This window comes from Azoarcus sp. KH32C (genome assembly GCF_000349945.1).
GTDB lineage: Bacteria > Pseudomonadota > Gammaproteobacteria > Burkholderiales > Rhodocyclaceae > Aromatoleum.
On the sequence record NC_020516.1, the window covers coordinates 2631962 to 2745866 of the forward strand.

Consider the following 113905-nt stretch of genomic DNA (forward strand, 5'->3'; position numbering starts at 1 on the left):
GTTCATCGATTTGATCGCCTGCGTTATCAACATAGAAGGTGTCCTCGCCCCCCTGTCCTTGCATGTAATCAGCGCCGGCTCCACCATCAAGTGTGTCGTTTCCCGAGCTCCCGTCGAGCTGGTTGTCCAAGGCATTTCCGACTAAATAATCGTTCCCGTCTGATCTTCCATCAAGTCTCACAGCCCTCCCGATTAAGACTCCTTTCTCGACATTTTGTGGCATCCAATAGTGATCGATCGAGACAAATACCGTGTCGTAGCCTTCGCCGTCGTATTCGACCACGTTTTCAGGGAAAGGACCGATCCAGGTGCTCGTGGGGGCGTCGCTAACGAAGTAGGTATCGTCTCCGGAACCACCAATCATGGTGTCGTACCCGGCGCCTCCATCGATGACGTTGTTTCCGGCATTGCCCCTAATAACGTTGTTCCCGGAGTTCCCGGTGCCGTTAATCACCGCCGTGCCAAGCAAGGTCAGGTTTTCCAGGCTGGAGCCCAGCGTATACGTGACGTAGCTTTGAACTTCATCGGCCCCATCGCCCGACGTTTCGTTGATCACATCGGCTAAGGTGTCGATCACATAAACGTCGTCGCCCACGCCGCCGGTCAGGGTGTCGATACCGCTGCCCCCGTCCAGCGTATCGTTGCCTGCCCCACCGGTGAGCGAATCGTTCCCCCCCTGACCGCGCAGCCCGTTGCCCACAGCATTGGCCACTATGATGTTGGAAAAATCATTGCCCGTCCCGGTGATCATTTGAGTCCCGATCAAGGTCAGGTTTTCGAGATCGGCGCCGAGCGTATAGTCGACGCAGGATTGCACCATATCCGTCCCCTCGCCGGGATTCTCGATCACGACGTCGCCGCTCCGGTCGACGACGTAGGTGTCGTTGCCCTGGCCGCCAGTCAAGGTATCCGCTTCCGCGCCGCCGTCGAGGGTATCGTTGCCGACGAATCCGGTCAGCGTATTGGCGAGGGCGTTGCCGATCATGAGGTTGTCCGCCGCATTGCCGGTGCCGGTGGTAGCGGCGGTGCCGACGAGCGTCAGATTTTCGAAGACGCTATTCAATGTGTAATCGAACGCGGCAACGACCGTGTCGGTGCCTTCGTTGGCGTTTTCGGTGATGACATCAGCGGAAGTATCGAGCCAATAGACATCGTTTCCGGTACCGCCGATCAGGGTGTCAACGCCGACTCCGCCGTCGAGGACATCGTTGCCGCCGCCGCCCGTCAGAAGATTGTTGCCGGCGGTGCCAGTAAGATTGTTGTTGAGCGCGTTGCCCGTGCCAGTGAAATTGCCCGTGCCCGTCAATACCAAGTTTTCGACATTGGCGCCAAGCGTATAGCTGAACCCGGCGACGACCGTATCGGTGCCGCCGCCCGATCTTTCCGTGACGGTTTCGCTGAGGCTGTCAATCAGGAAGGTGTCGTCGCCAGCGCCTCCGATCAAGGTGTCGATCCCCGGGCCGCCGTCGAGGGTATCGTCGCCAACGCCACCGTCCAGGGTGTTGTTGGCTGAATTGCCGACCATCACGTTGTTGTCGACGCTGCCCGTGCCGCTGATCCCTGCGGTACCGAGCAGGGTCAGCTTTTCGACGTTGGCACTTAGCGTATAACTGACCGAGGCACGTACCTCGTCGTAGCCTTCGCTCGAGTTTTCCACCACCGCTTCGCTGGCGACATCCACCAGGTACAGGTCGTCGCCAGCGCCGCCCTTGAGCGTATCGGTGCCGGCAGCGCCATCCAGCACGTTGGCCGCGGCGTTGCCTGTTATGACGTTGGCGAGACTGTTGCCGGTGCCGTTGATCGCTTCATCGCCAACGAGGGTGAGGTTCTCAAGATTGGCCGCCAGCGTATAAGTCATGAAAGACTGGACGGTGTCGGTCCCCTGAGAAGCGGATTCGCTGATGACATCGCTTAGGGAGTCGATCACATAGGTGTCGTTACCCAAGCCGCCCACCAAGGTGTCGATGCCCGCGCCCCCGTCGAGAGTATCATTGCCGTCCAGTCCTTTTAGCAAATTGTCGCCGGCATTGCCGGTGATGGCGTTATTGAGCGCGTTGCCGCTGCCCGAAATACCGGCGGAGCCCAGCAGGATCAGATTTTCCAGATTACCGGCCAAGGTATAGGTCTGATCAAACTTGACCGTGTCGATTCCACCCTTGGAGGTCTCGGTGATGAGTTCTTGGCCGCCACGGAGAATAAACACGTCATCACCGTTGCCGCCGATCAAGGTATCCGTCCCGCCGCCGCCGTCCAAGGTATCGTTGCCGTCGCCACCGGACAGGGAATTGGCGTACGCGCTGCCGATCAACTCGTTGTTCGCGGCATCGCCGGTCGCGGTCTGCGGGCCGGTGCCGTTAAGGATTACCCGCTCGATATTGGCTAGGGTGGTATAGGTGCTCAGCGAGGTGGCGACCGTGTCGAATCCCTCGTCGGCCTGTTCAGTGATCGTAACCGCGTTGCTGCCAATATCGTAATAGTCGTCACCCACGCCGCCGATCAGAGTGTCGGCACCGCTTTGGCCGATCAAGGCGTCATTGCCCGCTTCGCCCTGAAGGAGATCGCTACCGTCTCCCCCGTCTAGGGTATCGTTGCCGTCGCCACCGTAGAGGCTGTCGACACCGCTGCCGCCAACCAGACGGTCACCGCCGTCGCGGCCATAGAGGATATCGTTGCCGGCACCGCCGTCCAGAACATCGGCCGCGCGCGGATCGGCGGCCGTGCCCCCGGTTCCCCCGTCCAAAGAGTCATTGTCATTGCCCCCGTACAGGGTGTCGTTGCCGGCGCCGCCCTGCAGCGTGTCGTTGCCATCCTGGCCGTTGAGCGCATCGTTGCCGCCATCGCCATAGAGGGCATCATTGCCGAGGCCCCCGTCAAGACTGTCGTCGCCCTGCCATTGATCGCCAAGGCTGCCGTCGGAGGCGTCGCCGAAAAGTAAGTCGTCCCCGTCGCCCCCCGCGAGGGTGTCGGCCAAGCCGCCGCCGATGAGGGTGTCCTGGCCGCTGCCCCCATCCAGCGAGTCCTTGCCGTGGCGGGACAAGGACAGGCTCGGATACCAGTCGTCGCCGACCAGCAGATCGTTGCGTAGGCCGCCCACAAGCGTGTCGCCGCCGCCCTCTCCGAGCAGGAAGTCATCGCCGTCGCCGCCATCGAGGTAGTCGTTGCCGTGCCATTGCGAGTCCAGTTCGCGCAGATCGCCAAACAAGATGTCGGCACCGATGCCCCCGTAGACCTGGTCGTCACCACCCTGCCCCAGCAGGGTGTCACTGCCAGTGCCGCCGTCGATCTGGTCGTTTCCGAACTCCGAGGGCGGAACGTATTGGGGCACGCCGGCAGTGATGACGCCGTCACCATAGATGAAGTCGTCGTCGTCCCCACCGCGCACCACGTCGTTGCCGCGGCTGCCCCAGATTTGGTCGGCCCCGCTGCCGCCATCGATGATGTCATTGCCGTAATCGCCATCTATAACGTCATCGCCCGCCCCGCCGTCTATGACGTCGTCGCCGTCGGCGGCGGTGGCGGGGCTACCGATGTAGTAGGCCAGTAGCACCTGGTCGGCGGTCCACCCCGCCCACCAGGTGCGGCCGCTCCAGGAGGGGAAGGTGCCGGCGGGGGGTGGCCAGGAGACGTTCGGGTCGGTGGTCAGGTTACCCCGGTAGTCGCCGCCGCCGAAGATGAGATCGGTGCCGCCGCCGCCCTCGATGGTGTCCGCCCCGGCCCCTCCGGAGATGAGGTCGGCATCTGCTCCGCCGAGCAGGTGGTCGTTGCCCCCTTGGCCGCTCAAACTGTTGTTGCCGTCCTTGCCGTCGATCTGATCGTCACCAGCGCCGCCGATCAGGAGGTCGGCGAAGCCGGGCAGGGCCTGGCCGTCAGTGACCAGATTGGGGCTGCCGGTGATCGCGGTGTCGAGGAGGTAGCGGCCGTCAATGATCACCGGGTTAAGGTCGCCGACCAGAATGCCGGGGGGCGGGGGCGGGCCCTCGGCCAGGGTAATCCCCAGTCCGCCGGGCTGCCAGTCGCGCACGGTCAGGGTGTCGGTCGAGTCCGCGACCCGGATCAGCAGGTCGGTGCCGGTGGCGCCGGCGACCTCGCTGAAGACGTACTTCTGGTCGGCGCTGCGCCAGAGACTGAGGCTCCCGAGCTGCTCGCCGCCGCTTAGGACGTCGCCGTTGATGCGGATGCAGCCCTGGCCGTCGGAGTCGATGACGATGTCTTGGCCGTCGCCTCCCGCAAAGCTATAGGTATCGCTGCCGGCACCGCCCACGAGGAGATCGTTCTCTGAGCCGCCAGCAAGGCTGTCATTGCCTTCGCCACCCAAGAGCGTGTCGCCGCCCCTTCCGCCGGACAGGCTGTCGGCGCCCACCTCTCCGAGCAGAATATCGTTGCCTTGGGCCCCCACAAGCACGTCGTCTCCGGCGTTTCCGATCAGCAAGTCGGCTTCGTTGCCGCCGGTCAACATATCGTTGCCGTTACCGCCGAGCATGAAGGCTCCCCGGCTAAAGGTGTCGGTGGCATTCATGCCTATCGCGCCGGCCTGCACGTACCAGTCTCGAAGCCGCGGTAGAACAGAATTGATCAAAGCGCGTTCTTCGTCAGTGAAGGCATCGGTGGCGAGGTAGTACTTCAAGTACAGGCTGAAACCCTTAGCCTGTGCAAGATCGATTGCCTCGTGCGCATCGAAACTCACTTGGAATTCCTTCGCGACATCGGCCATATCGAAGCGAACACCACCGGCAACCGTATTGAAGAACTCTCGTTTGTAGCCGGTACTGTCCGCTTGCTCGTCGTAGTACTTTTGCATCGCGAGCGCGATCAGCGCATTGCTGACCTGGTGCTCGTTGGGTGTGCTCTGGTTGCCATCATTCACCGTGAGGCCGCCGTCCTGGGCGAGCTTCCACAAGTCAGACGTGAAACGCTCGACCATGCTGTCGGGCGGGAGTGCTCCTTCAATCCCGGCTTGATGCTTGACAAGGCGTTCGAGGAAGTTTTCGTACTTGTTATTCGCCGTGCCGGTATCGAACGCGAACAAATTCTTGTCGAAGATCATCTTCAACAAATCATTGAGCTGATAGGTGACCCGGTTCAAGGATTGAACTTGCCCGTTAGAATCAATGGCGGCAGTTTGATTGCTTTGCAGGAAGGCGTTCAGCAGGGCTTGGGAATGCAGGTCAATACCCGATACGCCCTCGTGAAAGTTTTCGATGTTGATCTGCGTGCCGATCCGGTTTGATGTCGGCACGACAGGCCAATCAGTCAGAAACTCGCCTGAAGTATTGATATTGACGACTTTCTCACCACGGGCGGCCAAGGTGTCCGCGGCGATCGGGTTGAGATTGAACGGATCCATCGCAGCGACGTAGGCGTTCAGCTTTGCCAGTTCCTAAGGGACTTCCCGTCAACCCAGTTCCTTGCAGACCGGCCACAGGCCGATCCTGACGTCGATCACGTACTCATTTTCAGCCCTCCGCGATCACGCATACGCGTGACCGGCCTTTTCGACTGCCGACATCGCCATGGACAAAGACAGAGCAGACTGCCTTTCCCTAATCGGCCTTGTTCGGCACGGTCGTGCCGGGGCCCTGCGATTAACCGCACCGGCTGGCCTCGATCGTTCATCGGCGCGACCGGGGCGCGGGGATCAGCCGCGACACCCCGTGTGGTCGGCCCTCAGGTTAGCCAGGCTCTCAGCCGGTCGGTCTGACCTGTTTGTCTATCGCGTGCGTGCAGTCATGCGAACACCTTCGGGTGATACGTTGGTTTCAGCGCGCCGGTTCCGTGGCCGAGTCGGGCCGCTGACGCCACGCCTCGGGATTGTAGGTTTCGCCCTTGGCAAGCACCGCCCACAACTGGCGAGCGTGCTTGTTGGCGATGGCGACGAGCGTCTTGTGGTAACCGACGCGTGCGTGCAGCGTCACGATCCATTGCTGCAGTCGCGTGAGCGCTTCGCGGGTGTTGCGAGCCTTGCGCAGGGCGGCGGCGAGCACGCTGCGCGCCCCCTGCACGAGCAGCGTTCGCAGGTAATCGTCGCCGCGTCGGGTGATGCGCCCGAGTTTCGGCTTTCCGCCGCTGGAATACTGGCTCGGCGTGAGACCGAGCCACGCGGCGAACTGACGGCCGTTGTGGAACATGGTCGCGTCGCCGACGCTGGCGACCACCGCATCCGCAGTGAGGAGCCCCACGCCGGGCAAATCGCGCACCCGCCGGGCGGCGGCGTCATCCGCTTGTTGGGTGGCAATCTGCCGGTCGCACTCGGCAATACGGGCATCGAGCGCGTCGAGTTGGTCGCGCACGCCTTGAATCAGTTGGCGGATCGGCGCCGGCTGCGCGGTGTCGAATTCATGCTCGGCAAGCTTACGCCGCAGCCGCATCGCGCCGGTGTCGACGACCATCCCGAATTCGGCGAGCAGGCCACGGATGCGGTTCAAGAGCGCCGTGCGCTCCTCGATCCAGCCGAGCCTCAAGCTGTGCCAGGCGAGCCGTTGTTGCTGGGCCTCGGTCTTCACCGGGATGAAGCGCATTCCCGGCGCGAGCAGTGCCGCGACAATTGCCACCGCATCCGCCCGGTCGTTCTTGACCGCCTGGCGCTTGCGGTACGGGCGCACGAATTCCGGTGCCATCAGCCGCGGCTCGAGCCCCAGCGACTGCATCGTTCGTCCCCAGCAATGCGCACCGCCGCAGGCTTCCATGCCGACGAGCGTGCCACGAGGCAAGGTCGACAACCACGCGAGGAATCCGCTCCGGTTGAACTCGCGCGTCTCGATCACCCGGCCCGCGCCGTCCGCCACGCAGGTGACGAACACGTTCTTTGCCAGATCCACACCGACCGTCGTAGTATTCATTTGGACTTCCCCTTTCGCGACCTCAGATTGAACTTCAGCAATTCAATCTTGGCACTTCGATGCCGGGCGGCCAATGCCGCGGGCGGAAGTGGGAAGTCCCTTTGTAGTCGTTCGGGATCATATCCACGGCCATCGAGATAGGTCAGCAAGTCCTGGGCGACCGAACGAGTAATCGTTTTCTCATCAACGAAGGCAGTGCGCGTCAGGGCTGATCTAAGGAATGGCGCCTGGTCGAAGGTATAGGCGCCTTCGCCGAAAAAGACCGCCATGAGGGAAGCGAGTCCGCCACCGAGCGAGTGGCCTGTGAAAGTGATGGTGGCATCGGGGTTCAGAGCCCTGATTTGGAGATAATAGTCGGCCGCTTGCTGAAGTTGACTGGATAGGCCGCCGGCAGCAAGTACCAAGTCAGCTATGATGTCACCGGAAATATCGCTCGACTCGGTACCAGCGAAGGAGATGACGATTTGCTTTGGGTCTGAGATATTTTGAAATGCAGACATCTCAAAGCCGCCGTTCGTTGCCTGGCTATTATTGGGAAGATGTAAAAACTCCACCCAACCCTGTGGAACAGGAAACCAGTTAATGCCATTTGAAGCGCGGTTTGTTTGATAAGACCGTCCAGCCATCAATGCGTAAGCAACTTCCAGTTCCCAATCCATGCTTTCATTCTTCCTTTGGGCGCGCTCTTGATTTGGTGTTTCTGCCTGATTGATTACCTATCCTTGCTCGACTTATCGTGCGGTGGGATCGGTATGGGTGCTTTGAAGCTAGTCGGCTGCCGACACCACTCGCTCCTCAATGGTTCACGAATAATCGAATTATATTCATTTTGTTTGTACCCTGAATTTATATTCCTTATTGCTTCTGCATCTACAAAGCGCTTTCCTAAGTTTTCAACCTCAGTATCCGGTGACGAAAAGATCAAATTCAGCGCTTTGGTTTCTGGTGGAAGCTCCTGCAGCGGAACACGTTTCCATGTCTTGTTTTGGTGGCTGAATACGACGTACGGAGGATTGGGTCTTCCCCACTTGTTGTACGCGAGACAGCCCATGGGGCTGGCGACCAGATACACCTTGTCCTGGTAGATATCGAGGGCCATAGGCAAGAAATTGCTGTTCCTCAGATCGGGCGTAGCCTTGTCTTCCCAGACAATCTGTTCGCCGGTGGTTGGATGCGTGAAGGACACCGTTTCTTTTATGTAGGAAGGGCGCTGTCCGACTTCATGAGGACCTCCCCGCTCTACGCTTCGCTCCACGATCACCCTGCTGCCGTCGTGCAACAAGACTTCCTCCTGCCAGTTCATATTGGCCGAGCCGAAAATCCCGGCGCAGGCTGTCAAATTCAAAAGCAGGCCGAGGATCAATCCGAGGCCGCGTGTCGCTCTGACTAACGAATTGCAATATTCCATCCTTACCTTCCTTTCAAACTAATCCGCTTATTGGTCAATGGCAGCTGTCTCGCGTGCCGTCATTTCGACCTGCGATGCCACTAGCGATTCGATGATTTTTTGATATCGGGAAAGCCCAATTTCAAGTTGATAACTCTCAATGACGGTCTGCCGAGCCGCTCGCCTGACAAGTTGCACGCGACTCTCATGGGAAAAAGCTTCTTCTATCGCGTCCGCAATGTGCTTTGGAGAGAAGAAATCCACCAGTAGGCCATTCTTGCCATGCTCCAACACTTCTCGGACGGGCGTGGTGTCGGACCCGATCACTAGGCAGCCGGCCGACATCGCTTCCAGCATCGACCAGGAGAGTACGAAGGGAACGGTCAGATAGACATGCGCCGAGGAGACTTGCAGGAGCGCAAGGTAGCGCTCGTAGGGAATCCTGCCGAGAAAGTGCAGTCGCTTGGGGTCGATGCGGACTTCCTGCAGCAGTTTCTCGCGGTAGGTCTGCCCATCAGACGGTCTTTGTCCGTAGCTCACGTCGTCGCCGCCAACGATCACGAACTCAGTTTTTGACCGCCGTCGGCAGATTTCCTCGGCTGCACGCATGAACTGATGGAAGCCGCGATATGGCTCGAGGTTGCGCGCCACATAGGTTACGACTTCATCTTGGAACGTCAGAATCTTGCCGTTCGGCAAAGTGAAAGTCTGTCGCGGGTTGGGTGCGACCGCCCGCGTGTCGATTCCTTCGTGGATCACCGAGATCTTGGAATGGAACTCCGCTGGATGCAGACTCTTCTGCCAGTGAGTCGGACTGATGCCGGCATCACAAGCCGTCAGGTTGAGGAGGTGCAGCGCGTTACGGGTGCGGATGCGGGCGCGGCCGTCGAAGCTCAGCGGGTATTCCGGATCGAAATTGGCGTCAGCGCCGTCGGAGTGGTAGAAGAACTCGAAGAAGCTCAACAGTCGGGTGGCCGGGAATACGTCCTTGACGTACAGGGCTTCACCCCAGCCGGGATGGGCGATCACGATATCCGGAGCGAACCCTTGTTTCTTTAGCTTGAGCAAGACCCGTGCGACAGCTTGGCCATTGAGGACGCCGTCCTCCATACCGTGAAGGTAATGGTGAGTACCGGGACGGGGCTTGCGGGCCGGCTGGTAGACGAAGGTGTTGGGGACCTTGGGGTGGCGCGGTGCGTGCGGTTGGCAAATCGCGACCACGCGATGCTTGGGATCGGCCGCCAAGTGAGCTGCCAAGTGGCGGAATTGCCCCGGAAAGTTCTGGTGAATGAAAAGGACATCCATTGGCCTGAGCTTGCTTTTATTAGTCTGCGGCGGGTGCCATTCGGTTGGCGAGGGCTAAAACTTTGGCATTGATATATGGAAAATGCGTAGCATCTCCAGACATGGACTCCGTCGCTCGTATGCAGAGGCCGGCACGCCTGCGAGGTGCATCCGTCGATCAAGGGATGCCGAGGTCCCGTTGCAGAGGACGGCGGACGCGGTTCTTTCAATTCATCGTTCCCGCAGGCTCTCATCCTTGTACTGCAGCAAGGGGCTCAAGAAGTATTCAATCACTCGCCTCTGAGCCGTCTTGACCTCGACCGTCACGGCCATACCGGGAGAAAGGTTCACGGTCTTGCTCTCCACCTGGATCGTCCCCCGTTCCAGATTCACCCGAGCCGGGAAAATCAGGCCGCGTTTCTCATCATTGACGGCGTCGCGCGAAAGGTGGGTTACGTGGGCATGGATCGTCCCGTACTTCGTGAATGGGAACGTCTCGATCTTGACCTCGGCCTCCTGCCCGGGATTGACGAAGCCGATATCCCTGTTATCGACATAAGCTTCGACCTCCACCGGGCTATCCTGGGGCACCAGCACCATGAGTTGCTGGGCGGGCGTCACGACGCCACCGACGGTGTGCACCGCCAACTGCTGCACGGTTCCGTCTAGCGGCGCGGTCAGGGTCATCAGCTTGCCGCGCGATTGGGCTTTGACCAATTCCTGTTCGTAGGTGGCCGCTTTCTGGTCTCCCTCATGAAAGCTGTCTAGCGCGAGCCGGCGGGTTTCCGCTACTAAGGCACTGCGGTCCCCCCGTCCTTCCTGCAACGCAGCCATCAACTCCTTCAGTCGGCCGCGTTGGGTCGCAAGGTCCGCCTCCTGTTCGATGCGGGCCTGTTCCTTTTCCAAATAGCCGTGCTTGGAGATGAAATTCTTCTCGACCAGGTCCTTGAAATCCTGGGCGCGCTGGCGAGCGATCGGAGCCGTCTGTTCCAATTTGCGGATGATTTCCTGCGTCGATCGGATCTCCGCTTCGCGCTTGGCAATATCGGCGTCGATGCGCGCGAGCTTAGCCTGATATTCGCTGTATTGGCCTTTCAGCAGGCGCTGTTCCTGCGCAAGCTGCACCGCCCCAACGTCGTGCACACTGCCCAGCACAGGCGCCGCTCCAGTGTCGATGGCTCCTAGCAGCGCCTGGGCCCGCGCAGCCTGCAACCGAGCGATCACAAGATCATTGGTGAGGCGAGCAATGTCGGCGGCCGCATTTGTCGCGTCCAGTTCAATTAGCACGTCGCCCGCCTTGACGGTTTGCCCGTCCGTCACATGGATCGCTTTCACTGTCGCCGTTTCAATTGGTTGAATGACCTTCGTGCGGTCGCCAGGCACGATCTTGCCGTGGGCGGAAGCGACCACGTCGATGCGTCCGAAGACGGCCCACGAGATCGCAATGAGGGCGAAGGCGACCAGTAACCACATGGCGACTCGCGGCGCCGGGGACACCGGTGTTTCCTGTAGCTCCAAGGCAGCGGGGAGGAATTGCGCTTCATGCGGCAGACGAGGTCGGAGGTCAAGGTTTGCACGCTCGCGCCAAGCGTGTTGAATGACCCCACCGTAGCGCTTCACGAGGTCATGAAGGGCTTGCAGTCGCAAAGGCAGGGCTCGATTCATCCGTCAATCACCCCTGCTGCAGCCGATGAAGGCGCGAATAATGCCCGGCCTCGTGGGCTAACAATTCGGTGTGCGTACCCTGTTCGACAATTTGGCCTCGATCCAGAACGATGATCCGATTGGCGTTCCGGACGGCGCTCAGCCGATGCGCGATGATGAGAACCGTGCGTCCTTCGCAGATGGCTCTCATGTTGTTCTGGATGACGCGTTCAGACTCGTAGTCCAGCGCGCTGGTTGCTTCGTCGAAGATGAGGATGCGGGGATCGGTGATGAGCGCCCGCGCGATAGCGATGCGCTGACGCTGTCCGCCGGACAAGGTGGAGCCATGCTCTCCGACCACCGTGTCGTAGCCTTCGGGCAACTCAAGGATGAAGTCGTGGGCACCCGCGGATTTGGCTGCCCGGATCACGGCTTCCATCGGCCGGCCAGGGTCGGCTAGCGCGATGTTCTCGCGAATGGTCCGATTGAAGAGCATGTTCTCCTGCAGCACCACACCGATCTGCCGGCGCAAGCTCGGCGTATCGGCCATTGCGAGGTCGACGCCGTCGATCAGCACCCGTCCGCGCTCTGGAACGTAGAGGCGTTGCACCAGCTTGGTCAGCGTACTCTTGCCAGAGCCGGAGCGGCCGACAATGCCGATTACTTGGCCCGGCTGGATGGTCAAATCGATGCCCCGCAGGACTTCTGGAGCATCGGGCCGGTAGCGGAACACGACCTGGTCGAGTTCGATCCGGCCTTTGATGGGCGGCAAGGTGCTGCGGTTGTTGCGGACTACTTCAGTCCGAGCGTTGAGAATGTCGCCCAGGCGCTGGACCGAAATGCCGGTCTGCTGGAAGTCCGTCCACAGCTGAGCGACGCGCATCACCGGCGTCGCTACTCGCCCGGCCAGCATGTTGAAGGCGATGAGCTGCCCGACCGTCAGGTCACCATCGATGACGAGACGGGCGCCGACCCACATAGTGGCGACGGTCACCAGCTTACCAATCAGCGAGACCCCTTCATGCGCAATCGTGCCCAGCGCCGCGGTACGGAAGCTTGCCGCGATGTAGGCGGCAAGCTGGTTGTCCCAGCGGCGTGTCATCTGTGGCTCGACCGCCATCGCCTTCAAGGTGTCGATGCCGTTGACTGCCTCGACCAGAAAAGCTTGGTTCTCGGCGCCGCGGTTGAACTTCTCGTGCAATCGTCGTCGGAGGATCGGAGTGATGCTGACCGAGAGCATGCTGTAGCACGGCAGCGAGAGGACGACGATCAGCGTCAGCCAACCGCTGTAACACAGCATGACGGCGATGAAGACGATCGAAAAGAACAGATCGAGCACGAGCGTGATCGCGTTGCCGGTAAGAAATTGCCGGATATTCTCGAGTTCGCGCACGCGAGCGACCGTGTCACCGACCCGGCGGGCCTGGAAATAGGCCAAGGGCAGGGTCAAGAGGTGGCGGAAGAGCCGAGAGCCCAACTCGACGTCGATCCGGCTGGTAGTGTGCGCAAAAACATAGCTGCGCAGGCCGGAAAGCACGACTTCGAAGATCGACACGACCAGCAACCCAACGGCGATGACATCGAGTGTCGATAAGCCGCGATGGACCAGTACCTTGTCCATCACCACCTGAAAGAACAGCGGGGTGACGAGCGCAAAAAGCTGCAGGGCGAAGGATACCGCCAAGACCTCACCGAGCAGTTTCCGGTATTTGACGACCGCGGGGATGAACCACGTGAAGTCGAACTTGGCGAGTTCGCCGGTAAGCGACGCCCGGGAGGCGAACAGGATCAACTCGCCGGACCAGCGGGCCGAAAAGTCGGCTACCGACAGCACTTGCGGGCGTTCGACGCGGGGGTCCTGAATGAGTACCCGGTCGCCGTCGACTCTGGCCAGAACGAAGAAACGGCCGTCGACACCGAGGACCAGGGCAGGCAGCGGCGTCCGCTCAAGCCGCGAGACATCGCTCCGAATCCGCTTCGCCTTGAGGCCTAGGTGCTTGGCAGCCAACAGAATTTGCGTCGCCCCAAAGGGGCTGCCTGGTTCCTTAAAGCCGTGCGTAATCTGGTCGGGATCCGCAGTCACACAATGAAAGCGCGCCAGCATGACTAGGCAGGCCAAACCCGTATCGGGTTCTGGAGGAGGGCTCTGTCCTGAATCTGGCGACGCTTCGCCAGTAATGACCGTCAATAGCGGAGTGGGTTCAGTCATGACAAGCAGTACTCGCCCACGGAATCTCCTAAAAATCGTTGAGTAACAACACTCACATCAATTCATAGACAACGCTTCAACGTTGTCATAGAACCGTGATGTCCTGAAGTGCCACCCAGGCATCCCGGCGGCCTTGGAAAGACCGAGACAAGCTGGGTTTGACTACCCTAGTTGAGGGCTGGACTCTATTCATATGCCAATATTGTGTCAATATGACAATGGTAATATAGAGGTTCTTGAATCGATAGACTCGATGTCCGAGTTCGAGTAAAGCGAGCATTGCTTGCCCCAGACTCGGTCCCTGGATTCCCGGGGAGCAATGACGGCTTGAGAGCAACCCGCCACACGCCCTGATCAGCCTAGCGTCACGAACGGCGGCTATTGTTTTGCTTACTATTCTGCTGAGTGACTGCTTCCGAAACACATGACTGGCGAGTAAGGGTCGTCAGTCCTCGTTCACAGGGTAGCGAAGCTGCCGCTCGCCGCAGCTTGGTGGTCGAGCGGCAGGTAACCGTCGTATTGCGGCTGCACTTCGGGCGGGAGACGAATGACGGCTGAGGCCGATTATGCAAAGTCGTCGATTATGGAAACCTGACTGCACGAAATGTGCTGCCAAGGCCGAGCAGGCGAAGGGCGGGCGCATATCATACTTGCCATAATTCCGTAGCTACATGGGGAGCCACCAACGCTTACCGCTGCCGATATCGTTGTGTTCCGGATCGACCGGGCTGTGCCCGCCACTGGGAGAACCAGGCAAATCGAGGTTGAGCGTTGTCTGGCAAACCGGAAAGCGGTTTGCGACTGTCACCTGCGCGACGCGTGTCGGCTCGGTTGGCGCTCGAAATTATGTTGAGCTTTTGCCCCGTCAGCAATCAACAGAGCCGCACTGACCAACGCTTCACATAAAGTTGCTCTCACGACTTGCCATAATCGACGACTTTGCATAATCGGCCTTATGGAAAGCTTTGCATAAGGCCGAGTAGTTGTCCGTCGGCCCTGCGACAAGAATGACCCCCGCCCCAAAACGAAACAGGCCCCGCTAAACGGGGCCTCTAGGTCACTTGGCGTTCAATCCGCCGAGCAGAATGCCGCACAGCGATTTCGCCATTTTTTCCGGCGGGATCTCGTCGGCCATGCGGGGATACCATTTGTAGGCCCAGTTGCACATGCCGAGGAAGGTGAGGGTGGCCAGGTCGGGGTCGACATCGCGGAACTGCCCCGATTTGATTCCCGCACGAATGATCTCGGTTACGCGCGTGAAATAATCCTTTCTGCGTTGCCGCATTTCCGCGCGCTGTTCGTCCTGGAGTTCCGCGTAGTGGTCCATGAAGGCGCGGACGTAGCCGGGATGGAGTGCGATCTGGCGCAGGGTCGACGCGCACGCACGTTCCAGGAGTTCCGCGGGTTGGATGTCGGGAGTATTCGCGTCCGCTTCAAGGCCGCCGATCAACGCGTCGATATGCAACTGGTGCATCTCGTGGAGGATGTCGTCCTTGCTGGAGAAATAGTGGTACAGCGTCGGCTTGCCAAGGCCAACGTCATCCGCCAGCATCTGCATCGAAGTGCCGTGGTAGCCGACGCGGTCGAACAGCGCGGCGCAGTGTTCGATGATCTCGAAGCGTTTTTCGTCGTGCGCCGCGGTTGTCGCGCGGGCCCTCTTTTTCGTTACCGGCTCGGTCCGCTTGACTGAAGTTTTCATAAGGCTCTCATACTCCCGTTTGAATTGCCGACGCGGGCGGCGCGCTGCAGCGTGCCGACCCGCGTTTCCCCTGCGCGCACCAAAGTCCCTAGCCCAATTGCAGCTCCGAAACGACCAATCGGGACAGACGCTTCTTGTCGACCTTACCGGTCGTCGTGTACGCGAGGTCTTCGACGACGATCAGATGTTCCGGCCATTTTTTCTTGGATAGGCCGATGGTGGCAAGGTGACTCTTCACGTCTTCCAGGGTCGGGGCACGATGTCCGTCCCGGATCTTGCATACCGCACAGGCCTGCTCCCCGAGCCGAGCTTCCGGCACGGCGACCACCGAAGCCATCGCGATTGCGGGGTGGCTCAGCAGCGCGGCTTCGACTTCGGCTGGGTCGATATTATAGCCACCGCGGATGATCTGATCCTTGATCCGTCCCACCACTTTCAGGGAGCCGTCGGGGTCGCAAATGATCTCGTCACCGGTGAGGAAGTAGCCGTCCGGGGTCAGGTTGTACTCCTGATCGCCCAATCCGCGGCAGTAACCGATGAAGAGCGACGGCCCTTTCACGCCGGCCTGTCCGCGCTCGCCGCGGGGGAGCATGCGGCGTTCTGTGTCGAAGGCCTCGTCGCGGGTTCCCGGGAAGGACTTGCCGTCGGAATGGCATAGCCGATCAAGCGCGTCGCCGGGATGCGTCGAGGCATGCCCCATGCATTCCGACATGCCGAACATCCGCAGTGCCGGGATGCCCAGTAGCTCCCTGGCGGCACGGATCAGCTCGGGGGTCATCGTGCCGCCGCCGACCCCAAGTGCCTTAAGCGGACTCGGCTTGGACCACTTACCGCTGCGCGCGACCTCCACCATCGAGACAAGGTTGGTCGGCACGCAGATGCCCCAGCGGCACCCGTGTGCGTCGATGATTTTGAGGGTTTCGAGTGGATCCCATCGATCGACGATGACCAACGGATGACCGAGGGCGAGAGAGAAGTGGGCCGTGAAGGTGAACCCCGGCGCGCTGCCCCAGGGCATCAGACCCAGAATGGGATCGCCTGGCGTAAGGCCGGCAACCCACTCACACGCTCTCACCGCGTAGTTCATCGCCGTCGGCGAGTGCATCACGCCTTTCGGCACGCCGGTGGTGCCGGAGGTGAAACCGATCAGCGCGGTCCGTGCGTTGCGTTCGTCGACCTCGCCGGCGAGATTGCGCTCGCGCGTGCTCAGGTGCAGACCGGGAAGCCCCGGCACCGGTTCGCCCACGCTGTCGTCGAAGACCGCGACATGGCCGAGGCGTTCGTCGAGTACACGGCGCTCGGCGGCGCCGAGGTCCGGCGTGTAGGGGCAGATCACTGCGCCGACAGCCGAGATGCCGAGGGCCGCGGCGAGGACGGAGGTGTTCTTGCATCCCTGCAGCATGACGCGATCGTGCGGCTGCACGCCAGCGGCGAGCAGGGCGTTCTGGGCCGCTTCGGCCATGGCGCGCATCTCGCCGCGGCTCCAGTGGCGCCCGTCGGCGGCGACCACGGCCAGGGCCTGTGGGTCCGCGTCGGCCAGGGCGGCGAACTGCTGCCACAGGGACGCGTCGGTCCAGGTCAGGCCGTCGGCGGAGAAGGTGTTGGGGGTATGTTCAGGCAATCGACTGACCTCCATCGACGAGGAAGGTTTGGCCGGTGATGAAGCTGCCGGCCTCCGAAACGAGTAGGGCAACCGTGGGCGCGACTTCGGAGGGTTTGCCGAAACGATGCAGCAGGATGCCGTCGAGCAGCTTCTGCTGGATGCCCTCGGTCAGGGTTTCCGTCATGCCGGTCTCGACCGAGCCCGGCGCGACGGCGTTGACGCGGATACCGTGATGCGCCCACTGCGCGGCGAGGTCGCTCGTGAGGTGCACCATTGCGGCCTTGGTCGTCGTGTAGGGCACGACCTGGCCGGCGTCGGGGGTGTAGGAGAGGAAGGCTCCCACCGACGCGATATTGACCATGCTGCCGCCGCCGTTGCGGATCATGTGGCGCGCCGCGTGCCGGCAGGCGAGGAAGGTGCCGGTCAGGTTGACGTCGACGACCTTGCGCCAGCCCGACAGCGGGATCTCTTCCGGTAGGCCCCACCAGGAGGCGCCGGCGTTGTTGATCAGGATGTCGAGGCCGCCCAGCTGCTCGACGGTCGCGGCCACCGCTGCTTCGACCTCTTCCTCGCTGGCGATGTCGCAGCGCAGGCCGATGGCCTTGGTCGAGAAGTGCGCTGCGATGCTCGCCGCCATTTCGGCACATTCCTGCTCGTGCCGCGAGGCCAGCGCGACGCTGCAGCCGAGGTCGGCCAAGGTTGCGGCGATGGCCTCGGCGAGCGCGCCGCGGCCTCCCGTGATGAGGGCGACCTTGCCGTCGAGGCGGAACTGGCGGGCTGTGAAGCCCGGGGAGTAGTTTTCGCTCACCTTGTTGTCCTCGCGAGGAGATCGACTTCGTCGGTGATCAGGGCGATCCGCTTGCCCTTCATCTTGCCGACGTGGGCCACGGCGGCGGCCCACTCGGGGGAACGAAGTGCCGCGTCGAGCACTTCGCGCGAGGCGAAGGTCAGCACGGCATGGCCATCCCAGGCGGGTCCTTCCGGGTGATCGTAGTCGAACGTCACCTCTCCGTGGCGGTAGGCGGCGAGTCCGGGGAGCTTCTTCGCGTAGTCCGCGTGCTCGCTGCGCCACCAGGTGGTGAATTGCTCGCGCGACCACTCGGGAGGACGGGTCGCCAGGATGACCAAGCTTGCTGACATGGGTCTATTCGCCTCCGCTGCTTAGCGACCGGTCCACTTCGGAGTGCGCTTCTCGAGGAAGGCACGCACGCCTTCCTTGGCGTCTTCGGAGTGGTGGACCACGTTGCAGGTCATGGTTTCGAGGGTGATCAGCGAATTCGTGTCGGCGTCGAGGCCGCGGTTGACCGCCATCTTGGTCATCCACATGCAGAACGGGCTCTTGTCGATCAGCGGGGCGCAGAAGTCCTGGATCAGCTTGTCGAACTCGGCCTGCGGCGCCGCGGCGTTGATCAGGCCCCATTCGGCGCACTGTACGCCGGTCAGCAGCTTGCCGGTGAGCATCAGCTCCTTCGAGCGGCGCATGCCGATCATGCGCGGCAGACGGTAGATCGGGCCTGCACCGCCGAACAGCGCGCGGCGGATGTGGAAGTCGCCGATCTTGGCTTCGTTGGCGGCGAGCGCGAAGTCGCAGGAGATCATCAGCTCGAAGCCGCCGGCCACCGCGTAGCCTTCGACGGCGGCGATGGTGGGCTTCTTCATGTTGAAGATCTTGTCATAGGTGCGGGCGGAGTCGATCGCCAGTTGCAGGGAGGTGGCGGTCTCCTGCAGCACCGGGCCGACCAGCTGGTCGAGGTCGGCGCCCGAGCAGAAGGTGTTGGCGCGGCCGCGGAACACCACGGCGAGGGCTTCCTTGTCCTCGGCGGCACGGTCGACCGCCTTTTCGAGTTCCTTCAGCAGCTGCGGGCTCACGCAGTTGCGCTTGTGCGGCCGGTTGAGCCAGATCGTGGCGATGCCGTTGGGGGCAACTTCGTACTGAATGACGTCTTTTTCCAATTCCATGGCTAACTCCGCTCCAGAGAGATTTTTGATTCAAGCCCGGGGCATCCCCGCACTCGATTTACGCACCCGACCGGTCGGTCGGTTAAGTGAAACCATACCACGGCAGTGATATTTGTCAACGCCGCTTTTTCAGAAAATTTCGAACAGTCCGGCGGCGCCGATGCCACCGCCGACGCACATCGTCACGACGCCGTATTTGGCCTTGCGGCGCCGGCCTTCGAGCAGGATGTGGCCGGTCATGCGCGCGCCGGACATGCCATAAGGGTGACCCACGGCGATGGCGCCGCCGGACACGTTGAGGCGCTCGTCGGGGATGCCGAGCGTGTCGCGGCAATACAGCACTTGAGATGCGAAGGCCTCGTTGAGTTCCCACAGGTCGATGTCCTCGACCTTGAGGCCCGCCTGCGCGAGCAGCTTGGGTACGGCGAGCACGGGGCCGATGCCCATCTCCTCGGGGCTGCAGCCGGCCACCGCCATGCCGCGATAGCGCCCGAGCGGGGTGAGGCCGCGTCGCGCCGCTTCGCCCGCTTCCATCAGCACCAGCGCCGCGGCGCCGTCGGAGAGCTGGGAGGCGTTGCCGGCGGTGACGTAGCGGCCTTCCTTGAGGATCTGCCCGCCCTTGAAGACGGGCTCCAGTTTGGTGAGGTCTTCCAACGTCGTCTGCGGTCGGTTGCCTTCGTCACGGTCGAGGGTGACCGCCTCGAACACGGTGCTGCCGCTCGCCTTGTCGAAGCGCGCCATGACGGATTCCATCGGCACGATCTCGCCGTCGAAGCGCCCCTCGGCCTGGGCCTGGGCGGTGCGCTGCTGCGAGCGCAGGGCGTATTCGTCCTGGCGGTCGCGGCTGATGCCATAGCGCTGCGAGACGATCTCGGCCGTTTCGAGCATCGACATGTAGAGCGCCGGGACGCGCTCGTCGAGCACCGGGTCCTGGATGCGGAACATGTTGTAATGCTCGTTCTGCACGAGCGACACCGATTCCACGCCGCCGGCGACCGCGACGTTCATGCCGTCGACGATGATCTGCTTGGCGGCGGTGGCAATCGCCATCAGGCCGGAGCCGCATTGACGGTCGACGGTCATGCCGGGGACGCTGACCGGCAGACCGGCGCGCAGGGCGGCCTGGCGGGCGACGTTGAAGCTCGTGGTGCCCTGCTGGATCGCGCAGCCCATTACGACGTCGTCGACGGCGTCGGATTCGACCCCGGCTCGGTCGAGGGCAGCGCGCACGACGTGGCCTGCGAGGGCCTGGCCCTGGGTGTTGTTGAAGGCACCGCGATAGGCTTTGCCGATCGGGGTGCGGGCAACGGAAACGATTACCGCGTCACGCATCTTGTGCGCTCCCTGTAGTGGTTGGTGGGTGAGAAAAACTGTGGGCGTCGGGTCCAACCTCGCGCGCCCACCACATCGGGCCGCCGCGCGTGGCGGGGAAGCCGTAGCCGTTCACATAGACAACGTCGATATCGCCGGCGCGCAGCGCGACGCCTTCTTCGAGGATGTGGGCGCCTTCGTTCGCCATCGCGGACAGCAGGCGCTGGAGGATTTCGGCGTCGGGGATATCCCGGCGCGCAATGCCCAGTTCGGCCGACACGCCGACAATGAGGTTTTCGATCTCGGGGTCGGGGATGGGGGTGCGTCCGTCGTAGAGGTAGTAGCCGCGGCCGGTCTTCTGGCCAAAGCGGCCCATCTCGCAGATGCGGTCGGCGATCGGGGAATAGCGCTCGTCGGCGGGCCGCGTCAGGTTTTCCTGTTGGCGGATGCGCCAGATCACGTCGAGGCCCGCCATGTCGCGCATCGCGAACAGGCCCATCGGGAAGCCGAACTCGGTGAGCACGCGGTCGATCTGCCAGGGCGTGGCGCCTTCTTCGAGCAGGAAGTCGGCTTCGCGGCCGTAGGCGGCGAGGATGCGGTTGCCGATGAAGCCGTAGGCGTTGCCGGACACGACTGCGATCTTGCGCAACTTGCGGGCGACCGCCATCGCGGTGGCGAGGGTCGCGGCGCCGGTGCGCGGGCCGCGTACGACTTCGAGCAGGCGCATGACGTTGGCCGGGCTGAAGAAGTGCAGGCCCAGCACGCTTTCCGGGCGCGAGGTGACGGCGGCGATGGCGTCGACGTCGAGCGTCGAGGTGTTGGTCGCGAGGATCGCGCCGGGCTTGGCGACTGCGTCGAGGCGGCGGAATACCGACTGCTTGATCGCCATGTCCTCGAAGACGGCCTCGACGATGAGGTCCGCCTCGGCGAGTGCAGCGTCGTCGGTCGTCGCAGTGATCCGCGCGAGCGCGGCGTCGGCGCGTGCCTGGGGCATGCTGCCGCGGCTCACAGAGGTCGCGTAGTTGCCAGTGATTGTCTTCATGCCGCGCGCGAGCCCTTCCTCCGAAGTGTCGAGGAGGGTCACCGGTAGGCCGGCGTTGGCGAAGCTCATCGCGATGCCGGCGCCCATCGTGCCGGCGCCGACGACGCCAATCGAGGCCACTGGCATGGGTGCCGCCGTGACGTCAGACAGCTTGCCGGCAGCGCGTTCGGCGAAGAAGAGGTGGATCAGCGCGCGGCTCTGGTGGCTGTGCTCGCATTCGCGGAAGGCGTCCTTTTCCATCCGGAAGCCTTCATCGAAGCTCAGGCGGCAGGCGGCCTCGACGCAATCGACGATCTTCCACGGTGCGAGCTGGCCCTTCCACTTGCGCGCGTTCTTCTTGCGGAATTCGTCGAAGAGCGCCGGATCGACGTCGCGGATCTTGTCGGTCGATTCGGAGAGCCTGCGCGCGGGGAGGGCGCCGCTGACGACGTCCTGCGCCATCGCGAGCGCGTCTTCGAGCAGCTTGCCGTCGGCGATGCGGTCGATGACACCCCATTCGTGCGCCTGGCGGGCGGCGACCGGATTGCCGCTGGTCGCGACTTCTAGCGCGACTGCAGGGCCGGCCAGCCGCGGCCACCATTGAGTGCCGCCGCCGCCGGGCATCAGGCCGAGCTTGACCTCGGGTTGGCCGATCTGTGCGTCGGGGCTCGCGATGCGCCACTGGCACGCGAGCGCGAGTTCCAGCCCGCCGCCGAAGGCGGTCCCGTGAATCGCGGCGATCACGGGCTTGGGGCTCGCCATCAGAGCGTCGATGATCGCGTAGAGGCTCGGCTCCTCGTAGGGCTTGCCGAAGTCGTTGATGTCCGCGCCGGCGACGAAGGTGCTTCCGCCGCCGATGATGACCAGCGCACGCACGCTGTCATCGGCGTGGCTCGCGTCGATCGCCTGCATCAGCCCCTGGCGCACGCCGAGGCTCAGGGCATTGACGGGCGGGTTGTTGACGGTGGCGACGGCGATGTCGCCGTGGCGGGTGTAGCTGAGCTGACTCATGACGCGCGGTCCTGATCGATCTGCACGACCAGCCGCCCCGTGTGGGCGCCGGTGAACAGGCAGTTGAAGATGTCGGGGACGTTTTCGAAGCCGGTGCGCACGTCCAGGTCGTAGCGAAGGCGGCCGGTGCGGATCCAGGAGTCGATCTCGGTCAGCGCCGTGTCGACGCGCGCGGCGTCGCGGAGGATGTCGCTGACGAGGAAGCCCTGGATGCGGGCGGTGTTGACGACGAGGTTCCACAAGTTTCGCGGGCCAGGCACCGGTTCCGTCGCGCCGTATCGGGCGATCATGCCGCACAGCGCGACGCGGGCGTTCTTGCGCAGGTGGTTCAGCGCCGCCTCCAGGATCGCACCGCCGACGTTCTCGAAGACGACGTCGATGCCGTTCGGAAAGGCCTCGCCGAGCGCCGCGTCGAGTGCCGTGTCGCCCTTGTAGTCGATGCACACGTCGTAGCCGTAGCGTTCGGTCGCACGCCGGCATTTGTCGCTGCCGCCCGCGATGCCGATGACGCGCGAGGCGCCGGCGATACGCGCCATCTGCCCGACAAGAGAGCCGACCGCGCCGGCCGCGCCGCTCACCAGCACCGTGTCGCCGGGGCGGACGCGCGCCACGTCATGCAGACCGTAATGGGCGGTGAGGCCGATGGTGCCGAGCGCGTGCGTGTAGGTCGGCAGCGGGTGCCCGAAGTGGGTGGGCAGCGCGAAGAACTGCGCGGCGGGACCGGCGACGTAGTCGCTCCATTCGCCGAAGCCCCAGACCAGTTCGCCGACGCTGCGCGCGGGATCGCGCGATTCGACGACTTCGCCGACGACCATGCCCCGGATGACGCCGCCGACTGCCACCGGCGCCTTGTAACCGGGATCCGCATCCATGAAGTTGCGGATCGTCGGGTCCATGCACAGCAGCTTGATGCGGACCAGAAGTTCGCCGTCTGCGGGCGTCGGGATCCGCGATCTGGCGAGTTCGAGATCGACGCGGCCGACCGGACCCTGCGGACGCCGGCGCAAGAGCCACTGCCGATTGGCGGACGCGGTCATTGCTGCGCTTCAATCAGCACGCCAGCCGCCATCCATGCGGCGATGCCGGCCGATGGAACGGCGCACAGGATGGCCTCGGCCATTTCCTCGTCCGTCGCGCCGACTGCGCGGGCGGCACGAATGTGGGTGGCCGCCTGGGGGCTGTAGTCGGAGGCGAGCACCGCGATCAACATCAATTCGGCGGCCTTGCGGTCGAGCTGGTTGCAGTCGATCGTGCCCTTGCGCATCAGGAAGTAGCCGTCGGCGCCCTTCGGGGCGAGGCGCAGCAGCGTCGCCAGCGCGGGCGGGACCGTGCCGAAGTAGGCCTTGAAGTTGGCTTCGGCCTCGCCCGGCGCGGCGCGGACCAATTCGGGCTTCTTCGGTGCCGGATGCTGCGCGGCAGGATAGACCTCGCGGATCGTCGCGTCGAAGGCCAGTGCCGCGCCTTCGCCGCGCAGGCTGCTGAGGAGGATCAGTGCGCTAGCGGCCTCGTTGCGGGTCAGGCCGAGGCGTGCCGCGCGTTCGAGTTCCTTGCGCGCGAGTGCCGGGTAGCGGCGGTTGCACGCGGCGGCGGCGGCAAAGAGTCCTTTCAGCTTCGCCGGGACGGCGCCATCGGTCTCGATCACTTCGCGGAAGAGGTCGTAGCCCGAAATCGTGAAGGGGGCGAGCTCCGTCAGCAGTTCCGAGTTGAACAAAGCGTTCCTGTCTCTCACCTTTGGTCTCCAAGAGAATTGTCTTGCGTCATCAAGTGTGCGCCCGGCGGCATCCGTCTGCGCGGTTCGCGACCATCTCGGATTAAGCCTACCGACCGGGCGGTCGAGTGTCAATGGGGAAGACGTAACCGGCTGCGCGTCGGGGATTCGGACCATTTTGTCCGTTGACAGCCGACCGGTCGGTCGAGTATCGTGAATCCAACGGTCGATTACGAACGCATTACGGCTGAATGTTGCCCTGCAAATCGACCGCATGGACGGACGGGAGTGCGGCGCGGAAACCGGACGATGCCGGGTTCCACGGAATCCAGCAGAGATGGACGTGACGGCGCCGACGGCGCGCGCACGACACAACAATCGGACAAATGAATGCCATGGGTGAAATGACGAGCAGCTTGACGAGGGAGACGGCGGCGGCCGATAGAGCAGAGACCGCCGACGAACCCAAGGCCTACATCGGCGAAGTGGGGGAGATTCGCCAGGTCGCTCAGATCGACGAGGAGCGGCTGTGCGAATACCTCCGCGAGCACCTGCCGGGGTTTCGCGGTCCGCTGACCGTCCGGCAGTTCCAGGGTGGGCAGTCGAACCTGACCTACCTGCTCGAAACGCCGTCGCAAAACTTCGTGCTGCGCCGTCAGCCCCCCGGAGTCCTGCTGAAGTCCGCCCATGCGGTCGACCGCGAATTCCGTGTGATCCAGGCGCTGTCGCGCGTGCCGGGCTTCCCGGTGCCGGAGCCGTACGTGCTGTGCGAGGACCGCGACGTGCTGGGCAGCATGTTCTACGTGATGCGCCACGTGCCGGGGCGCATCTTCTGGAATTGCCGGATGCCCGACCTCGATCCGGCCCACCGCGCCGCGGTGTTCGATTCGGCCAACGAGACCCTCGCGCGGCTCCACACGGTGGATTACGCCGCGCTCGGATTGTCCGACTTCGGTAGGCCGGGCAATTACTTTGCGCGCCAGATCTCGCGCTGGTCGAAGCAATACGACCAGTCCCGCACGCAGGACATCCCGGAGATGGACAAGCTGATCGCCTGGCTGCCGGAGGCGCTGCCTGCCGATGACGGTCTGTCGTCGATCATCCATGGTGATTATTCCTTCCACAACCTGCTGATCCATCCGACCGAACCGCGCGTGGTCGGGGTCGTGGATTGGGAGCTGTCGACGCTGGGGCACCCGCTGGGGGACCTGATGTACCACGCGATGGAGTGGTACCGCCCGCCCGGGGTGGATGCGCGCGGCACGCTCGCGGACGCCGACCTCGCCGCGCTCGGCATCCCCACGCTGGAGCGCTACATCGCGCGTTACTGCGAGCGAACAGGCTTCGCGGTCGATGCGAACCATCCCTTCTACCGCGCCTTCAACCTGTTCCGCACGGCGGCAATCCTGCAGGGCATTGCGTCACGCCTGGCTTCGGGCAACGCGGCATCGGCAAATGCAGCAGAAATCGCAGCCAACATTCGACCCCTTGCCAGTGCGGCATGGCGTTTCGCCTGCGAGGGCGGGGCGAGCTGAGGAAAAGGAACCCAAAAGGAACCCCTATGACCGATCCGCTAAGCGACGCCCGCGACAAGGCCCGACGGCTGAGGGCAGACATCCGCCGGTTTTACGCCCACGTGATGCCCGATGGGCTGAAGAGGAAGTCGCGCCTGCATCAGGTGCTGGACAAGGACGACTACGTGCGCTGGATGCGCCTGCTCAACGACCAGGGCTGGGCGATCGGCCACTGGCCGAAGGAGCATGGAGGGCAGGGCTGGTCGCTGCTCGAGCGCTTCACCTTCGAGGACGAACTCGCGCGCCTGGGTTGCCCGTGGGTGATCCCCTTCGGCGTGAAATACGTCGGGCCGGTGATCTACGCCTTCGGTAGCGAGGAGCAGAAGCGCCGTTTCCTGCCGCGCATCGCGACGACCGAGGACTTCTGGGCACAGGGCTATTCCGAACCGGGCGCCGGCTCCGATCTGGCGGCGCTGCGCACCGAGGCGATCCGGGAGGGCGACCACTACGTCGTCAACGGCCAGAAGGTGTGGACGACCTACGCGCAGTGGGCGGACTGGCTGTTCTGCCTCGTCAAGACCGCGCGCGGCGAACAGGCGCAAAAGTCGATCTCCTTCCTGCTGATCGACATGAAGAGTCCCGGCGTGACCGTGAAGCCGATCCCGACGATGGACGGCTACGTGCATGTGAACGAGGTGTGGCTGGAAAACGTCCGCGTGCCCGCCGAAAACCTCGTCGGCGCGGAAGGCGAGGGCTGGACCTACGCGAAGTACCTGCTCAAGAACGAGCGCACGGCCGGCGCGCTGCTCGGCATGGCCTGCCATGCGCTGGAACGGCTGAAGGCGCTGGCGCAGGAGAACCCGTCCGCCTCGCCCGAGCGCACCGCGGCCCGCATCGGCGAGCTGGAGCTGCGCCTGCTGGCGCTGGAAGTGGCGTCCTATCAGGCCGTCGAGTCGATGCTGCGGGGCACCGATCACGGCGGCGAGGCCTCGCTCATCAAGCTGCGCGGCACCGAGCTCTACCAGGACATCGCCGAGGCCGCGATCGACCTGCTGGGGCTCGCCGGCGTCGCGTGGGACCCGGCCGCCTTGCACGCCGCAAGCGCGCCGCCGCTGGGGCCCGAGGACGCGGGCGGTATCGTCAAGGACCACTTCTACAACCGTGCGGCGACCATCTTCGGCGGAGCGTCCGAGATCCAGCGAAACATCGTTGCCAAGGGAGTACTGGGGCTATGAACATGGACCTGGAAACGGCCGGGATGCTGCGCGACAGCGCGTCGCGCTATGCGGCCGACAACTACAGCTTCCTGCAGCGCCACACGGTGCTCACGGACCCGGCGGGATACAGCGAGAAGGCCTGGCGCGACTATGCCGAACTGGGCTGGCTCGCATTGCGCCTACCCGAGTCGCATGGCGGCCTGGAGGCCGACCCGCTCGCGGTCGGCGCGCTGATGGAGGTGGTGGGCAGCCGCCTGCTGATGGAGCCGGTTCTCGCGAGCGCGCTCGTCTGCACCGGGCTCCTGCGCAGCCAGGGTAGCGCCGCGCAGCAGGACGCACTGCTGCCGCTGCTCGCCGACGGCTCGGTGAAGCTCGCGTTCGCGGATGCGGAAGCGGCAGGGAGCTCGAACTGCGAGGTACGGGCCGGGCGCATCAGCGGCCGCAAGATCGCGGTGCTGCACGGTGACGTCGCCGACCGGCTGATCGTCTCAGCGGTGGATGCCGATCACGGCGGGGAGCGGCGCCTGTTCCTCGTCGATGCGCGCTCGGACGAGATTGACGCGCTGCGCTACCGCCTCGTCGACGGCCGTGGCGCGGCGAACCTGCGCTTCGCCGGCGTGCCCGCGGAGCGCCTGGTCCCGGATGACGGCATGTCCGCACAGGCAGCGGTCGCCGAGGTGCTCGACCACGCGACCGTCGCCTCCTGCGCCGAGGCGCTGGGGATCGTGCGTGCACTCGTCGCGACGACCTGCGAATACCTGAAGATACGCAAGCAGTTCGGCCGACCGATCGGCACTAACCAGGCCTTGCAGCATCGCGCGGTCGACATGTTCCTGCTGCAGGAGGAAATTGCCGCGCTCACGCGTGCGGCGCAGGAGGCACTGTCGCTGCCGGCGGCCGAACGCGCGCGCATCGTCTGCGGCGCCAAGGCCTATGTCTGCACCGCCGCGCGCCATGTCGCGAACGAGGCGGTGCAGATGCACGGCGGCCTCGGCATCACCGAGGAGCTCGACGTGAGCCACTATTTCCGGCGGCTGATGGTCAACGCCGCCCTGTTCGGCAGCCGCGACGAACACTTCGCGCGCTTCCTCGCCGCGACCGCAAACCCCAACCCGCACCCCACGCCGGAGGGCATCCCAGCATGACCGACAGCATCGCAGCGGCCCCGACCGCGTTGTTCGACATCTCGGGCAGGATTGCCCTCGTGACCGGAGCCTTCGGCGGGCTCGGCCGCGATTTCGCGCACGACCTCGGCCGCGCCGGCGCCACCGTCGTGCTCGCCGGGCGCCGCATCGAGCAGGGGCGCGAGGTCGCCGCACGCTTTGCCGAAGAGGGCATCGTCGCGCATGCAGTCGCGATGGACGTCACGCGGCCGGAGAGTGTCGAGGATGCGCTCGCGAGCATCGTCGCGAGCGTCGGCGTGCCCGACATCCTGGTGAACAACGCCGGTGTTACCCAGACCAAGCCGCTACTGGACGTGGAGGAGCAGGACTGGAACGGCGTCATCGACGTTAACCTCAACGGTTCGTGGCGTGTCGCCCAGCACGTCGCGCGCGCGATGAAGGATGCCGGCAAGGCGGGCAGCATCATCAACATCTCGTCGATCCTCGGCCTGCGCGTCGCTCAGCAGCTGCCCGCGTATTCGGCGTCGAAGGCCGCGCTGATTCAGCTTACGAAGGCGATGGCGCTCGAGCTCGCGCGCTACGGCATCCGCGTCAATGCGCTGGCGCCCGGCTACGTCGAGACGCCACTGAATGCGGACTTCTTCGGAAGTGACGCGGGCAAGGCGCTGATCAAGCGCATTCCGCTGCGGCGCCTCGGCCGCGGCGGCGAACTCACCGGCCCGCTGCTGCTGCTCGCGTCCGACGCGTCGTCGTACATGACCGGCGCGGTGCTGGTCGTCGATGGCGGGCATATGGTCAATACGCTATGACGGCGAAGGTGTTGGTCGAACGGCACGGCGCGGTCGCGCGCATCGTGCTCAACATGCCCGAAGCGCTGAACGCGATCGGTCCGGAAATGGCGCGTGAGTTCTCGCAGGTCGCCGCGGAAGTGGCCGAGGATCCGGCGTTGCGCTGCGTGGTCGTCACCGGCGCCGGGCCGCACTTCATGGCCGGCGGCGACATCCGATGCTTCGCCGAGTGGCTGGAGTTGCCCGCGGCGCAACGGGATGCCCACCTCGGCGCGCTGATCTCGGACGTCAGCGACGCGGTGAGCAGCCTGCGCACGATGGCCAAGCCGGTGATCGGTGCTGTGCGCGGCGCCGTCGCCGGCTTCGGCTTTTCGCTGATGTGCGCGTGCGACCTCGTCATTGCGAGCGAGACGACGAACTGCAAGCTCGCATACTGCCAGCTCGCGGCGTCGCCCGATGGCGGCGGCAGCCACACGCTGCCGCGTCTCGTGGGTGTGCGCAAGGCGATGGAGATCGCGCTGCTCGACGAGCGCATCGATGCCGCGCGGGCGCTCGAACTCGGCCTCGTAAGCCGCGTCGTTGCCGACACGGCGCTCGACGATGAGACGATGACGCTCGCGCAACGCCTCGCCGGCCAGGCGACCGGAGCCTTCGGGCGCACGAAGCGGCTTTTCAATGCGTCGCTCGACAACGATCTGCCAACCCAACTCGAAGCCGAGCGGCAGGCTTTCGTCGCGGGGGCCGCATCGCAGGATTTCGCCGAGGCGGTCGCGGCCTTCCTCGGCCGGCGTAAGCCAGAATTTCATGGCCGATAGGACGGCCGCCGAAGTAGTCAATAGCGCACGCGGGACAGATGCCGTCGGGCCCGTAGCGCCGGTCATGGGGGCAGGGGAATTCGTCGCCTTCATCGCTGCCGGACTGGTGGTCGGCGCTGTCGCGGTCGACCTGATGCTGCCGGCACTGCACGCCATCGGCGACGAGTTCGGCTTGGCCCGTTCGAACCTCAGCCAGGCGGTCATCGCCGTCCTTCTTATCGGCATCGGGCCGGCCCAGCTGCTGTTCGGCCCGCTTAGCGATCGTTATGGCAGGCGGCCGATGTTCCTCGCGGGGCTATTGATCTTCGTGGGCGGCAGTGTCATCGCCGCGTTGGCGCCGACCTTCGAAATGCTGCTCGCCGGCCGCTTGCTGCAAGGTTTCGGCGTCGGCGCGGTGCGCGTGGTGACTTTGTCGATCGCCCGCGATCGCCATGGCGGCATGCAGCTCGCGCGTGTGATGTCGCTTGCGATGACCGGCCTGCTGTTGGAGCCGGTGCTCGCCCCGATGTTGGGGCAACTGCTGCTGAACCTCGCGTCCTGGCGCTGGCTGCTTGCGACCGTGGCTGGGGTCGGGGTCGCGACGCTGGCGTGGGCGTGGTTGCGGCTCGGCGAGTCGCTGGCGCACGGGCGGCGGCGGACGATTTCGCCGGCCTCGCTCGTCGCCGCCTACCGTACTGTCGCCAGGACGCCGGCGGCCGTGGTCGGCATCCTGATATTCGGCCTCATATTAGGCGCCCAGCTGGGCTTCCTGTCGTCGGCGCAAGGTATCTTCCAGGTCACCTACGCCGCCGGCGTGCGCTTCACGCCGCTGTTGGCGCTCGTGTCGTCGGCGACAGTGATCGCGTCATTCGCGAATGCCCGCTTGGTGCGCCGGCACGGCAGCCGGCGATTGATCCAATGCGCCTTGTGCGCGCTCGTCGTCGTCAATGCTGCAACGTTGGCGCTTGCCGCGGTCGGTGGAGCATCGCTGCCGGTATTCATGTTGCTGCAGGCCTGCGGCATGTTTGCGTTCGGACTGCTCCTGCCGAACCTGACCGCGATGGTGATGAATCCGCTGGGGAGCATTGCGGGAACCGCCGCATCGGTGTTCGGCTTCATCTCGACGACGATCGCCGCGCCGATCAGCTTCCTTGTCGGCTTTCTCTTCGACGGCACGATCCGTCCGGTTGCGGGCGCCTACGTGACGATCGGCCTGCTGTCCCTGTTGATCCTGACCCGATACCGGCAGGAGGGGTAGGCGGCGGGCTGAGCGGTTCGTGTCGCGCCGCCGGATTCCGGATCAGGATCGTTACAGCGTCCCGCCGTCGAGCTGAATGATCGCGCCGGTGGTGTAGCTGGAGCGCGGGCTCGCCAGATAGAGCGCGCTCGACACGATTTCTTCCGGCCGACCGATGCGCTTGACTGCCGACGGGGCATTGCGGTCGTAATCATCGCGCCAGCTGCGGGAGATGTCGGTCCAGAAGGGACCGGCCATGATCGCGTTGACGCGCACCGCGGGCCCGAACTCCATCGCCTGCGAGCGCGTCACGATGTTGAGCGCGCCCTTCGCCGCGGCGTAGACGGGGTACACCGGTTCAGGACGGATCGCCGCCGTGCTCGTGATGTTGATGATCGAACCACCGCCGGCCGCGCGCATGTGCTCGGCGACCAGCGCGGACAGGCGGAACGGCCCCTTCAGATTGACCGCCATGATCTTGTCGAAAAGCTCTTCGCTGACCGCGGCGGAGGATTCGGCAACGGGCGCGATGCCGGCGTTGTTCACCAGCACATCGATGCGGCCGAAGGCCTCCAGGGCGCCCTCGACGAGCCGCGGCAGCTCATCCCATTTGCCGACGTGACAGCCGATGGCGACGGCACGGCGCCCCAGGTGCTCGATTTCGGCAACCGCCCCTGCGCAGCTTTCCGCGGAACGGCTCGTTGCGACGATATTTGCGCCGCATTCGGCGAAGCCGAGGGCCATCGCGCGACCCAGCCCGCGACTCGCGCCCGTCACGAGGACGACCTTGTCGGTGAAATCGGTGTAGTTATTCTGCATGGCAGGCAATCTCCTTGAGTCAGGGAAAACGTCGTTCCGCGAGCATCTCGTCGGGTTTCGTGTCGTAGCGTCGCCGCGAGTTCGGGATCGGGATCGCGTGCTCACGCTGTGCCGGCTGGAAGGAATAGCACACTGGCGCCTGGCCGAGCTCGGCGGCCGAGCCGAGATGCTCGATCTTGATCCGCCGCCCGTTCGAGACGAAGGCGACGCGGCGCAGGACCAGCGCCTGCTCCGCCTCCTCTGCGTCGAGGGTCTCGGTCCAGTCGCGGAAGCCGTGGTAGATCGTGCGGCCGGCGTGGCGCGCCGGGGCCATGATGCGGTCCTCGTGGAGATCCCACTGCAGCACGACCGCACCGTCGCGGCATAGCGTCGCGCGCAGCCAACCGGCCGGGGCATCCGGGCGCAGCGTCGCGAGCGGTTCGACCGTGCCGTGATAGCGGCGGTGGCTCCGGCCGGCATGCGCGTGGGCGACCATCAGGCTCGCGAGGTCGAAGAGGTGCGTGCATTGCAGGCGCACATCGGCGAGCGTGCCGAGCTGCGATGCCCGGGGCAGAAGCGGCTTGCCGATCAGTGCTTGCAGCGGGCGACCCGCCTCGGCGCAGGTCGACCACGGGTAGCGGGCGGCCTCCATCCGCAATTCCCGGATGTGCGTACCGTCATGGACGAGGGTCAGCCCGAAATGGTGGGACTCGTCCTCCAGCCACCCGACGACGGTCTGTGCGTCGGGGGCATCGAGGTCGATCTGGCGTCGGTAGATCCCCTCGAAGGGGACGTCCGACATCTGATTGCGCCACAACATGGCGTGTGCCTACCGTTGCAGGATCGTCACGCCGCTGACGCCCGGCGCGCCATACACGTGGGTGTAGCCGAGACGCGGGTTGCCGGGCACCTGCCGGGCGCCCGCTTCCTGGCGCAGCTGCGTGCAGATCTCGATCACCTGGCGCAGGCCCGAGGCTCCGATCGGCTCGCCGTTGGCGAGGCAGCCGCCATCGGTGTTGATCGGGAGCCGTCCGCCGATCTCGGTTTCACCGTCGCGCAGCAGCCGTTCCTGCTCGCCGTGCTCGCAGAAGCCGTTTTCCGCCATGTGGATGATCTCGCTGCCGGAGTCGGTGTCCTGCAGCTGCAGGACGTCGATGTCGCGCGGGCCGACGCCGGCCTGCTCGAAGGCCGCGCGCGACGCGGTCACCGTCGGGGCCGGCGCCTGCTTCGCGGCCAGCGCGGGGCTGAAGACTTCGAAGGAGCCGTGGTGGCGCGTGCGCACGACGGCCGCCTTCACGATGATGGGCTTGGGGTGATAGCGCTTCGCGACGTCGGCAGGGCATAGCACGAGCGCGGCGCCGCCTTCGGCCGGATTGCAGAACATGTACTGGCGCAGCGGCAGGTTCACCGGCATCGATTCGGCGATTTCCTCGTAGCTCATCTCGCGCCGCCGCCACGCGGTCGGATTGAGCGCGCCATTGCGGAAGGCGCGCTGCGCGACGCGCACCAGGGACTCCTCGCTGATACCGTGCTCGTGCATGTAGCGCCGCGTCTTGAGCGCGAAGAACTGGGTGGTCAGCATCAGGCCCGTCTCGCCATACCAGTCGGGCAGGCCCCAGTCGCGCGGATGCGGGTTGAAGGCGCCACGCGGATGCTTGTCGAAGCCGACGGCCACCGCGAACTCGGCCGTGCCGGAACGGATCGCCGCGACCGCGCTCGCGAGCGCACTGCCGCCGGTGGCGCAGCCGTTGGCGACATTCACGAAGGGCAGGCCGGTGAGGCCGAGGTCGTTGCACAGCGCGTCGGCGTTGCCGGCGTCGTGGCTGCCGCCGTAGGCGATGCCGATCGAATCCCAGCCGATGCCCGCGTCCTTGAGGGCGGCGCGCAGCGCGATCGCGCCCTGGGCGCGGCCGGTGAGCGTGTCGTGGCGGCCGAAGGGGTGCAGGCCGATGCCGATGATGGCGACGTCTTGAGCCATGAAGTGGTCCTCGTCAGGCGGATGTGGCCGGGCGGAAGGCGAAGGTGTGGATCTCGCCGTCGTCGGTCGTGCGATAGGGGATCAGGGTCAGCTCGAGCGGCATACCGATCGTGAGCTGCGATTCGTCGGCAATGGTCAGGCGCGATTCCACCTTGATGCCGCTGGCCATCTCGACGTAGCCGACGCCATACGGCCGGAAGCTCTCGGGCGTCTCGCCGCTGTTGTAGGGGGCCTTGGGCATGAAGCCCTGGATCGTCCACGACCACAGGGTCCCACGAGATCCGAGATCCTGCGGGCTCATGCGCGTCGCGGTGCAGCGGGTGCAGCTATCGGCGGCGGGGAAATACACCTCGCCGCATTCGTCGCAGCGGCTGCCGACGAGATGAGGGGTGTCGCCTTCGAACCGGACCAGGTCCGGGCCAGCCAGAACGGGATGAGGCATGTTGGTTCCCTTGTGTTGAATGGAGGGGAGGGACGCGGATGCGGCAGGACTTGTCATCCGGATTCGAGTCACCTATGATTCGAATCGATCCTACCGACCGGACGGTCGAGTGTCAACGCGATACCGGTCGGGTCCCAAGGTGTCTCACTTCGAAGGCTGCGCCCCCTCTCCTACGCAATATGCCTCGAAGCTTCGCCGTCCGGCGACATGGGTCCGCCGGACGGCTTTTTTTTGCGCACGTGGATTGGCGTCGACACCTGCTGCGTGAGTTGGGTGGGGGCAATTCGGAGATGCAAAAAAACTGCTTGTTGTCTGCATTTCGATGCATTAGTATTTGACTCGACCGACCGGTCGGGTCATCACAGGATGACCAGCTCGGAAGAACGGTATGTGGGCTTCATGAATAACTCTTACGAGAGGCGTTGAAAGCGATGTCACAGCGTGAAGTAGTCGTGTTGGGAGCCGCACGGACTCCCATCGGAACGTATGGCGGGACCCTGAAGGATGTCCCGCTCACGGAACTGGCCACCGTCGCCGTGAAGGCGGCCCTGCAGCGTTCGGGCGCGGCGCCGGACGCGATCGGGCACGTCGTGATGGGCAACGTCATTCCGACGGAGCCGCGCGACGCGTATCTGAGCCGGGTCGCCGCGATCGATTCGGGCATTCCCGAAACCGTCCCGGCCTTCAACGTCAATCGACTGTGCGGATCGGGGCTGCAGGCCATCGTCTCCGCGGCGCAGGCGATCCGCCTCGGCGACTGCGATCTCGCGATCGGTGCCGGTGCGGAGTCGATGACGCGCGGTCCCTACACCGTGCCGAACCTGCGCTGGGGCGCGCGAATGCTCGATGCGCGCCTCGTCGACTACATGAACGGCATCCTGCACGACCCGTGGAAGACGGTGCACATGGGGGTCACGGCGGAGAACGTCGCGGAGCGCTACGGCATCACCCGTGAGATGCAGGACGAGCTGGCGGCCGAGAGCCAGCGCCGTGCGGCGGTGGCGATCGTGGAGGGCTACTTCAAGGAGCAGATCGTCCCGGTCGACGTGAAGACGAAGAACGGAATCGTCCATTTCGATACCGATGAGCACGTGCGCTCCGGCGTGACCGTCGATGCCCTGGCAGCGATGAAGCCGATCTTCCGCAAGGAGGGCGGCACGGTCACGGCAGGCAACGCCTCCGGCCTCAATGACGGCGCCGGCGCGGTGGTGCTTGCGGAGGCAGGCCGTGCAGCGGCGCTCGGACTCAAACCCCTCGCGCGGCTGGTCGGATACGCCCACGCCGGCGTCGACCCGCTGTACATGGGCATCGGTCCGGTGCCTGCAACGCGACTGGTGCTCGAACGCACCGGCCTCAAGGTCGACGACCTTGACGTCATCGAATCGAACGAAGCCTTCGCGGCGCAGGCCTGCGCGGTGACGCGCGAGCTGGGGCTGGATCCGCGCAAGGTCAATCCGAACGGTTCGGGCATCTCCCTCGGCCATCCGGTCGGCGCGACCGGCGCAATCATCACCACCAAGGCGATCTACGAGCTGCACCGCACCGGCGGGCGCTACGCGCTGGTGACGATGTGCATCGGCGGCGGGCAGGGCATCGCCGCGATCTTCGAGCGGCTGTAACAGCGCGCGCGGCCGGACATTTTCAGCATTCAGAGCGGGGAGCGAAGTATGGGCATCAGCACGGTGGGCGTCCTTGGGGCGGGAACGATGGGCAACGGGATTGCCCAGGTGTGCGCGGTGGCGGGCCTGTCCGTCGTCATGGTCGACATCTCGGCCGACGCGGTGGGGAAGGGAGTCGCGACGATTTCCGGCAGCCTCGACCGCCTGATCAAGAAGGGGCAGCTCACGGCGGCGCAGAAGGGCGAATACCTCGACCGGATCCGCGGCACCACCGATTACGCTGACCTCGCTCGCACCGACCTCGTGATCGAGGCGGCGACCGAGAACGAGGCGCTCAAGCTGAAGATCCTCGCCCAGGTCGACGCGATCGTCGGGCCGGACGCCGTGATCGCAACCAACACCTCGTCGCTGTCGGTCACCCGCCTCGCGGCCGCGACCAAACGCCCCGAGCGCTTCGTCGGCATGCATTTCTTCAACCCCGTGCCGCTGATGGCGTTGGTCGAAGTGGTGCCGGGGCTACGTACCGCGCCGGAAACCGTGAAGGCCGTGGAGGGCTTCGTCGGCGCGATCGGCAAGACCTCGATCGTCGCGAAGAACAGCCCGGGTTTCGCGGTGAACCGCATCCTGTGCCCGATGATCAACGAGGCGGTCTTCGCGCTTCAGGAAGGGCTCGCCTCCGCCGAGGAGATCGACGCCGGCATGAAGCTCGGCTGCAACCAGCCAATCGGCCCGCTGGCGCTGGCCGACCTCATCGGGCTCGACACCATGCTGTCGGTGATGGAGATGTTCCACGCCGGCTTCAACGATCCGAAGTACCGGCCCGCGCCGCTCCTGAAGGAAATGGTCGATGCCGGCTTCCTTGGGCGCAAGAGCGGTCGCGGCTTCTTCGACTACGCCTGACCATCGGTCAACCATCTCGCGGGAGTCAGTCCAAGCATGAACTTTGATCTGTCGGAAGAGCTGTCGGCACTGCAGCAGAAGGTGCGCCGCTTCATCGCGGAGGAAATCATTCCCTACGAGCGCGACCCGCGCCAGACCGCGCACGGGCCGTCCGAGGAGCTGCGCGCGGAGCTGATCGCGAAGGCGCGCGCCGCGGAACTGCTGTCGGCGCACGTGTCGCAGGAATTCGGCGGCCTGGGCCTCGATCATCGCGCCAAGGCGGTGTTCTTCGAGGAGGCCGGATACTCGCTGCTGGGGCCGGTCGCGCTGAACATCGCGGCGCCGGACGAGGGCAACATGCACCTGATGGAGGTCGTCGCGCGTCCCGAACACAAGGAACGCTGGCTGCGCCCCCTCGCCGCGGGCAAGGTGCGCTCGTGCTTCTGCATGACGGAACCGACCCCCGGCGCCGGCTCCGACCCGTCGATGCTGCAGACGACCGCCGTGCGCGACGGCGACGACTACGTCATCAACGGGCGCAAGTGGTTCACGACGGGCGCCGACGGCGCCGCCTTCGCGATCATCATGGCCAAGCTCGAGGACGGGCGCGCCACGATGTTCCTGTCGGACACCGATGTGCCGGGCTTCGTCGTCGAACGCTCGATGGACACCCTCGACACCTGCTTCCCCGGCGGGCACGGTGTCGTGCGCCTGGACAACGTCCGGGTGCCCGCCGCGAACATCCTCGGCGAGCTCGGCGAGGGCTTCAAATATGCGCAGGTCCGCCTGTCGCCGGCGCGCCTCACGCACTGCATGCGCTGGCTTGGCGCCGCGCGCCGCGCTCATGACATCGCCACCGACTACGCCCGCCGGCGCCATGCTTTTGGGAAACCGCTGGGCAGTCACGAGGGCGTGGGCTTCATGCTCGCCGACAACGAGATGGACATCCACTCGGCGCGGCTCGCCATCTGGCACACCGCGTGGGTGCTCGACAAGGGCCATCTCGCGATCCACGACTCCAGCATGTCCAAGGTACTCGTCTCGGAAGCCTGCTGGCGCGTCGTCGACCGTTGCGTGCAGATCCTCGGCGGGCAGGGCGTCACGCGCGAAACCGTCGTCGCGCGCATCTTCGCCGACATGCGTGCGTTCCGGATCTACGACGGCCCGTCCGAAGTGCACCGCTGGAGCATCGCCAAGCGGGTCATCAAGGGCATCCAGCGCGAAGTGTGACACGGCTGGCGATTACCGAACCACGGACGAGTGTGCAGACGATGAACGAACAAATGCGCAACGCGCTGGAAGCATTCCTTCGGCGGGAGGCCGGGGCCGACCGCGTGTCGATTACGGACGCAAAGCTCCTTTCGGGGGGCTCGATCCAGGAGAACTGGTTCATCCAGGCCGCGGTCGCCGGCGGCGCCTTCGCCCTTGAACTGAAGCTGGTCGTGCGTACCGACGCGCCGTCCGGTGTGGCCGGTAGTCACTGCCGCGCCGAAGAGTTCGCGCTCCTCAAGGCGGCCCACGCCGCTGGCGTCACCGTGCCGGAGCCCCTGTGGCTGTGCCGCGACGCGAGCCTCATCGGCAAGCAATTCTTCGTGATGCGCTTCGTCGGCGGCGTCGCCGCCTCCCACGTCGTCGTGCGCGATGCGAAGCTTGGTGGCGATCGTCGTGTGCTGCTGGAACGGCTCGGTGCGGAACTCGGGCGCATCCATTCGATCCGTCCGCCCCGCGACGACCTCGCGTTCCTGCCGTCCCCGGGCTCGTCGCCTGCGCTGCACAACGTCGCGCGCATGCGCCGCTTCCTCGACGCCCATCACACCGCGCACCCTGCGCTGGAGTGGGGTCTGCGCTGGCTCGAAACCAACGCGCCGGAACGCGGCGAGATCGCCCTGTGCCATCGCGATTTCCGCACCGGCAATTACATGATCGACGAGAACGGACTCACCGCCGTCCTCGACTGGGAGTTCGCCGGCTGGGGCGATCCGCTCGAGGACGTCGGCTGGTTTTGCGCCAAGTGCTGGCGCTTCGGGCAGTCCGGCGAGGCGGGTGGCGTCGGCGCGCGGGAGGATTTCTATCGCGGCTATGCGCAGGCCACCGGCCGTCGCCTCGAAGACGAGAACATCCACTACTGGGAAGTGATGGCGCACTTGAACTGGGCGTTGATCGCCCTCCAGCAGGCCGAGCGCCACCTCTCGGGCGAGGAGACTTCGCTGCTGCTCGCGCTGACCGGCCACATTGTGCCTGAGCTCGAATACGAAATTCTGACCATGACGGAGGCCCACTGATGCGCGACGAACCGACCGGCGAGCAACTGCTCGAAACCGCGCGGAACCTGCTGCGGGAAGACGTCTTGCCCGCCCTGCCTCCCGAGCGGAAGCACGCGGCACTGATGATCGCCAACGCCATGGCCATCGCGATGCGCCAGTTGAAGCATGGCGAGGACGGCGAGCGCAGCGAGTTCAAGGCGCTGGGGGCGCTGCTGGGCCGCAGCGGGCAGGACGAGCCGGCCGGAGGCGCGGACCTGCGTCGCCGACTCAAGGAGCTGAACCGCGAGTTCGCGCACGCGATTCGCGCGGGGCGGGCCGACGAAGGCGTCTGGCGCGATGCGGCCCGGCAGCATCTGCTGGATAGTGCCCGTCTCAAACTCATCGAAAGCAACCCCAAGTATCTCGGAGGGCAGGGCTGATGGGCCGCCTGGCCGGCACGGATCGTCGCCGACGGGTCTATCTGATGCGTCACGGCGAGGTGGAATATTTCGATGCCGCCGGACGCCCCGTCGATCCGCGCCATGTGACCCTCACCGAGCGCGGGTGCGAGCAGGCGCGTGCGGCGGGCATGCTGCTGCGGGACGTTCCGTTCGACGACGCGATCATCTCCGGCATGCCGCGCACCGCGCACACAGCGAGCCTCGTACTCGACGGGCGCGCGCTGGCGGTGCGCGAGGAGCCGCGCCTGAAGGAGATCCGCGCCGGCCGCCTGGCCGCCGTGCCTCCCGAACGGCGCGAGGAAATCATCACCCGCGCCTACGACCGGGCCGCCGACCCGGACGCAAGCTTCATCGGGGGCGAATCCTGGGCGGACTTCCAGCTCCGCGTGCTCGACGTCTGGCACGACGTGATTCAGGCCGACGGCTGGGCGAACCTCCTGGTTGTCGCACACGACGCCGTCAATCGCATCATCCTGAGCCACGTCGTCGGGGCTGCGCTGCAGGGCCTGAGAGCCTTCGAGCAGGAACCCGCCTGCATCAACATCATCGACGTCGATGTCGACGCCGGAAAGGTCGAGCGCGCCTTCATCCGCGCCGCAAACCTGACGGCCTACAACCTTGCCGCACATGCGAACCATCACACGGTGATGGAGCGCATCTCGGCGCAGTTCAAGGCGGGGTGACCCCCTCGGAACTTTCTCGTTCTGTCTTCCTTCGACGACTGTTGCACCACTCCTCCCCACGGTCGCCGGAGTCTTGTCGGGCTCGTGGAACCCTGTGTTCCGCGAGCCCTTTTTTCTTCGGCAGGCGCAAGGTCGCGCGTGAGAGTATGGCCCTACTAATGGGGCGGCTATACTGAAGGCGACACGTCGTGTCGACGGGAGGTCCATGATGTCACCTGCGGCAAGCGCGGATCTGCCCTCGAGGAGCGGGCACGCCACGGATGCGGCGTTGCGAGCGTATCGGACGGTGCTGCACGCTAGCGACGAACGGACCATGCTGCGGGAAATCTGCGACGTGTTGGTCGACGCGGGCGTTTGCAAGGGCGCCTGGATCGATTTGGTGAGCGATGGCCCAACCCCGCAGCGGGCGGCGGACTGGGTGATCGCGAAGGCGCTGCCCTTGATGGCGCCCGACGGTAAAACGCTCGGCACGCTGACGCTGGCCGACAGCGATCCGTCCGCCTTCGATCCGGCCGAAATGGCGATCCTGGTTCAGCTTGCCGAGGACGTGGCGTCCGGTATCGACGCATTGCACCAGAAGGCGGTCCGGCAGAGCCACGAGCAGCGCCTGCTCCTCGTCGATCGGGCCCTGCGCACGCTCAGCGCCGGCAATCGCACACTCGTGCGCTGCACTGAAGAAGCGCAACTGCTTGCGCAGATGTGCCGCGTCATCGTCGAAATCGGGGGCTACCGCGTCGCCTGGGTCGGTTACGCGCAGCATGACACGAACCGTTCGATCTTCCCGATGGCGCAGGCCGGCGTCGTCGAGGGGTCGATCGAGCGGATGAACTTTACATGGGCCGATACGCCGGCCGGGCAGACGCCGCCGGGAATGGCAATCCGCAACGGCAAGCCTTACGTACGCCTCGACATTGCCACCGACCCGATGCTCGCACCTTTCCGGGAAAAATCGCTCGAGATGGGCTTTGCCGCGGTGAGCGCCTTTCCGCTGATCGTCGACGACGAGGTCATCGGCAACCTCGACATCGTCGCGCGCGAGCGCGACGCCTTCGGCGACCAGGAACTCGCCGTGCTCACGGAACTCGCCGAGGATCTCTCGTTCGGCATTTCCAGCCTGCGGGTACGGGCTCGCCACCGTAACGCGGAGAAGATGCTCGAGCGGATGGCTTTCGTCGATCAGCTGACCGGCCTACCGAACCGCATCCGGCTGCGCGAACGGCTGGAGCGGGCAATCGAGCACGCCCGGCGGGAGCATCGCCCCCTGGCCTTGCTGACGCTCAATGTCGACCGCTTCCGCGACATCAACGAGGTTCTCGGTTATCGCAGCGGCGACCGGCTGCTAGCACAGCTGGCTGGGCGCTTGACCGGTCTGCCCGTGGCGCCGGCCCTCATCGCGCGGATCGGCGTCGATGTCTTCGCGGTGCTCTTACCCGGCGCAGACGCTGAGCAGGCCGAGGTCACCGCGCGTGCTTTTGCGCGCGCGCTCGACGATCCCTTCGAAGTCGAGGGCGCGCGCGTAGAGGTGCAGGCGAGCATCGGCATCGCGCTGTTTCCCGGCCACGGTGTGGATGCCGACGCGCTGATCATGCGTTCGGATGCGGCGGCCTTCCAGGCCAAACGCGATCACCTCGGCATCGCCATCTTCCGGCTCGATTCGGAACGCGAGAACCGCGAACGCCTCACGCTGATGGCCGACTTGCGTCGCGGGATCGCAGAGAACCAGCTGCGACTCTATTGCCAGCCCAAGGCCAACATGATGAGCGGCCGGGTCTGCGGTGTCGAGGCACTTGTCCGCTGGGCACATCCCACGCACGGCCTGATCCTTCCGGACCGGTTCATTCCATTTGCCGAGCGCACCGGGCTCATCAACGCGCTGACGCACTGGGTCATCAATGCCAGCCTCGCGCAATGCTACAGCTGGCGCGAGCGGGGAATCGACATGCCGCTGGCGGTCAATCTATCCGCTCGTAACCTGCTCGAACCGCACCTAGTCGAACGGCTGGCGGGCTTGCTCGACACCTGGGGCGCAACGCCGAGCTGGTTGCAGTTCGAACTTACGGAGAGCGCATTGATGGAAGATCCTGCCGGAGCACTGGATGTGCTGCGGCGCATGCAGCAGATGGGTTTCCGCCTCTACGTGGACGATTTCGGTACTGGGTATTCGTCCTTGAGCTATCTGCAGAAGTTGCCGATCGATGCAGTCAAGATCGACAAGTCATTTGTCCTGGGCATGCAGGCCGATCCGGATGCATGGACCATCGTGAAATCGACGATCGACATGGTCCATAACATCGGCCTGGAGGTCGTCGCCGAAGGCACGGAAACGCAGCTCATCTGGGACAGTCTGGCAACACTGCATACCGACGTTGCGCAAGGCTCCTACGTCGCAGATCCCATGCCGGCCGATGAGTTCGCCGAATGGAATGCGCAACGCCATGGCAGTGCGCTGGGTCTCCATTAGTTTAGGAGACCTTGCCGATTCTTCCCTGAGCACGGCATTCCTCATAACGGAACGGGCGTAACGGGTGCGGCGGCTCGACGAAGAGCACGGAACTGAACGCAGAACTGGGGCCGGCCCCCCTTAAGGCCAAAAGGATGCTACATATTTGACGCTAAACGGCGGTGCAATCCCAGGCCCGCCACGGGTTTTCGGGAGATCGCCAGCAGAGGCGATCTGACGGTAAACCAGACCGGTGATCAACGACGAATCGTGATGGTCCTGAATGATCCGCCGATCGGTCGACTCGTCGGGCATGTGCTGGAGGCGCTTGAGCTCCTTGAGGGCCTGCCGATCGACCTCCTCGGGCATCTGCGCCGCCTCGATGGATTTGCGCAGCTCCTCGATCTCGGCGGCATTGCCCGCTTCGCCCTCGCCGAGCGCCTGCTGGATCGCCTTCAGTTGCTCGCGCAGGAAGTACTCGCGCTGGCGCTCATCCATCGTCGCCTTGGTCCGCGCGCCGATTTCGCGCGATAGCCGCAGGACCTCGTGGCGCCCGACGAGCCTTCGGGCGAAATACCTGCTATACAGATAGCATCGGGGAAGTGCGCGTCGAAGGAGGAAAACCATGCAGCTACCAACCCAAATCGTATTTCGTGACATGCCGCCCTCCGACGCGATAGAGGCGGCCCTTCGCGCCAAGGCCGCGAAGCTCGACCGCTTCTACGACCGCATCATGAGCTGCCGGGTCACAGTGGGGACAATCCGGAAGCACAAGCATCAGGGCAAACTCTACAACATCCGCGTCGATGTCACGGTGCCGGGCTCCGAGATCGTGGTCAATCGCGACAATGCGGAGGACATCTATGTGGCCATCCGCGACGCCTTCGATCACGCCGACCGCCGGCTCGAAGAATATGCCCGCCGCCAGCGGGGCGACGTGAAGACCCACGAGCCGGAGTCGCGCGGGCGCATCGTGCGGCTGTTCGGGGAGGACGGCTACGGCTTCATCGAGAAGGCGGACGGCACCGAGTTCTACTTCCACCGTTACAACGTCGTACATCCGGAATTCGACGCCCTCGAGGTGGGGGACGAGGTTGCGTTCATCGAGGAAGCCGGCGGGGAGGGATTGCAGGCCAACCGGGTCAGCGCACATCTGCGCCCGTCTCGCTGAGCGTCCGCTACCACTGTCAGCCGGGCGCCGCCTTCGAGCTGACCATCTGGGCCCCTGCGTGCATGAGTCTTATGGCATTCTCGAATGCAGACTGCGGAATGGCGTAGGTGCCAAACGAACAAAACGTGCGGCCGATTACGGACTTCCTCTACGCCGTGCCGGCGAGCTGGCTGTCAACGCCGTTCCCCAGCTGCGGCTGTCCATACCGGTCGAGCGCAGCAGCAAGGGATACAGCGTGTTCGCGAACGGCGAAGTGCACGAAGGCTCGTCATCCGAATCCTAAGCCGGAAACTCGAACAGCCAGTTTTCTCCCGACAGTTCCCGTTGCCACACGACGCGGTGCGGCGGTTTGATCAGAAGCATCCAGCTCTGCTGGGTGTTGCGATACGGCTCCGCAACGGCCTTGAAGACCTCGGGGACAAGCAGCGCAAGGCAGTAGCCGCCGGGACGGCGCACCGATTCGTAGCGGATGGCCTCGATGTAGGCCTTGCGGGCCGCATCGGCCAGTTCCTGAGTCGCGGAATAGTCGGAAGGGTGCGTCCAGGCGGCGCGATCTTCAATCAGTGGAGACGTGGATAGGTCCAGGGCTCGTGGAGTAGCCGCGAAGAACTCGAAGAGCGTGATCGGCACGGATTTCGACTGGCTCTTGAGAAACTCGCTGTCTGTCCAGAAGCGGAGCCGCCAATAGCTGCTTTCGGCGCACGCCGTCTCCCGTTCCTCCGCGCCATAGAAGACGCCGGGATCATGTCGACGGCGGAAACGCGAGCCCCCCGGCAGCGGCCAGTAGCGGAAAGGGGTCGCGAGAAGCCAGTGCAGTCCCCAGGTCGCTTCCGGAAGTCGCGGCTTGGCTTCTTCGAGGATGTCTTCGAGCAAGGCCTGGTGGGCGAGATCCCCGCCGACGAGGGCCATCGTCGCGACTTTGTGCTGAGCTTCGACGGCACGCCAGCCCGAGCCGGACCAATTCAGGACTTCAGACGCGAGCGCGGTAGGCGTCCAGGTATTCACAGACATGGATCAGACCGTCTACACGCTTGATCAAATCAATCGGGCGTTGCCCTGGAAAAGCCTGGTTCGGAGAATGCAGCCAGCCGCGCGCGAGATTGTCATCGCCGCCGACCAGGGAAAAAAGCGATCGGTAGAGTCGCACGACGAAGGTGGACAGTTCCCACTCCTTGGTCGATGCGCGCAGATGACTCTCGCCCTTCAGCAAACGCGAGGCGGTCGGCTGACTGACGCCGATGATCTGACCGAGGTCGGTCGGACCAATGTGCAGCCTTCTGGCGACTTCGCTCACGGCCTGTCCCAGCACGCTCGCGCGATCGGCTGGGGACGGGGCGGATTGCTTTTGCATTTCATTCTCTTGAATGATTTTACGTAATTCGATTCTAGTGAATGAAATGTCCGAGGTCCACCTAAATTGTGATCGTCATCTGCGCTCGAAGTGGAAGACGAGATCCTCGGCGGGGGCATGGATTGATTTCGCGACGCGGGGGATTATTTCCTCGTTGCGACGTCTAACGCAGACACCGAGTACGGCAAATCCAAGAACCACGGAGATCAGATCATGTTTGCCTACAATAAAGACCTCGCCGCCTGGGCGGCCGAGCAGGCGCAGTTGCTGCGAAACGGCCAGGTTGCGCAGCTCGACACCGACCACATCGCCGAAGAGCTCGAGTCCTTGGCCCGCAGCGAACGACGCACATTGGCGACCTGCATGTCCGGCCTGCTTGCGCAACTCCTCGCCGGCCAATATCAGCCCGAGCGCAAGACTGCCGTCTGGCATGCGACCATCCGGTCCGAGCGGAGGGAGATTCGGCAATTGCTGGAAGAGTCGCCGAGTCTGGCGGCAAACCTATCGCAGTCACGCTGGCGAGACATGGTCTGGAGCAGCGCGTACGCCGAAGTGGTCACGGAGACCGGTCTCGATGCCCTTCCGGCGACATGCCCGTGGTCACTTGAGGATCAGGTGCTTGCGGACGAGTGGCTGCCAGTCTGACAGGATCGATCAGCCAGGCCTGCGGAAGTCATCCTCGAGCCACGCGTGCGCGCTGGCCGTTGTCAGTTTGAATCCCGCGTCCACGCGCAGCCGGGCCAGTTCTTCGCCCGCCGCGTCGTAGGCCCCCAGCAGGGCATGGGGATCGAATTCGTCGGCAACGATATCGAGTGTGACGCTGACCGGGCCGAATTCCGTGTTCACGGTGAGCTTCTTGTGAAGCGTCGCATGCAGCTGTTGCTCATGGCGGCGCAGGACCTCCGAGGCGGTCTTGACCAGGGTGTTGAAGGCAGAGGAATCGAGGGGCTTCGGGTTCTTCTTGTCGCGCCCCATCGTCCAGGGGCCGACCAGGGCGGGCTCGGGCTCGCCATCCTTGATCATTTCGACCGCCCATCCGTCGTCGTCCATGTTCTTGATGACGCGGGCGGTCCAGCCGTCGTCGCACCATAGGCGCGGCTCTTTCACCGGGGCGGCTGGGTCGTCCGCTGCGGCTTCGTTCATTGGATTCGAGGTCATGAGCGGATTTTACGTCCTGCCACGGCCATGATGCGAATCGCGGTTCGGAGGGGTAAGGGTGTAAGCTGCTTGGTTTCGCCCAATTCCACCCAGTTCACCAGGAAAGCATGAAAACGCCTAGCAGAATCGAGCCGCTGGTGACCGACGGCCTCGTCGACCGCGTCACGCGTCAGTTGATGAGCGGCAAGGAGGCGATGGTCTTCGTCGTCGAGTGCGGCGACGAAGTGCGTTGTGCCAAGGTCTACAAGGAAGCGAACAAGCGCGCCTTCCGTCAGGCGGTCGATTACACCGAAGGCCGCAAGGTCAAGAACAGCCGGCAGGCGCGCGCGATGGCAAAGGGTTCGCGCTACGGGCGGCAGGAGCAGGAGGCCGCCTGGCAAAGCGCCGAGGTCGATGCGCTGTATCGCCTGGCCGCGGCCGGCGTTCGTGTGCCGACGCCGTACAACTTCCACGAAGGCGTGCTGCTGATGGAGCTGGTGGCCGACGCGGACGGCGAACCGGCGCCGCGGCTCAACGACATCGTGATGAGCGAAGACGATGCGCGGCGGCACCATGCTTTTCTGGTCCGGCAGGTGGTGCGCATGCTGTGTGCGGGCATCGTCCACGGCGATTTGTCCGAATACAACATCCTGGTCGATGCCGATGGGCCAGTGATCATCGATCTGCCGCAGGCGATCGACGCGGCGGCCAACAACAACGCCAGCCGCATGCTGGAGCGGGACGTCGACAACCTCGCCGCCTACTTTGGCCAGTTCGCGCCGGAGCTTCTGACGACCGATTACGGCAAGGAAATCTGGTCGCTCTACGAGTCGGGCAGCTTGCACCCGGACATCGAATTGACCGGGCATTTCAAGCGTGACGAGAAGCTCGCCGACCTGGACGAAATCATGCAGGTCATCGAGGCGGCGCGTGCCGAAGATGCCGCGCGCCGGGCGCGCATGGCGGGCGTCGATATCGCTGAATAGCCGCTTCGCGGCGTCAGCCCTGTTCTGCCGCTTCGATCTCCTCGGAAAGCTGCAGCCAGCTGTCCTCGTGGGCATTCAGGGTTTCGTCGATCTGCTGCAACTCCTTTCCCAGTTCGGCGAGTTGCTGCACCGAGGGCGAGCTGGCCAGGCGGGCTTCGGCGGCGTGCTTGCGCGCTTGTACTTCCAGGATCGTCTGCTCCAGCTTGCCGAGGTCGCGCTTTAGGCTCTTGAGCTTCTCGGGGCTGATCCGGTTGGCGGGAGCCGGTGCCGGCGCGGGTTCGTGCTTCGGGCTCTTGAGCGAGGCCTTGAGCTCTTCGCGGGCACGACGGGCTTCGTCGAGCAGGTATTGCTGGTAGTCGTCCAGATCGCCGTCGAAGGGTTCGACGCCGCCGCGGGAGACCAGCCAGAACTCGTCGCACACCGAGCGCAGCAAGGCCCGGTCGTGCGAAACCAGCATCACCGTGCCCTCGAATTCGTTGAGGGCCATCGCCAGCGCTTCGCGGGTCGCGAGGTCGAGGTGGTTGGTCGGTTCGTCCAGCAAGAGCAGATTGGGGCGTTGCCAGACGAGCATGCACAGCACGAGGCGGGCCTTTTCGCCGCCGCTCATGGTGCCCACCGGCTGCTGGACCATGTCGCCACTGAAGTTGAAGGTGCCGAGGAAGGTGCGCAGATCCTGCTCGCGACCGCTCTGGCCGGCGGGTAGGCCTTCGCGGGCCATGCGCACCATATGCTCGAGCGGATTGTCCTGGGGACGGAGCACATCGAGTTCCTGCTGCGCGAAATAGCCGATGCGCAGCCCCTTGCCCTCGGTGACGACGCCGCTGGTGGGGGCGAGGTCGCGGGCGATGGTTTTCACCAGCGTGGACTTGCCGCGGCCGTTGGCGCCAAGGATGCCGATGCGCTCGCCGGCCATCACCGACTTGTTCACGCCGCGCACGATCACCGTCGGCGGCGTGTCGGCAGGGGCGCCTTCCGGCGGCGGATAGCCGAAGCAGGCGTTTTCCATCGCCAGCATCGGGTTGGGCAGGTTGAGCGGTTCCTTGAACTCGAAGGTGAAGTCGGCGCTGGCGAGCACCGGCGCCAGCTTGTCCATGCGGTCCAGCGCCTTGACGCGGCTCTGGGCCTGCTTGGCCTTGCTGGCCTTGGCCTTGAAGCGGGCGATGAACTTCTGCAGGTGGGCGATCTTGTCCTGCTGCTTCGCGTAAGCGTTCTGCTGCAGCTCGAGCTGCAGGGCGCGGGTGTCCTCGAACGTCGAGTAGTTGCCGCCGTAGCGGGTCAGCTTGTGGTTGTCGATGTGCACCGTGACGTCGGTGATCGCGTCGAGGAATTCGCGGTCGTGGCTGATGACCACCAGCGTGCCGGTGTAACGCTTGAGCCAGGCTTCGAGCCAGACGAGGGCGTCGAGGTCGAGGTGGTTGGTCGGTTCGTCGAGGAGCAGCAGGTCGGACGGGCACATCAGCGCTCGGGCGAGTTGCAGGCGCATGCGCCAGCCGCCGGAGAAGCTGTTCACCGGGTTGCACAGTTCGGTGGTCTTGAAGCCGAGCCCGAGGATCAGCGCCTGGGAACGCGCCTGGGCGTCGTGGGCGCCCGCGTCGTGCAGGGCCATGTAGGCGTAGGCCATGCGCTCGCCGTCGTCGCTGGCTTCGGCCGCCGCGACTTCCTGCTGTGCGGCGAGCAGGGCGGTGTCGCCCTCGATCACGAAGTCGGTGGCCGACTGGCTGGTCTCCGGCATGTCTTGCGCCACCTGCGCCATGCGCCAGGCCGCCGGGATGTGGAAGTCGCCGGAATCCTCATGCAGCGTGCCGTTGAGCAGGCCGAACAGCGACGACTTGCCGGCACCGTTGCGCCCGACCAGGCCGACCTTTTCGCCGGGGTTGAGGATGACGGAGGTGCTGTCGAGCAGCACCTTGGCGCCACGGCGAAGGGTGACGTCCTTGAGGGTGATCATGAAATTAAGGCTCTGATATGGGCGCTGCGGTTGCGGGCGGATAGGGAAAAGAACGCGCGCGGGGACCGCACTGCGGAGCTCGACCGAATCGGGATGGACGCAAGGATACGTTCTTTGGGGACGCGTCGCTCAGCCGAATGCCTCTGAGGGGCTCCGCCCGAAAAATATGGCGCCGAATGCAGTATCGCGCCATTTTATGTGGCGCGCAAATAACCAGACGTGCCACTCCATGGCCGCGGCAGCTATGCGCAGCGTGTAGTCATGGCCACGAACGCCTGCGGTGCTGCACGTCGGCGTACCGACCAGTACTACGACCAGCACCGGCAGCAGGCTCGATGCGCGGAAGCGCAGATGCTGCGGCGATAACCAAGCACCCGTTCGTTGCACCAAAGAAATCTGGCTCCTTGAGCGGCAGGTTTGAGGTTAGACCGGCGGTGTATGCAGCATGGCGCGAGTCGGGGGCGGCAACTCCGGTCTGTCATCACCCCGACTGCACGCTCTGTGCGCCAACAATGTGCACGATTTACCGAGGCAGCAGATCAATCGCACAGACGCTTTCCAGGAACGTCAACCGACAGGGGCAGCGTTCGCTGGCGCACAGAGGCCCACGCTGATTCGGAGTAGTTTGAACTGAACTCATCGATTGCGGACCCGGTTCTTGGTGCCCGAGCGGCAGTCCAGACGATCCTGGCCCACGGAGGAAGATATGAAAGCTTTGATGACCATGGGGCTTGCCACCTTGCCCTTGGCAGCTGCCGGCCAAGCTTCGGCACAGAACGCAGGCATGATGACCGGCGCCGACGGGGGCATGTGGAGCGGCGGTTGGATGGCCGGATACGGCGGGTTCTGGGTGCCGATCCTGCTGGTTGCGGTGGTCGCGCTTGTCGTCTGGATCGTCATGCAAAAGCGCAAATAAATGGAGTTCGAAGATTGGCATGGTGCGCTCTCATTAGCCGACCGCTGGGGCCCCGGTCGGACGATACGCGCGATTCAGGCCAATGAAATGGTTCGCCTATGGAGTTCGAGAGCTTCACGCGGTATCAGTGGTCGCACGCCTAGGGCATAACTGCACAAATCAGGTCGGGAGATTGAAATGAATTCAGCAACCACCACGCCGCCGTCCACTGCGGGCTACGGCTTCCACTGCGGGCTGAAGGCCACGGACTTTGCGCAGGCCGTGACGCTTGTCACCGAGTCGCTCAAGGCCGAGGGCTTCGGGGTGCTGACCGACATCGACGTGCAGGCCACGATGAAAGCCAAGCTGGGGATCGACGGGCGCCCCTATCGAATCCTCGGCGCCTGCAATCCTCCTCTGGCCCATCAGGCGCTGACCGCGGAACCCGACATCGGACTGCTGCTGCCGTGCAACGTCGTCGTTCGCGAGGAGATCGATGGCCACATTGTCGTCGGTTTCATGGATCCTGTGGCCGTGCTGCAGTTGACCCGCGACCCTGAGATCGGCCGCATCGCACATGAAGTTCGCGAGCGGCTGGAGCGCGTGCGCTCGGCGCTGATCGCTCGATCCGATGGTTCAACATAGCGCTGACTGTACACATCCTGCCGATTGCCCATGTTGTCGAACTGACGGGTCTGCACTGGCACGCCATCAAGCGCATCGACCATCGACGTCTGCAGGCCCAATACGGGCACTTCGAGGCACGGGGCGTGCGTCGGCCGGTGATGGACGAATTCGCGCTGCACAAGGGGCACCTCTACGCGACGGTGATCATGGATGCCGAGCGGATGCGGGTACTTTGGGTTGGAGAAGGCAACAGCCGCGAGGCGATTCGGCCGTTCTTCCAACTGCTTGGCGAAGGAACACCAGCGTCCTTGAGGGCGTCAATAACCGCATCAAGGTCATCAAGCGCATGGCCTACGGCTTCAGGGCCTCAGCCTATTTCTTTCTGAAAATCAAGGCCGCCTTTCCCGGAAAGGCGCGATAAACCGAAAATTTCCACCAATTGCAGGAGCAATCAATGACCTACGAAGTCCTCGAGTGTGACTTGCTGGTGGTGGGCGCCGTTGAATCCTCCGAGGTCCGAATCGTGTCTGCCGATGGACCGCGCTCCGTACTACGCATTGATCGTCTATCCCGCCATCACCTTCACCTTCGGCGGCCTGACGATCGACACCGGCGCGCAGGTCCTCGACAACCAGGGCAGGGCCGTTCCGGGACTGTTGGCGGCGGGCAGTGATGCCTGCCCGAGCCGAGTGCTCCAGCCACGCTGGCGTTGGCCGACATGTGATGAAGCGGTACGCGTAAGGCCGCGGGGGCGCAAGCCGGGATCACCGCGTCAGCGGTTCGATATACGGCTGGTAGCCGTGACTTCAGTTCTCCCGGCGCCGACGCAATGATCATCTCAAGGAATTGAGACCCAGCCCTCAAGCGCCTGGTGGGCCGCCGCGTCCAGGGTCGTGGGGTGGAAAGGATCGCCGTAATTGTGATCCTGTTGGTCCTCCAACATCTGACCGAGCAAGCCGAGTCGGTTGGAGTAGTCCCATATGCCGCCGCGCACGGCGCTCATCGCCTTGGTGTCGAGGGTTTCGGTGGCGGGCAGGTCGTGGATGGTGAGGTGGGTCATGACGGTTCTCCTGAAGGGCGTACCGCGTTTCTGTTGGTGGCGAGCCGGTTATTGCGCTCGCCACTCCTGTTGCAGAAAGCGCGCCAGGGTCGCAGCCAGTACCTCATGAAGCCCGTAAGACGTTGAAAATATGAATAATTCTAGACAAACGGATCGTGGCGATGGCGATGATGGTGCCCCTGGTGGCGGTCAAACGGTGGGCAATCCCCAACAGATTGAGGAGAGGTGTTGGGGGCAATCCGTTGCCCGCCAGCCCGGGAGAACGCAAATGCACAAGAAGATCATCGTTGCATCGCTCGCTGCACTTTTGCTCAACGCATGCGTCGTGGCGCCTGCGGGCCGTGGCCCCACCGTCGTCGTCGCTCCGCCTCTGCCGACGATCGTGGAACTGGACGTCGAGCCGTATTACTACTACGGCGGCTTCTACTATTACTACGACAACTCCCGTTGGCGCTACGCGAATTCGCGGTCGGGACCGTGGGTGGACCTTCCCAGGAGCCATTACCCGAGGGAGACCCGGTTCAGGGGCCGCGGCGAAGGATGGCGCGGCGGCGACGATCGCGACCGGCGTTACGACCGCGACGACGACCGCCGCTGGGATCGTGACAGGGAACGCGATCGAGACAAAGACCGCGAACGCCGCCGCAAACGGGATGACGATGACGACCGTCGCCCGGATCGGAATGACGAACGAGGTTGAACCGCGACGCCAGCGACTAGCTAGATCCGCGAGTCCTTGTCGGCCCGCGGATTGAGCACGAAGGCGTTCTCCGCCGTCTCGTGATACGTTGTCCCGAAGCCGGCGAGGATCTCCTTCGAGCGCCCATTCGGGTTTCCCCAGCACTGGCAGGTGATCTTCTCGCACGCCTCGATCACCGTTGCCAGCGGCGCCTTGCCCTTCTCGTTGGCAAGATGCGCCTCGAACGCCTCGTCGGTCGCGTAGATCTCCGTCCACTGGCTCACGCGCGGCGAAGGGTAATCGGCGTGGTAGCAGATCACCCCCGGATGCTCGAGCATCACCTCGCACAGCGCCGCCTGATTGGCGCGGAAGACGCCCTCCTGTCCGGCCTTGATGTCCCACTGAATCTTGAGCATGAACGGCATGGACTCCTCCTTGGCAGTAGCCCGGGGCACGGCGCGCTCGCGCCGAGATTGTGATTCGTCAAATGCATGCGATCGGAAATACGGATTCCGCAATGCATAGTAGGCGACGAATGTGGCGTGCGAAACTGCAGTTGCAGGGGAGGGGCAGCCCCGTCAGCGATACCAGGCCGTATCGCGCCAGACTTGTCGCCTTCGACTTTGTCCGCCGAACCCTTTCGCCCCTGACCTGCCCGATGATGTTTTCATGGGCAATGGCGGTTTACGGATGAACCGATTAGGCTTACGCTGCTTTTGCAGCTCGAAGGCTTGATGACGGTGGAGGTGCATCCCGCGCCGAGGAATTCGACAGGCCGGCAGTCTTCTTTTTATCTTTTTGGGAGATGGCAAATGTTTTCGATAGCTAAGACCGTTGCTCTCGCAGCACTCATCCTCGGCTCCAGTACTGTCATGGCCGACGCAAAGCTTGACAAGGAAATGAACGCCCTGGCCCTCAATAGCGGTTGTTTCATCTGCCATCACGTCGAGTCTGGTGCAAAGGGTCCGAACGGCATGCCGCCGATCGGCCCCAACTGGGAAGATGTGGCCGCTCGTTACAAGGACCAGAAGGGCGCTCTTGAAACCCTGACCAAGGCCGTGATGCAGGGTACTAACCCCTACGCCAGCCACTGGAAGGACAAGGTTACCGGCCTGGCCATGCCCCCGAACGCCGTGGCGATCAAGGAAGCCGACGCCAAGAAATTGGTGAGCTGGATTCTGGCATTGAAGAAGTAAGTCTTCTTGTTAATGACGAGGTCGAGTCGGCTGACATTCTGGCACCGCACAGGTGCAGACCCAGCCGCGTATGCGGTGGTGCTGTGCTTGCAGGGCACCACCGAACTCGACTTCAATGGGCAACGGATCGCCGAACGATACTCCAATGGCCGGTCCCTCCACCCGCGCGCGAAAATTGACATCTCCAAGCGAATGGCTGCTTGCCGGAGCGCCCCCCCCCCCCCGACGTCCGGCCTGAGACTCGCGATGCTGTCCATTCTGCGACGATCAAGCAACCGATCTAGGCGACCACTGTAGGTACACGCCATTTGATCATCGCAATCTTCAAGGCGCCGTTCACGACAAGGCACGACACCATCGCATAAGCGAAAATCGCGAGCGTCTGCCACCCGGGCAATGGCATGAGTCCTGGGATGCCCACGAATGTCAAAACGGTTCCCGTCAGCGCCATGCGGACCGGGTGGCCCTTGCGTTCAGCGACCTCGTTGTTCCTGTTTCTGGGGTTACGTTAAGCCCTGCGAGAGCGCTGGGAACAGACAAGGATGCTATGCCGGACGTCTTGACAGTTGCTGACCTCACTGGAGAGGGACTACGTGATCTACCGGGATACCGCGGTAGTCGCTAAGCGCCGGCGCATGTGGAAAAACTGCGAGCGCAAGCTTTACGCCAGCCTGCAATAGATCCATCTCGCATTCCTCGCACTTTGCTCAGAAGATCGTTAACGGGCTGTAACAAACGATTCACGTTAAAGCCATCGGAATATTGACAAATATCCATATTATCAAATTCAAATATACTAATTTCAACCTAGGACCGCGGCCCCCGCGGGGCGGCCGCAGTTCGGATCAACGTGGCTCTCGATGGGGGAATCATGAAAATGATCAAGCAAATACTGGCCGCGACCGCCGCGTTGGCGTTCATGGCACCGGCCATCGCCAACAATGCGCCGGGCACGCCGCAGCCCAATCCGAAGCTACTCAAATCGACCGCCGACCACGCCAAGTTCAAGGAACTCCAGCAGCAATTCGCGTCCAGCCCGGAAGTCACCAAGGCCTGCCTGGTCTGCCACGACCAGACCGGCAAGTACAAGAAGCCGTCGGGCTTCGCCGGCAACCCGGTGACCAAGGATACCGAGTTCCCGCCCGGTTCCGGCAAGATCGTGCGCGGCATCAACCTCTCCGACATCGCGCAGAAGGTCGGCAAGACCAAACGCTCGGCCTGCGGCGCCTGCCACTTCTACAGCGGCGGCGGCGACGGCGTTAAGCACGGCGACCTCGACAGCTCGCTGGACGCGCCGGAAAAGGCGCTTGATGTGCACATGGCGGCCGACGGGCTGAATTTCACCTGTGCTACCTGCCATCAGACCGAAGGTCATCAGGTGCCGGGCAGCCGCTACGCACCAACGGCCATGGACAGGGGCGGCGCCCACCTGCGCGGCAAGGCCGACCGTGCCAATCCGGCGACCTGCCAGTCCTATGGCCAGACGCCGCACAAGAAGGAAGCGAAGCTGAACGACCACTCCGACAAGCTGGCCTGCCAGACTTGCCACATCCCGGCTTTCTCCCGCGGCGACGTGCCGACCAAGATGTCCTGGGACTGGTCGACCGCCGGCAAGCGCGACAAGGACGGCAAGCCGTTGGTCGTCAAGAACGACGAGGGCCACGACGTCTACCTCGGCATCAAGGGCGATTTCGTCTATGAAGACAACGTCAAACCGGAGTACGTCTGGTTCAACGGCACAGTCACATACACCCTTGCCGACGACAGGATCGACAAGGCCAACCAGCCGATCTATATCAACCGCTTTGAAGGCAGCGCCGACGACGGCAAGTCGATGATCTGGCCGATCAAGCTGTTCCGCGGCAAGCAACCCTTCGATGCCGAGAACCGGACGCTGACCATCAACCACCTGGCCGGCCAGGACGACTCGGCCTACTGGACCAACCTGAACTGGGACAAGGCCATTGCCGCCGGCATGGCCGCCGCCGGCCAACCATACTCGGGCAAGTACGACTTCATCGAGACCATCGGCATGTGGCCGATCACCCACATGGTCGCCCCCAAGGACAAGGCGGTGGCCTGCGCCGAATGCCACGCCAGCAACGGCCGGCTCGAAAAGGGTCGATGGCCTCTACATCCCGGGCCGCAGCCGCGACCACCTGGCAATGCTCGACACCGCCGGCTGGACGCTCGCCGCGCTGACGCTGCTCGGCGTCATCGGCCATGGCTTGGGCCGCATCGCCACTGCCAAACGCAAGCATTAAGGGGAAGATCATGGCACGCGTTTATGTATTCAAGCGTTTCGAACGCTTCTGGCACTGGGCACAGGCCCTGTTGATCATCACCATGCTGCTCAGCGGCTTCGAAGTGCATGGCACCTATCAACTGCTCGGCTGGGATAAGGCCGTCGACCTGCACAGCACGGCCGCCTGGGCGCTGATGGGCCTGTGGGTGCTGGCCATCTTCTGGCATTTCACGACCGGCGAATGGCGGCAGTACATCCCGACGGCCCACAAGATGCTCGATGTGGCGCTGTTCTACGCCTTCGGCATGTTCAGGGGTGAGCATCACCCGTATCTGAAGACCAGGGACCGCAAGCACAACCCGCTGCAGCGGGTGGCCTACCTCGGCGTCAAGCTGTTCATCAACCCGCTGATCTGGTGCTCCGGGCTGTTCTACCTGTTCTACAACCAGCTCGCCGCCGCCGGCTTCAGCGGCTTGGCGCTGGGCACCGTCGCGCTGGTGCACACCTTCGCCGCCTTCCTGATGCTGCTCTTCCTGATCGCCCATGTCTATCTGGGCACCGCCGGCCACACGCCGACCGCTCACTTCAAGGCCATGCTCACCGGTTGGGACGACGACGTATACGAGGAATCGCAAGCCGCTCAGGCGAAATGAATTATTGATTCCAAGGGGGAAATCATGCGCAACCCAAACATCCGTCGCAACCTGCTGGCCAGCCTGATGGCGGGCCTGTTCATCCCGCTCGGCGCCCAGGCGGCCGACGCCGAACTGCTCAGGAAGATCGAGGCGCTGAGCCAGCAACTCGAACAACTGAAGGCGCAGGTCGAAGCCAGCCAGGAGGCCAGCAAGCAGGCCGTCGTCGCGGTCGGCGAGGTGAAGGAAAAGGTCCAGAGGAACGAAGACCGCTCGCTCGACAAATGGCTCACCGTGGGCGGCGATTACCAATTCCGCGTCGATAACCTGAGCGGGGAAACCAAGGCATTTACCGACGTCAATGCGACATTTGCCAACGCCCAACAAGCGTTGCAGGCCGACTTCTTCGGCAACCCGACCGGCGTGTCGGCCTTCTATGGCGGCATGGGCCTGACCACTTCCCAGGCGCTCACCGCGCTGATGCAGTTCTCGCAGGGGATGGCCGGCGTGCAAAACCACAATCAGGCAGCGGCGTTCGTCGGCAACTCGGCGAACGCCGGGCTGATTCAGGGAATTGGCGGCTTTGCCGCCGGCATTCCCGCCTACAAGCCCAAGAACGATACCCTTTACACGAACCGCTTCGGCCTCGACTTCAACATGAAGGCGACGCCGGATGTGTCGGTCACTGCCCGCCTGCTGATGTACAAGACGTTCGGCGCCGATGACGACGATGCCGTGACCAACGGCGGGGCCGCCCCGTTCTTTGCCGACCGCGTCGGCGTCTTCGATGGCACGCTCGGCCACATTCCGTCGAGCAACTTCCTCAACGTCGACCGCGCCTACGCCACCTGGAGCAACATCGCCGACCAGGACATCTGGTTCTCGGTCGGCCGTCGCCCGTCCACGCACGGCGCCCCGAGCCACCTGCGCAACAATACAGCCCGCCCCGGTTCCGGCGGCACGCCGGCCCTGCTCGTTGACTACGCCTTCGACGGCATGACGATCGGCTGGGCGCCGGACATCGAAGCGCTACCCGGTGCCTACGGCAAGATCTGCTACGGCCGCGGCTTCGAAGCCGGTTTCAGCCGGGCGCTGACCAACTCGCTGCAGGATACCGACATGATCGGCGTCTCGGTCGTGCCGATCGATACCGATCCGCTGCGCGTCTGGCTGGAGTGGAATCGCGGCATCAACATCTTCGATGCGCCCAAGATGTCCAACACCTACTTCGGCAACACCATGCCGAAGACCAATCTGGGCGACATCGACTGGTACGGCCTCGGTGCCATGGGCACCATCAAGCACGTCGGCCCCGGCGAACTCAACTGGTTCGCCGACGCCGGTGTCAGCATCACCCACCCGAACGACAACGTTTCGTCCCAGTTCGGCTTCCAGGGCCTGATGACCGGTGCCTTCTTCAGCCCCGAAGCGCCAACCAGCAAGACCGGCAGCGCCATCTACCTCGGTCTGCGCTATGACCTGCCGTCGCGTACCAAGCTCGGCCTGGAATACAACCACGGCTCCAAGAACTGGATCACTTTCGCCCCGCTTCCGGCGATTCCTGGACATCATGCGCAAAAACCTGAGTCAACTGCTTGTTTCGATCGCCCTCGCCATCGTCATGCTGGGCACCGCCCCGATCGCTGCCGCCGACGACGTGAAGATGGTCGGCGTGATTACCAAGATCAAGCTGGCCGCCGACGGCAAGTCCGCCCAGACCATCCTCAAGGACATCAAGAGCGGCGAATCCGTCACCATCAATATCACCGACGACCTGACGCTGGACAAATTCAAGGACAAGCGCATCGTTGAAGGCGGATGAAATCCGGGCCAAATTCGACAACGCCGGCGGCAAGAACGAAAGCAAGTCATTCAAGAAAACGGCTGGCTGTTAGCCCGTCCGCCGCACATTTCAAATGTCAAATGGACACGGCGAGGACTGCTGTCCCGATTTGGTCATTGAAACGTGGTCGCCAGTGAGCATGGTTGGCGGTGCACACTCGTCGCAGGCGGTGCGCACCGGCGAGCGCTCTGAGCATGCCGCGACGGGGACGCCGCCTCGCGCGAAGCCGGCGCCACGTTGCGGCTGAGTCCCGGCGGTTTGTCCCCATCTTAAGATCGACTTTCATGTAGAGCGAAGTCGCGTCCAGCGACTGGATGTTGTCCGGCGGACGGTCCGGCGCTATTCTCCTTGCGGACTGTTAAATGTCGGCTCCGTGGTGGAGCTCGGCGTTTCGAAAACGCACGCGCGGCCGACGGATTGCATGTCGCAATTCGATGGCCTGCAGTCCGTGTGCCAAATGGATGGCAACTCATGTCGGACGCTTCTGGCGCTATTGATCTCGACCACATCAGGGAATTGCTGCGGCAGGTTATTGACCCGGAGGTCGGCATCAATATCGTCGACCTAGGCTTGATATACGGCCTTGAATTCGCTGACGACGAACTCCTCATCCGTCTGACAATGACATCCCCGGCCTGCCCCCTCGGCGACGTGATCATCTCGGATATCGATTCAGTGCTAGACCCCGCAGTACCTCAGGACATTCGAATCAGGGTGATGCTGGTTTGGGAGCCGCCCTGGAGTCCGGAGTTGATGACGCCGGAAGCGCGCAAGCATTTTGGATGGTGAGCCGGTTCGCGAACTGGTATATGCATAGCCGACTGATACTTCTTGTGCCTGCCGTGATGATCCTGATTGCGGCGGTCATGGCTGGAATTGCCCGTCTCGGCATTCCAGTGCCGCTCCAGGCGTCCGTTCTCGCCGGGGTACACGGGCCGCTGATGGTGTGTGCCTTCTTTGGCACCGTTATCAGCCTTGAGCGTGCCGTTGCCTTGGGCCGCCTCTGGGTTTACCTGGCTCCTGCGGTCTGTGCCGCGGGAGGCGTCGTGTTGCTGGCCGGTTTTCCCACGGAGTGGGCTGCCTCCTTGTTTGTCTGCGGTAGTGCAGTCCTGGTAGCGGCAAGCATCGAGGTGATACGGCGCCAGCTCGCCGCTCATACGGTGACTTTGCTGCTGGCTGCAGCGTGTTGGCTCGCCGGGAATGTTGCGTGGGCATACGGTGCGGGCAGCGCGCTTCCGGTGGCCGCGTGGTTGGGCTTCCTGGTGATCACGATTGCCGGCGAGCGTCTCGAATTGACGCGTTTGTTGCCACGGAAGCGTGCGGCGCTGCCGATGTTTGTTCTGGCTGTCAGCGTCGTCTCGGCCGGGTGTCTGATGTCCTTTTATGTGCCGGACGTCGGAAATCGGGTCTTCGGCCTTGGCCTGCTGTTTCTTGCCTTGTGGCTGGTGCAGTACGACATTGCTCGTCACAACGTCAGGCAGAGCGGGCTGACGCGCTTCATCGCGGTGTGCCTGCTGTCAGGCTATGGCTGGCTGGCGCTAGGCGGGGTTCTCGCGGCGTTGGGCGGCTTGCAGGCGGGCGTGCCGTGGCGGGACGCGGCGCTGCATGCGGTAGGGCTTGGTTTCGTGGTCGCGATGGTGTTCGGCCATGCACCCATCATCCTGCCGGCCGTTGCGGGCGTGCGCATCGCCTATCACCCCGCGATGTATCTCCCGCTGGCACTCCTGCACCTGTCGCTGGCTGTGCGCGTCGCATCATTCCCGCCCGCGCTGAACGGGCTTCATGCCGCATCCGGCGTCGCGAATGCGATCGCTCTCGCTGTTTTCGGCGTAGTGATCGGTAGCCGCGTGTCCCGTGGAGGGGCGCGTCCGGCGCGGTCGCCCGATCGACGGCAAGGTGCGGCAGTCAGCCGATCGAAATGACTGCCTGGTGATGCAGGACGAATTTTCTCCGCCCCGGCAGGAGGCGCCGTGCAACGATTACGCTGGTAAAATGCCGGCCCCCAACGCATTTCGGCTAAATAATGAAACGTATTGAATCCGCCTTCGAACATACGCTGTTTGCCAGTCGATGGCTGATGGCCCCCGTCTATATGGGGCTTGTCCTGGCGCTTGTTGTGCTTCTCGTGAAGTTCGGCAAGGAGATCTATCACCTGTTCGCCAACATCATGGAGGCGAGCGGCGGGGAAATGATCATCGGAGTGTTGTCGCTGGTCGATATCGCGCTGATCATGAGTCTCTTGGTGATCATCATGTTCAGCGGCTACGAGAACTTCGTGTCGAAGATGGAGGATCTGCATTCGCATGCAGACCGTCCGGAATGGATGGGCCATATCGGCTTCTCCGACCTGAAGATCAAGCTTATCGGCTCGATCGTGGCGATCTCCGGTATCGAATTGCTGAAGGCCTTCATGAACGTCGGAAATCTGCCTGACCGCCACCTCGCGTGGATGGTCGGCATTCATTTGACGTTCGTGGTTTCCGGCCTGCTCTATGCGTTGATGGACCGCCTTCACGGCAAAGGGCATTGAACGCTACAGCTGGAGTCGCTCGAGGAGCTCACGCTCGATCTGCAGGACGCGTGAATCGATCGACAGGGCTTGTCCGCTGACCAGGAAGGTATCTTCGACCCGCTCGCCGAGGGTCGCGATCTTCGCGGTGTAAAGCCGGATTTCATGCTGGGCGAGCACCTCGGCCACGGCAAACAGCAGGCCGGGGCGGTCCGCCGCGACCAGCGACAGGATATGGTGCTTGCCTGAATCGTCGGGCTGGATGCTGATCTGCGGGGTGATCGGAAAGTGCTTCACCTGGCGCGAGAGGCGGCCGGTGGCGGGTCGGTCGGGCGCTGCGGGTTTCCTCAGGCGCTCGGTGAGGTCATGCTCGATGAGCGTGATCATGTCCCGGTAATGCAGGTCGTTACCGGGATCCTGCAGGATGAAGCTGTCGAGCGCATAGCCGTGACGGGTCGTATGCACCTTCGCATCCAGGATCGAGAACCCCAGGCGTCCGAAGAAGCCGGTCAGCCGCACGAACAGATCCTTCTGGTCGCGCGTAAAGACCATGACCTGGACACCCTGATTTTCTTCAGGGACGCGCGCCTTGACGACGGGGTCGTCCGTGTCGGGGCGGAAATAGAGCATCCGCGAATGCCAGGCGATTTCCTCGGCCGAGTGCCGCATGAAATAGACGGCATCGAGTTGCTTCCAGAACGCATCCTCCATCCCCGGGCGCAGTCCATAATAACGAAGCAGGGCGCGGGCATTTTCCTGTCGGTCGTCCAATCCGAGAGCTTGCTGCGGGGTGGCACCCCGTAGCAGTTTCTGTGTGGCGAAGAACAGGTCCTCAAGCAGTTTTCCCTTCCAGCCATTCCAGACTTTCGGGCTAGTTCCACGGATGTCCGCATGGGTCAGGAGGTATAGCGCAACCAGTCGACGCTCCTCGCCGACCGTGTCGGCAAACCGGCGAATCACCTCGGGGTCGGACGTGTCCTCCTTTTGAGCGACATGCGACATCGTAAGGTGATGTTCGACCAGCCATACGACAAGGTCGGCATCTTTCTGCGGAAGGTTGTGCGTTTCGCAGAATTCCCGTGCCTCGACCATTCCGAGCTTCGAATGATCGCCCCCTCGTCCCTTCGCGACATCGTGGTATAGCGCCGCGATGTAGAGCAGCCACTGTCGCTCGAAGCCGAGAATCAGCCGGGTCATCAACGGGTATTCGTGCGCATGCTCGCCCATCGTGAACCGTCGAACGTTGCGCAGCACCATCATGATGTGCTGATCCACCGTGTAGACGTGGAACAGGTCGTGCTGCATTTGGCCGACGATCCGGCGCCACGGCGGAAGGTAGCCGCTCAGGATGCCGTACTGGTTCATGCGCCGGAACTCGTGCACGATGCCCCGGCGTTGCTGCAGCATTTCGAGGAAGAGCGCCTGGTTCTTCGGGTCGGCTCGGAAGTTCGCATTGATGCGTTTGCGATTCAGCCATAGGGCACGCAAGGTGCGCGCCGTCATGCCTTTCAGTTCCGAGCGCTGCTGCAGCAGGAGAAAACACTCCAGCAACGCCGAAGGGTGGCGCTCGAAAGTGTCCTCCGTGCGCATGTCCAGCAGCTCGCGCACCGCCTGGAAGCGTTCGTTGATGACGATTGCCGGGCCGCCGCGGTTCGGGAAGATTTCTGCGCCGTAGTTTTGCAGCAGGATCGTGTTCGTCTGCGTGATCTTCTTCGCGTTGACGTAGTAGCGCTGCATGAACACCTCGGAGGCGCGCTTGCCGGCCGTGGCCTCTATCCCGAAGGCGCGCGCGAGCTTCTCCTGATGGTCGAACAAAAGCCGATCCTCTGCGCGACCCGTCAGGTAGTGCAGTCGGATGCGGACGTGCTGCAGGAAGCGTTCGATGCTGCGCAGGTCCGTCGCCTCCGCGCCGGTGATGAGGCGACGGCGGGCAAGATCGCGCCAATTGCGTCCAAGACCGGCGGCACGGGCGATCCATCCGAGCATCTGCAGATCCCGCATTCCGCCCGGACTTTCCTTGCAATTCGGCTCGAGCGCGTATGGCGTGTCATTGAAGCGCGCGTAGCGGTTTTCCTGTTCGAGTTGTTTGGCCTTGAAGAAGGCGCGCACGTCGAGTCGCTCGCGGTATTCGCTTGCGAACCGATCGAACAGCGTTCGATTGCCGGCGAGGAGGCGGGCTTCGAGCAGGTTTGTCTGGACGGTGATGTCTTCGTCTGCAGCAGCGAGGCATTCCTCGATCGTACGCACGCTGTGCCCGATTTCGAGACCAACGTCCCACAGGGCGCCGACCAGGGTGGAAAGGCTGGCCTGGAGCGCACTGTCGGGTTCGGATGGAAGGAGCACCAGCAGGTCCACATCCGAATGCGGGAAAAGCTCACCGCGCCCGTAACCGCCCACGGCGACGAGCGCGGCGTCGGACGGTATCCCGCAAATGCGCCAAAGGTGCAGGACGGCTTCGTCGACGAGGTGCGCTCTGCCGCGCAAGACAGCCGTGGTTCCCGGATGTGCTTCATAGGCGGCACGAATCCGCGCTCCGCCGGCGGCCAGCGATGCGCGTGCATTCGCAATGGCCGCCTGGATCGCGTCGATCGATATCACGTTCATTGCGTCCTTGGCTTCCGCTCAGGATAGAAGTGGGGTAACGAGTGCCGGGGGAGGAGGGCAGTCGGGCGAAACGGTGAGGACCTCGAAGCCCGTCGGAGTCACCAGGATGGTATGTTCCCATTGGGCGGACAGGCTGCGATCCTTGGTGACGATGGTCCAGCCGTCCGGCAGTTCAGAGATCGCGGCCTTGCCGGCATTGATCATCGGTTCAATGGTAAAGGTCATGCCCGGAAGCAGTTCGGGCCCCGTTCCGGCCTTGCCGTAGTGCAGGACTTGGGGTTCCTCGTGGAATTTCAGGCCGATGCCGTGGCCGCAGAACTCTCTTACAACCGAAAATCCGTTGCCTTCGGCGTGCTTCTGAATGATCTGGCCGATATCGCCGAGCCGTGCGCCGGGCTTGACTACGGAAATCCCGAGCCACAGACACTCGAGGGTCACCTGGCAGAGGCGCTTCGCGAGGATGCTTCCATCCCCGACGATGAACATGCGGCTGGTATCGCCGTGGTATCCGTCCTTGATGACGGTAATGTCGAGGTTGACAATGTCGCCCTTCTTCAGTGCCTTCGGGCCCGGAACGCCGTGGCACACCTGATGGTTGATCGACGTGCAGATCGACTTGGGATACGGAGAATAGCCCGGGGGGGCATAGTTCAGCGGAGCAGGGATGGTCTGTTGAACATTGACCATATAGTCATGACACAACTGATCCAGCTCGCCCGTCGTGATGCCCGGTTTGACGAAGGGGGTGATGTAGTCGAGAACTTCGGCGCCGAGTCGGCCGGCAACGCGCATTTTCTCGATTTCGTCGGGTGTTTTTATCGTGATGCTCATTTCTGGGGGATCCGAAGCTGATTCGCTAAAGAAAGAAGGCTAGCGCATGGAGCGGGTAGCGGCAAATCGCTCGCATCGGGGCCAGGAGCCTCACTTGTATGCTTGCCTTGAGTGGGTGGGGTTGAAGCTGTTATCATCTTGGGCTTGTCCGCCTTTGCGTGCGGGCAAAATCCCCACGCCCGGCAGTGCGCCGAAAGGGTCCGCTGTCCGATTCAATGTCTGATGGCGGTGGTGACGGTTAATGCCGTCGTGCCGGGCGGAGGTTCAACCCTTTGATTTGGAGTAATACATGTCCGTTACGATGCGCCAGATGCTGGAAGCCGGCATCCACTTTGGTCACCAAACCCGCTTCTGGAACCCGCGCATGGCCCCGTACATCTTCGGCCAGCGCAACAAGATCCACATCGTCAACCTCGAGAAGACGCTTGCCAAGTACAACGAGGCAATGGATTACATCCGCAAGCTGTCCGCCAATCGCGGCAACGTCCTGATGGTTGGCACGAAGCGCCAGTCGCGCGAAATCGTCGCCGAAGAAGCGCGCCGCGCCGGTGTCCCCTTCGTTGACGAGCGCTGGCTCGGCGGCATGCTGACCAACTTCAAGACGGTCAAGCAGTCGATCAAGCGCCTGAAGGAAATGGAAGCCATGGTCGAAGACGGTTCGATCGAGCGCCTTTCGAAGAAGGAAGCGCTGATGGCGTCGCGCGAAATGGACAAGCTGCAGAAGAGTATCGGCGGCATCAAGGATATGGGCGGCCTGCCCGATGCGCTGTTCGTGATCGACGTCGGCTATCACAAGATCGCCGTCACCGAAGCCAAGAAGCTCGGTATTCCGGTCATCGCCGTGGTCGATACCAACCACTCGCCCGAAGGCGTGGATTACATCATCCCGGGTAACGACGATTCGTCGCGCGCGATCCGTCTCTACGCTCGTGGCGTTGCTGACGCCGTGCTGGAAGGCCGTGCGCTGGCGCTGCAGGACATCGTTGCTGGCGGCTCCGACGAGTTCGTCGAGGTTGAAGAAGAAGGCGCTGACGATCAGGCCTGAGCCTTCCCGGTTGTCGATGACAACGTATTGAATTCGTAATTCAGGAGTTAGCATGGCGGAAATTACCGCAAGCATGGTCAAGGAACTGCGCGAGAAGACCGACGCGCCCATGATGGAATGCAAGAAGGCGCTGACCGAAGCTGCCGGCGATCTTACGAAAGCTGAAGAGATCCTCCGCGTGAAGCTGGGCAACAAGGCCAGCAAGGCTGCATCGCGAGTGACCGCTGAAGGCATCGTTTCGACCTACCTGTCCGCGGATCGCACGCTCGCCGCGATGGTGGAAGTGAACTGCGAAACCGACTTCGTCGCCAAGAACGACGACTTCATCGCGTTCGCCGCCTCTGTCGCCGAACTCGTCGCGAACAAGAACCCGGCCGACGTGGCCGCGGTCTCCGCGCTCGAGCTGAACGGCCAGTCGGTTGAAGCCGTTCGTACGGCGCTGGTCGGCAAGATCGGCGAGAACATCACCATTCGTCGTTTCACGCGCGTCGAAGCCAAGGGTGCCGTGGCCAACTACATCCACGGCGGCGCCAAGATCGGCGTGCTGGTGGATCTGGTCGGTGGCGACGAAGCGCTGGGCAAGGACATCGCGATGCACGTCGCCGCTGCCAAGCCCAAGGCACTGACCGCCGCAGAGGTTTCGACCGACCTGATCGACACCGAGCGCCGGATTGCGATCGAGAAGGCGCGCGAAGCGGGCAAGCCGGAAGCGATGCTCGAGAAGATCGCGGAAGGCAGCGTGCAGAAGTTCCTGAAGGAAGTCACGCTGCTGAGCCAGCCGTTCGTCAAGGACGACAAGCTCACCATCGAAGCGCTGGCCAAGTCGCGCAACGCTTCGGTCGCCGGCTTCACCCTCTACCTCGTTGGCGAAGGCATCGAGAAGAAGGTGAACGACTTCGCCGCGGAAGTTGCAGCGCAGGCTGCAGCAGCCAAGAAGTAAGAGGTAAGCGATGAGTGTTGCCGCCTATAAGCGCATTATGTTGAAGCTGTCCGGCGAAGCCCTGATGGGTGACGACGCGTACGGAATCAACGAGGACGTCGTCGGTCGCATCGTCGCCGAAATCGCCGAGGTTAAGAGTCTCGGGGTGCAGGTGGGGGTCGTGATCGGGGGCGGCAACATTTTTCGCGGCATGAAAGGCGCCGCATCCGGCATGGATCGTGCAACTGCCGATTACATGGGGATGCTGGCGACCGTCATGAACGCCATGGCGCTCGCCGATGCGTTGCGCCGTGCCGGAGTCGAAGCGCGGGTGCAGTCCGCTCTGCGTATCGATCAGGTGGTGGAGCCCTATATTCGTGGCCGCGCAATACGACATCTTGAAGAGGGCCGTGTTGTAATTTTCGCAGCGGGTACCGGTAACCCGTTCTTTACGACCGACACAGCGGCTGCGCTGCGCGGTTCGGAAATGGCTGCACAAATTGTCCTGAAGGCAACCAAGGTCGACGGCGTTTATACGGCCGACCCAAAGAAGGACCCGGACGCAAAGCGGTACCACCGAATCAGTTTCGACGAGGCAATCGGGCGCAACCTGGAGGTCATGGATACGACCGCGTTCGCCCTGTGTCGGGATCAGAAACTGCCGATCAACGTGTTCTCGATCTTCAAGTCGGGGGCACTCAAGCGTGTCGTGCTTGGCCAGGACGAAGGCACGCTGGTTCATTCCTGAGGACTCGATGATGATTGCCGAACTCAAGAAAGCGACCGAGCAGAAGATGCAGAAGTCGATCGATGTGCTCAAGGCAGACTTGGCCAAGGTCCGTACCGGACGAGCCCACACCGGTCTGCTCGATCATGTGATGGTCGAATACTATGGCAGCATGGTGCCGATCAACCAGGTGGCGAACGTGACGCTGGCGGATTCCCGCACGATCGGCGTTCAGGCGTGGGAGAAGCCCATGCTGGCGAAGATCGAGAAGGCGATTCGCGAAAGCGATCTGGGTCTCAATCCGTCGAACATGGGCGAAATGCTTCGCGTGCCGATGCCGGCGCTGACCGAGGAGCGTCGCCGCGACCTGACGAAGGTTGTCCGCCACGAAGGCGAGACCGCGAAGGTTGCCGTACGGAACCTGCGTCGCGATGCAAACCAGCAGCTCAAGGATGCCGTGAAGGACAAGGCGATCTCCGAAGACGATGAGCGCCGTGCGCAAGACGACATTCAAAAGCTGACCGACAAGTACATCGGTGAGGTCGACAAGCTGCTCGCCCAGAAAGAGCAGGAACTGATGCAGATCTAGATCCCGTCGGGATCGATTTGCATTACCGGACGGCACGCGGGGAGCGCGGAATGGCGAGGTCACCTTTTACCAGTTCTACGCGTGACGTGCCGATCGTTTCGGCAGTGCCGCGCCATATCGCCATCATCATGGATGGCAACGGCCGCTGGGCGCGCAAACGCTTCCTGCCTCGGGTCGCAGGACACGGTCGGGGCGTGGAGGCTCTGCGCACCACGATCCGCGGCTGCATCGAACGCGGAGTGTCCTATCTGACCCTCTTCGCATTCAGTTCCGAGAACTGGCGGCGCCCGGCGGACGAAGTGTCGTTCCTGATGCAGCTATTTATGCGTTCGCTGCAGAAGGAGGTCGATCGACTGCACGAAAACGGAATCCGTTTTCGCGTCATTGGCGACCTTTCCCGCTTCGATCCTGCCTTGGTCGAATTGATCCGCAGGGCGGAAGCGCTGACCGCGGGCAACGAAAGGCTGACGCTGACTGTCGCCGCCAATTACGGCGGTCGCTGGGACATCATGCAGGCGATCAATGGCTTGCTCGCGAAGTTCCCCGATCGCAGGGGCGATTTTACCGAGGACGAATTGAGCGCGGAGCTCGCGTTGAATTATGGTCCCGAACCCGATCTGTTCATTCGTACGGGTGGAGAGCAGCGCATCAGCAACTTCCTTCTCTGGCAGCTGGCCTATTCCGAACTCTATTTCACGGACACCTTGTGGCCGGATTTCGACGATGCGGCGTTGGGCCATGCGATCCAGTCGTACCAGTCGCGCGAGCGCCGTTTCGGAAGAACCAGTGAGCAATTGCGGGAAACGGAAAAGCGCGTGAGCGCTTCGTCGGCTGACGGCGTACCGGAGAATCATGCTTAGAACCCGGGTAATCACCGCTTTTGTCCTGCTGGCCGGTCTGCTGTCCGCCGTTTTCTTTCTGCCGCCGGCGGGCTGGCTCATCCTGGTCGCATTGATTTGCGCGGGAGCCAGCTGGGAATGGGGTGGACTCGCACGGTTTTCGCGTCCTCAGCGGATCACGTTCACCGTCTTGATGGCAGGTGCATGTCTGCTTGTCGGGGGCGCAAGCGGCCTTGCGGATGATCTGCACGAGGCACCGCTTCCGGTTGCGGGCTTCTATCTTGCGGGCGCAGTGTTTTGGCTTTGCGCAGTGCCGTTCTGGCTCAAGCGAAAGTGGCATCTCGGCAGCGTTCCTGGCGCGGCTTCGGTGGGTGCGGTCGTGCTACTGCCCCCCGCGTTGGCGATGGCGCATCTGCGGCTCGTGGACCCGTGGCTTCTCCTCGGTGCGATTGCGGCAGTGTCGGTCGCCGACATCGCCGCCTATTTCACCGGCCGTGCCTTGGGGCGGCACAAGCTGGCGCCGAACATCAGTCCCGGGAAGACATGGGAAGGGGCTGCCGGTGCCGTTGCGGGAGTATGCGTGTTCGGTCTGATCATTGCGCTGACCACCAAGGTCGAGGCCATTCGAGCCATCTCCTTGCCGTTGTTGCTTCCGCTTCTGATTACCTATACCGCGGTCAGCATCCAGGGAGATCTGTTCGAGTCGCTGCTCAAGCGTCAGGCGGGCTTGAAGGACAGCGGGACGATTCTTCCCGGGCACGGCGGGATTCTCGACCGGATCGACAGCCTCACTTCCACGCTTCCGCTGGTCGGCCTCGCGGCTCTCTGGCTCGCATAGTCACAGATGACCGAAACAAGAATTCAACGCGTAGCGGTGCTCGGCGCCACTGGCTCGATCGGGATAAGCACGCTGGATGTCATCGCGCGCCATCCGGACCGGTTTGAGGCGGTGGCACTCACCGCCCATGTCCAAGCCGAACGAATGGCCGAGCTGTGTGCCAAGTTCCGGCCCCGTTTTGCCGTGATGGGCGACGCGATGCGGGCTGCTCAGCTTCGCGAAATGCTGGCCGGCAGCGACGTACGCGCGGAAGTCCTGTTTGGTTCCGATGCACTCGCTGACGTGGCCGCGCACGAGGACGTGGATACGGTAATGGCGGCGATCGTCGGGGCGGCCGGACTGCCGTCCGCCCTGGCGGCAGCACGTGCGGGAAAGCGCGTTCTCCTTGCGAACAAGGAGGCGCTCGTGTTGTCCGGGCGGCTCTTCATGGACGCGGTGTCGGAAAGCGGCGCCGAACTGCTTCCCATCGACAGCGAGCACAACGCTGTCTTCCAGGCGATGCCTGCAAGCTATGTCCGCAACCCGGACAAGTGCGGGATCCGGCGAATTCTGCTGACTGCGTCGGGCGGTCCGTTTCGTGAGCGTTCACTCGAAAGTCTCCGAGATGTCACGCCCGAAGAAGCTTGCGCCCATCCGAACTGGGTGATGGGGCGGAAGATTTCGGTCGATTCCGCGACCATGATGAACAAGGGGCTCGAGGTCATCGAAGCCCATTGGCTGTTCGGAGTGCCGCCGGAGCGGATCGACGTCGTGGTGCATCCGCAGAGCGTCATCCATTCAATGGTGGAGTACGCAGACGGCTCCGTGCTGGCGCAATTGGGAAATCCGGATATGCGTACGCCCATTGCGCATGCCATGGCTTACCCCGATCGCATCGAAGCAGGAGTGCGTTCGCTGGACTTGTTCGAGATCGCGCGTCTGACCTTCGAGCGTCCCGATGTTCGTCGTTTCCCATGTCTCGACCTCGCCTATCAGGCCTTGCGAGCGGGGGGCGCTGCACCGGCCGTCCTGAATGCCGCAAACGAGATCGCGGTCGCGGCGTTTCTTGAGCGACAGCTGCCGTTTCAAGCCATCGCCGATGTCATCGCGGCGACCATGGAACGCGCGCAAGGATTGTCGGTCGATTCGCTGGAGTCGATTCTCGAAACCGATGCACGAGCGAGGCAGCTCGCTCGTGCCGAACTCGCGGCACGCCAAGTTCGCTGATGAACCTGTTTGATTACCTGATCCCCTTCCTTCTGGCCTTAGGGCTGCTCATCCTCGTTCACGAGCTTGGGCACTATCTGATCGCCAGATTGTGCGGTGTGAAGGTCCTGCGGTTTTCGATCGGCTTCGGCCGTCCGCTCATCCGCTGGACGGCCGGCGCAGACCGTACCGAGTGGGTGCTTGCGGCATTTCCGCTGGGCGGCTACGTCAAGATGCTCGACGAGCGGGAGGGGGCGGTGGCTCCAGGCGAGCTTCACCGTGCCTTTAATCGCCAGCACGTGCTGCGCCGCTTCGCGATCGTTGCAGCTGGACCGCTGGCCAACCTCCTGCTCGCGATCGTTCTGTACTGGGGATTGTTCATCGGCGGAACTCAGGAACTCAAACCGCGGCTCGGCGGGGCAGAAGCGTCCAGCATTGCCGCGCAGGCTGGCGTGCGTGAGGGCGATCTCGTGCTCGATGTGGATGATGAGCCGGTCCGTAGCTGGCCCGAGTTGCGCTGGGCCCTGTTGCGACATGCACTCGACGCGCGGGAGGTGAAGCTGCACGTGCGGACCCTGGAGGACGTCGAAGCCTATCGACGCATTGACCTGTCGGGGGTGCAAATCGAAGACGGCGAGCGCGATCTCATTGCGAATCTCGGCTTGAAACTGTGGCGACCGCCGATCGATCCGGTCATCGGAAAGGTGATCGACGGAGCTGCTGGCTCGCGTGCGGGTTTGCTTCCCGGGGACCGGTTCGTGATGCTCGACGGCAAGCCCGTCACCTCATGGGTGGAGGTGGTCGAGCGGGTGCGCGAACATGCCGGCACGTCGCTTCCGGCGGAGATCTCCCGATCAGGGAAAGATTTTTCGGTGACTTTGGTTCCCGATATCACTGAAGAGCAGGGGCGCCGTGTCGGAAAGATCGGGGTTGCGGTGGCGGAACCTCCCGCTGGCGACGACTCGGCCTTCGTGATCGTGCACTATGGTCCGGCAGAAGCCTTCGGCAAGGCGCTGAAACAGACGTGGGAAACGAGCACCTTGAGCCTCAAGATGATCGGCCGCATGCTGACGGGCGAAGTTTCGTGGCGAAATCTTTCGGGGCCCGTCACGATCGCCGATTATGCGGGACAGTCCGCCAAGCTCGGCCTGAGCCATTATCTGAAGTTTGTTGCGCTGATCAGCATCAGCCTCGGCGTGCTGAACCTCCTGCCCATCCCGGTGCTGGATGGCGGGCATTTACTGTATTATGTGATAGAGATTATCAAGGGCGGCCCAATTCCGGAGCGGATCATGGAGGTCGGTCAACAGATCGGCCTGATCTTGCTCGCGATGCTCATGGCGTTCGCCTTCTACAACGACATAAATCGTCTCATTTCCGGCTAAATCCCTGATGAAACAGAAGCTCCTCTCCGGGCTTGTTATGGCCCTGTTTGCCGCCGCCCCGGCTTTCGCGTTCGAGCCGTTCAAGGTCAAGGATATTCGCGTCGAAGGCCTTCAGCGCACCGAGGCCGGCACCGTGTTCAACTATCTTCCGATTCGCGTGGGCGAGACGTTCACGGAAACCCAGGCAGCGGATGCGATTCGCGGCTTGTTCGCCACCGGGTTTTTCAAGGACGTGCGGATCGAGGTCGAAAACGATGTTCTCGTCGTGATCGTCGACGAGCGCCCGGCGATCGCACAGATCGATTTCGTCGGCGTGAAGGAATTCGACAAGGACGCGCTGAAGAAGGGCCTGAAAGAGGTCGGCCTGGCCGAGTCGCGCATCTTCGATCGGGCCTTGCTCGATCGCGCGGAACAGGAACTCAAGCGCCAGTACCTGAGCCGTGGCAAATATGCAGCGGTGATTGAAACGACCGTTACGCCGTTGGAGCGAAACCGTGTCGGGATCAATTTCAAGGTCGATGAAGGCGAAGTCGCCAAGATTCGGCAGATCAGCATCGTTGGGAACAAGACGTTCAAGGAAAAGGAGCTTCTCGACCTGTTCCAGTTGACGACTCCCGGCTGGTTGACCTGGTACACGAAGAACGACCAGTACTCGAGGCAGAAGCTGTCGGCGGACCTCGAGAATCTGCGCTCGTACTACCTGAATCGCGGGTACCTGGATTTCAATATCGATTCCACACAGGTATCGATTACGCCCGACAAGAAGGACATCTACATCACCCTCAGTATCACCGAGGGTGAGCGTTACACGGTTTCGGCGGTGCGCTTTGCCGGTGATCTGGTGCTTCCCGAAGAGGAGTATCGCAAGCTGGTCACGATCCGGCCCGGTGAAATCTTCTCGCGCGAGCGGCTCACCGAGACCACGAAGGCGGTTGCCGATCGCCTCGGCAATGAAGGCTATGCCTTTGCGAACGTCAACGCCTCGCCGGAGGTGGACAAGGACAAGCGCGAAGTCGCTTTTACGATTTTCGTTGATCCGGGCCGTCGCGTGTATGTGCGTCGGATCAACGTCGGCGGAAACACGAAGACGCGTGACGAAGTGGTCCGCCGTGAGATGCGGCAAATGGAAGGCGCCTGGTATGACGCCGAACAGATCAACCGCTCGCGTACCCGGATCGACCGCCTGGGATATTTCGAGGAAGTCAACGTCGAAACGCCTGCGGTACCGGGAACGACCGACCAGGTCGACGTCAATTTCAACGTCAAGGAACGCGCGACGGGCACGCTGTCGGTCGGCGCCGGTTTCTCGAGTTCCGAAAAGATCGTGCTGTCCGCTTCGGTCTCACAGCAGAACCTGTTCGGCACGGGCAACTCGTTGACGCTTGGGCTCAACACCAGCAAGTCGAGCCGCACGTATGCGCTGTCGTTCACCAATCCCTACTACACGATCGACGGGGTGAGCCTGGGTTGGGACCTGTACCACCGTACCTATGACCCGTCGACCTCCCTGTCGGTCGGTCGCTACAAGACGGTTTCGACAGGGGCGGGTCTGCGTTTCGGCTTCCCGATCGGTGAGGATGACTCGATCAACTTCGGTCTCGCGGCAGACCGCACGGTCATCACGACCTTCACGGACAGCCCTCAGCAATATCTGAATTTCTGCGATCCCGCCAAGGACGATTTCAACTGCGATAACGTCACGAGCCTGGTCGCCAGCGCCGGCTGGTCGCGGGACAAGCGCGACAGCGTGATTTATCCGCGTTCCGGCAGCTATCAGAAGGTGCACGCCGAAGTCGCCGTTCCTCCGGGCGCCGTGCAGTACGGCAAGATCAGCTACCAGCACCAGCAGTGGTTCCCGATCGGCCGTGACTACGCGCTGATGCTAAATGCCGACGTGGGTTGGGCAAAGGGATACGGCGACAAGGTGTTGCCGTTCTACAAGAACTTCTACGCGGGCGGTATCGGTTCGGTGCGCGGCTTCGAGCAGAGCTCGATCGGCCCGAAGGATTCTGTGACGCATGACGCGCTGGGTGGCAATCGGCGGATCCTTGGCAACGCGGAATTCTATTTCCCGCTGCCGGGATCGGGCACGGATCGTTCGTTCCGTCTGTCTGCGTTCGTCGATGCCGGTACGGTTTGGGGTGAGACCGAGAAGCTAAAGTTCAGCGACCTGCGCTACAGTACTGGTTTGGCCTTCTCCTGGGGGTCGCCGATCGGGCCGCTCAAGTTCAGCTTGGGTATCCCGCTCAAGAAGGAAGAAGGCGACAAATTGCAAAAATTCCAGTTCCAGCTGGGTTCGGTATTCTGATTGAACGAAACAAGCCCGGTTCCGTTGGAGATACAAGAAGTGAAATTGAAGACCCTGTCGTTTCTCGCAGCTGCTCTGCTGACCATTGCCGCGCCTGCCGCCTTTGCGGAATCCAAGATCGGGTTCGTGAACTCCGACCGCGTGATGCGCGAAGCGGCGCCCGCCGTTCGTGCGCAGCAACGCCTCGAAAAGGAGTTCGAAAAGCGCGATCAGGAATTGCAGCGCATGGGCAAGGAGTTGCAATCGGTGCAGGAAGATCTCGAGCGCAATGGGGTGACGATGGCCGAGTCGGATCGCCGGACGAAGGAACGCTCGTTCAACGACCTCAATCGTGATTTCCAGCGGAAGCAGCGCGAATTCCGCGAAGATCTCAACCAGCGGCGCAACGAGGAACTCGCTTCGGTACTCGACCGTGCGAACCGCACGATCAAGCAGATCGCCGAGGCCGAAAAATACGATGTGATCCTCCAGGAGGCGGTGTACGCCAGCCCGCGGATCGACATCACCGATAAGGTCATCAAGGCGCTCGCCGATACCAAGTAAGGTTTCTGCGACGTGCTGTTTTCGCTGGATGAACTGGTTGCCCGACTGGGTGGTGAAGTCGTGGGTGACCCCGCAACGCGCGTCGGGCGCGTCGCAACGCTCGATCAGGCCGAAGCCGGGGACTTGGCATTCCTCGCCAACCCCAAGTACCAGTCGCGGCTGAAGGATTGCCGGGCGTCGGCGGTCATTGTTGCGCCAGTAGCGCGAGACCTGACCGATCGTCCTCGGATCGTCACCGCCGATCCCTACATCTATTTCGCGCGCGTCGCGCAGCTCTTCAATCCCGGCGAAGTCGCGGTGCCGGGTGTGCACAGCGGCGCGTCGGTCGAGTCTCCGATTCCCGCTTCCGTCTCCGTCGCTGCAGGCGTGGCGATCGGGCCTGACGTGAGCATCGGCGAGGGCGTGGTCATCGGCCCGGGTTGCAGCGTCGGCAGGGGAGCGAAGATCGGAGCCGGCACGCGGCTGTACGGGAACGTCACGATCTATCACGAGTGCGTGATAGGCGACGACTGCATCGTCCACTCGGGCGCGGTGATCGGCGCAGACGGGTTCGGCTTCGCCCGCGAGCGCGACGGCAACTGGGTCAAGATTCCGCAAGTGGGACGGGTGGTGATCGGAGACCGTGTCGAGGTCGGCGCCAATACGACCATCGACCGCGGTGCGCTGGACGACACCGTGATTGCCGACGGAGTGAAGCTGGACAATCAGATCCAGATCGCCCACAACGTCCGCATCGGAGAAAATACCGCGATTGCGGGCTGCGTCGGGGTTGCCGGAAGTACCACGATCGGCGCGCGTTGCATGATTGGCGGACAGGCCGGGATCATCGGACATCTGCGGATCGCTGACGACGTGGTCGTGTCGTCGGGTACGCTCGTCACGAAGTCGATCACCCGCCCGGGCGTCTATACGGCGAACTTGCCCTTGCAGGGGCATGCGGACTGGGTGCGGAATTTTGCGCATCTTCGCCATCTGGATGCGCTCGTCGATAGAATACGCGCCCTAGAACAACGTCTCGAAGAACGAAAGCAAGAGTAATCCATGGATATCAACGAAATTCTCCAGTACCTGCCGCATCGCTATCCCTTCCTTCTGGTGGATCGGGTGCTTGAACTGGAGGAAGGCAAGCGCATCTTGGCGCTCAAGAACGTCACGATGAACGAGCCGTTCTTTCCGGGACATTTCCCGCACCATCCGGTGATGCCCGGGGTGCTGATCGTTGAGGCGATGGCACAGGCTGCAGCGCTATTGTCCTTTAAAACCATGGGCATCAAGCCGGACGAGAACTCGGTGGTCTATTTCGCCGGGATCGACAACGTGCGCTTCAAGCGGCCGGTGGTGCCTGGCGATCAGTTGATGTTCGATGTCGAGATCACGCACGGCAAGCGCAACATTTACAAGTACAAGGGCGTTGCGCGCGTCGGCGGCGAGGTGGCTGCGGAAGCGGAACTGATGTGCGCGCTGAAGACCCTGTCATGATCCATCCGACCGCCATCGTCCATCCCGGCGCCAAGCTGGGAGCCAACGTGAGCGTCGGTCCGTACACGGTCATCGGCGAACATGTCGAGATCGGTGATAACACCCGCGTCGGGCCGCACGTGGTGATCGAAGGGCGCACCCGGATCGGACGCGACAACGAGATCTTCCAGTTTTGCTCGATCGGTGCCGCGCCTCAGGACAAGAAGTACGACGACGAGCCGACGCGGCTCGAGATCGGCGATCGCAACACGATCCGCGAGTTCTGCTCGTTCAACGTCGGCACCAGCCAGGATGCCGGGGTCACGCGCGTCGGTAACGACAACTGGATCATGGCGTACGTGCATTTTGCGCACGATTGCCACGTGGGTAACAACACGATCTTCGCGAACAATGCGACGCTCGCCGGCCACGTTCATGTCGGCGACTGGGCGATCCTGGGCGGATTCACCGGTGTGCACCAGTTCGTACGGGTTGGCGCGCACAGTTTCTGCGGCGTCGGCACGGTGCTGCTGCAGGATCTGCCTCCGTTCGTGACGGTCGCCGGAAATCCTGCCAAACCGCATGGCATCAACAGCGAAGGCATGCGGCGGCGAGGGTTCTCGGCGGAAGCGATCGCGGCGGTCAAGCGCGCGTACCGGGCACTTTACCGGTCGGGTTTGAGCCTCGACGAGGCGCGTGCACGAGTGACCGAAATCGCGGCGGAGCAATCGGAAGTCACGCCATTCAACGAATTCATTTCGGCATCGGGACGCGGGATCGTTCGTTGACCGTGCGCGCGTGAATCGATGGCGATCCGGATTGCAATGGTTGCGGGCGAGGCGTCGGGAGACCTGCTCGCCAGCCACCTGATTCGCGCCTTGAAGCAACGGGTGCCCGACATCGAGTTCTTCGGTATCGGGGGCCCCAAGATGCAGGCGGAGGGCTTCAATGCCGAGTGGGCTTGCGAGCGGCTGGCCGTTCACGGCTATGTGGACGCGCTGAAGCGCTATCGCGAGCTGTCGGGAATCCGTCGCAGCCTGCTGCGGCAGATTCGCCGTGAGCGGCCGGATGCGTTCATCGGCGTCGATGCGCCGGACTTCAACCTGTGGCTCGAAGGCCAGGTGCGGTCGGCGGGGATCCCTGCGATCCATTTCGTCAGCCCGTCAATTTGGGCGTGGCGGGGCGGACGTATCCGGAAGATTGCACGCTCGGTGTCTCGCATGCTGTGCCTGTTTCCGTTCGAACCCGCGCTTTATGAACGTGCCGGGGTGCCGGTGGATTACGTCGGGCATCCGCTCGCGGATGTGTTCCCCTTGCACCCGGATCGCGATGCGGCGCGCGAAATGCTGGGGATACCGCCGGAATCGCGTGTCGTCGCGCTGCTGCCCGGCAGCCGGCAATCGGAAGTGCGAAATCTCGCTCCGGTGTATCTGCAGGCAGCGCGCATCCTGCATGAACGTCACCCCGACGTGTCGTTCGTCGTGCCGCTGGCAACGCGGGAGACTCGTGAACTGTTCGTCGAGGCCTTGAAGGGTTTCCCTGGCAAGGAGTTGCCGGTGCGGATGCTCTTCGGTCATGCCGTCGAGGCGATGACGGCCGCGGACGTGGTGCTGGTCGCGAGCGGGACGGCGAGCCTTGAGGCGGCATTGCTGAAGCGGCCGATGGTGATCTGCTACCGGATGGGGAAGTGGCAGTATCGACTCATGAAACGCATGGCCTATCTGCCTTGGGTGGGCTTGCCTAACGTTCTGTGTAACGAGACCGTGGTCCCGGAACTGCTGCAGGACGCAGCGACGCCGGAAGCGCTCTCGGATGCGCTCGAGAAGTGGCTTGTCGACCCCGAGGGGTGTCGAAGGCTGGAAGAGCGGTTCTCTGCGATGCACCTGACGCTGCGCCAGAACACTGCCGAGAAGGCGGCTGCGGCGATTCTTCCCTACCTGAGCCGGAGTTCCGAATGGAAGCCGTCCCACCAACCGGCTTGATCTGCGGCGTCGATGAGGCAGGGCGGGGCCCCTTGGCGGGCTCGGTCGTGGCAGCCGCGGTGATTCTCGATCCGGCACGGCCGATCGAGGGTCTGAACGATTCCAAGAAGCTTACCGAGCGTGCGCGCGACCGTTTGGCCGAGTTGATACGTGAGCGGGCGTTGGCGTGGGCGGTCGCGGAAGCGACGGTCGCCGAGATCGACCGCCTCAACATCCTGCACGCGACGATGCTTGCGATGCAACGAGCCGTGGCCGGCTTGTCGCATCGCCCGGACCTTGTACGAATCGATGGCAATCGCTGTCCCGTGCTGGATGTTCCGTCGGAAGCGGTGGTCAAGGGGGATGCAACCGTGCCCGCCATCGCCGCGGCTTCGATTCTTGCGAAGACGGTGCGGGACGCGCAGATGGTCGAACTCGATGTCATCTATCCGGCGTACGGATTCGCGCGCCACAAGGGCTACCCTACAGCGGAACATCTTGCCGCACTGCGTCTCCATGGGGTGGCAGACTGCTACCGTCGTAGCTTCGCGCCGGTACGCGATCTGGTCGCGAATCCGGAACTTTGGCCCGCCGGGACGCTGCTATGACGATTCATCATTTGCTGCTCTTCCTGCATCTGGCCGGGGTCGTCACGTGGGTCGGGGGGATGCTCTTCGCGTATGCGTGCCTGCGACCGGCGGCGTCGACGCTCGCGCCGCCGCAGCGCCTGGTGCTGTGGGTGGGCGTGTTGTCGCGTTTCTTCCGCCTGGTATGGGGCTCCGTCGCGCTAATCGGAATCAGCGGCGGGACGATGCTGGTGCGTGTGGGCTTCGGGCACGCACCGACGGCCTGGCATGTGATGCTTCTTACCGGCACGGTGATGATCGCGGTCTTCATGTATATCTGGTTCCGCCCGTGGCCGCAGCTGCGTAGTGCGGTGGCGCGGGAAGATTGGGCCGCCGCGGCCGTCGCGATGAACGGTATTCGGCAGCGGGTCGGTTTCAACCTTGCCATCGGAATCGTCACGATCGGGATCGCGACGCTGGGGCTGGGCGTCTGAGGCTCGTCTCTTGAAGCACATCACATCCCGCGACAATCCGACAGTCAAACGCCTGCACGGCTTGGCGCACTCGTCGCGCGATCGCCGAAGCCACGGCCAAACGCTTCTCGACGGCCCGCATCTCGTTCAGGCGGCGTTGGACGCGCGCTTCCCGCTGCGAGAGCTGGTGGTGAGCGATCAGGGCCTCGAGCGTGATGAAATTTCCGGTCTGCTTGAGCAGTGTGGGGGAACGCCCGTGCTGCATCTGACCGATTCGCTGTTTGCGCACGTGAGTCCGGTCGATGCGCCGTCCGGCTTGATGGCGGTCGTCGATCTTCCCGACGCGGCCGGCCACGGCGCAGCGTTCGACGCCTCCTTGCTGCTACTCGACACCATTCAGGATGCGGGCAATCTGGGGACGATCCTGAGAACGGCCGCCGCAGCGGGGATTCCGGATGTATTGATGACTCCCGGATGTGCGCATGCGTGGTCGCCCCGGGTGCTGCGCGCGGGAATGGGCGGCCACTTCTGTCTTCGCATCCATGAGGGCGTCGATCCGGTTGCTGCGCTGAAGGACTACCGGGGCGCGGTTCTCGCGACAGGCTTGGGCAAGGGGGCGCGGGATCTGTACGATTGCGACCTTCGCGGACCGGTAGCGTGGTTGTTCGGTTCGGAAGGCGCAGGCCTTTCGCCGGAGGTTGCCGCTTTGGCCCGGGGCATGGTGATCATCCCGATGCCGGGAGCGGTCGAATCGCTCAATGTCGGCGCGGCAGCGGCGATCTGCCTATTCGAGCAGGTGCGGCAGCGGCGTGCGGCTCGGCGCTGATCTGTTTTCAATCCTCTGGCAGTTGCAGGCGCTGTGCGGCGAGCGACGGGTCGTTTCCCGGGACATAAGGCACGACGCCCAGTAGTGGCGCCGAAATGCGCTGCTGGAGCGCCGCGATGTTTTCGTCGAGGCGTGGCATGTCGGGGGTGATGCAGTTTGCGATCCAGCCTGCGAGGCGCAGCCCGCGTGCCTTAATCGCCTCGACGGTCAATAGCGCGTGGTTGATGCAGCCCAACCGCATTCCGACGACGAGGATCACCGGCAAGCCAAGATCGACGGCAAGATCGGCCGTGTCGTAGTCGTCGTCGAGCGGCACGCGGAAGCCGCCGACGCCCTCGACGATAACAACATCGGCCTGCGTCTGCAGCAGGCGGAAAGCCTTGAGGATGTGCGATGGATCGATGGAGACGCCCTCGGCGGCGGCGGCGATGTGCGGGGCGACGGGTTGGGTGAGGCAGTAAGGATTCAGCCACTGCAGGCCCGGATCGAAGCTGCCGGCGGCGAGCAGACGTGCGGCATCCTCGTTGATTAGTACGCCGTCGACGTCTTCGGCACCCGCCGCGACGGGCTTCATGCCGAGGGCTGAGCGGCCGGCGGCACGTGCGGCGTGGAGCAGCGCGCAGGTGATGAAAGTCTTGCCGATTTCGGTGTCGGTTCCGGTGAGGAACCAGGCCTGACGGTTCGTCATGGTTAAGGCTTCTTCAGCGTGAGCAGGATCAGGTCGTAGGTGGCGGGCAGCAGGCCATCCGGGCGCCGGTGGGCTTCGTAGCGGGCCTCGAGCTTGTTCCATGCCGCACGTCCGAGGGGCTGCCGGCGACGATGTTCGCCGACCGTCTGGGCGCCGATCGACTTGATGTCGCGTAACAGTCGGCGGAGATCGGGGGCGAGGGCGAATGCGTCTTCACGCGTGTGGGCGACGGGTTGCAGGCCATGATCCCGGGCTGCGGCCAGCCAGAAATCGGCTTCATGGAAGCGGATCACGTGTTCGGCCTGGTCGATGGCGGCGAAGGCTTCGCGCAGCTCCCACAGCGTACGTGGCCCGAGGGTGGCGATGCAGGCCATGCCGCCCAACTTCAGAACGCGCGCGAGTTCGCCGAGGCTGCGATTGGGGTCGCACCACTGCAAGGCGAGGCTGGACCATACGAGGTCGAAGCTGCCGGAAGCGAGCGGCAAGGCTTCGAGGTCGCCGCACACGGGCAATATCGGTTTGTCGTCCGGGTTCGCCGAGTGCATGAGCTGCTCAAGCATCGCCGGAGCAAAGTCGATAGCAATGCTGGAGGCGTCGGGAAAGGTATCGCGGAGGATGTTCAGGCCATAGCCGGTGCCACACCCGGCATCGAGGATGCGCTGCCGCTTCGCCCCTTGATGACCGGTCAGAGCGAACGCGGCAAGACGGTGGCAAATCTCGCGCTGGACGGCGGCGGCGCGGTCGTAACTGGCCGCTGCGCGATTGAAGGCAGAGCGTACGGAGTGTTTGTCGACGCGACCTTCAGGCATTGCAGGCAGCGGCGAGTTGCTCGGCACATACGTCGGGCCGGGAAAGGAAGGGCGCGTGCCCGCAGCTGTCGAGTACCGTAAGGCGGGCCGACGGAAAAGCGTTTGCGAGCCAGTGAGCCGCGCCGATGGGCATCAAGGCATCGGCCGCGCCGTGGATGAGCGTGACGGGCTGGCGAATCCCGGAGGCGATGGCGCGTTGATCGGACGCGGCGAGCAAGCGGAGGCCGCGAGCAAGATGCGGCAGGCTGTTTGTTTCGATGCCCGTCAGTGCCTCGGTGAGGGCACTGCCAACAGGGCGGCGATGCGCGTCGCCGAGCGTTTGCAGCGCAATGAAACGCTTCAACGTCGCTTCGGGCGCAGCCTCGAAATTGTCGATGAATTCCCTGACGGTGGTTGCGGCCAGCCCGTGCGGCCAATCCTGCTGCGGGTCGGCGATGAAGCGCGGCGAAGTCCCGATCAGGATGAGGCGGGAGACTTTTTCAGGACGACGCCGAGCGAGGTTCATCGCGATCATGCCGCCGAGGGACCAGCCGCAGACGACTGCGCCGTCGGGAAGCGTCGGTGCGAGCGCGTCAGCCCAATCGGCGATGTCGAGCGAATCGGGGGCTGCGTCGCATCCATGACCGGGAAGCGCCGGAGTGCGGATGTCGAGGCCGGAGGGCAGGGCGGGCAAGAAGTTTCGCCACACGGCTGGCGTCAGCCCCCAGCCGTGCAGCAGCACCAGCGGAGCCGAACTCATCTTGCGGCCTCCAGGCGCCGCAGGGCGGCGGCGAGCCGCTCGACGTCGGCAACGGTGTGGGCGGCACTCAGGGAGACGCGCAGGCGGGCTGTGCCGTTCGGTACCGTCGGCGGTCGAATGGCCGGAACCCAGATCCCTTCGTCCCAAAGAGCCCGGGCAACGGCAACGGCCTCGGCGTTGTCGCCGATCACGACCGGTTGGATCGGTGTTCGCGAATTCATCAGCTGCCAGCGTTCGAGGCGGAGTTCGTCGCGCAGGACGCGGATCAGGGTGTCGAGTTGCGTGCGGAGATCGTCGCCGCGTTCGATGCGGTCGAGGCTTGCCATCAGCCCCTCGGCGAGGGCGGGAGGCGCACCGGTGGTGAAGATGTAGGGGCGGGCGGTCTGCATCAGCCACTCGACGACCTCCGAGTTGCCTGCCGCAAAGGCGCCTGACACCCCCGCGGCCTTCCCGAGCGTGCCGATGTAGATCAGACGCCAGGAGTCGAGGCCGGCCTCCGCGAGGGCGCCTCGCCCATGTGGGCCGAGTACGCCGAAGCCGTGAGCGTCGTCGACCATCAGCCAAGCGTCGTGACGTTCCGCGAGTTCGAGCAGGTCGGCGAGGGGCGCGACGTCGCCATCCATGCTGAACACCGAATCGGTGACGATCAGTTTGCGCTTGGCCGTCGAGCCCGAGAGCGAGCGTTCGAGGGCCGCGAGATCGGCGTGGGGATAGCGATGCAGGTCGGCGCGCGACAGGAGCGCGCCGTCGACCAGGGAGGCGTGATTGAGGCGGTCGGCGAATATCGCGTCGCCCCGCCCGACGAGCGCGGGAACGACGCCCGTGTTCGCCATGAAACCGGTGGAAAAATAAAGGGCGCGTTCGCAGCCGACAAAGGCTGCAAGGCGAGCTTCGAGCTCGTCGTGAATGGTGTAGTGGCCGCTGACCAAGTGGGAGGCGCCGGAGCCGGCGCCCCAGCGTTCGACGCCACGTTGCAAGGCCTGAGCAATCGCGGGATCCGCGGCGAGGCCGAGATAGTCGTTGCTGCAGAACGCCAGCATGTCGCGGCCGTCGACCCGTGCGTAGGGGCCGCAGGGCGATTCGAGGCTGCGGCGGACGCGGCGCAGCGCGCGTGCGTCGAGCTCCGCCAGGTTCGTTTTCAGTTCGTCGAGCAGCCTGGTGCTCACGCGAGGACCTCGTCGAGTGCAGCGCCGGCACCGTCGACAAGATGCGCGATAAGCGCGTCGTCCAGGACGTAGGGCGGCATGAAGTAGACCGTGTTGCCGATGGGGCGCAGCAGTACGCCGTGGTCGAGCGCTGCGCTGAAGAACCGGCGCGAGAAATCCGGCTTCGGCGTGTCGACGTCGAACGCGGCGATCATGCCCCGTTGGCGCAGGTGCCGGACTGCCGGATGCTCGCCGAAGCGCGCCTGCAGCGTTTTGCCGAGCTCGGCCGAACGCTGCCGATTGGCGTTGAGGACGTCATCCTGTTCGAAGATGTCTAGGGTCGCGAGCGCCGCGCGGCAGGCGAGCGGGTTGCCGGTGTATGAGTGCGAGTGGAGGAAGCCGCGGACCGTCGCATCGTCGTAGAAGGCGTCGTAGATCGTCTGCGTGGTCAGGACGAGGGACAGCGGCAGGTAGCCGCCCGAGATGCCCTTCGACAGGCAGATGAAATCCGGCCAGATGCCGGCCTGTTCGCACGCGAAGAAGCTGCCGGTGCGGCCGCAGCCGACGGCGATCTCGTCGGCGATCAGCAGCACTTCGTAGCGGTCGCACAAGCTGCGGGCGAGGCGAAGGTATTCCTCGTCGTACATCACCATGCCGGAGGCGCCCTGAACCAGGGGTTCGACGATCAGGGCGGCAGTTTCGTGGTGATGGCGTGCGAGGTGGGCTTCGAGCTGTGTCGCGGCGCGACGGGCGACGTCGGCTGCGGATTCGCCGGGGCCGGCGAGTCGGGCATCCGGCGTCGGGACGATGCTGCCACTGCGGACGAGGGGCGCGTAGGCGTCGCGGAAGATCGCGACATCGGTGACCGCAAGCGCGCCGACCGTCTCGCCGTGATAGCTGCCGGCGAGGCTCACGAAGCGCGATTTCTCGGGGCGTCCAAGATTGCGCCAGTAGTGGACGCTCATCTTCAGCGCGATTTCGGTCGCGGATGCGCCGTCCGAGGCATAGAAGGCATGTCCGAGGCGGTGGCCGGTCAGCGCCGCGAGACGCTCGGACAGTGCGACGACCGGCTCGTGCGTGAAGCCGGCGAGCATCACGTGCTCGAGCCGTTCGAGTTGGTCGCGCAGTGCGGCGTTGATACGGGGATTGCAGTGGCCAAAGAGATTGACCCACCAGGAGCTGATCCCGTCGAGCAGGCGGCGCCCCTCCGCATCGTACAGCCACGGCCCTTCGCCGCGCGTGATCGCCACCAGCGGCAGGGCCTCGTGTTGCTTCATCTGCGTGCACGGGTGCCAGACTGCGGCAAGCGAGCGTTGGAGCAAATTGGGGCTGGACATCGGCTTTCCTGCGGTGGTGCGGTCGGCAAATGTGGCGCAAATGGGCGCGCCGTGTCAAACATGATGGGTCTCGTGGCTGAGGTGTTTTGCTACCATGTAATGCTACCGACAATAAAGACGACTCCAATGATCTTCGTCATTTCCCCCGCAAAAGCCCTCGATTTCGAAACGCCTTCCGTCACCTCGACCTTCACGCAGTGTGATTTCCTGTCCCAGGCGTCGGAGCTGATCGCTGTGTTGAGACAGAAGTCTCCTGCCGACATCGCTGCCTTGATGGATCTTTCCGATCAGCTCGCAACCCTCAATGTCGCACGGTACGAAAGTTGGGCGCTGCCTTTCGATCCGTCGAACGCCAAGCAGGCGGCGCTCGCCTTCAACGGAGACGTGTACGAAGGCCTGGACGCGAAGACGCTGTCCCAGGCGGACCTCGATTGGGCGCAGGCGCACCTGAGGATCCTGTCGGGGCTCTATGGTGTTCTTCGCCCGCTCGACCTGATCCAGCCCTACCGGCTCGAAATGGGCTCGCGTCTCGCAAATCCACGCGGGGCAAACCTGTATGCGTTCTGGGGCGACACGCTGACGCTGAAGCTGAACGAGTTGATCGCTGCAGAGCGTGAAGCCGGAAGGGAGGGCATCCTCGTGAATCTCGCGTCCGACGAGTACTTCAAGTCGGTGAAGGTACAGAAGTTGTCGGCGCGCGTGCTTACGCCCGTCTTCGAGGACTGGAAGGGCGGGCGCTACAAGATCATCAGCTTCTATGCGAAGCGTGCGCGCGGGCTGATGAGCCGGTACGCGATTCGGCATCGCCTTGAGGACGCGGAAGGGCTCAAGGGCTTCGACAGCGAGGGCTACGTCTTCGCGCCGGAAGCCTCGGACGATGCGACGCTGGTGTTCCGGCGCCGTGCCGATTGACGTAAGGATGATCGAAAGGGCTTACTCGTGAGAATCAGCCAAAATTTCGATTCCGGCGCGATCGAGGTGCTGAGCCTCGACGACCCGCAAGATATCCGTCTGCGTTTGCGTGCGGACAACGCGGCCGAATTCCGCCAGTGGTTCCATTTTCGCGTGCAGGGTGCCGAAGGGCAGGCCTTGCGCATGGTTTTCGAGAACGCCGCGGAGGCTGCCTACCCGGACGGCTGGCCGGGTTACCGCTGCGTGGCGTCCTACGATCGTCGCACGTGGTTCCGCGTCCATGCGACGAGCTACGAGGACGGGCAACTAGTCGTCGAGCACACGCCAGAGCGGAACAGCGTCTATTACGCCTACTTCGAGCCGTATTCCTACGAGCGGCACCTGGACATGCTCGGCTGGGCGGAGGTGACGCCTTTCGCGAGCGTCGACAGCCTCGGCGCGACGGTCGAGGGGCGGGAAATCGATCGCATCGTCGTGGGCCGGGATTCGCCGGGACGGCTGCCGATCTGGGTCATCGGTCGCCAGCATCCGGGCGAGACGATGGCGGAGTGGTTCATCGAGGGGCTGCTCGAGCGATTGCTCGATGCGGCGGATCCGGTGGCGCGTCACATCCGTGAACGCGCAGTGCTGCACATTGTGCCGAACGTGAATCCGGACGGCGCGATTCACGGCAACCTGCGCACGAACGCCGCGGGCCGTAATCTCAATCGCGAATGGCTTGCGCCGGATCTCAATGCGAGTCCGGAAGTGCTGCACGTGCGTGCCGCGATGCAGAAGACGGGCTGCTCGCTGTTCCTCGACATCCACGGGGACGAGGCGCTCCCCTATGTGTTCTTTTCGACGGCCGAGGAAGTGCCGGGATTCACGCGTGAGACCGCGGCGAAGCAGGAGCGAGTGGTCGCGGCGCTGAAGGCGGCGAGTCCGGACTTCCAGACCGAGCACGGCTATAAGCCAGGACGATTCGGCGAGGAGTTGCTGACGCTGGCGAGCAAGTGGGTGGCGCACCACTTCCGCTGCGTGTCGCTGACGCTCGAGATGCCGTTCAAGGACAACGCGAACCTGCCGGATGGAAACGTGGGCTGGAATGGCGCGCGCAGCAAGCGGCTGGGCGCAGCGATGCTGAACGCGATCCTCGCGCACCTGGAAGCGCCGTAAGGGCGGCGGAGTGGTCGGGCCCGGCCGCGGGCCCGACGACGGTCAGGCGAAGAGGTTCAGCAGGCCGTCGAGGCCGACGTAATCCAGTCGGCAGTCTGCAATCTCGCGCAGAACTGGCTTCGCGTGATAGGCGACGCCGAACCCGGCTTCGGTAAGCATCGGGATATCGTTGGCACCATCGCCGGCGGCGATTACCTGGTCCGGACGCAGACCAAGCCGTTCGCGCGTCGTGCGCAGGTGTTCGGCCTTTGCGGCGCCGTCGACGACCGGTCCACTGACGCGCCCGGTCAGGCGCCCTTCGCGGACCTCGAGCTGGTTCGCGTGGGCTTCATCGAAGTCCAGACGTTCCTTCAACCGCTCCGTGAAGTAGGTGAATCCGCCTGAAACCAACACCGTGTGGATGCCTGCCCGCTTCAGTCCCTGCATCAGGCGCTCCGCGCCCGGATTGAGTCGAAGACGCTGCTCGTACACTTCCGCGAGCGCCGATTCCGGCAGGCCGGCGAGCAGGCTGACGCGACGGGTGAGGGACTCGGTGAAGTCGATCTCGCCGCGCATCGCGGCCTCCGTGATGGCGGCAACTTCCGCCTTCAGGCCCTGCATGTCGGCGATTTCGTCGATGCACTCGATGTTGATCAGCGTCGAGTCCATGTCGGTGACGAACAGGCCGAAATCACCGAGACGGCATTCCGGGGCGATCCAGGCCCAGTCGAGCTGGGCTTTCTCGCACACACCGGCGATGTCGGGATGATCTGCAGCCGCGATGACGCGGAAGGCTTGCGGAGTGATCTGTTCGATGGCGCGGGCGCCGGCGAGCTTTGCAACTGTCTTCAGGGCAACCGAATCGACATCCTCGCCCTGTACCACAAGATTCATCAGGCAACACTCCGGCGTTGAAGCGCTTCGCGGAGCACCTTGTCGGCGTTACGGATCATCTCTTCGGTCGTGTCCCAGCCAATGCAGGCGTCGGTCACGGAACAGCCGTATTTCAACTGCGACAGGTCGGCCGGAATCGGCTGGTTGCCGGATTCGAGGAAGCTTTCGATCATCAGGCCGACGACGGACTTGTTGCCTTCGCGGATCTGATGGATGACGTCCTTCATCACCAGCGGCTGGAGTTCGGGCTTCTTCCAGGAGTTGGCGTGGGAGCAGTCGACGACGATGTTTTGCGCGAGCTTGGCTTTCGCAAGTGCTTGTTCGGCGAGGGAGATCGACACCGTGTCGTAGTTCGGACGGCCGCCGCCGCCGCGCAGTACGACGTGGCCATAGCGGTTGCCGCGGGTGCGCAGGATCGCGGACTGGCCCTTGCCGTTGATGCCCAGGAAACTGTGCGGATGGGAGGCCGAGACGATCGCGTTGATCGCGACTTCGAGGTCGCCGTCGGTGGCGTTCTTGAAGCCGACCGGGGTCGACAGGCCGGACGACATCTCGCGGTGGGTCTGCGATTCGGACGTGCGCGCGCCGATGGCGGTCCAGGAGATCAGGTCGCCGTAGTATTGGGGCGCGATCGGGTCGAGAGCCTCGGTCGCCGCGGGCAGGCCGATTTCGTTGACATCGAGCAGGAAGCGGCGGGCCTTCTCCATCCCTTCGTCGATGCGGAAGGAGTCGTCCATGTGGGGGTCGTTGATGTAACCCTTCCAGCCGGTGGAGGTACGCGGCTTTTCGAAGTACACGCGCATCACCAGCAGCATGGTCTCGGAGACTTCGTCGGCGAGCACTTTCAGGCGACGGGCGTAGTCGAGGCCGGCAACGGGATCGTGGATCGAGCAGGGGCCGACGACGACAAACAGCCGGTTGTCCTTGCGGTCCAGGATGTTCGCGAGGGCTTGGCGGCCGGCAAGTACCGAGGCGGCGGCGCGATCGGTCAGGGGTACGCGTGCCTTGATCTCCTCCGGAGAGGGCATGTGATCAAGGGAAAGAATGTTCAGGTTTTCAGTTTGGGCAACGGTCATGGCGCGCTCCGGGGTGCGGCGAAGAGGCGAATTGTAACCCGAAGCGCGTCTCGGCCGTGACCATGGATGCGCCCCGGGCTTAGCTCAGAACCGCCGGCATGCGCGTGGTGAGTGCCTGTTTGCGGGCGGTGGCGGTGCCGAGTAGCGCGAAGCCGAGCGAAGTCTCATCGTCTCCCACGTATATGGCCTCGATGCCACCGCCGTCGTCCGTTGCCCCGATCTGCCAGCTTCCTTGCGCATTGGGTGCCGGGGGGCAGACGACGGTCGGGCAGGCCGGCGTCTTTACGACGACCGGCATCGGCGGGTAGGTGAGCGGAGTCGGTTTACCGGCAAGCGTGGCCGCGAGGGCGCGGGCCTGGTTCATGATCGGCATCACGAAGGGGAGCACGAGACCTTCGACTTCCGCGCAATCGCCCAGCGCGTAAATGTGCGAGACCGTGGTTTCGAGCATGCGGTTGATGACGATTCCCCGGTTCGTGACCAGGCCGGCCGCTTTTGCGAGCTCGGTGCGAGGACGCAGGCCGACCGCGGAGAGGACGAGATCCGTCTCGAGCACTTCGCCGTCGGCAAGGGTGACGCGATATTTCGTGCCGGCACGTTCGACCGAGGTCGCCGAGTTCCCCATGCGGAAGGCGACCCCGGCGGCCTCGAGCCGCGCCCGCATCCATTGTCCAGCCTGCGGGGGCAGGAGCCGCCCGAGTGGCTGGTCGGCGATGTCGATCACTGTGGGTACGACGTTCCGTGCAAGGAGGTCGTTCGCGAACTCGCAGCCGATGAGACCGGCGCCGAGCACGACCATGCGCTCCACGCCCTCGAGGCGCTCGGCGAAGCGTGCGAAGTCGTCGAGATCGTTCACGGAAAGGATGTCGGCTGCGCCATCGCCTGCAATCGGCAAACGGATCGGATCCGCGCCAAGCCCGAGGACGAGATCGCGATACGCGATCCTGTTGCCGTCCGCGAGGACGAGCTCCTGCGCAGCCGTTTCGATCCCGGCGATCGTGGCGCGCGGACGGATATCCGCATGCAGTTCTTCGGCGATGCGCGCTGCCGGTTTCATGACCAATGTGGCGGCGGTCTTGTGGCCGGAGAACGCGTTCGACAGCATCGGCTTGGAGTAGAAATCTGCCGCGTCGCGGCTGAAGACGACGAGGGGGGTGTCGCGGTCGTGCTTGCGGAACTCGCGTGCGAAGGTGTAGCCGGCAAGACCGCTGCCCACGATGACGATCGGCGGATTCATGTGCGGGTTCTCCCTGTGCGTTATTGGTGTTATTGCGAGGTCTGGGGCTTCGGCAGGGGCTGCGATCGTCTCGCCGCCCCGGGGCCGCTCAGATTTCGATCATTTCGAAGTCGGCCTTGGCAACGCCGCAGTCCGGGCAGCACCAGTCCGCGGGGATGTCGTCCCAGCGGGTGCCGGCCGCAATGCCTTCGTCCGGCATGCCCTCGGATTCGTCGTAGATGAAGCCGCACACGATGCACTGATATTTTTTCATGATGTTCCTTTCCGTCATGTCCAGTTTGTCAGGGTTGGGCGAAGGTGCGTTCAGGCCGAAATGCGATCGAGCACTTGCCGATAGTGGTTCGCATGGCGCTCTTCCACTTTTGCGAGGGCCGCGAAGCGCTTGGCGGCTCGTTCCAGCACCGCCTTGAACTGGGCCGCATGTTCCTTCGACTCTTCGATCTGCTCATCGATCTCCTTCACTGCAGCGTCGTTGCCTTCGGCAACCGCAGCGTGGCGGAAGTTCGGATACATCTCCGTGTACTCGTAGGTTTCGCCTTCGATGGCGAACTGCAGCGCACGGGCGGGACTCATCTTCTCCCTGGGATAAAGCAGGTCGAGGTGGCCGAACGCGTGCATGACTTCCTGCTCGGCCGTGGCTTCAAAGGCCTTCGCTGTCTCTTCGTCGCCCACTTCGCGGCAGAGTTTCGCGAAGTAACGATATTTGATGTGCGCCATCGATTCGCCGGCAAAGGCGGACTCGAGGTTCTTGATGGTGACCGATTCGGGATTGTGGAACGGGGTAGCCATGGTGCCTCTCCTTGTGCGTGGTGCGTCGATGGAGAGAATGCTACCGAGGCTCATTCAATAACTAAAATTGAATGAAAGAATGCATGCGATAGGTAAGCCCTATCTTTTCCGCGCATCGTGGTCCGAACCGAGCAGCATTGCGCTGCGTCGGCGCGGAGGCGGGTACGAAGGACGGCTAGCCGGCGACGGCTGACGCCCGGCCTTGCGTGAGTAGCGGGTCCTTCAGGAGGGCAGCGACGAGCCGTGTGAGGTTTTCGGCAGGCGTGCTCTCGGGCTTGGTCACGGGGTCGGCAACGACGCGGCCGTCGGCTTGATGAAGGTGGTTCGGAAACGTCTTGAGCCCTTCGTGCAAGGGGGCCGTGTCGATCCCGAGTTCCGCGCCCTGGAAGGTCCAGCGCAGGGAATAGGCGTCCGGCGCGGGGTAGCGGACGGTGAGTTCGGCGCCGTTATCGAGCTGCACGATCAACGCGTCCTGCTTCTGGTGGGTCGCCGACAGATGTGCGCCGAAGGCCGCCTCGAGGGCGTTGGCAAGTTCGATATGCAGGCTCATGGACGTCCGACCTCCTTGAGGCAATCGGACAGCATCGCGCGGACCGTTTCACGGGTGTCCGCGAGGACACGGGCACTCAGGTAGTGTTCGTAGGCCGGGTGCTCATCGATCTTCCCGGTGTAGATCTGCTCCATCAGCGCGATTTCGTCGTCCACACCGTATTTCGCGAGGATCGTGTTCCGGTTCTCGCGCAGCTCGTAGACCAGCCGACTGAGCTTCTCGAGCTCCTGCGCGTCGGTCGGATCCATGTCCTGATAGAAATTTGCCATGATCGTCACTCACATCTTGCTGTCATGCAGGGCGCCGCCGTCGAGAACCGCCATGTCGGGTGTGACGCCCGAGAAGGGGAGCACCTTGCCGCCATATTTCTCGGCGAACTTGCGGGCATCCGCTTCCTGGCCGAAAGAGCCGATGGTCGGCCCCATGGAGCCTTGCCGCGAGCTGCCGATGACGTACCACGCCGTCTTGGCGTCGATCCACCCGTCCTTGGGCGCGTCCCAGTCCGCCTTGCCCATGTCCTGAACGAAGACGGCCCGGACGGCCCGCACCTGTTCCGGCTTCAGGTAGATCGCGAAGAGTTCCATCGTGTCGCAGAAGAATTCGGGATCGGGTTTGTCGGCATAAATAATCTGCCCCTTGGGGCCCGGATAATCGCTGAGCAGCATGCCGTCCAGCGAGCAGGCGGTGTTTCTGTCGATCTCGACCGCGACGGGCCCGCTCTGGCCCGTACCCGACGGGCCGCAGGCCGACAGGAGCACAGCCGCGATCAGGCCGACGAGGACGCCGGGCATGCGGCGCGATGTTCGATGAGTCATTTGCGGAATCTCCATGCTGCGATGCCCAGCGGCGCTGCGATCCAGCCGGCCATGACGATGCCGAGCAGCCAGGGTTCGGCGAGCGCGCGGGGGAAGACGGTCGCGAGTCCGTATAGCGTGCGGACGTCGTCGAGAGAAAAGATGTTGAGGATGCGGAAGACGTCGGCCGGGTTGAGCAGCAACAGGTAGGGGAAGACCTCGCCGCCGTACTTGCCGCCGGTGACCACGAGGGCGCCGAGCAGGATCAGGTCGAACACCAGCACGAAGAAGAACCACAGCGCGATCGCGAGTCCCGATGCGCGAGTGCGATCGGCGGCGAACACCGAGGTCATCACCGCGAGACTCAGGAAGGCGAGTCCCAGCAGTACCGAGCTGATGATGAAGCCGGCATAGTGGAGCAGGGATGCGGCCTCCAACTGCGCCGACAGCACGACGCCGACGAGGCCGAATCCGACGATGGTCGAAAACGCCAGCGCGGCGGCGAGCCCAAGATACTTGCCGAGGAGCAGTTCGAAGCGCGTGATGGGCATCGACAGGAGCAGATCGAGCGAACCGCGCTCCCGTTCGCCGACGACCGCGTCGAAGCCGAGCACCAGCGCGATCAGCGGCACGAGATAGATGACGAGGCTGACGAGGCTCGCGATCGTGAATTCGATCGAGCGGAAACCCACGGTGCCTTGCTGGGCGCCGCCGAAGTAGGCGATGACCAGCGCAAACACCGTAAATACGAGAGCCACCGCGAGCACCCAGCGATTGCGGATGCGGTCGCGGAATTCCTTGCCTGCAATGGTGGCGATCTGTCGCAGTTCCATGGGATCAGTCCGAGAATCCGAAGAACACGTCCTCGAGCGAGGGCTCGTGCACATGCAGGTCGAGCACTTTCCCGCCCAGCGACGTCAGTGCGTTCATCACCACCATCTTCGAGTCGCGCCGGCATTCGACGGCGACGTGATCGTCGCGCGCCTCGATGGCGAGCACCGGCAGCCCGCCGAGGACGGCGCGCACCTTCTCGAAATCTTCGTGAGCGAGGCGTACCCGGAACCACAGCGGAAGATCCATCTGCTCGCGAAGCGCCTGCACGGTGCCGGTCGCCTGGATCTTGCCGCCCGCCATGATCGCGAGGCGGTCGACCCGTTCCTGGATCTCGGCGAGGATGTGCGAGGTCAGGATCATGGTCACGCCGTCGGCCTTGAGCCCACGCAGGATCACGTAGAACTCGCGGATCGCCTCCGGGTCGAGACCGGTCGTCGGTTCGTCGAGGAAGAGGATGCGCGGATTGCCAAGGAGCGCCTGGGCGAAGCCGAGGCGCTGGCGCATCCCCTTCGAATACTCGCGGACCCTGCGGCGGGCCGCCCCGGAGAGTCCGACGCGATCGAGGATCGGTGCGCAGTTTTCCGTAGCGACGCCCTTGAGCTTCGCGAAGAATTCCAGCGTCTCGATGCCCGTGAGGTTGTCGTACAGCACCACGTTCTCGGGCAGGTAGCCGATCTTTCGGCGCACGGCGCGGAAGTCCCGTCCGGTCACCGCGGCACCATCGATTTCGATCTCGCCCGAGGTTGCCGGGATCAGTCCGAGCATCATCTTGAAGAGCGTGCTCTTGCCCGCGCCGTTGTGGCCGATCAAGCCGAACACCTCCCCGGGCATCACGGCGAAGTCGACGCCGTCGACGGCGCGCACGGCGCCGTAGTGCCGGGCGGCTCCGCGTACGGCGATCACGGGTGCGCCCATCTCAGCGGGCGCCGGGGAAATACTTGCCAAGCCAGTCTCTCCAGTTGTCATGGGCAGGGCTCATGTTCGGCTTCGAGTCTACGACGCTCGGTGCGCGCAGCAGCGGAAACTGCCGGCCGACCAGGCGCAGCGTCTGCACCGCAGGGCTCGCGAGCAGCAGCTTCATCATCGGGTGCTGCCACGACAGGCGGTCGACGAGGTCGTTCGCTTCGTACGGGATGTCACCCTTGCCGTCGTCGTTGCGATCCCAGCCAAGATAGTTGCTCCAGTAGTTGCCGTCCTTGACGCCCCACAATTCGTCGCGCGCGCCGATATAGCGGACCTGTTCGCGATTGCTGATGAAATCGTTGTCCTCGACGGCGTTGTTCTTCGAACCTGCGGATAGGTGCACGCCGACGATGTTGTCGATCACGAGGTTGCCGCGAAGCGTGTTGTATTCGGCGTCGTAGATGAAGAAGCCGCGGGTGTTGCCGGCAACGATGTTGTTTTCGATGACGGAGTCCTGGATCGTGCGCAGCATGATGCCGTGATCCGAGTTGCCCCAGCTGCGGTTGTTGCGGACGATCTGGTTGCGCACTTCCATCAGTGCCAAGCCGCCGCGGTTCAGGTACACCTCGTTGTCTTCCCACAGGTTGTAGTAGGAATTCATGTAGTGCGTGCCGTAGCGGGAATGGTGCAGGCGATTGCCGCGAAACACGGCATGGTGCGAGACGTCGATGTAAAGCGCATCGCGCACGAAGCTGACCTGGTTGCCGATGATCTGCGCGCCGGTCGTGTTGTAGAGCTGGATGCCGTTGCCGCGGCTGGCCGAGCGATAGTCGCGCTTGCCGGTGATGACGTTGTTTTCGATGCGAACGTCCTTCACCTTCTCGATCCAGAGTCCGAACAGGTTGTAGGTGAGATCGCACGCCCGGACTATCGCGCGGTCGGCGCCAGGCTGGATGTAGACGCCGGCATTCTGCGCCCCGAGATCGTCGCCGGAATTGTTGATGATCAGGCCTTCGACGACGACGTCCGTGCCGACAATGCGGATCACGTCGCCGTGGCCGTCGCCATCGATGGTCGGCCGGTCGATTCCGCGCAGCGTCAGCGGCTTGTCGATGCGCAAACGCTCGTGATAGCGCCCGCGGGCGAGCAGGATCGTGTCCCCGGCGGCGGCATGGTCGATCGCCGCCTGGATTGCGTTGCCGGGGGAAAGGCGCCAGATTTCTGCGGCTGCGGGAGGACTGACGAGCAGCGCCAGGCAGGCAGCCGAAATAAGGCGGGTGACGGCCTTCATCAAGCTCACGGCGTCAGAAGCCCCAGCGACTTCAAGCCGATGAACAAGGTCGCCCCAATCAGCAGGTTCTTGAAGCCGACGTAGCAGATCATGTCCATCGTGTTTGCGACACGATAACGCCGTCCCCACCACGGGCCATCCTTCACGTAGGGCTTGGAGCCCAAGCGCACGACGACTTCGAACGCGCTCCAGCCGAACCACCAGCCGATCAAGGCACCGGCCTCCATCTGTCCCATGGCTGCCAGCACCCACACGACGCTCGCCGCGAGTCCCAAGGCCATGCTTGCGGCCTGCACGGCGCGTTGACGCTGGAAACCATGGTGACTCCATGGCCACAGGTGATCCCAAACTTCGGCGGCGACCCAATGCATCGCGCTGCTTGTGGCCGCGTACGGGGGCTCGATGGGGTCGGTCGGCATTGTCGGATTGACCATTACAGACTGCTCCGAAAGTCAGTGATTCGATGCCGCGACGTCCGCGCGCGCGGCGACCGGCTTGATCGGGATGAAATAGCCGTCGGCGCCGATCGGCGTCAGCGACAACCCGCCCTTCGTGCGGCGCTTGCGCTCCTGCGACAGCGGCGGGCATGCATGGGCATCGGTATACAGAATCATACAATCGAGGCAGTGCAGGCATTCGCGGTGATCGATGCGGCCGTCCTCGTCGATCGCCTGAGAGCCGCAGCCCACCGCGCAGGCCTTGCAAGAATTGCACTCCTGCTTGCGCTTGAGGCCGAACCAGCGGAAGGTCGAAGGCATCGCGAGCGACGCGCCGAGCGGGCAGAGGTACTTGCAGAACGGGCGCTCGATGAAGATCGACAGGCCGAGCAGCGTCGACGCGAACAGCGTATAGGGCCAGCTACGGTTGAAGAGGCCCACCAGGAAGGTCGTCTTGAATGGTTCGATCTCCGCGAGCTTCTCGGCCAGCCCCATCGAGAAGACGGACACCGTCAGCAGCCCGAAGAACACGCCGTACTTCACCCACTTCAGCCGGTTGTGCCACTTGCGCGGCAGCTGGAACTGGAATCGCTTCAGGCCCACCAGCCGGCCGACCCGGTACAGCAGCTCCGAGAGCGAGCCGAAGGGGCACAGCCAGCCGCAGAAGAGTCCCCGTCCCCAGACGAACACCGTGATGATGATGAAGATCCAGAACAGGAAGATGAACGGATCGGAGAGGAACAGTTCCCAGGTCCAGTGGAAGAGCAGGGCGTGGAACCAGGTCAGGACCTGCGTCACGGAAGGTTGCGCCAGCATGCCGAAGCCGACGAAGCCGATGCTGATGAGCCAGCCGCTGTACTTGAAGGCATTGACTGGCCAGCGCCGGTTGCGCGTCGCGCGGCGCGTCAGCCGATCGCGCAAGGCATACACGGTTGCGACGGCAAGGAGCAGTGCGACGAACAGGCCGATCTCGACCGCGCGTGTTTTCCAGACGCGGACCCACGGTGCGTCGGGTTTCACGACCTCGGGCCGTCCGCCCTGCAAGTAGGTCGCCGGCAGCCAGTATTCTGTGTCGAAGTTCGCGAAGCTGCGGGCGCCAGTCGCACGGTCGACGCGATTGCCGAGGAAGACGAATTTCCACGGGTAAGCCGCGGAGAAGGCCTTTGAGCGAATGATGAAGATCGACGATTCGGTGAAGGCCGGGGCGCCGGGGGCCGCGATTCCATACAGGTTCGCTGCGTCGAGATCGCGGAAAGTGAAGGAATCGCCGTCTTGGCGGATCTGGACGCGGTCGTAGATGCCGCCCCGCACGAAGCCCGAACCCTTGAAGGATTGGGTGCCGTCGGTGCGGATCACGAACAGCGCATGCTCGCCTTCCTTCAAGCTGGCCATCAGGCTGCGATAAGGTCCGTCGCCCAGAATTGCACGGCCGATGTCAGGCTGATTGAGGTAGCCGAACCAGAGCTCGATAAAGGGCTTGCCGCCGCGCGGCATTCCCACCTGCTCGGTACTGACGACGAGACGTTGGACGCTGCCTTCCTTTACGAGCGCCGCCCAGTCCGGTTTCGCGCCCGTCTCGACGAGTTTCGCCTGCTCGCGAATCGTCGGCTTCAGGATCCCAACCTGCCGGGCGACTGCAGTGCCCGATTTCATCATCACCTGGTTCTGTGCGATGACGGTCACGGTCGCGCCGGAGATCGCGTCCAGGCCGATGATGTTCTCCGCGGGTCGCGACTGGCCGATCTCGATATTGCTGCCGATGAATTGGCCGAGATACTGCTGGTTGAAGCGGACCAGTGCCGATTCGGGGATGCCCAGGAGCAGGATCGGTTCCGAATGCTTGAGGATCTTCACGCCGACGAAGTGCCCCTGCGTGTCCATCCCGATCAGCGTGATCACGGGCTTGCCGGAGTAGGCCGGCGTGTCCGTGATGTCGGTCGACAGCATCACATAGCCGACGAGCTTGCGTTGGCCATTCTGTTCGGAATACCCCTCCACATAGGGCGGCTGACCCTTGCGTTCCGAAAAGACGGTCGCGCCCGGCAGCACTTCGTTGCAGGGCACGTACTTGCACAGATCGGGCGAGCTGTTCATCTCGGCCGGCAGCTTCGCCTCGTAGGTATCGGCGAAGGCGGATGAGGGCGCAAAAAAGACGACGATGGTGAGCAGGAACAGGCGAATCAGGACCGGAAGCTTCATCACGGTTACCGTTGGTGAGATTGCCGCAAGTCTAGGAATCCCGCCCCGACCTGTAATTGTTTCCGGTCAAGTTCATTTGGGGAAAAGTACTTCGCGTGGCAGAAGCGCAGAAAAAAGAGGGGCCCGAAGCCCCTCGAAAACAGTCACCCATCGATGCCCCCGCTCCCGGGGGCGCGGACCAGCGCCGGAATCCATGCTATTCCGGCGCGGTTCAGTCGGAGCGCTTACAGCTCCACAATCATGCGGCTACGCATCTCCAGGTGCAGTGCGTGGCAGAAATGCGTGCAGTAGCACCAGTAGATACCCGGCTTGTCGGCCTTGAACGTGACCGACTTGGTTTCCTGCGGGTTCACGATGAAGTTGATGTCGTGCTTCGGAATCGCGAAGCCGTGCGTCAGATCCTCCACCTTGTCGTGGTTGGTCAGAATGATCGTGACCTCATCGCCCTTCTTGACCGTGAATTCCGGCATGCTGTAGGCGGGCGCCTGGCCGGTGAGTTTGACCGTGACCTTCTTGCCATCGCGGAACACGCCCGAGTCCTTCGGATCCTTCACGGCGTTCGGGAACTCGTCCATGTTGTACACCTGACGAGTCTTGATGATGTCGCGACGGACTACGATCGAGTCATGCGGCTCCGACAACACCGAGTGGTCGGCCACGAGCTTCATCTTGTCGCCGCTGATGTCGATCATCTGCGCCGTTTCCGGGTGCAGCGGGCCGACCGGCAGGAAGCGGTCCTTCGAGAACTTGTTGTCCGAGATGAAGAACTTGCCGTCGGCTTCCTTCGTTTCGCCCATTGACGTGAAGCCGTGGCCCGGCTGGTAGTGCACGTCGATGCGGTCGAGCACCACGGTCACATTCTTGTCGCCCTTGTACGCCTTGATCGCGGCTTCGACGTTCCACTTCACGATCTGGCTGTCGAGGAAGAGTGTCGTGTACGCGTTGCCCTTGTTGTCGAAACCGGTATGCAGGGGTCCAAGGCCAATCTCGGGCTCGGCGACGACCGTGTCGCGCGGTTCCTTGATTTCGCCTTCGAACCACTTCAGCACCAGCTCGTGCTCGATCACCGTCGCGGTCGGCGAGAGCTTGCCCGAGCAGGCGTAGTACTTGCCGTCGGGGCTGATATTCACGCCGTGCGGATTCTTCGGGATGGGCACGTAGCAGGTCAGCGCCGTCTTCGGATCGGCGTTGGCGGCCTTGCGACCGTCGACCACCGGCACCTTCGAGTCGCCGATGTAGGTGACCTTGCCGGCCTTGACCGCTTCTTCGATACGCGCGACGTTGAAGAACAGGCAGGCGTCCCGCTCGACCGACATCATCTCGGGGTAATGGACACCCATCTCGGTGTTGTACTGGTTCGTCGCCGCCAGCTTGCCGTCGTAGGAGGTCGCGACGAGGTCGCAGTTGCCGTCGATCAGCACCTGCCAGCGGACCTGCATGGTCTCCGAGTCGACGCAGCTGAAGAGCGAACGATACTCGGCGGTCTTTTCGATATTGTGGCCGTTGTTCGGCAACGGAATCGAGAACTCGGCGCCGCAGAAGACGCGCGTCGTGTGATTGATCGAGGCGTCGACCGGGTCCCGCTTGTCCGGGAAAGTGCCGTGGAAGCCTTGCACGTTCGGCAGCTCGGTGATCTTGTCGCACTCCATCGTGTCGAGACGGACACGGGCCAGGCGACTGTTGATCTTGTCGTTGACAAACAGGTACTTGCCGTCATACGTGCCGTCGGTGTACGACGGATGCACGTGGTGGGTGTCGCCGGTCTGATACTTGAGGCTGCCGTCCGGCTTCGTGCCAATGATGGCCTTCGATTCGTTCGTGATGCCCCAGCCGACCAGACAGTCGGTATTGAATACCGGGATGCATTTCAGTTCGCGGCCTGAAGGCAGACCATAGATGCGGACGTTGCCCGAATGGCCGCCGCTTGAGAACGAGTAGTACGTGTCGAGTTGGCCCGGCGCGACTTCATATTTCCCGGCCTCTGAAGCTGCGGCGGGAGCGGAGGCCGGCGCCGCGGCGGGAGCGGCCTTCTCCTCCTGCTTGCATGCTGACAACCCGACGGTCATGCTCGCGCCGGCAAGGCCGGCAAAGGCGGCGGTGTTGAGGAACTTCCGACGGCTCACGTCTGGTTGGCCGTCATGCTTCTGGTCCTTGATACGGTCCTGGCTCATCTGTGACTCCCTTCTGATAATCGAAACTTGCATGCCTTGGCGCACTTCGCGAATCTGGCAATCTGCAGGTTGGGAGGCACTCTAGGGACCGGGGGACGCGAAATCCTTGATCCCGGTTAAGAATGAAGATTTGTCGCGATGGCGCTCAGGCGGCCGCGCGAACGGCGCGATAGGCGCGCAGCACCTTGACCGTGTTGGCGGCGAGCAGGACGAACTCGGCGATCAGCACCAGGCCGGCGAAGCGGATCCCGAGCGGGTGGCCGACGACAGTTGCCGCGAGCAGCACGACAATCGCGGCGCCGTGGAGCGAAAGGTGTCGCTTCACCGGCGCATCCGGCTGCAGCTTCTTCATGTTCGGCGCCTTCCCCAGATCCTGCGTCAGATGGAGCCAGGCGAGGAAGGGGATGATCTTGTACAACATGCCGACAATCACGCTGACAAAGCCGCCATGCAGGATCAGGATGCCGGCCAGCACGGGCCACAGCGCTCCGTCTGACTGTTGCGCAAGCAGCACGCAAGCGAGCCCGGCCATGAAGGACCCCATGCCGAGCTGGAACGCCCGCATCGTCACGTCGGGGACGGTACGTCGTGACTGGCGTTGCAGGCGGACGGTGGTCACTGCAAACAGGATGCAGGCCGCTGCGATCGCCAGCAGCAAGGCGAACTCGGTCGCATCGTGCCCGGTAAGAACCGCGGCGCTCCAGGCGACGAGCACTGCACCCGTGCCGGTTGCCCAGAAGCGGGTCATGTGCGCCGGGTAATTCGGCGTGATCTGGAACATCGGCACCACGACCCAGCTCGTCGCGGCCAACAACATCCCGGCGCCGCCGAGCAAGGCCCACCCTATATGCAGCTTCAGCGCCGTCAGCAGGGGCAGGGTGACGCGGCCCGTCACGACGAGCGCGAGCGCGATGCCGAGCGATACGGCGACCGCGAAGCCGCCGAGCGCAAGGCGCAGATCGCGTGGCGTCGCCTGTGCGATGGGCGCCCGACGCAGTCCCACCGTCGCGGCAATCAGAAACAGCGTCAGCGCCGCGCCGAGGAGAACCATCGCGGGCAGCAGCATGACCTGAAAGCCGCCGCCGAGTCCTAGCGCGAGCAAAGCGGCGCCGATGCTCAGCCCGCCGTGAACGAGCGCCGAAACGGTCCCTGACAACGGAATTACCGCCCCGGCAACGACCGGCAATACCTGGAACAGCGCGCCGAGCATCACCGACAGCATGAAGCCGACGGCGATGAGATGCGTCAGCGCTAGCGCGCCGGGCGTCCAGCGCGAATCGAGCAGTTCAGGCATCCCGAACAGCAGAGCCCCGGCCGCAACTCCGAACAGCGGCGCCGTGAGGAAGAAGCGCAGCGGCGTCGAAAAGCAGGGCGCCGCATCGTAGCTGAGGCTCTGGCCGGGGGGCATCATGGATAGTCGATCCTCACTTCGACCGAACCGTCATCCTGCACGCGACTCTCATGTCGGTATCCGTCCCGGTCGAGAAGCCGCAGCAGCGGGTGCGGCATTCGATCCAAGAGAAGCAGAAAACCTTCCCCTTTCTGCAGGTCGGCAATCGCGTCCATTGCCAACTCGAAAGGCTGGGGAGGCTCCAGGCCCCGTGCGTCGATGACCTTCGTCATGCCTGCGCCCCGGCACCGAGCCGGTCCTTCAGGTCGGACGAGAGCTCTGCGCCGGGCAGATGCGCGTCGCACATCGGATACAGGATGTTCTCTTCTTTCATGTTGTGCTGCTGCATGAGGATCAGCAGCGTTTCCGATTCGCCGGCATACTCGTCCGCGTCCTGGTTGCTCAGAGCCTCGTGCATCCGCTCGAGCGCGCTGCGCATTTCGGTATGCTCTCCGCGCATGACGTACGTCGGCCCTCCGGCCATGCCGGTTGCCGCTTCGAACTTCGGGAACAGGATGGACTCCTCGGCGTCGAAGTGGGCCTGCAATGCGTCGACAAAGGTTTGCAGCGCGCTCTTCGCGTCGTCCCACTTGCCTTTGGAAACAGCGGTTTCGGCGCGAGCAAAGGCCTCGTCGCAGGCACGGTGATCATCGGTCATCAGGGCGGTAATCTGGGTCATGGTCGGCTCTCCGGTCAGGTGTCTCAATTGTCCGAGATCCAATCTCTCCCTCCTTGATCAGTATCAAACGGGTTCAGATTCCGGATGAAGTTACTTTTTGAGCCTGAAACGCCCGCTTGCACCGTCGATTCACAGCCGCCGTGCGGCCTGATAGATTCCCGTCATGGGCTTTCTGACTGACGCCCCATTCCATGGAGCAATGCATGACTGCTGAAGGGAAGGAACGCCGCATGCGCATCGACCGTGTCCGTGCCTACCGCGCTGCCAAATGGCTGGTAGGCATACTCGTTACGATCGCCCTGCTCGGGTTTTTCGTTCTTCCTCCAATCGTTCGCCATTTCGCGGAAAAGGCGATCGCCGAATTCACGGGGCGGTCGGCGAGCCTCGAAGAAGTCAGCATCAACCCCTTCGCGCTGTCGCTCACGGCTCGCGGCGTGCACCTCGCGGAAGCCGATGGACGCCCGGATGCCTTTTCGCTGGGCAGCCTGTACGTCAATATGGAAGCCGAATCCATCTTCCGTCTTGCACCGGTATTGCGCGAGGTACGCGTCGAAGCACCGCAGATCCACATCGCGCTGCTCGAGGGGGGCCGTCACAGCTGGACCGACGTCGTCGAAAAGATCGCCGCCCGGCCCAAAGACGAGAACGAATCACCGGCGCTGTTTTCGCTCAACAACCTCCAGCTGATCAATGGCGCGGTGCTCGTCGACGACCAGACGACAGGCGTCAAGCACGAGCTCACGGCGATCAATATCGGCCTGCCGTTCATTTCCAATCTCCCGGTCAAAATCGAGCTCTTCGTCGAACCCTCGATTGCCGCGACAATAAATGGCCGTCCGATGCAGATTTCGGGGCGAAGCCGGCCGTTCAGCACGACGCGGGACACCATTCTCGACTTCAAGCTCGACAACTTCGATCTCACACCGTATCTGGCGTATCTCCCCTTCAAGCCGGCCTTCCGCGTCCCTTCCGGGCGCGTTTCGACCGACCTAGAACTGTCGTTCGCGGAGCCGCAGACCGGGGAGCCCGCGGTCGCGTTGAAAGGAACCCTCGAGCTCGCCGACTTCGAGCTGCAGGACGATGGCGGCAAGCAGCTCCTCAAACTCCCGTCGCTCACGATGGCCCTCGTGGACGTGCAGCCCCTCGCAGGAAAGATCCATCTGGGCGAAGTGTCGATGCCAGGAGCGGAAATCGATCTCGCAAGGCTCGATGACGGCCGGCTGAACCTCCAGCGGATACTTCCGGCGCCGACCGCCGAAACTTCATCCGCCCCCAAGCCTGCAGCGCCGTCGGCGGCGAAAGCTGAACCGGCCTTCCTTCTGGACCGCTTCGCCCTCAGCGGCGCGACCCTTCGAATTGAAGATGCCGGTACCGGAGGGGCGCCGTTCCGCACGGAACTGCGCGATCTCTCCATCGAGGTCAAGAATCTCGGGAACGCCCCGGATGCAGTCACGGACATAACGGCGGCATTCGTCACCGACAGTGGCGAGCGCTTCACCCACGAGGCAAAGCTGAAAGTGGCCGGGCGCGAGATCGAGGGGAGGGCCGTGGCCGAAGGTTTCGGCGTCGGCCGCTATCTGCCGTATTACGCCGACCAGATCCCGGGCGGCGAGATCCGCAATGGCCAGCTTGACGCCACCGTTTCCTACGCGGTGAAAGCTGCGGGCGACACTGTTCTCGTCTCCGCAAAGGCCGAATCGATCGCGCTGCGTGACTTCGAGATCGGACTCAAGGGCCAAAAGGGCACACTTGTGAAGATTCCGCGCCTCAGCGTGAGCGACGTTAGCGTCAATCCTGCCGACCATACGCTGGGGATCGGTTCGATCGAATCGACGGGAACGGTCATCAACGGCATCCGCGACAAGAATGGGCAACTCGACGCCCTGAAGCTCCTGGGAGACAAGCCCCCCGGCACCACAGCCCAGGCAAAAGCCCCGCCCAAGGGCGCCGCGAAAGCCCCCGCCAAGACCGCCTCCATACCGGCCACGCCCACCTGGAACCTTGCCCTCAACCGCCTCGCCCTGAACAACTGGTCGATCCGCTTCGAGGACCAGACTCAGGGCACGCCGATCGTGATGCAGGCCGAAGAATTCAAGCTCACGGCGGACGGCATTAGCACCGCAAAAGGCGCGACGACCCGTATCGACCTTGCCACGCGCGTGAACAAGCGCGGCCGGATCGGCGTCACCGGCTCGGTCGCGCTCGATCCGCTGAAAGGCGATCTGCGGCTGGACCTGCGCAGCGTGGATCTCTTGCCCCTGCAACCCTACGTTGCCGAGGCCGTCAACATCGCCATTTCCCGTGGCCAGCTCACGACCCGCGGTGCGCTCACCTTCGATCAGAAGCGAGACGGCACTATCAAGGCAAGCTTCAAGGGCGACGTCGGTGTCGACGACTTCGCATCGATCGACAAGCTGCAGGCCACCGATTTCGTCCGCTTGCGCCGTCTCGCCGTGACCGGAATAGACCTGCGTACTGAACCACCGGCGCTGGCCATCGCCGAAATTTCGCTCAACGACTTCTACACCCGCCTCATTCTCGATGAGAAAGGCCGCCTCAACCTGCGCGAGATCCGGGCACAGGGCGAATCGGGCGACAAGACAACGGCCCCCGGTCCGACTGCTCCGCCCGCGCCGTCCACCGCACCGACTAAGGCGCCGGCCCAGGCGACCCTTCCGCCCCCTCCCGAACCGGTCGTCCCAATCGCGATCGGCAGGATCGCCATCCAGAAGGGCAACATCGCCTTCAGCGACCGCTTCATCCGCCCGAACTACGACGCCAATCTCACGGGAATGGAAGGCGAGCTGACCGGCCTGTCGTCCGACCCGTCCACGATCGCAAAGCTTGATCTGCGCGGGAAGGTCGACAACAGCGCCCCGGTGACGGTCGCCGGCGAGCTGAATCCGTTCCGGCAGGATCGCTACCTGAAGATCGCAGCGTCGGTGAAGGACTTCGAGCTCACCGGCATCTCGGCCTATTCCGGCAAGTACGTCGGATATGGCATCGCCAAAGGCAAGCTTTCGGCCGATCTCAACTATCGCATCGAGGATCGCAAGCTCACCGCCACCAATCGGGTCTTCCTCGATCAGCTGACCTTCGGCGACGTGGTCGAGAGCCCGGATGCGCTCAAACTGCCGGTGCGGCTCGCCGTGTCGCTGCTCAAGAACAGCCGCGGAGAAATCGACCTCAGCGTACCGATCGGCGGCTCGCTCGACGATCCCCAATTCAGCGTGGCCGGGATCGTCTTCAAGGCATTCATCAATCTGATCGGCAAGGCGATCACCTCGCCATTTTCGCTCCTCGGCTCCATGTTCGGCGGGGGCGAGGAGCTGTCGTATATCGACTACGCCCCAGGCCGCGCAAACCTCGAGAAGGCCGCGACGGACAAGATCGCCAATCTCGCACATGCGCTGGCCGATCGCCCCGCGGTCGAGCTCGAAATCACCGGCCGTGCGGACCCGGCGACCGATACCGAAGGGATCAAGCGGGTGCTGCTTGAACGCCAGATCAAGGCGGCTAAACTCAAGGAAATGCTGCGCAAGGGCACGGAGGCGCCTTCACTCGACGACGTCCCGATCGACACGACGGAGTATCAGGTCTTCTTGAAGCAGGTTTACCGCGATGCCGATTTCAAGCGCCCGCGCAATGCGATCGGACTGCTGAAGGACCTCCCGGCGGCGGAGATGGAGGCGCTGCTAATGGCAAATACGCCGGTCGACGACAACGCCTTGCGCCAACTCGCGCAACTGCGCGCCCAGGTGGTCAAGGATGCGCTCCTGGCGGACGGAAAGGTGTCGGCAGAACGCATCTTCGTCCTGAATCCCCACATCGAGGGACCGAGCGGCGACGAGGCAAAGGAGAGCGGGGCAGGCCGACGCACACTGTTCAGCCTGAAGTAACGTTGGACACCGCTCGGCGCATCAGGATTAAGGAGGACTCCATGATCTCAAAGCTAACCGCTTCCGAACGGCAGGCCGCGCTAGCCGCCTTGCCGTTATGGGCCGAGATTCCCGACCGCGACGCAATCCACCGCTCGCTGCGCTTCAAGGACTTCAACGCAGCCTTCGCGTTTATGACGCGCGTGGCGCTGATGGCCGAAAAGATGGATCACCACCCGGAATGGTCCAACGTCTATAACCGGGTCGACATCACGCTCAGCACACACGACGCAGGCGGCCTGAGCGAGCGCGACCTCGCGCTCGCCCAGTTCATCGATGCCGCCGCGCCGGAATAGGGCGCCGGCCGCGTATCTTCCCGTCAGGCGGCTGCCAGAGCCTGATCCAGGTCCGCGATCAGGTCGTCGATGTGCTCGATGCCGACCGACAGGCGGATCATGTCTTCCGACACGCCGGCGCGCACCAGTTCCTCGGGTGACAGCTGGCGATGGGTGGTTGAGGCCGGGTGGCAGGCGAGGGTCTTGCAGTCGCCGATATTGACCAGTCGGGTCACGAGCTTCAGCGCATCCTGGAAGCGACCTCCGCCTTCACGCCCGCCCTTGACGCCGAAAGTCAGGATGCCCGACGCACGGCCGCCCATGTAGCGGCGGACGAGCGGATAGTCGGCGTGATCCTCGAGGCCCGCGTAGTTAACCCAGGTGACTTTCGGGTGAGCTTTCAGATGGGTCGCGATCTTCACCGCATTCGAGCAGATCCGGTCCATTCGCAGCGCCAGCGTCTCAATGCCCTGAAGGATCAGGAAGGCATTGAAGGGCGAAATCGCGGCGCCCATGTTGCGCAAGGGAACGACGCGGGCCCTGGCGATATAGGCCGCAGGACCAAGCGCTTCCGTATAGACCACGCCGTGATACGAAACATCCGGTTCGTTCAGCCGCTTGAAACGGGCCTTGTGTTCCGCCCAGGGGAACTTACCTGAATCGACGATGATGCCGCCGATCGAGTTGCCGTGGCCGCCGAGGTATTTCGTCAGTGCATGGACGACAATATCCGCACCGTGTTCGAACGGGCGGCAAAGATACGGCGACGGTACGGTGTTGTCGACGATCACAGGCACGCCGTGACGATGGGCGACCTCCGCCAGTTTTTCGAAGTCCGTGATATTGCCGAGCGGGTTGCCGACCGATTCGCAAAATACGGCTTTCGTGCGATCGTCGATGAGCCGTTCGAATGCGTGCGGATCGCGATAATCGGCAAAGCGCACCTGGATGCCGTACTGCGGCAGCGTGTGCGCGAAGAGATTGTAGGTGCCGCCGTACAGCGTGCTCGACGTCACGATATTGTCGCCGGCTTCGGCAATCGTCAGGACGGCCCCCGTAATGGCTGCCATGCCCGAAGCCATCGCGAGCGCGGCGATTCCGCCTTCCATTGCCGCAACGCGTTTTTCGAGCACGTCCTGTGTCGGGTTCATGATGCGGGTGTAGATGTTGCCCTGGACCTTCAGGTCGAACAGGTCCGCACCGTGCTGCGTATCGTCGAAAGCATATGACGTCGTCTGGTAGATAGGAACTGCGACCGCCCGGGTCGTCGGATCGGGCGAATAGCCACCATGTACGGCGAGCGTTTCAAGTTTCATGCGTCGGTCTCCTTGTAGGCACGATGCCGCTTTGAATAGCGTGGCAAGTATAGCGACACGCCGAATTGATCAAAAACGATAGCAAACAAATACCTAGAATACCCGATATTAGTACCCAGAATCGGGTATTTGACTTCAAATGTTACCCAAATCGAATTGCCAGGTTAGTCAAAATTCTGCAAACTAAAATCTTCGGTAGAACAGGCAGCGAACGGGTTCGTAGAAACCGGCTGCAATACTTCGCGGGAGGGGGAAAGAATGGAGACGTTGGCGCAGGGCGAAAAGGTGGCAACCTGGCTGGAGTTGGCAGTCGCCCCGGAGTGGCGACGAAATGGATTCAAGGTACGGGTCCATGCCGTCGGGCTCGAACAGGGGGGATGCTATACCATTTCGCTCGATGATCGCTGGCTATGCATGAGCAATGGCGGAATCACCGTGTTCCACGGGCTCAGCACCGCGTTGCATTTTCTGAAGTTGCACGGAATCGAAAACTTCGAACCCGGCGAGGCGGTCGATCAACGCTTCGCAAGCCAGGTGATCCGTTACTGCCTATGCACGGACAAGGGCAACACCTTGCTCCGTTGCAACTGCGCGCAACGCTGCCGCCTCACTCACTGAGTTTGCACAAGGCGGGCCGGCACGAGCCCGCGCAAGGCGTTTGACAGATGGATCACACTGGCGGCCCGCAGGTCGGCCAGCGTGAGACGCTGTTCGAATGCCACGCCCTCGTCGAGCAGCTTTCGGCGATAGACGCCGTCCAGCACACCGCTTGCGAGCGGGGGAGTGAGCAGATGGCCGTCTCCGCTGTCGAGATACAGCGTCGAGCGCGCGCCTTCCGCCACCTCTCCGTCCTCGTTGAGAAAGATCACGTCGAAGTGGCCACCCGCCATGGCTCTGCGCAGTTCTCGATCGTAGCGTTCGCGGGCAGTTGTCTTGTGCCGTTGCAGCAGATCGGTGCTCGACACGCGTTCCTGCGACAGGATTACGGTGGGGAGGGGGCTCAAGGGGATCGCGTCGAGCCCGGCGACGATCACGGCAATCGACCCGTCGGCCGAAAGCTCAAGGCGAACCCGATGAGTGCCGGCGAGGCCGGATGCCACCTCATCGAGCTTTCGGCACACGGCTTGCCGATCGAAGGCAAAACCGAGCTCCGCCGCTGAGCGCTGCAACCTCGCCAGATGTCCTTCGAGCAGCGGATACGGATCGGGCATCCCGGCTTCGCAACGCAGAGTCTCGATGAGGCCGAATGCGGGTTTCAGGCCTGTTGCGAAGCGCCCTTTGAGCAGACATTCGGCCCATTCGGCAGCCGGGTCGGAGTCGGCGACGATTCCGCTCCCGATGCCGAGCCGGACATCCCCGGAGCCCGCGATTTCGAGCGTGCGGATCGGCACGCTGAGGCGGAAATCGCCGTCCGGTGCCAGCCATCCCAGACCGCCGCAGTAGATGCCACGCGGCTCTTCCTCCAAATCGTGGATGATTTCCATCGCGCGGATCTTCGGCGCCCCTGTAATCGAACCGCAGGGGAAGAGGGCACGCAGGATGTCCCCGAAGGGCGCGGAAACAGGGCTTGCCGTGACGGTCGAAGTCATCTGCCAGACGCTCGGATAGGGTTCGACGTCGAAAAGGCTTTCAACACGGACTCCGCCCGCCGGGGCGAGTCTTCCGAGATCGTTGCGAATCAGATCAACGATCATGACGTTTTCCGCGCGATTCTTTTCGGATCCCGCCAAGGCCCGGGGATCGCTGTCGCGCGGAGCGGTACCTTTCATCGGTCGACAGACGAGTCGCTCGCCTTTTCGTTCGACAAAGAGCTCAGGGGAGCGGGACAAAATCGTCCCGTCAGGGTCGTGCACCAGAGCGCCGTATTTGACCGGCTGAGCGTCCCGCAGCGCCTTGTACAAGGCTATCGGACTGCCGTAGGCCTTTGCCCGCATCGAGAAGGTGAAATTGACCTGATAGCAATCGCCGGCGGCGATCAGCTGCTGAATGCAAGACACTCTTTCGACATATTTTTTGAACTGAAGTGTCGCCGAGATCCGGGCAAGTCCGGCGACTCGCTCATGTTCGTCCTGTGCCAAAAGCGAGGCGTCGATCCTGCCTGTTGTCTCTTCCGCACCGAGTCGTTCGGAGTCTTTGAAAACCCATGCGGTCAGCAATGCTGTGCCGGGCTGCAGGAAAGAATGCAGTCGCGGCTCCAGTGCGTAGCCAAGCTCGTAGCGAAGCGCGAGGGCCACCCAATGGCCCTTTTCGCGTCGGGCTTCGATTCGAGCCAAGACATCCGGGAGCAAAGCCGGATCATTACATTCGACGCGCTCGACGAGCCCGGTCAGCAGAAGATCGCCCGTGCCGTCCAGGTTATTGTCGAACAGAGCAAAACAGCTGGCGTTATCGAACATCGGAAAATCTACGGTGGGTGGAGGAGTCCGGCCGCGCGGGCCCGGAATGCGCGGCGATCCGTTGCACCTCACGAGGATGGGGATCTTACCGCATGCAGCCGAGGTCCGCCGGAGGATGGCGCGTGCGGGTAAAGGGCATCAAGTCATTTCCGCGAGCCGCGAGATCGGGTCGATGTGTTTGGCATTTCTTGTCGAAAATCGAATATCATTACCATTCAAGAATAATTCCTCTCATCTCTCTGCTGAAGGGCTGGCCGCGCCTGATGCTTCGATCCCGCATCACATTGTCCATTTTTCTCGTGGTGGCGTTTTCGGCCCTGACCACGATTGGTCTCTGGATGCTCGACGGAGTGCTCGCCGCGGGTGAAATCGATCAACGCTCAAGCGCCGCCGACAGTATCTTCCTGCCGTTTCTGCTTGTCTCCCTGACCTTGCTTGCGTTTGTCGTAGCGTGGGCCATCTGGCCGCTGCTGCGCGCGCGCAGTAGTTCGCAACTTTATTTCCTTCGGGGTGATTTCGCCGGGCGACGCCGATATGGTCGGCGCCGGGGCGGTGCGGGTGAACGTTCGCGGAGCGAGGTCGCCAACTGCTTTTTCCCGATCAGCGAATACTCGCTTGAAACCTATAAGGCGGCGATGGATCTTGCTCCGGCCGCAATCATTATCACCAACTCGCGCGGCCGCATCGAATACGCCAATGACACGTTTGTGAAGAGCTCGGGTTACGAGCGGGAAGAGATCATCGGCCGCAGCCCGGCCATGTTCCAGTCAGGACGTACCGATGACGCGGTGTACCGGAGTCTTTGGCAGACGATCCTGTCCGGCCACGTGTGGCGCGGCGAAGTGCTGAATCGGCGCAAGAATGGCGATGAATGCTGGGACAACATCGCGATTTCGCCGCTGCGGGATCGCTTCGGCCGGATTTCGCATTTCGTTGCGGTGCGGGAAGACGTCACGGAACGAAAGGGGCGGGAGGAAGACCTGCGGCAGCTCGCGCAGATCGATCCGCTGACCGGTATCGGTAATCGTCGCTTCCTGCTCGAACGTGCGGAACACGAACAGATGCGAGCCGAACGCTTTGGAACGCCGTTGTCCGTGTTGCTGCTCGACATCGATCATTTCAAGCAGATCAACGATCGGCACGGGCATGCGGCCGGCGATGAAACGATCCGCCAGGTCGCTCGTGCCTGTGTCGAAACCGTGCGGGAGATCGATGTCGTCGGGCGCTACGGCGGCGAGGAATTCGTGATCGTGCTGCCGGGTACGGACCTCGACGGGGCGCGAGAACTTGCGGAGCGTCTTCGCACCACCATTGCCGGCATCGCCCTGCCCGGATCCGACGGCAATCCCTTCGAATTGACCGCCAGCATCGGCGTGGCAACCTACGGGCCGGGCGACGAACTCGAACACCTTCTTGCGGCAGCAGACGCGGCCCTCTATCGAGCGAAGAGTCTTGGGCGAAACCGAGTCATTGCCGTTACCGACGGCTTCGAACTGAAAGGCCGTCCCGGCGCGAATTGACGCTTATCCCCATCCTACGTGAGCAGTGCTGTGGATAAGGTGTTGGGATGCGCGGTAGCTATCTGAAGCAAAAGGGAATGTTTCGTCTGCTCAAAATCCGGGCAATATTTCGAGGGCATTGACGATTGGCCCTTCCGGATATCCCCAAGCGCCGTGAGCAGCTTTGTGGATAACTTGTGGGGATGGCGGCTATTTCCCTGACCCACAAGGCAATGTTGCGGCTGCGCAAAAATGAGGCATCGGCGCAACGGGTGCAATTGCTGAGCAGGGCCGCGCGACCGGCTAAAATGACGGCCTTTCCGCTTGAGCCTGCGTGCACAATGCCGACATCCGGTCCTTCTCCTGTTCGCTATTCGATCAATCCCGTCAATCCCGAAGCGCACCTGTTCGAGGTAACCTGCACGGTCGCCGACCCGGATCTGTCGGGGCAAGTATTCCGCCTACCCGCTTGGATTCCCGGGAGTTACATGATCCGCGAGTTCGCGCGAAACATCGTGACGCTTCATGCAACATCCGCGCACAAGCCGGTCGCGATCGAAAAGCTTGACAAGCACACCTGGCGCGCAGCACCGCTGCCGGAGGGCGAGGCGCTGACGCTGACCTACGTCGTTTATGCCTGGGATCTTTCGGTGCGCGCCGCTCATCTCGATGCGACGCACGGTTTCTTCAATGGCACGAGCGTGTTTCTCGCCGTCGACGGTCGAACGGATCGCCCTTGTCTCGTTGAACTGCAGCCACCGCGGAAGGAACTGCTGAAGACATGGCGGGTCGCTACCACACTCCCGCGAGCCGTCGAGCAGACCGATGCGGCGGCACCGATGGGCTTCGGACTCTACCGCGCCGACAATTACGATGAATTGGTCGATCACCCGGTTGAAATGGGGACGTTCGATCACGTGTCGTTCGAGGCGGGCGGTATCTTGCACGAGATCGCCATTACTGGACGTCATGATTGCGATACCGAGCGTCTCTGCAAGGATTTGTCGCGAATCTGCAGCTGGCAGATCGAGCTTTTCGGCCGACCCGCACCGGTTCAACGATACCTGTTCCTCGCGATGATCGTCGGCGACGGTTATGGCGGGCTCGAACATCGTTCGTCGACCGCGCTTTTGGCGAGCCGGGCCGATCTGCCCTACCGGGGAATGAACGGCGAGTCGGACGGCTACAAGAACTTCCTGGGCCTTTGCAGCCACGAATATTTCCATACGTGGAACGTCAAGAGAATCAAGCCCGCGGCCTTTACGCCCTATGATCTCGCCAACGAGAACTACACGCGACTGCTCTGGGCATTCGAAGGCTTCACCTCCTACTACGACGACCTCGCCCTGGTGCGCTCGGGCGTCATCGCGATCGAAGATTATCTCGCGCTGCTCGGCAAGACCATTTCAGGCGTTCTGCGCACCAGCGGCCGACTGAAGCAGAGCGTGGCCGAGTCGTCCTTCGACGCCTGGATCAAGTATTACCGGCAGGACGAAAATGCCCCGAACGCAATCGTCAGCTACTACGCGAAGGGTGCGATGATCGCACTCGCACTCGATCTGCAGTTGCGCAAGGCGAGCGCGGGGCGGGTGAGCCTTGATGACGTCATGCGTCTGCTTTGGCAGCGCCACGGTCTGACGGGAAAGGGCGTGCCTGAGGGTGGCTTGTTTGCGCTCGTCCACGAGGTCGGAGAGCGCGGGGCGGTCGGAAGCGGGCGGCGCATCGGCCGTTGGCTGCGTGAGGCGGTCGAGGGGACAGACGACCTTCCGCTCAAAAAACTGCTCAAGCCCTTCGGCATCACGTGGCAGGCCGAACCGAGCGCCAAACGGCCCACGCTGGGGATCAAACTCGCAGGCGGCAACGGCGAGGCCAAGCTCGCAAACGTATTCGACGACGGGCCTGCCCAACGCGCCGGCTTGTCGGCAGGAGACGTTCTGATCGCTATCGACGGCCTCAAGGTCAGCAGCGGCAGTCTGGACGCCGCGATCGCGCGGCGCGCAGCCGGTGAGCAAATCAGGATCCACGCATTCCGGCGTGACGAGCTGATGGAGTTCGATGTCACTCTGGAGGCGGCGCCGGCGGATACGGTCAAGCTTTCGCCGCTCAAGCGCCCGTCCCCGACGACGGGGGCTTTGCGCAAGGGGTGGCTGGGCGCGTAATCAATCAGGCGGCCTGCGCGTGCTGTGTAGATGGGGGCGTCGCTTGCTGGCGACGGGTGATGATCTGCAGCAAAGTACCGAACAGGATCGATGCAAGCACGGTCGAAATCACGCCGGCTTCCCAGAAGCCTGCGACGTTGGGGGCCTCTTCACGGCCTGGGGCATGGAAGGCGAGCCAGTATCCACCAACCAGTCCGACGCCCCAAAAGCACACCGCGTGCATCAGCATCGGCACGAAGGTCACCTTGTAGCCGCGGAGCGCGTGTGCGGCCACGGTCTGGACAGCATCGAAAAGCTGGTAGATGCACACGTAGACGATCAGCGCCAGAGCGACGGTGCGTACCATCGGATCGTCCGAGAACAGCCCTATGACGCGTTCCCGCGCCAACCATAGGCCGACGCCGATAAGCGACACGAGCGCCGAGGTCAGGAGCATTCCGACCCGCACCGTCGCCCGGGCGCGGCCCCATTCACGAGCGCCTGCGGCCTGACCGACCAGTACGAGGGTCGCAATGGACATCGCGAGCGGCAGCATATAGACCAGGGCGGCGAGGTTCGCGACGATCCGGTGACCCGCCACCGGCTCTGCGCCGAGGCGAGCGGCAAACAGGGATATCAGCGTAAACGAGGAAACCTCGATGAAGGTGGAGAGACCCATCGGGATCCCGAGGCGAAGCAGCGCGAGGAGTTCCGTTCGACGCGGGCCGCACCAATTGGCCAGCAGCCGGTAGGGCCGATAGAACGGATTGCGCAAGAGGTAGACCGTCGCGCAAGTGAGTCCGAGCCAGTTCACACAGGCGGTCGAGATGCCGCTGCCGAGCACGCCGAGCGGCGGCAGCCACAGGTGGCCATGTACGAGCGCCCAGGCGAGCGGAATGTGAGTCATCGCGACGGTCAGGCTGATGGCCATCAGTACGCGCGGCCTTCCCAGTGCGTTGTTGAATGCGTAGAAGGTGCGGTAGAGCAGGACGGCAGGAAGCCCCGCGGCCGTGGCGAGCAGATATCCGCGAGTCCGTGTACTGACATCTCCGGGAACTCCGGTCAGTTCG

Annotated in this window: 105 protein-coding genes and 2 pseudogenes (2 of these 107 cut by a window edge); 53 read left to right on the plus strand and 54 right to left on the minus strand. The window is 63.3% G+C overall.

All coding sequences use genetic code 11. The features are described from left to right. The 16 genes from AZKH_RS26345 to AZKH_RS11550 form a co-directional block, all read right to left on the minus strand. A protein-coding gene (locus AZKH_RS26345; RefSeq protein WP_015435936.1) for a calcium-binding protein crosses the window boundary here: on the minus strand, positions 1-5344 show its 5' portion. The gene continues 632 nt to the left of window position 1, outside the view; the window shows 5344 of its 5976 coding nt (coding positions 1-5344); it begins with the start codon at positions 5342-5344; its stop codon lies beyond the left edge, outside the window. A gap of 412 nt (positions 5345-5756) precedes the next feature. Further along, positions 5757-6836, minus strand: a complete 1080-nt coding sequence (locus tag AZKH_RS11480; protein WP_015435937.1) for an IS110 family transposase — start codon at positions 6834-6836, stop codon at positions 5757-5759. Then, on the minus strand, positions 6833-7495 hold the full coding sequence (locus AZKH_RS11485) for an Mbeg1-like protein (protein WP_015435938.1): 663 nt from the start codon (positions 7493-7495) through the stop codon (positions 6833-6835). The genes AZKH_RS11480 and AZKH_RS11485 overlap by 4 nt, the downstream gene beginning before the upstream one ends. Positions 7496-7548: 53 nt before the next feature. Continuing rightward, positions 7549-8244, minus strand: a complete 696-nt coding sequence (locus AZKH_RS26350; RefSeq protein ID WP_051071673.1) for a hypothetical protein — start codon at positions 8242-8244, stop codon at positions 7549-7551. A gap of 27 nt (positions 8245-8271) precedes the next feature. Beyond that, positions 8272-9528, minus strand: a complete 1257-nt coding sequence (locus tag AZKH_RS11495) for a glycosyltransferase family 4 protein (RefSeq protein ID WP_015435939.1) — start codon at positions 9526-9528, stop codon at positions 8272-8274. A gap of 210 nt (positions 9529-9738) precedes the next feature. Next, complete coding sequence (locus AZKH_RS11500) at positions 9739-11172, minus strand: HlyD family type I secretion periplasmic adaptor subunit (RefSeq protein WP_015435940.1); 1434 nt, start codon at positions 11170-11172, stop codon at positions 9739-9741. A 7-nt stretch (positions 11173-11179) separates the two neighbouring features. Further along, a complete protein-coding gene (locus tag AZKH_RS11505; RefSeq protein ID WP_083903066.1) occupies positions 11180-13360 on the minus strand; it encodes a type I secretion system permease/ATPase in 2181 nt (726 codons plus the stop codon). Positions 13361-14417: 1057 nt separating this feature from the next. Continuing rightward, positions 14418-15059: a TetR/AcrR family transcriptional regulator gene (locus tag AZKH_RS11510; protein WP_015435942.1), complete on the minus strand. Its 642-nt coding sequence runs from the start codon at positions 15057-15059 to the stop codon at positions 14418-14420. Positions 15060-15147: 88 nt separating this feature from the next. Further along, positions 15148-16680 (minus strand): class I adenylate-forming enzyme family protein, encoded by a 1533-nt coding sequence (locus tag AZKH_RS11515; protein ID WP_015435943.1) that lies wholly within the window; start codon positions 16678-16680, stop codon positions 15148-15150. After that, a complete protein-coding gene (locus AZKH_RS11520) occupies positions 16673-17470 on the minus strand; it encodes an SDR family NAD(P)-dependent oxidoreductase (RefSeq protein WP_015435944.1) in 798 nt (265 codons plus the stop codon). The genes AZKH_RS11515 and AZKH_RS11520 overlap by 8 nt, the downstream gene beginning before the upstream one ends. Next, positions 17467-17802, minus strand: a complete 336-nt coding sequence (locus AZKH_RS11525) for an EthD domain-containing protein (RefSeq protein WP_015435945.1) — start codon at positions 17800-17802, stop codon at positions 17467-17469. The genes AZKH_RS11520 and AZKH_RS11525 overlap by 4 nt, the downstream gene beginning before the upstream one ends. 21 nt (positions 17803-17823) lie before the next feature. Further along, positions 17824-18621 (minus strand): enoyl-CoA hydratase/isomerase family protein, encoded by a 798-nt coding sequence (locus AZKH_RS11530; RefSeq protein WP_015435946.1) that lies wholly within the window; start codon positions 18619-18621, stop codon positions 17824-17826. A 129-nt stretch (positions 18622-18750) separates the two neighbouring features. Then, positions 18751-19953, minus strand: coding sequence for an acetyl-CoA C-acyltransferase (locus AZKH_RS11535; protein WP_015435947.1), 1203 nt, complete (start codon positions 19951-19953; stop codon positions 18751-18753). Next, positions 19946-21964: a 3-hydroxyacyl-CoA dehydrogenase NAD-binding domain-containing protein gene (locus AZKH_RS11540; RefSeq protein ID WP_015435948.1), complete on the minus strand. Its 2019-nt coding sequence runs from the start codon at positions 21962-21964 to the stop codon at positions 19946-19948. Before AZKH_RS11540 ends, AZKH_RS11535 begins: the two co-directional genes overlap by 8 nt. Continuing rightward, entirely contained in the window at positions 21961-23001 is a 1041-nt protein-coding gene (locus tag AZKH_RS11545; RefSeq protein WP_015435949.1) for an NADP-dependent oxidoreductase, read from the minus strand. Before AZKH_RS11545 ends, AZKH_RS11540 begins: the two co-directional genes overlap by 4 nt. Beyond that, positions 22998-23693, minus strand: coding sequence for a carboxymuconolactone decarboxylase family protein (locus AZKH_RS11550; RefSeq protein ID WP_156822091.1), 696 nt, complete (start codon positions 23691-23693; stop codon positions 22998-23000). Before AZKH_RS11550 ends, AZKH_RS11545 begins: the two co-directional genes overlap by 4 nt. A gap of 374 nt (positions 23694-24067) precedes the next feature. Here AZKH_RS11550 and AZKH_RS11555 point away from each other — a divergent pair, with 374 nt between their 5' ends. The 6 genes from AZKH_RS11555 to AZKH_RS11580 all read left to right on the plus strand — a co-directional run bounded on the left by AZKH_RS11555 (position 24068) and on the right by AZKH_RS11580 (position 30367). Next, positions 24068-25207, plus strand: coding sequence for a phosphotransferase family protein (locus tag AZKH_RS11555; protein ID WP_156822092.1), 1140 nt, complete (start codon positions 24068-24070; stop codon positions 25205-25207). A 26-nt stretch (positions 25208-25233) separates the two neighbouring features. After that, on the plus strand, positions 25234-26421 hold the full coding sequence (locus tag AZKH_RS11560; protein ID WP_015435952.1) for an acyl-CoA dehydrogenase family protein: 1188 nt from the start codon (positions 25234-25236) through the stop codon (positions 26419-26421). Further along, complete coding sequence (locus AZKH_RS11565) at positions 26418-27548, plus strand: acyl-CoA dehydrogenase family protein (protein WP_015435953.1); 1131 nt, start codon at positions 26418-26420, stop codon at positions 27546-27548. The genes AZKH_RS11560 and AZKH_RS11565 overlap by 4 nt, the downstream gene beginning before the upstream one ends. After that, complete coding sequence (locus AZKH_RS11570; RefSeq protein WP_015435954.1) at positions 27545-28336, plus strand: SDR family NAD(P)-dependent oxidoreductase; 792 nt, start codon at positions 27545-27547, stop codon at positions 28334-28336. The genes AZKH_RS11565 and AZKH_RS11570 overlap by 4 nt, the downstream gene beginning before the upstream one ends. Continuing rightward, positions 28333-29130: an enoyl-CoA hydratase/isomerase family protein gene (locus AZKH_RS11575; protein ID WP_015435955.1), complete on the plus strand. Its 798-nt coding sequence runs from the start codon at positions 28333-28335 to the stop codon at positions 29128-29130. The genes AZKH_RS11570 and AZKH_RS11575 overlap by 4 nt, the downstream gene beginning before the upstream one ends. Positions 29131-29194: 64 nt before the next feature. Beyond that, a complete protein-coding gene (locus AZKH_RS11580) occupies positions 29195-30367 on the plus strand; it encodes a multidrug effflux MFS transporter (protein WP_015435956.1) in 1173 nt (390 codons plus the stop codon). 51 nt (positions 30368-30418) lie between these two features. On the opposite strand, the gene AZKH_RS11585 is transcribed toward AZKH_RS11580, so the two are convergent. From AZKH_RS11585 to AZKH_RS11600, 4 genes are read right to left on the minus strand one after another with little or no spacing between them, the layout of a single operon-like run. Continuing rightward, the gene (locus AZKH_RS11585; RefSeq protein ID WP_015435957.1) at positions 30419-31165 is read right to left on the minus strand and encodes an SDR family NAD(P)-dependent oxidoreductase; all 747 of its coding nucleotides are present in this window, start codon (positions 31163-31165) and stop codon (positions 30419-30421) included. Positions 31166-31184: 19 nt separating this feature from the next. Next, positions 31185-31964: a DUF2889 domain-containing protein gene (locus AZKH_RS11590; RefSeq protein ID WP_015435958.1), complete on the minus strand. Its 780-nt coding sequence runs from the start codon at positions 31962-31964 to the stop codon at positions 31185-31187. A 9-nt stretch (positions 31965-31973) separates the two neighbouring features. Then, positions 31974-33122 carry a thiolase family protein gene (locus AZKH_RS11595; protein WP_015435959.1) on the minus strand — a complete coding sequence of 383 codons (1149 nt, stop codon included), beginning with the start codon at positions 33120-33122 and terminating at the stop codon, positions 31974-31976. A gap of 13 nt (positions 33123-33135) precedes the next feature. After that, entirely contained in the window at positions 33136-33564 is a 429-nt protein-coding gene (locus AZKH_RS11600; RefSeq protein ID WP_015435960.1) for a Zn-ribbon domain-containing OB-fold protein, read from the minus strand. Positions 33565-33995: 431 nt separating this feature from the next. On the opposite strand from AZKH_RS11600, the gene AZKH_RS11605 reads away from it, so the two are divergent. The 7 genes from AZKH_RS11605 (at position 33996) to AZKH_RS11635 (ending at position 41910) form a co-directional block, all read left to right on the plus strand. After that, positions 33996-35183, plus strand: a complete 1188-nt coding sequence (locus AZKH_RS11605; protein ID WP_015435961.1) for an acetyl-CoA C-acyltransferase family protein — start codon at positions 33996-33998, stop codon at positions 35181-35183. Between the two features lie 48 nt (positions 35184-35231). After that, on the plus strand, positions 35232-36083 hold the full coding sequence (locus AZKH_RS11610; protein ID WP_015435962.1) for a 3-hydroxybutyryl-CoA dehydrogenase: 852 nt from the start codon (positions 35232-35234) through the stop codon (positions 36081-36083). Positions 36084-36119: 36 nt separating this feature from the next. After that, positions 36120-37292, plus strand: a complete 1173-nt coding sequence (locus tag AZKH_RS11615; RefSeq protein ID WP_015435963.1) for an acyl-CoA dehydrogenase family protein — start codon at positions 36120-36122, stop codon at positions 37290-37292. Positions 37293-37333: 41 nt separating this feature from the next. Then, positions 37334-38344 (plus strand): phosphotransferase family protein, encoded by a 1011-nt coding sequence (locus tag AZKH_RS11620; RefSeq protein WP_015435964.1) that lies wholly within the window; start codon positions 37334-37336, stop codon positions 38342-38344. Beyond that, a complete protein-coding gene (locus tag AZKH_RS11625) occupies positions 38344-38745 on the plus strand; it encodes a DUF6285 domain-containing protein (RefSeq protein WP_015435965.1) in 402 nt (133 codons plus the stop codon). Before AZKH_RS11620 ends, AZKH_RS11625 begins: the two co-directional genes overlap by 1 nt. Then, positions 38745-39449 carry a histidine phosphatase family protein gene (locus AZKH_RS11630; protein ID WP_015435966.1) on the plus strand — a complete coding sequence of 235 codons (705 nt, stop codon included), beginning with the start codon at positions 38745-38747 and terminating at the stop codon, positions 39447-39449. Before AZKH_RS11625 ends, AZKH_RS11630 begins: the two co-directional genes overlap by 1 nt. Positions 39450-39762: 313 nt before the next feature. Next, positions 39763-41910: a bifunctional diguanylate cyclase/phosphodiesterase gene (locus AZKH_RS11635; RefSeq protein WP_231874401.1), complete on the plus strand. Its 2148-nt coding sequence runs from the start codon at positions 39763-39765 to the stop codon at positions 41908-41910. A gap of 120 nt (positions 41911-42030) precedes the next feature. Here the strand turns inward: AZKH_RS11635 and AZKH_RS11640 are convergent, their stop codons facing one another. Next, positions 42031-42387 carry a hypothetical protein gene (locus AZKH_RS11640; protein WP_156822094.1) on the minus strand — a complete coding sequence of 119 codons (357 nt, stop codon included), beginning with the start codon at positions 42385-42387 and terminating at the stop codon, positions 42031-42033. 127 nt (positions 42388-42514) lie between these two features. Here AZKH_RS11640 and AZKH_RS11645 point away from each other — a divergent pair, with 127 nt between their 5' ends. Further along, entirely contained in the window at positions 42515-43060 is a 546-nt protein-coding gene (locus AZKH_RS11645) for an HPF/RaiA family ribosome-associated protein (RefSeq protein WP_015435969.1), read from the plus strand. Between the two features lie 279 nt (positions 43061-43339). Here AZKH_RS11645 and AZKH_RS11650 read toward each other — a convergent pair whose 3' ends face one another. Continuing rightward, positions 43340-44071 (minus strand): RES family NAD+ phosphorylase, encoded by a 732-nt coding sequence (locus AZKH_RS11650; protein WP_015435970.1) that lies wholly within the window; start codon positions 44069-44071, stop codon positions 43340-43342. After that, the gene (locus tag AZKH_RS11655) at positions 44031-44411 is read right to left on the minus strand and encodes an antitoxin Xre/MbcA/ParS toxin-binding domain-containing protein (RefSeq protein ID WP_015435971.1); all 381 of its coding nucleotides are present in this window, start codon (positions 44409-44411) and stop codon (positions 44031-44033) included. Before AZKH_RS11655 ends, AZKH_RS11650 begins: the two co-directional genes overlap by 41 nt. Before the next feature lie 213 nt (positions 44412-44624). Between AZKH_RS11655 and AZKH_RS11660 the strand changes: the two genes are divergently transcribed. Continuing rightward, complete coding sequence (locus AZKH_RS11660; RefSeq protein WP_015435972.1) at positions 44625-45056, plus strand: DUF29 domain-containing protein; 432 nt, start codon at positions 44625-44627, stop codon at positions 45054-45056. 9 nt (positions 45057-45065) lie between these two features. Here the strand turns inward: AZKH_RS11660 and AZKH_RS11665 are convergent, their stop codons facing one another. Then, entirely contained in the window at positions 45066-45569 is a 504-nt protein-coding gene (locus AZKH_RS11665; RefSeq protein ID WP_015435973.1) for a hypothetical protein, read from the minus strand. Between the two features lie 107 nt (positions 45570-45676). Between AZKH_RS11665 and AZKH_RS11670 the strand changes: the two genes are divergently transcribed. Continuing rightward, positions 45677-46534 (plus strand): PA4780 family RIO1-like protein kinase, encoded by an 858-nt coding sequence (locus AZKH_RS11670; RefSeq protein WP_015435974.1) that lies wholly within the window; start codon positions 45677-45679, stop codon positions 46532-46534. A 13-nt stretch (positions 46535-46547) separates the two neighbouring features. Here the strand turns inward: AZKH_RS11670 and AZKH_RS11675 are convergent, their stop codons facing one another. Beyond that, positions 46548-48482 carry an ATP-binding cassette domain-containing protein gene (locus AZKH_RS11675; RefSeq protein WP_015435975.1) on the minus strand — a complete coding sequence of 645 codons (1935 nt, stop codon included), beginning with the start codon at positions 48480-48482 and terminating at the stop codon, positions 46548-46550. 706 nt (positions 48483-49188) lie between these two features. Here AZKH_RS11675 and AZKH_RS11680 point away from each other — a divergent pair. From AZKH_RS11680 to AZKH_RS27680, 5 genes and pseudogenes are all read left to right on the plus strand, one after another. Further along, complete coding sequence (locus tag AZKH_RS11680) at positions 49189-49398, plus strand: hypothetical protein (RefSeq protein ID WP_041656103.1); 210 nt, start codon at positions 49189-49191, stop codon at positions 49396-49398. A 177-nt stretch (positions 49399-49575) separates the two neighbouring features. After that, positions 49576-50022, plus strand: coding sequence for a DUF302 domain-containing protein (locus AZKH_RS11685; protein ID WP_015435976.1), 447 nt, complete (start codon positions 49576-49578; stop codon positions 50020-50022). 8 nt (positions 50023-50030) lie between these two features. Continuing rightward, positions 50031-50297 (plus strand): annotated as a pseudogene (locus AZKH_RS28010) (transposase); the annotation flags it as partial. A 2-nt stretch (positions 50298-50299) separates the two neighbouring features. Continuing rightward, positions 50300-50425: pseudogene (locus tag AZKH_RS28015) on the plus strand (transposase); the annotation flags it as partial. Between the two features lie 112 nt (positions 50426-50537). Then, a complete protein-coding gene (locus AZKH_RS27680) occupies positions 50538-50837 on the plus strand; it encodes an FAD-binding protein (RefSeq protein WP_015435977.1) in 300 nt (99 codons plus the stop codon). A gap of 5 nt (positions 50838-50842) precedes the next feature. Here the strand turns inward: AZKH_RS27680 and AZKH_RS11690 are convergent, their stop codons facing one another. Further along, the gene (locus AZKH_RS11690) at positions 50843-51064 is read right to left on the minus strand and encodes a hypothetical protein (RefSeq protein ID WP_015435978.1); all 222 of its coding nucleotides are present in this window, start codon (positions 51062-51064) and stop codon (positions 50843-50845) included. A 268-nt stretch (positions 51065-51332) separates the two neighbouring features. Between AZKH_RS11690 and AZKH_RS11695 the strand changes: the two genes are divergently transcribed. After that, positions 51333-51764: a hypothetical protein gene (locus AZKH_RS11695; protein WP_051071674.1), complete on the plus strand. Its 432-nt coding sequence runs from the start codon at positions 51333-51335 to the stop codon at positions 51762-51764. Positions 51765-51784: 20 nt separating this feature from the next. Here AZKH_RS11695 and AZKH_RS11700 read toward each other — a convergent pair whose 3' ends face one another. After that, positions 51785-52168: a putative quinol monooxygenase gene (locus AZKH_RS11700; protein ID WP_015435979.1), complete on the minus strand. Its 384-nt coding sequence runs from the start codon at positions 52166-52168 to the stop codon at positions 51785-51787. 387 nt (positions 52169-52555) lie between these two features. Here AZKH_RS11700 and AZKH_RS11705 point away from each other — a divergent pair, with 387 nt between their 5' ends. The 7 genes from AZKH_RS11705 to AZKH_RS11740 all read left to right on the plus strand — a co-directional run bounded on the left by AZKH_RS11705 (position 52556) and on the right by AZKH_RS11740 (position 60189). After that, positions 52556-52939: a c-type cytochrome gene (locus tag AZKH_RS11705; RefSeq protein ID WP_015435980.1), complete on the plus strand. Its 384-nt coding sequence runs from the start codon at positions 52556-52558 to the stop codon at positions 52937-52939. Positions 52940-53858: 919 nt separating this feature from the next. After that, positions 53859-55277 carry a tetrathionate reductase family octaheme c-type cytochrome gene (locus AZKH_RS11710; protein ID WP_197538722.1) on the plus strand — a complete coding sequence of 473 codons (1419 nt, stop codon included), beginning with the start codon at positions 53859-53861 and terminating at the stop codon, positions 55275-55277. Further along, positions 55214-55837, plus strand: coding sequence for a cytochrome b/b6 domain-containing protein (locus AZKH_RS11715; protein WP_015435982.1), 624 nt, complete (start codon positions 55214-55216; stop codon positions 55835-55837). Before AZKH_RS11710 ends, AZKH_RS11715 begins: the two co-directional genes overlap by 64 nt. Positions 55838-55861: 24 nt before the next feature. Further along, positions 55862-57628 carry a DUF3373 family protein gene (locus AZKH_RS11720; protein WP_015435983.1) on the plus strand — a complete coding sequence of 589 codons (1767 nt, stop codon included), beginning with the start codon at positions 55862-55864 and terminating at the stop codon, positions 57626-57628. A 502-nt stretch (positions 57629-58130) separates the two neighbouring features. Continuing rightward, a complete protein-coding gene (locus AZKH_RS11730) occupies positions 58131-58448 on the plus strand; it encodes a metal-sulfur cluster assembly factor (protein WP_015435984.1) in 318 nt (105 codons plus the stop codon). 56 nt (positions 58449-58504) lie between these two features. After that, entirely contained in the window at positions 58505-59581 is a 1077-nt protein-coding gene (locus AZKH_RS11735; RefSeq protein WP_231874547.1) for a hypothetical protein, read from the plus strand. A gap of 101 nt (positions 59582-59682) precedes the next feature. Further along, entirely contained in the window at positions 59683-60189 is a 507-nt protein-coding gene (locus AZKH_RS11740) for a TIGR00645 family protein (RefSeq protein ID WP_015435986.1), read from the plus strand. Positions 60190-60192: 3 nt separating this feature from the next. Here AZKH_RS11740 and AZKH_RS11745 read toward each other — a convergent pair whose 3' ends face one another. Beyond that, the gene (locus AZKH_RS11745; protein WP_015435987.1) at positions 60193-62772 is read right to left on the minus strand and encodes a [protein-PII] uridylyltransferase; all 2580 of its coding nucleotides are present in this window, start codon (positions 62770-62772) and stop codon (positions 60193-60195) included. A gap of 18 nt (positions 62773-62790) precedes the next feature. Then, a complete protein-coding gene (map, locus tag AZKH_RS11750) occupies positions 62791-63603 on the minus strand; it encodes a type I methionyl aminopeptidase (RefSeq protein ID WP_015435988.1) in 813 nt (270 codons plus the stop codon). 289 nt (positions 63604-63892) lie between these two features. Here map and rpsB point away from each other — a divergent pair, with 289 nt between their 5' ends. From rpsB to AZKH_RS11835, 17 genes are read left to right on the plus strand one after another with little or no spacing between them, the layout of a single operon-like run. Continuing rightward, positions 63893-64648: a 30S ribosomal protein S2 gene (gene rpsB, locus AZKH_RS11755; RefSeq protein WP_015435989.1), complete on the plus strand. Its 756-nt coding sequence runs from the start codon at positions 63893-63895 to the stop codon at positions 64646-64648. 52 nt (positions 64649-64700) lie between these two features. Then, positions 64701-65588 (plus strand): translation elongation factor Ts, encoded by an 888-nt coding sequence (tsf, locus tag AZKH_RS11760; RefSeq protein ID WP_015435990.1) that lies wholly within the window; start codon positions 64701-64703, stop codon positions 65586-65588. Between the two features lie 10 nt (positions 65589-65598). Beyond that, positions 65599-66315, plus strand: a complete 717-nt coding sequence (pyrH, locus tag AZKH_RS11765; RefSeq protein WP_015435991.1) for a UMP kinase — start codon at positions 65599-65601, stop codon at positions 66313-66315. A 10-nt stretch (positions 66316-66325) separates the two neighbouring features. After that, positions 66326-66883: a ribosome recycling factor gene (gene frr, locus AZKH_RS11770; RefSeq protein WP_083903165.1), complete on the plus strand. Its 558-nt coding sequence runs from the start codon at positions 66326-66328 to the stop codon at positions 66881-66883. A gap of 50 nt (positions 66884-66933) precedes the next feature. Then, entirely contained in the window at positions 66934-67743 is an 810-nt protein-coding gene (uppS, locus tag AZKH_RS11775; RefSeq protein WP_041656108.1) for a polyprenyl diphosphate synthase, read from the plus strand. Continuing rightward, positions 67736-68560, plus strand: coding sequence for a phosphatidate cytidylyltransferase (locus AZKH_RS11780; RefSeq protein WP_015435994.1), 825 nt, complete (start codon positions 67736-67738; stop codon positions 68558-68560). The genes uppS and AZKH_RS11780 overlap by 8 nt, the downstream gene beginning before the upstream one ends. A 6-nt stretch (positions 68561-68566) precedes the next feature. Further along, positions 68567-69766 (plus strand): 1-deoxy-D-xylulose-5-phosphate reductoisomerase, encoded by a 1200-nt coding sequence (gene ispC / locus AZKH_RS11785; RefSeq protein ID WP_015435995.1) that lies wholly within the window; start codon positions 68567-68569, stop codon positions 69764-69766. Further along, a complete protein-coding gene (gene rseP, locus AZKH_RS11790; RefSeq protein ID WP_015435996.1) occupies positions 69766-71130 on the plus strand; it encodes an RIP metalloprotease RseP in 1365 nt (454 codons plus the stop codon). The genes ispC and rseP overlap by 1 nt, the downstream gene beginning before the upstream one ends. A 7-nt stretch (positions 71131-71137) precedes the next feature. Then, on the plus strand, positions 71138-73438 hold the full coding sequence (gene bamA / locus AZKH_RS11795) for an outer membrane protein assembly factor BamA (RefSeq protein WP_015435997.1): 2301 nt from the start codon (positions 71138-71140) through the stop codon (positions 73436-73438). 39 nt (positions 73439-73477) lie between these two features. Beyond that, positions 73478-73981 carry an OmpH family outer membrane protein gene (locus AZKH_RS11800; protein WP_015435998.1) on the plus strand — a complete coding sequence of 168 codons (504 nt, stop codon included), beginning with the start codon at positions 73478-73480 and terminating at the stop codon, positions 73979-73981. Between the two features lie 15 nt (positions 73982-73996). Beyond that, complete coding sequence (gene lpxD, locus AZKH_RS11805; RefSeq protein WP_041657227.1) at positions 73997-75019, plus strand: UDP-3-O-(3-hydroxymyristoyl)glucosamine N-acyltransferase; 1023 nt, start codon at positions 73997-73999, stop codon at positions 75017-75019. 3 nt (positions 75020-75022) lie between these two features. Beyond that, positions 75023-75460, plus strand: coding sequence for a 3-hydroxyacyl-ACP dehydratase FabZ (gene fabZ, locus AZKH_RS11810; protein ID WP_015436000.1), 438 nt, complete (start codon positions 75023-75025; stop codon positions 75458-75460). Further along, entirely contained in the window at positions 75457-76227 is a 771-nt protein-coding gene (lpxA, locus tag AZKH_RS11815; RefSeq protein WP_015436001.1) for an acyl-ACP--UDP-N-acetylglucosamine O-acyltransferase, read from the plus strand. The genes fabZ and lpxA overlap by 4 nt, the downstream gene beginning before the upstream one ends. A gap of 18 nt (positions 76228-76245) precedes the next feature. Further along, positions 76246-77421: a lipid-A-disaccharide synthase gene (gene lpxB, locus AZKH_RS11820; RefSeq protein WP_015436002.1), complete on the plus strand. Its 1176-nt coding sequence runs from the start codon at positions 76246-76248 to the stop codon at positions 77419-77421. Beyond that, complete coding sequence (rnhB, locus tag AZKH_RS11825) at positions 77394-78008, plus strand: ribonuclease HII (protein WP_015436003.1); 615 nt, start codon at positions 77394-77396, stop codon at positions 78006-78008. The genes lpxB and rnhB overlap by 28 nt, the downstream gene beginning before the upstream one ends. After that, the gene (locus tag AZKH_RS11830) at positions 78005-78460 is read left to right on the plus strand and encodes a CopD family protein (RefSeq protein ID WP_015436004.1); all 456 of its coding nucleotides are present in this window, start codon (positions 78005-78007) and stop codon (positions 78458-78460) included. Before rnhB ends, AZKH_RS11830 begins: the two co-directional genes overlap by 4 nt. Positions 78461-78470: 10 nt before the next feature. Next, a complete protein-coding gene (locus tag AZKH_RS11835) occupies positions 78471-79265 on the plus strand; it encodes an RNA methyltransferase (protein WP_015436005.1) in 795 nt (264 codons plus the stop codon). Positions 79266-79272: 7 nt separating this feature from the next. Here the strand turns inward: AZKH_RS11835 and bioD are convergent, their stop codons facing one another. From bioD to bioA, 5 genes are read right to left on the minus strand one after another with little or no spacing between them, the layout of a single operon-like run. Then, positions 79273-79953, minus strand: coding sequence for a dethiobiotin synthase (gene bioD / locus AZKH_RS11840; protein ID WP_015436006.1), 681 nt, complete (start codon positions 79951-79953; stop codon positions 79273-79275). A gap of 2 nt (positions 79954-79955) precedes the next feature. Then, positions 79956-80762 (minus strand): malonyl-ACP O-methyltransferase BioC, encoded by an 807-nt coding sequence (bioC, locus tag AZKH_RS11845; RefSeq protein WP_015436007.1) that lies wholly within the window; start codon positions 80760-80762, stop codon positions 79956-79958. Continuing rightward, entirely contained in the window at positions 80755-81483 is a 729-nt protein-coding gene (locus tag AZKH_RS11850) for an alpha/beta fold hydrolase (RefSeq protein ID WP_231874402.1), read from the minus strand. Before AZKH_RS11850 ends, bioC begins: the two co-directional genes overlap by 8 nt. 14 nt (positions 81484-81497) lie before the next feature. After that, positions 81498-82667: an 8-amino-7-oxononanoate synthase gene (bioF, locus tag AZKH_RS11855; protein ID WP_015436009.1), complete on the minus strand. Its 1170-nt coding sequence runs from the start codon at positions 82665-82667 to the stop codon at positions 81498-81500. Next, positions 82664-83983: an adenosylmethionine--8-amino-7-oxononanoate transaminase gene (gene bioA / locus AZKH_RS11860; protein ID WP_015436010.1), complete on the minus strand. Its 1320-nt coding sequence runs from the start codon at positions 83981-83983 to the stop codon at positions 82664-82666. The genes bioF and bioA overlap by 4 nt, the downstream gene beginning before the upstream one ends. A gap of 126 nt (positions 83984-84109) precedes the next feature. Here bioA and yaaA point away from each other — a divergent pair, with 126 nt between their 5' ends. Both yaaA and AZKH_RS11870 read left to right on the plus strand, forming a co-directional pair. After that, positions 84110-84895, plus strand: coding sequence for a peroxide stress protein YaaA (yaaA, locus tag AZKH_RS11865; RefSeq protein ID WP_015436011.1), 786 nt, complete (start codon positions 84110-84112; stop codon positions 84893-84895). Positions 84896-84922: 27 nt separating this feature from the next. Beyond that, a complete protein-coding gene (locus AZKH_RS11870; RefSeq protein WP_015436012.1) occupies positions 84923-86050 on the plus strand; it encodes a M14-type cytosolic carboxypeptidase in 1128 nt (375 codons plus the stop codon). A 42-nt stretch (positions 86051-86092) separates the two neighbouring features. On the opposite strand, the gene serB is transcribed toward AZKH_RS11870, so the two are convergent. The 17 genes from serB to AZKH_RS11955 all read right to left on the minus strand — a co-directional run bounded on the left by serB (position 86093) and on the right by AZKH_RS11955 (position 101273). Then, entirely contained in the window at positions 86093-86923 is an 831-nt protein-coding gene (gene serB / locus AZKH_RS11875) for a phosphoserine phosphatase SerB (RefSeq protein ID WP_015436013.1), read from the minus strand. Further along, positions 86923-87999, minus strand: a complete 1077-nt coding sequence (locus tag AZKH_RS11880) for a 3-deoxy-7-phosphoheptulonate synthase (protein WP_015436014.1) — start codon at positions 87997-87999, stop codon at positions 86923-86925. Before AZKH_RS11880 ends, serB begins: the two co-directional genes overlap by 1 nt. A gap of 79 nt (positions 88000-88078) precedes the next feature. Then, positions 88079-89236: an NAD(P)/FAD-dependent oxidoreductase gene (locus AZKH_RS11885; RefSeq protein ID WP_015436015.1), complete on the minus strand. Its 1158-nt coding sequence runs from the start codon at positions 89234-89236 to the stop codon at positions 88079-88081. An 88-nt stretch (positions 89237-89324) separates the two neighbouring features. Beyond that, positions 89325-89489 carry a rubredoxin gene (locus AZKH_RS11890; protein WP_015436016.1) on the minus strand — a complete coding sequence of 55 codons (165 nt, stop codon included), beginning with the start codon at positions 89487-89489 and terminating at the stop codon, positions 89325-89327. Positions 89490-89539: 50 nt separating this feature from the next. Then, complete coding sequence (locus AZKH_RS11895; protein ID WP_015436017.1) at positions 89540-90025, minus strand: rubrerythrin family protein; 486 nt, start codon at positions 90023-90025, stop codon at positions 89540-89542. Between the two features lie 175 nt (positions 90026-90200). Beyond that, entirely contained in the window at positions 90201-90575 is a 375-nt protein-coding gene (locus tag AZKH_RS11900; protein ID WP_015436018.1) for a hypothetical protein, read from the minus strand. After that, positions 90572-90844, minus strand: coding sequence for a hypothetical protein (locus AZKH_RS11905; RefSeq protein ID WP_041657228.1), 273 nt, complete (start codon positions 90842-90844; stop codon positions 90572-90574). Before AZKH_RS11905 ends, AZKH_RS11900 begins: the two co-directional genes overlap by 4 nt. Positions 90845-90853: 9 nt before the next feature. Beyond that, positions 90854-91390 (minus strand): nitrous oxide reductase accessory protein NosL, encoded by a 537-nt coding sequence (locus tag AZKH_RS11910; protein ID WP_015436020.1) that lies wholly within the window; start codon positions 91388-91390, stop codon positions 90854-90856. Then, entirely contained in the window at positions 91387-92202 is an 816-nt protein-coding gene (locus tag AZKH_RS11915; RefSeq protein WP_015436021.1) for an ABC transporter permease, read from the minus strand. Before AZKH_RS11915 ends, AZKH_RS11910 begins: the two co-directional genes overlap by 4 nt. 4 nt (positions 92203-92206) lie before the next feature. Further along, positions 92207-93118 (minus strand): ABC transporter ATP-binding protein, encoded by a 912-nt coding sequence (locus AZKH_RS11920; protein ID WP_015436022.1) that lies wholly within the window; start codon positions 93116-93118, stop codon positions 92207-92209. Between the two features lies 1 nt (position 93119). After that, on the minus strand, positions 93120-94397 hold the full coding sequence (locus AZKH_RS11925; protein WP_015436023.1) for a nitrous oxide reductase family maturation protein NosD: 1278 nt from the start codon (positions 94395-94397) through the stop codon (positions 93120-93122). Positions 94398-94402: 5 nt separating this feature from the next. Beyond that, a complete protein-coding gene (locus AZKH_RS11930; protein WP_015436024.1) occupies positions 94403-94831 on the minus strand; it encodes a transcription regulator in 429 nt (142 codons plus the stop codon). Positions 94832-94849: 18 nt separating this feature from the next. Then, positions 94850-97033 (minus strand): NosR/NirI family protein, encoded by a 2184-nt coding sequence (locus AZKH_RS11935; RefSeq protein ID WP_015436025.1) that lies wholly within the window; start codon positions 97031-97033, stop codon positions 94850-94852. A 224-nt stretch (positions 97034-97257) separates the two neighbouring features. Next, the gene (gene nosZ / locus AZKH_RS11940; protein ID WP_015436026.1) at positions 97258-99204 is read right to left on the minus strand and encodes a TAT-dependent nitrous-oxide reductase; all 1947 of its coding nucleotides are present in this window, start codon (positions 99202-99204) and stop codon (positions 97258-97260) included. Between the two features lie 145 nt (positions 99205-99349). Then, complete coding sequence (locus AZKH_RS11945) at positions 99350-100615, minus strand: hypothetical protein (RefSeq protein WP_015436027.1); 1266 nt, start codon at positions 100613-100615, stop codon at positions 99350-99352. After that, positions 100612-100827 carry a DUF2249 domain-containing protein gene (locus AZKH_RS11950; protein WP_041656116.1) on the minus strand — a complete coding sequence of 72 codons (216 nt, stop codon included), beginning with the start codon at positions 100825-100827 and terminating at the stop codon, positions 100612-100614. Before AZKH_RS11950 ends, AZKH_RS11945 begins: the two co-directional genes overlap by 4 nt. Then, positions 100824-101273 carry a hemerythrin domain-containing protein gene (locus AZKH_RS11955; RefSeq protein ID WP_041656118.1) on the minus strand — a complete coding sequence of 150 codons (450 nt, stop codon included), beginning with the start codon at positions 101271-101273 and terminating at the stop codon, positions 100824-100826. The genes AZKH_RS11950 and AZKH_RS11955 overlap by 4 nt, the downstream gene beginning before the upstream one ends. Positions 101274-101476: 203 nt before the next feature. Between AZKH_RS11955 and AZKH_RS11960 the strand changes: the two genes are divergently transcribed. Both AZKH_RS11960 and AZKH_RS11965 read left to right on the plus strand, forming a co-directional pair. Further along, on the plus strand, positions 101477-105172 hold the full coding sequence (locus tag AZKH_RS11960) for a DUF748 domain-containing protein (RefSeq protein WP_156822095.1): 3696 nt from the start codon (positions 101477-101479) through the stop codon (positions 105170-105172). Between the two features lie 2 nt (positions 105173-105174). Continuing rightward, positions 105175-105507 (plus strand): 4a-hydroxytetrahydrobiopterin dehydratase, encoded by a 333-nt coding sequence (locus AZKH_RS11965; RefSeq protein ID WP_255345470.1) that lies wholly within the window; start codon positions 105175-105177, stop codon positions 105505-105507. 23 nt (positions 105508-105530) lie between these two features. Here the strand turns inward: AZKH_RS11965 and AZKH_RS11970 are convergent, their stop codons facing one another. Next, the gene (locus AZKH_RS11970; protein WP_015436032.1) at positions 105531-106802 is read right to left on the minus strand and encodes an O-acetylhomoserine aminocarboxypropyltransferase/cysteine synthase family protein; all 1272 of its coding nucleotides are present in this window, start codon (positions 106800-106802) and stop codon (positions 105531-105533) included. A 258-nt stretch (positions 106803-107060) separates the two neighbouring features. Here AZKH_RS11970 and AZKH_RS11975 point away from each other — a divergent pair, with 258 nt between their 5' ends. After that, complete coding sequence (locus tag AZKH_RS11975) at positions 107061-107420, plus strand: hypothetical protein (RefSeq protein WP_015436033.1); 360 nt, start codon at positions 107061-107063, stop codon at positions 107418-107420. Here the strand turns inward: AZKH_RS11975 and pabB are convergent. Next, positions 107414-109198, minus strand: coding sequence for an aminodeoxychorismate synthase component I (gene pabB / locus AZKH_RS11980; protein WP_015436034.1), 1785 nt, complete (start codon positions 109196-109198; stop codon positions 107414-107416). The genes AZKH_RS11975 and pabB overlap by 7 nt on opposite strands. A 188-nt stretch (positions 109199-109386) precedes the next feature. On the opposite strand from pabB, the gene AZKH_RS11985 reads away from it, so the two are divergent. Both AZKH_RS11985 and AZKH_RS11990 read left to right on the plus strand, forming a co-directional pair. Then, positions 109387-110718, plus strand: a complete 1332-nt coding sequence (locus AZKH_RS11985; RefSeq protein ID WP_231874403.1) for a diguanylate cyclase — start codon at positions 109387-109389, stop codon at positions 110716-110718. Positions 110719-111038: 320 nt separating this feature from the next. Then, positions 111039-112856, plus strand: a complete 1818-nt coding sequence (locus AZKH_RS11990) for a M61 family metallopeptidase (protein ID WP_051071677.1) — start codon at positions 111039-111041, stop codon at positions 112854-112856. Positions 112857-112860: 4 nt separating this feature from the next. Here AZKH_RS11990 and AZKH_RS11995 read toward each other — a convergent pair whose 3' ends face one another. Further along, a protein-coding gene (locus AZKH_RS11995) for an MATE family efflux transporter (protein ID WP_083903068.1) crosses the window boundary here: on the minus strand, positions 112861-113905 show its 3' portion. Its footprint extends 347 nt past the window's final position; only the last 1045 of its 1392 coding nucleotides appear in the window; its start codon lies beyond the right edge, outside the window; the stop codon is at positions 112861-112863.

Excerpts from the sequence above, each read along its gene's own strand:
- AZKH_RS11480 (WP_015435937.1), bottom strand. The coding sequence starts at position 6,836 with ATGAATACTACGACGGTCGGTGTGGATCTGGCAAAGAACGTGTTCGTC.
- AZKH_RS11485 (WP_015435938.1), bottom strand. The coding sequence starts at position 7,495 with ATGGATTGGGAACTGGAAGTTGCTTACGCATTGATGGCTGGACGGTCT.
- AZKH_RS26350 (WP_051071673.1), bottom strand. The coding sequence starts at position 8,244 with ATGGAATATTGCAATTCGTTAGTCAGAGCGACACGCGGCCTCGGATTG.
- AZKH_RS11495 (WP_015435939.1), bottom strand. The coding sequence starts at position 9,528 with ATGGATGTCCTTTTCATTCACCAGAACTTTCCGGGGCAATTCCGCCAC.
- AZKH_RS11500 (WP_015435940.1), bottom strand. The coding sequence starts at position 11,172 with ATGAATCGAGCCCTGCCTTTGCGACTGCAAGCCCTTCATGACCTCGTG.
- AZKH_RS11505 (WP_083903066.1), bottom strand. The coding sequence starts at position 13,360 with ATGACTGAACCCACTCCGCTATTGACGGTCATTACTGGCGAAGCGTCG.
- AZKH_RS11510 (WP_015435942.1), bottom strand. The coding sequence starts at position 15,059 with ATGAAAACTTCAGTCAAGCGGACCGAGCCGGTAACGAAAAAGAGGGCC.
- AZKH_RS11525 (WP_015435945.1), bottom strand. The coding sequence starts at position 17,802 with ATGTCAGCAAGCTTGGTCATCCTGGCGACCCGTCCTCCCGAGTGGTCG.
- AZKH_RS11530 (WP_015435946.1), bottom strand. The coding sequence starts at position 18,621 with ATGGAATTGGAAAAAGACGTCATTCAGTACGAAGTTGCCCCCAACGGC.
- AZKH_RS11535 (WP_015435947.1), bottom strand. The coding sequence starts at position 19,953 with ATGCGTGACGCGGTAATCGTTTCCGTTGCCCGCACCCCGATCGGCAAA.
- AZKH_RS11540 (WP_015435948.1), bottom strand. The coding sequence starts at position 21,964 with ATGAGTCAGCTCAGCTACACCCGCCACGGCGACATCGCCGTCGCCACC.
- AZKH_RS11545 (WP_015435949.1), bottom strand. The coding sequence starts at position 23,001 with ATGACCGCGTCCGCCAATCGGCAGTGGCTCTTGCGCCGGCGTCCGCAG.
- AZKH_RS11555 (WP_156822092.1), top strand. The coding sequence starts at position 24,068 with ATGGGTGAAATGACGAGCAGCTTGACGAGGGAGACGGCGGCGGCCGAT.
- AZKH_RS11560 (WP_015435952.1), top strand. The coding sequence starts at position 25,234 with ATGACCGATCCGCTAAGCGACGCCCGCGACAAGGCCCGACGGCTGAGG.
- AZKH_RS11565 (WP_015435953.1), top strand. The coding sequence starts at position 26,418 with ATGAACATGGACCTGGAAACGGCCGGGATGCTGCGCGACAGCGCGTCG.
- AZKH_RS11570 (WP_015435954.1), top strand. The coding sequence starts at position 27,545 with ATGACCGACAGCATCGCAGCGGCCCCGACCGCGTTGTTCGACATCTCG.
- AZKH_RS11575 (WP_015435955.1), top strand. The coding sequence starts at position 28,333 with ATGACGGCGAAGGTGTTGGTCGAACGGCACGGCGCGGTCGCGCGCATC.
- AZKH_RS11580 (WP_015435956.1), top strand. The coding sequence starts at position 29,195 with ATGGGGGCAGGGGAATTCGTCGCCTTCATCGCTGCCGGACTGGTGGTC.
- AZKH_RS11585 (WP_015435957.1), bottom strand. The coding sequence starts at position 31,165 with ATGCAGAATAACTACACCGATTTCACCGACAAGGTCGTCCTCGTGACG.
- AZKH_RS11590 (WP_015435958.1), bottom strand. The coding sequence starts at position 31,964 with ATGTTGTGGCGCAATCAGATGTCGGACGTCCCCTTCGAGGGGATCTAC.
- AZKH_RS11595 (WP_015435959.1), bottom strand. The coding sequence starts at position 33,122 with ATGGCTCAAGACGTCGCCATCATCGGCATCGGCCTGCACCCCTTCGGC.
- AZKH_RS11600 (WP_015435960.1), bottom strand. The coding sequence starts at position 33,564 with ATGCCTCATCCCGTTCTGGCTGGCCCGGACCTGGTCCGGTTCGAAGGC.
- AZKH_RS11605 (WP_015435961.1), top strand. The coding sequence starts at position 33,996 with ATGTCACAGCGTGAAGTAGTCGTGTTGGGAGCCGCACGGACTCCCATC.
- AZKH_RS11610 (WP_015435962.1), top strand. The coding sequence starts at position 35,232 with ATGGGCATCAGCACGGTGGGCGTCCTTGGGGCGGGAACGATGGGCAAC.
- AZKH_RS11615 (WP_015435963.1), top strand. The coding sequence starts at position 36,120 with ATGAACTTTGATCTGTCGGAAGAGCTGTCGGCACTGCAGCAGAAGGTG.
- AZKH_RS11620 (WP_015435964.1), top strand. The coding sequence starts at position 37,334 with ATGAACGAACAAATGCGCAACGCGCTGGAAGCATTCCTTCGGCGGGAG.
- AZKH_RS11625 (WP_015435965.1), top strand. The coding sequence starts at position 38,344 with ATGCGCGACGAACCGACCGGCGAGCAACTGCTCGAAACCGCGCGGAAC.
- AZKH_RS11630 (WP_015435966.1), top strand. The coding sequence starts at position 38,745 with ATGGGCCGCCTGGCCGGCACGGATCGTCGCCGACGGGTCTATCTGATG.
- AZKH_RS11635 (WP_231874401.1), top strand. The coding sequence starts at position 39,763 with ATGCTGCGGGAAATCTGCGACGTGTTGGTCGACGCGGGCGTTTGCAAG.
- AZKH_RS11640 (WP_156822094.1), bottom strand. The coding sequence starts at position 42,387 with ATGGATGAGCGCCAGCGCGAGTACTTCCTGCGCGAGCAACTGAAGGCG.
- AZKH_RS11645 (WP_015435969.1), top strand. The coding sequence starts at position 42,515 with ATGCAGCTACCAACCCAAATCGTATTTCGTGACATGCCGCCCTCCGAC.
- AZKH_RS11650 (WP_015435970.1), bottom strand. The coding sequence starts at position 44,071 with ATGTCTGTGAATACCTGGACGCCTACCGCGCTCGCGTCTGAAGTCCTG.
- AZKH_RS11655 (WP_015435971.1), bottom strand. The coding sequence starts at position 44,411 with ATGCAAAAGCAATCCGCCCCGTCCCCAGCCGATCGCGCGAGCGTGCTG.
- AZKH_RS11660 (WP_015435972.1), top strand. The coding sequence starts at position 44,625 with ATGTTTGCCTACAATAAAGACCTCGCCGCCTGGGCGGCCGAGCAGGCG.
- AZKH_RS11665 (WP_015435973.1), bottom strand. The coding sequence starts at position 45,569 with ATGACCTCGAATCCAATGAACGAAGCCGCAGCGGACGACCCAGCCGCC.
- AZKH_RS11670 (WP_015435974.1), top strand. The coding sequence starts at position 45,677 with ATGAAAACGCCTAGCAGAATCGAGCCGCTGGTGACCGACGGCCTCGTC.
- AZKH_RS11675 (WP_015435975.1), bottom strand. The coding sequence starts at position 48,482 with ATGATCACCCTCAAGGACGTCACCCTTCGCCGTGGCGCCAAGGTGCTG.
- AZKH_RS11680 (WP_041656103.1), top strand. The coding sequence starts at position 49,189 with ATGAAAGCTTTGATGACCATGGGGCTTGCCACCTTGCCCTTGGCAGCT.
- AZKH_RS11685 (WP_015435976.1), top strand. The coding sequence starts at position 49,576 with ATGAATTCAGCAACCACCACGCCGCCGTCCACTGCGGGCTACGGCTTC.
- AZKH_RS27680 (WP_015435977.1), top strand. The coding sequence starts at position 50,538 with ATGGACCGCGCTCCGTACTACGCATTGATCGTCTATCCCGCCATCACC.
- AZKH_RS11690 (WP_015435978.1), bottom strand. The coding sequence starts at position 51,064 with ATGACCCACCTCACCATCCACGACCTGCCCGCCACCGAAACCCTCGAC.
- AZKH_RS11695 (WP_051071674.1), top strand. The coding sequence starts at position 51,333 with ATGCACAAGAAGATCATCGTTGCATCGCTCGCTGCACTTTTGCTCAAC.
- AZKH_RS11700 (WP_015435979.1), bottom strand. The coding sequence starts at position 52,168 with ATGCCGTTCATGCTCAAGATTCAGTGGGACATCAAGGCCGGACAGGAG.
- AZKH_RS11705 (WP_015435980.1), top strand. The coding sequence starts at position 52,556 with ATGTTTTCGATAGCTAAGACCGTTGCTCTCGCAGCACTCATCCTCGGC.
- AZKH_RS11710 (WP_197538722.1), top strand. The coding sequence starts at position 53,859 with ATGGCACCGGCCATCGCCAACAATGCGCCGGGCACGCCGCAGCCCAAT.
- AZKH_RS11715 (WP_015435982.1), top strand. The coding sequence starts at position 55,214 with ATGGCACGCGTTTATGTATTCAAGCGTTTCGAACGCTTCTGGCACTGG.
- AZKH_RS11720 (WP_015435983.1), top strand. The coding sequence starts at position 55,862 with ATGCGCAACCCAAACATCCGTCGCAACCTGCTGGCCAGCCTGATGGCG.
- AZKH_RS11730 (WP_015435984.1), top strand. The coding sequence starts at position 58,131 with ATGTCGGACGCTTCTGGCGCTATTGATCTCGACCACATCAGGGAATTG.
- AZKH_RS11735 (WP_231874547.1), top strand. The coding sequence starts at position 58,505 with ATGATCCTGATTGCGGCGGTCATGGCTGGAATTGCCCGTCTCGGCATT.
- AZKH_RS11740 (WP_015435986.1), top strand. The coding sequence starts at position 59,683 with ATGAAACGTATTGAATCCGCCTTCGAACATACGCTGTTTGCCAGTCGA.
- AZKH_RS11745 (WP_015435987.1), bottom strand. The coding sequence starts at position 62,772 with ATGAACGTGATATCGATCGACGCGATCCAGGCGGCCATTGCGAATGCA.
- map (WP_015435988.1), bottom strand. The coding sequence starts at position 63,603 with ATGAGCATCACGATAAAAACACCCGACGAAATCGAGAAAATGCGCGTT.
- rpsB (WP_015435989.1), top strand. The coding sequence starts at position 63,893 with ATGTCCGTTACGATGCGCCAGATGCTGGAAGCCGGCATCCACTTTGGT.
- tsf (WP_015435990.1), top strand. The coding sequence starts at position 64,701 with ATGGCGGAAATTACCGCAAGCATGGTCAAGGAACTGCGCGAGAAGACC.
- pyrH (WP_015435991.1), top strand. The coding sequence starts at position 65,599 with ATGAGTGTTGCCGCCTATAAGCGCATTATGTTGAAGCTGTCCGGCGAA.
- frr (WP_083903165.1), top strand. The coding sequence starts at position 66,326 with ATGATTGCCGAACTCAAGAAAGCGACCGAGCAGAAGATGCAGAAGTCG.
- uppS (WP_041656108.1), top strand. The coding sequence starts at position 66,934 with ATGGCGAGGTCACCTTTTACCAGTTCTACGCGTGACGTGCCGATCGTT.
- AZKH_RS11780 (WP_015435994.1), top strand. The coding sequence starts at position 67,736 with ATGCTTAGAACCCGGGTAATCACCGCTTTTGTCCTGCTGGCCGGTCTG.
- ispC (WP_015435995.1), top strand. The coding sequence starts at position 68,567 with ATGACCGAAACAAGAATTCAACGCGTAGCGGTGCTCGGCGCCACTGGC.
- rseP (WP_015435996.1), top strand. The coding sequence starts at position 69,766 with ATGAACCTGTTTGATTACCTGATCCCCTTCCTTCTGGCCTTAGGGCTG.
- bamA (WP_015435997.1), top strand. The coding sequence starts at position 71,138 with ATGAAACAGAAGCTCCTCTCCGGGCTTGTTATGGCCCTGTTTGCCGCC.
- fabZ (WP_015436000.1), top strand. The coding sequence starts at position 75,023 with ATGGATATCAACGAAATTCTCCAGTACCTGCCGCATCGCTATCCCTTC.
- lpxA (WP_015436001.1), top strand. The coding sequence starts at position 75,457 with ATGATCCATCCGACCGCCATCGTCCATCCCGGCGCCAAGCTGGGAGCC.
- lpxB (WP_015436002.1), top strand. The coding sequence starts at position 76,246 with ATGGCGATCCGGATTGCAATGGTTGCGGGCGAGGCGTCGGGAGACCTG.
- rnhB (WP_015436003.1), top strand. The coding sequence starts at position 77,394 with ATGGAAGCCGTCCCACCAACCGGCTTGATCTGCGGCGTCGATGAGGCA.
- AZKH_RS11830 (WP_015436004.1), top strand. The coding sequence starts at position 78,005 with ATGACGATTCATCATTTGCTGCTCTTCCTGCATCTGGCCGGGGTCGTC.
- bioD (WP_015436006.1), bottom strand. The coding sequence starts at position 79,953 with ATGACGAACCGTCAGGCCTGGTTCCTCACCGGAACCGACACCGAAATC.
- bioC (WP_015436007.1), bottom strand. The coding sequence starts at position 80,762 with ATGCCTGAAGGTCGCGTCGACAAACACTCCGTACGCTCTGCCTTCAAT.
- bioA (WP_015436010.1), bottom strand. The coding sequence starts at position 83,983 with ATGTCCAGCCCCAATTTGCTCCAACGCTCGCTTGCCGCAGTCTGGCAC.
- yaaA (WP_015436011.1), top strand. The coding sequence starts at position 84,110 with ATGATCTTCGTCATTTCCCCCGCAAAAGCCCTCGATTTCGAAACGCCT.
- serB (WP_015436013.1), bottom strand. The coding sequence starts at position 86,923 with ATGAATCTTGTGGTACAGGGCGAGGATGTCGATTCGGTTGCCCTGAAG.
- AZKH_RS11880 (WP_015436014.1), bottom strand. The coding sequence starts at position 87,999 with ATGACCGTTGCCCAAACTGAAAACCTGAACATTCTTTCCCTTGATCAC.
- AZKH_RS11885 (WP_015436015.1), bottom strand. The coding sequence starts at position 89,236 with ATGAATCCGCCGATCGTCATCGTGGGCAGCGGTCTTGCCGGCTACACC.
- AZKH_RS11890 (WP_015436016.1), bottom strand. The coding sequence starts at position 89,489 with ATGAAAAAATATCAGTGCATCGTGTGCGGCTTCATCTACGACGAATCC.
- AZKH_RS11895 (WP_015436017.1), bottom strand. The coding sequence starts at position 90,025 with ATGGCTACCCCGTTCCACAATCCCGAATCGGTCACCATCAAGAACCTC.
- AZKH_RS11900 (WP_015436018.1), bottom strand. The coding sequence starts at position 90,575 with ATGAGCCTGCATATCGAACTTGCCAACGCCCTCGAGGCGGCCTTCGGC.
- AZKH_RS11905 (WP_041657228.1), bottom strand. The coding sequence starts at position 90,844 with ATGGCAAATTTCTATCAGGACATGGATCCGACCGACGCGCAGGAGCTC.
- AZKH_RS11910 (WP_015436020.1), bottom strand. The coding sequence starts at position 91,390 with ATGACTCATCGAACATCGCGCCGCATGCCCGGCGTCCTCGTCGGCCTG.
- AZKH_RS11915 (WP_015436021.1), bottom strand. The coding sequence starts at position 92,202 with ATGGAACTGCGACAGATCGCCACCATTGCAGGCAAGGAATTCCGCGAC.
- AZKH_RS11920 (WP_015436022.1), bottom strand. The coding sequence starts at position 93,118 with ATGGGCGCACCCGTGATCGCCGTACGCGGAGCCGCCCGGCACTACGGC.
- AZKH_RS11925 (WP_015436023.1), bottom strand. The coding sequence starts at position 94,397 with ATGAAGGCCGTCACCCGCCTTATTTCGGCTGCCTGCCTGGCGCTGCTC.
- AZKH_RS11930 (WP_015436024.1), bottom strand. The coding sequence starts at position 94,831 with ATGGTCAATCCGACAATGCCGACCGACCCCATCGAGCCCCCGTACGCG.
- AZKH_RS11935 (WP_015436025.1), bottom strand. The coding sequence starts at position 97,033 with ATGAAGCTTCCGGTCCTGATTCGCCTGTTCCTGCTCACCATCGTCGTC.
- nosZ (WP_015436026.1), bottom strand. The coding sequence starts at position 99,204 with ATGAGCCAGGACCGTATCAAGGACCAGAAGCATGACGGCCAACCAGAC.
- AZKH_RS11945 (WP_015436027.1), bottom strand. The coding sequence starts at position 100,615 with ATGATGCCCCCCGGCCAGAGCCTCAGCTACGATGCGGCGCCCTGCTTT.
- AZKH_RS11950 (WP_041656116.1), bottom strand. The coding sequence starts at position 100,827 with ATGACGAAGGTCATCGACGCACGGGGCCTGGAGCCTCCCCAGCCTTTC.
- AZKH_RS11955 (WP_041656118.1), bottom strand. The coding sequence starts at position 101,273 with ATGACCCAGATTACCGCCCTGATGACCGATGATCACCGTGCCTGCGAC.
- AZKH_RS11960 (WP_156822095.1), top strand. The coding sequence starts at position 101,477 with ATGACTGCTGAAGGGAAGGAACGCCGCATGCGCATCGACCGTGTCCGT.
- AZKH_RS11970 (WP_015436032.1), bottom strand. The coding sequence starts at position 106,802 with ATGAAACTTGAAACGCTCGCCGTACATGGTGGCTATTCGCCCGATCCG.
- AZKH_RS11975 (WP_015436033.1), top strand. The coding sequence starts at position 107,061 with ATGGAGACGTTGGCGCAGGGCGAAAAGGTGGCAACCTGGCTGGAGTTG.
- pabB (WP_015436034.1), bottom strand. The coding sequence starts at position 109,198 with ATGTTCGATAACGCCAGCTGTTTTGCTCTGTTCGACAATAACCTGGAC.
- AZKH_RS11990 (WP_051071677.1), top strand. The coding sequence starts at position 111,039 with ATGCCGACATCCGGTCCTTCTCCTGTTCGCTATTCGATCAATCCCGTC.